Origin of the sequence: Oerskovia sp. NPDC060338 (genome assembly GCF_042726295.1) — a bacterium.
Taxonomy (GTDB): domain Bacteria; phylum Actinomycetota; class Actinomycetes; order Actinomycetales; family Cellulomonadaceae; genus Oerskovia; species Oerskovia merdavium.
This window is the reverse complement of sequence record NZ_JBHXCQ010000006.1, coordinates 113764-227605: the sequence shown is the minus strand read 5'-3', so window position 1 is coordinate 227605 and position 113842 is coordinate 113764. Positions and strand designations below refer to the sequence as shown.

Here is a 113842-nt window from a genome sequence, read left to right as displayed (position 1 = left end):
CACCGGCACCGGCACCGGCACCGGCACCGGCACCGGCACCGGCACCGGCGTCGCGGCTCCGGTGCGACGGCGGGCCACGCGTCGAGCACGAGGTTGTGTGCACGCGAGCACGACCTTGCGATCGCCAGGCCCGCCATATCGACCGCAACCTCGTGCTCGGCACCCGAGGAGTCCCCGGAGCCGCGCGAGACGGACCGTCAGGCCGCCCCCGCCCCCGCCCCCGCCCCCGATCCCGGCCCCGGCCCAGCCACAGCCGCCGTCCCGGCCCCCGCACGCTCCCGGTGCGCCGTCGGGCTCATGCCGCGCACACGCGTGAACGCGGCGCTCAGTGCGAACGGTGTCCCGTACCCGACCTGCCGTGCCACCGAGCCGACGGTCGCCCCGGGCTCGAGCAGCAGGTCTGCGGCGAGGGTCAGCCGCCATCCCGTGAGGTAGCTCATGGGCGGCTCGCCCACGAGCTCGGTGAAGCGACGCGAGAACGCGGCCCGTGACAGCCCGACGGTCCGCGCGAGCGACTCGACCGTCCAGGCCCTGGCCGGGTCGTGGTGCATGAGTCGCAACGCGTGCCCGACGACCGGGTCGGCGTCTGCGCGGTACCACCCCGGGGCCTCGCCGCGGTCGAGCCATGCGCGCAGCGCGCCGATGAGCAGGACGTCGAGCAACCGGTCGAGCACGGCCTCCTGGCCGGGGCGGTCCTGCGAGACCTCGCGCGCGAGCAACGAGACGAGGTCGGCGTCGAGGTCCCCGCGGCGCAGAACCACGAGCGGGGGCAGCACGCTCAGCAGTCGGCCACCCACCTCGCCGTCGAGCGGGTAGGTCCCGGTCAGCAGCACGGTCGGCCCGTCGGGGTCGTTGCCCCAGGTCCGGACGCCGAGGTCGACCAGGGGAGAGGGGGCGTCGCCGACCGCCCGGCAGGCGCCGACGGCGTCGCTCACCATCTGCGGCGCCGTCCCGGGGGAGTCGGCCACGGTGTAGTGGCGGGGCCCGCGCACGAGAGCGACGTCGCCCTCGTCGAGGTGCGCCTCGAGCGGTGGTTCGTGGGGCTGCGGGCCGGCGTCCATCCCGATCCAGGCCGACCCGCGCACGACGGGCACGAGCGTCAGGGGCGCCTCGTCCTCGATGCGCATCGACCACGGCGGCGCGAGGAGCGAGCGCAGCAGGAAGGCGCCCCGCGCGCGGGGGCCGTCGAGGAGCCCGGCGACAGCGTCCATGTCCCGACCGTACGCCCACCGCGTCCTCGACGGAAGACGAACGGACATGCCGCCGAGCCGTTCGACCATGGATCGTCTCGCCGGAGACCGGTTGACTCGAACCACAGCACGGACGACCGATCACAGGAGACCGCCATGACCACGAACCAGCCGCACCCCACCACCCCGACCGGCGACGCCGGTCTCCCGTCCCTCGTCGCCGTCGTCGGCGCGACGGGCAAGACCGGGCGCCGTGTCGCGGCCCGCCTCGCAGCGCGGGGCATCGCCGTCCGCCCCGTCTCGCGGAGCACCGAGACCAGGCTCGACTGGGACGACCCCGCAACCTGGGCGCCGGCGCTCGCGGGGGCCGACGCCGCCTACGTCGCTGTCGCACCGGACCTCGCGGCCCCCGGAGTTCCCGAGGTCGTCGCCGACTTCGCCCGGGTCGCGGCGCGCGTGGGCGTGCAGCGCCTCGTGCTGCTCTCGGGTCGCGGCGAGCCCGAGGCGCAGCGTGCCGAGGAGCTCGTCGCCCAGGCGTTCCCCGCGCGCACGGTCGTGCGCTGCGCGTGGTTCGCGCAGAACTTCAGCGAGAGCTTCCTGCTGGACCCCGTGCTCGACGGCGTGGTCCCGCTCCCCGTCGACGCCGTGGTCGAGCCGTTCGTCGACCTCGAGGACGTGGCCGACGTCGCGGTCGCGGCGCTCACGGAGGACGGGCACGCGGGCCGGATCTACGAGCTCACGGGGCCCCGGCTGCTGACCTTCGGCGAGGCGCTCGCGGAGGTCGGGGCGGCGAGCGGCCGGGCCGTCCGGCTCGTGACCGTCACGGGCGACGAGTTCGCGGCCGGCCTGACCGCCGCGGGCGTCCCCGCCGACGTCGTCGAGCTCACCCGCTACCTGTTCGAGGAGGTCCTCGACGGACGCAACGAGCACCTGACGCACGGCGTGCACGAGGCGCTCGGTCGCGAGCCGAGCGACTTCGCCGAGTTCGCGCGTCGTGAGGCCGCGGCCTGGGTGCCGGTCGGCTCCCCGCCGGCCCCGCCGGCCCAGCCTGCCGTCCTGGACGGGGTGCACTGATGGGCGCGCTCGGGGCCTTCGGGTGGGCGGTCGTGGTGGCATCGGTCGGCTGCGCGCTCGTCGGGGGAGTGCTCCTCGCGTTCTCGACCTTCGTCATGGCGGGCCTGCGCTCGGTCGCGCCCGACGTCGGAGCGACCGCGATGGCCTCGATCAACCGCCACGCGACCAGGGCCCCGTTCGGGTCTCTCCTGGTCGTGACGACCGGGCTCGTGACGGTCCTCGGCGTCGTGGCCGCGACGCGGCTGGGCGAGGCGGGCACGGTGCTCGTCCTGGCCGCGGCCGTCGCCTATCTTGTGGGCGGCATCGGGGTGACGTCGGCCGTCAACGTCCCGCTCAACGACCGCCTCGAGGCTGCGGAAGCGGCGGTCTCGACCTCGGGTCGACGGTCGGCCGAAGCCTCACCCTCAGGTCGAGGGTCGGGTGGGACGAGGGTTCGCCCCACCGGCCCGACGGCGGAGCGAGACCAGGTCTGGGCGGTCTTCCTCGGGCGTTGGGTCGCCTGGAACCACGTGCGGACCCTGGCGTGCGGGGTGGCCGCCCTGCTCCTGGTCCTGGGACTCGTGACGCGACTCGCGGGGTGAGCGGCGCCGTCGGGCAGCGGGCGAACCGTGAGTGCGGAGTCCTGGTGAGACACGCCCGGCGAGTCGCGCAAGAACTCCGCACTCAGCGCACCGGAGGAGGGCGCAGCCCGGAATAGTCGCCCCCGCGCCGGGGTTGCCCCGGTATGAGCGACAAGAGCTGGGGCGAGGACGCCGTCATCCGCAAGGTCCTCGCGGACACCGAGACGTGGGCAGTGGTCGGGCTGTCGAACAACTCGGCTCGCGCCGCGTACGGGGTGGCCCGGCTGCTCCAGCGTCAGGGCAAGCGCATCGTGCCGGTCCACCCGGCAGCCGAGACCGTGCACGGCGAGCAGGGCTACGCGTCGCTCGCCGAGATCCCGTTCCCGGTCGACGTCGTGGACGTGTTCGTGCGCTCCGACCTCGCGGGGGCCGTCGCGGACCAGGCCGTCGAGATCGGGGCCGGGGCCGTCTGGTTCCAGCTCGACGTGGTCGACGAGGACGCGTTCGCGCGGGTCCGCGACGCCGGGCTGGACATGGTCATGGACCGCTGCCCGGCGATCGAGTGGCCGCGCCTGGGACCGACGACCGCCGCCGCGCAGGGCTGAGGCCCGACGTGGCCGTGATCGACACGACGACCACGCTGGGCGCGCGCGCCGCCGAGCGGCTCGTCCTGGACCCGGCCGGCCTGAGCACCGAGGAACGCGCGCGCTACGACGCCAGGTACCGGGCGGCGATGGCCGACCTCGGGATGAGCCCCGAGCAGTTCCACGCGGCGTACTCCGAGGTCCTGCGCTTCACGCCCGAACGGCTGCGCGGGTTCTAGGGCTCGTCGGCTCCCGGCCCGCCCCGGCACCGCGACGGGCCGTCAGTCCCCGAAGACCAGCACGGGTCGTCCGGTCCGGGGGTGGGCCAGCACGTCGCACCGCACCCCGTACACAGGCTCGATCACGTCCGGGACCAGCACGTCCCGCACGTCACCCGCCGCGACGACCCGCCCGCCCGACAGGACCACGACGTGGTCGCACGAGGCCGCCGCGAGGTTGAGGTCGTGCAGGGCCGCGAGGACCGTCACGCCGTCCGCGGCGAGCTTGCGCAGCACGGTCATGGCGGCGAGCTGGGCCGCGATGTCGAGGTGGTTGGTGGGCTCGTCGAGGAGCAGCAGCGCGGGGTCCTGGGCGAGGGCGCGTGCCATGTGCACGCGCTGGCGCTCACCTCCCGACAACGTGGCGAGCGACCGTTCGGCCAGCTCCTCGACCCCGGCCCGCACCAGGGCCTCGTGGGCCACGGCGCGGTCCGCGTCGGTGTCGCCCGCCAGGAGCGAGCGGTGCGGGATCCTGCCGAGCAGCACGGCGTCGAGCACCGAGACGGGCAGGTCGGTCGACGCGTCCTGCTCGACGAGGGCCAGCCTGCGCGCCCGACGCCGTCGCGGCATGCGCAGCAGGTCCTCGCCGTCGAACCGGACCTCGCCCGCGTCCGGGACCTGGGTGGCCGCGATCGCGCGCAGCAGCGTCGACTTCCCGGACCCGTTGGGGCCCAGCAGCCCGCTCACCGCTCCCGGGGGAGCCGTGCAGTCCACCCCGTCGAGGATGAGCTGCGACCCGGCCGACCACGAGACGCGCGAGGCGTCGAGCCCGTGGGCCGTCCGCGCACGCCCACCGGCGGCCGGCATGCCGTCCCGCGAGGACGGCGATCCGTCGTGGCCCGGCGCCCCCTCGCGACCGACCCGTCCAACAGTTCTCGGCTCCGTCACAGCGCCCGCCTCCCTCGCCACAGGATGATCGCGAAGACGGGTGCGCCGATCGCGGCCGTCAGGATGCCCACGGGCAGCTCGCGCGGGGCGAAGATCGTGCGGGCGAGCGTGTCGGCCCACACGAGGAACGACCCGCCGAGCAGGGCCGCGAGGGGCAGCAGCATGCGGTGCCGCGCACCGGTCAGGAGCCGGACGGCGTGCGGCAGGATCAGCCCCACGAACCCGATCGCGCCCGAGACCGAGACCAGGGCTCCGGTGAGCAGCGCGACCCCCACGAGCAGGAGCCACCGGGTCCGGTTCACGGCGATGCCGAGGCCCGCGGCCGCGGTGTCGCCGAACGTGAAGGCGTCGAGCACCGACCCGGTCGACGCGAGCAGCGTCCCCAGGACGAGCACGGCGCCGCCCGCGATCGCCACGGACGTCCAGGTGGCCCCCGCGACCGACCCCATGAGCCACGACAGGATCTCGCGGTAGGAGTCCCCGGTCGCGGACCAGAAGATGATGAACGACGTCGCCGCGGCCGCGAGCTGGCTCACCGCGAGGCCTGCGAGCACGGTCCGCGTGGGGGTGATGGCTCCGAGCGAACCCGCGAGGGCGAGCGCCGCGACCAGGGCCAGGACGGCTCCGCCGAACGCCGCGACGGGCAGCAGGACGCTCACGCCGAGGACCAGGACGAGGACGGCACCCAGCGAGGCTCCCGACGAGAGCCCGAGCAGGTACGGGTCGGCGAGCGGGTTGCGCGTGAGGGACTGCATGACCGCGCCGCAGATCGCGAGCCCGGCCCCCACGGCCGCGGCCGTCAGGACGCGCGGGAGCCGGAGCTGCCACACCATGCCGTCCTGCAGCAGGGGCAGCGGCTCGAGGCCGAGCGGCCCGCCGAGCCCGAGGTGCGTCGCGATCGAGCGCCACACGTCGCCCCAGGAGAGGTCCGCGGGGCCGATCGTCACGGCGACCACGACGCTCACGACGAGCGCGAGCGAGGCCCCGACGAGCCACCACGGGGTGGCACGCCGGGTCCCGGGGGAGCGGCGCACGGGGGCGTGCGCTCCCGACGGGGCGGTGCGTCTCTCGGCCACGGGGCTCCTCACCGGTTCGGGACTCCTCAGGGGATCGTCAGCGCCGCGAGCTGGGCGCTGAGGTCCTTGACGGCGTCGACGTTGCGCACGCCCGCCTCGGTCGCGGGGAACGGCACGGTCAAGAAACGGTCGCCCTGCACGGCCGTGAGGTTGGCAGTGGCGGGGTTGGCCTTCAGCCCGTCGATCTTGGACTGCGCCGTGTTCCACGCCGAGTCGACGAGCACGATCACGTCGGGGTCGGCCGCGATGATCTCCTCGAACGAGAACGGCGTCCAGGTGTCCTGGACCGAGGCCGCGATGTTCTCGACCCCGACGGCGTCCATGATCATCTGCGGCGCACCGATCCCCGCACCCACGTACGGGATGTCGGAGCCCGAGGAGTACCAGAGCGCCGTGAGCCCGCGGTCGTCGGGCTCGAGGGCGTCGAGCTCGGCGCGCTGGGCGGCCACCAGCTCGGTCGCGGTCCCGGCGACGTCGAAGATCTGACCGGCCTCGTCGATCTCGGCGAACACGTCGTCGAACGTCAACGGGTCCGGCTTGTACGCCTCGTCCTTGCACGCGGAGGGTGAGACGTAGGTCTGGACGCCGAGCTGTTGGAAGGTCGTACGGTCCCCTGCTCCCTCGGCCGTCAGGTTGGACTCCCACCCGGCGTACACGAGGTCGGGCTCGAGCGTGAGCACGGCCTCGGCTCCGGGGACCTTGTCGGCCATCGGGGTCACGACCGCCGGTACGGCGGCGGCCGCGTCGGCCCACTGCTCGGGCACGGGGCCGTCGGGGAACGCGGTCCCCACGATCCGGTCGCCCAGGCCGAGCGCGAGCATCATCTCGGTCGTGCTCGACTTGATGGTCACGACCTGGCGCGGGGCGCCGGTGAACGTGACCTCGAACCCGCAGTTGTCGAGCGTCAGGGGGTAGGTCGTCGAGGTGGTCGGCGACCCGGCGGGCGCCGTGGTCGCCCCGCCCGTCGCGAGGCTCCCCGCGTCCGAGCACGCGGCCAGGGTGAGGGTCGCGACCAGGGCGAGCGCCGCCGTCGGGCCGGCGGAGACTGCACGCCGGGAGGTCGAGCGGACGCGGGGGCGAGCGGACGAGGACAGCACGGGACTCCATGTCGGGGAGGTCGCCGGCTCGGCCGGTGCAGGGCACGGCGGCGCGGCGAGATGCGAGAGGGAAGGGCGCCACAATCCGCGACGAGGATCCGCGGCCCAAGCACGGGCCGCTGCGGCGAGCCAAGCACGGCTCGCGATCCACCCCTCAGCCTAGTAGGTCGGACGCTCGTGCTGAACGCCGGGGGCATGGTCGGGCCGGACCAGCACACGGCGCACCGGCCTCGCGTCGCGGACTTACAGTGGGCGCATGAGCCCGACGACGGAGCCCGGCCCTCCCGGCACGTCCGGTCGCGCGCAGCGCGGGCCGGGACGCAGCGCGGGCACGTCCGGGTGGTGGGCCCCGCTGCTGGGCGTCGCCTCGGCCCTCGGCGCCTTCGCGGTGGCCGAGCTCGTCGCGCTGGTCGTGGGCTCGGGGTCGAGCCCCGTGCTCGTCGTGGGGGCCGGCGTGGTGGACAGGGTCCCCCCGTGGCTCAAGGACTTCGCGGTCGAGACGTTCGGCACCGCGGACAAGACCGTGCTGATCCTCGGGATCGTGGTGGTGCTGGCGGTCGCGGCCGTCGCCGCGGGGGTCCTCGAGACGCGGCGACCCCCCTGGGGCACGGTGCTGCTCGTGGTGGTCGGGGTCGTGGGTGTCGCCGCCGCCGTGACGCGACCCGACGCGACCCCCCTGTGGGCGCTGCCGACCGTGGTGGGCGTCGGCGTCGGGATCATGCTCCTGCGGACGGGTGCCGCACGGCTGCGCGCGTGGCGGGCCTCGGCGCTCGCGGTCACGGCCCGGGTCCCGGGGCCGGCCGGGCAGGGTGGTGGTGCGGGCTCGCCCGAGCGTCCCGAGACCCCGCTCTCCGCGGCCCGGCAGCGCGAGGCGCTCGACCGCCGGTCCTTCCTCGTCTTCGCGGGCCTGACGACCGTGACCGCGCTCGTGGTCGGCGGCGCGGCGCGCGTGCTGTCCGCGGGGTCACGGGCCCTGACCGCCGCGCGGGACGCGATCCGCCTCCCGGCCCCGACCGGTCCCGCGGTCGTGGTCCCGGCGGGGGCGAGTCTCGACGTGCCCGGCATCACGCCCTACGTGACGCCCAACGACGACTTCTACCGCATCGACACGGCCCTGCGCGTCCCCGAGGTGGACCCGGACGACTGGCGGCTGCGCGTCGTCGGGCTCGTCGAGGAGGAGGTCGAGATCTCGTTCGCCGAGCTGCTCGCGCTGCCCCTCGTCGAGAACGCCACGACCCTGACGTGCGTGTCCAACGAGGTCGGCGGGGACCTGGTGGGCAACGCGGTGTGGCTCGGGTACCCGTTGCGCGACCTGCTCGCCCGCGCCCGCCCGCACGCGGACGCCGACATGGTGCTCTCGCGCAGCGCCGACGGCTGGACCGCGAGCACGCCGCTCGACGTCCTCACGGACCCGGGTCGCGAGTCGTTGCTCGCGGTCGGCATGAACGGCGAGCCGCTGCCGCTCGCGCACGGGTTCCCGGTGCGCATGGTCGTGCCGGGGCTGTACGGGTACGTGTCGGCGACCAAGTGGGTCGTCGAGCTCAAGGTCACGCGCTTCGCCGACGACGTCGCCTACTGGTCGACGCGCGGCTGGTCCGAGCGAGGGCCGATCAAGATGTCCTCGCGCATCGACGTGCCCCGCTCGGGCGCGACGGTGTCGCCGGACGCGGCCGGCGACGTGGTCGTGGCGGGCGTCGCGTGGTCCCAGCACACCGGGATCGCGGGCGTCGAGGTGCGGGTCGACGACGGGGAGTGGGAGGCGGCCGAGCTCGCCGGGACGGTCTCGGCCGACACGTGGCGGCAGTGGTCCTGGCGATGGGCCGCACCGGAGAAGGGCAGCCACCGCCTCGCGGTCCGCGCGACGGACGTGGACGGGACCGTCCAGACCTCGACCGAGGCCCCGCCCGCGCCCGACGGGTCGAGCGGCTGGGACACGCTCGAGGTCGGCGTGGCCTGAACCGGGCGTCCAGCATGCGGGCACCTTGCGCAGCGGCGCGGTCCGCCCGCCCCGGCGTGGCAAGGTAAGGAACGTGACGACCTCGCAGACCACGCCCCAGCCCTCCGCCCCGACGACCCCGTCCGCGACGCCGCAGGACCCCGCGCCGCAGCGCGCCGTGGTCACGGGCGCCTCGTCGGGCATCGGCGCGGCGACCGTGCGCCGCCTGCGCGCGCAGGGGTGGGACGTCGTGGCCTTCGCGCGCCGCGCCGACCTGCTCGACGCGCTCGCGGCCGCGACCGGTGCGCACCCCGTCGTCGGGGACGTGACGGACGACGACGACGTCGCGCGCCTCGTGCGCGAGGCCGAGGCGCGCGGTCCGGTCCACGCGGTGCTCAACATCGCGGGCTTCGCGAGCGGCACGGACCCGATCGACGCGAGCGACCTGGACCGCTGGCGGGCCATGTTCGAGACCAACGTGCTGGGCACCGTGCGCGTGACCAAGGCGTTCCTACCCGCGATCCGTCGGGCGGGGTTCGGCACGGTCCTGGTCCTCACGTCGACCGCGGGGCACGACGCGTACAGCGGAGGTTCGGGCTACGTCGCGACCAAGCACGCCGAGGCCGCGGTCGCCGACACGCTGCGCCTCGAGCTCAACGGCGAGCCCATCCGGGTCCTGGAGATCGCACCCGGCATGGTCCGCACCGAGGGCTTCTCGCTGACCCGGTTCGACGGCGACCAGGCCAGGGCCGACGCGGTCTACGACGGCGTCGAGAACCCGCTCACCGCGGACGACGTGGCCGACGTCGTGACGTTCGCCGTGACCCGGCCCCAGCACGTCGCGATCGACACCCTGGTGCTGCGTCCCGTCGCGCAGTCCTCGACCACGCTCCTGGCGCGCGGGCCGCTCGTGACGCGCCGGTGACGGCCGTCGCCCCGCGGTGCCCCTCGTCCGGGCCGGCCGCCGGGCCGGCCGCCGGGCCGGCCGCCGGGCCGGCCCCCGGCGTGGGACACGCTTGTCGGAGGGGGCGCAGGCTGGCATGATGACGCCCGTGACCCCCGCCGCGCACCCCCTGAGCACCCGCGTGCTCGTCGTGCGCCTGCGGTCGGTCCACGCGTCGAGCTGTTGTTGAGGGCTCGCTGACGCTCCAGCAGCGCGCGACCTGGTGTCAGCGAGCAGTGCCACGCCCCTCCCTCTGAGTGAGGGCGTGATGGTCACCGATCAGTTCTCACGTCCTGGTCGGTCTGCCCTCGTGAGCACCCGCCTCGACACCAGGACTCCCCATGAACGCCATCGCACTGATCGCCCACCCGTCCGACACCGACGGGCGCACCGATCCCCTCGGCCGTCTGGTCGCCCACGACCCGTGGTTCGCCGCAGCGTCGTCGGGCATCGCCCCCACGGCGGCCCACGGCCCGACGGCGCAGCCCGCCCAGGGAGCCGCGCTCACCATCGAGTGGCTCGTCGCGCGTGACATCGACACGTACCGGGCACGCCGTCGGGCGTCGTCGCGCGGTCGGTCGGTCGCGGGGCGCTGAGCGGCGCCTCACGCGGGCGCACCTGCGCCGTGAGGTGCCGTGAGGTGCCGCGAGGAACGGTCGACTCGGCACGCCCGGCGGACGGCGCGTTACCATGGGGTCCACAGGCATCGACCCGGCCATCACCGGTGAGCCTCCGGAAGAACGGGACCCGTCCGCGGGACCTCAGTAGAACCGGACGGGTAGGCCCGTCACAGCCGTGTCGAGCGGTCGCCGCTCGGGCTCCTGCGGGTGCCCGACGACGGCAAGCGGGGTGGTACCGCGGCTCGCCTTCTCCCTCGAGAACCAGGGAGGGGTGGTCGTCCTCGCACGAGCACGTCCCGGACCACCGCCTGCCACTCACGATGGAGCCACTGAGCCATGGCCTACCCTCTGCACCGCACCGACGACACCGCCCCTGACGGTCAGGGCCACCAGATCCCCGCCAGCCCCCACCTGCCCTCTCTCGAGCGCGGCGTGCTGTCGTACTGGTCCAAGGACGACACGTTCCGCGCGTCGATCGAGCACCGCGAGGCGGGTCAGGACGGCGACAACGAGTTCGTCTTCTACGACGGCCCTCCCTTCGCGAACGGTCTGCCGCACTACGGGCACCTCCTGACGGGCTACGCCAAGGACGTCGTGCCGCGCTACATGACCATGCGGGGCAAGCGCGTCGAGCGCCGCTTCGGCTGGGACACGCACGGCCTGCCGGCCGAGCTCGAGGCCGAGCGCGTGCTGGGGATCACCGACAAGTCCCAGATCGAGGCCATGGGCATCGCCGCGTTCAACGAGGCCTGCCGCGAGTCCGTGCTCAAGTACACGGACGAGTGGAAGGAGTACGTGACGCGCCAGGCGCGCTGGGTCGACTTCGACAACGACTACAAGACGCTCGACATCACGTTCATGGAGTCGGTGATCTGGGCGTTCAAGCGCCTGTACGACAAGGGCCTCGCGTACGAGGGCTACCGCGTGCTGCCGTACTGCTGGCGCGACGAGACGCCGCTGTCGAACCACGAGCTGCGCATGGACGACGACGTGTACCAGTCGCGTCAGGACCCGGCGCTCACGGTCGGGTTCCGACTCTCCGATGACGTCGCGGACGGCGTCGCCTCGCCCGCAGCGGGGGCGCTCGTGCTCGTGTGGACCACGACGCCGTGGACGCTGCCCTCGAACCTGGCCGTCGCCGTCGGGCCGGACGTCGACTACGTCGTGGTGCGCCCCGGCGCCTCCTCGGCCGTGGTCGGGGACAAGGTCGTGCTCGCCGCCGCGCGCCTGGGCGCGTACGTCAAGGAGCTCGGGGAGGACGCCGAGGTCCTGGCGACCGTCAAGGGCGCCGACCTCGCGGGGCTGCGCTACACCCCGGCCTTCGACTACTTCACCGACCGCTCGGCCGAGGGCTGGCCGAACGCGCACCAGGTGCTCGTGGCCGACTTCGTGACGACCGAGGACGGCACGGGCGTCGTCCACCTGGCCCCCGCCTTCGGTGAGGACGACATGGCCGTGTGCGACGCGGCCGGGATCGTGCCCGTCGTGCCCGTCGACGCCCGTGGGCGCTTCACCAACGCCGTCCCCGACTACGCGGGCGAGCAGGTCTTCGACGCCAACCCCAAGGTCATCAAGGACCTCAAGGAGGGCACGGGCCCGCTCGCGCGCGTCGCGGCCTCCTCGCGCGCCGTCGTGCTGCGCCACGAGACCTACCAGCACTCCTACCCGCACTGCTGGCGCTGCCGGAACCCCCTGATCTACAAGGCGGTCTCGAGCTGGTTCGTGCGCGTGACCGAGTTCCGCGACCGCATGGTCGAGCTCAACCAGGACATCACCTGGACGCCCGAGCACATCCGCGACGGGCAGTTCGGCAAGTGGCTCGCGGGCGCCCGCGACTGGTCCATCTCGCGCAACCGTTACTGGGGCACGCCCATCCCCGTGTGGGTCTCGGACGACGCGAACTACCCGCGCATCGACGTCTACGGCTCGATCGCCGAGCTCGAGGCCGACTTCGGCGTGCCCGTGACGGACCTGCACCGTCCCTTCATCGACGACCTGACGCGCCCCAACCCGGACGACCCGACCGGGAAGTCCGTCATGCGCCGCATCCCCGACGTCCTGGACGTCTGGTTCGACTCGGGCTCCATGCCGTTCGCGCAGGTCCACTACCCGTTCGAGAACGCCGACTGGTTCGAGCACCACTACCCGGGCGACTTCATCGTCGAGTACATCGGCCAGACCCGCGGCTGGTTCTACACGCTGCACGTCCTGGCCACGGCCCTGTTCGACCGCCCGGCGTTCCGCTCGGCGGTCTCGCACGGGATCGTGCTCGGCTCGGACGGGCGCAAGATGAGCAAGTCGCTGCGCAACTACCCGGACGTGTCCGAGGTCCTGGACCGCGACGGCTCCGACGCGATGCGCTGGTTCCTCATGAGCTCGCCCATCCTGCGCGGCGGGAACCTCATCGTGACCGAGGAGGGCATCCGCGACTCGGTGCGTCAGGTGCTGCTGCCGCTGTGGAGCACGTACTACTTCTTCACGCTCTACTCGAACAACGCCGACGGCGGCGCGGGGTACACCGCGCAGCGCGTGGCCCCCGAGCGCGTCGCGGACCTCCCGGCTCTCGACCGCTACCTGCTGGCTCGCACGCACGACCTGGTCGCGACCGTCACGACCCAGCTCGACGCGTACGACATCGCGGGCGCGTGCGAGACCGTGCGCGAGCACCTCGACCTGCTGACCAACTGGTACGTCCGCACGCAGCGTGACCGCTTCTGGGACGAGGACGAGGACGCGTTCGACACGCTCTGGACGGCCCTCGAGGTCCTCACGCGCGTCATGGCACCGCTCGCGCCCATGCTCTCCGAGGAGGTCTGGCGCGGTCTCACGGGCGGGCGCAGCGTGCACCTGACCGACTGGCCGAGCGTCGTCGCCGACGCGCCGGGCGACTCGCTGGCCGGCGTCCTGGTCGCCGACGACGCGCTCGTCGCCTCGATGGACCTGGTCCGTTCGGTGGCCTCGCTCTCGCTCGGTCTGCGCAAGGCGCACTCGCTGCGCGTGCGCCAGCCGCTCAGCACCCTGACCGTCGTGACCGAGGACCCGGCAGCGCTCGAGCCCTACGGCGACCTGCTCGCCCGTGAGCTCAACGTCAAGGCCGTGCGCTTCCTCGACCTCGAGTCCGGTGCGGCCGACGAGTTCGGCGTCTCGCAGAAGCTCACGGTCAACGCCCGCGCTGCGGGCCCGCGCCTGGGGCGCGGGGTCCAGGCGGTCATCAAGGCCGCCAAGGCGGGCTCGTGGCGCGTGGGTGACGACGGGTTCGTCGTCGTCGAGACGCCCGACGGCGACGTGCCGCTGCTCGACTCCGAGTACGAGCTGACGACCGTGGTGCTCGCCGAGCAGGGCCACGACGAGGTCGACCCGGCCGCTCCGTCGATCGCGGCGGCCGTGCTGCCCACGGGCGGGTTCGTGGTCCTGGACCTCGAGCTGAACGACGCGCTCCTGGCCGAGGGCTACGCACGCGACATCGTGCGCGAGGTCCAGGACGCCCGCAAGGCGGCCGGCCTCGAGGTCTCGGACCGGATCGACCTGTCGCTCTCGGTGCCCGGCCCCTGGCAGGGAGCGGTCGAGGACCACCGCGAGCTCATCGCGAGCGAGACCCTTGCCGTGAGCGTCACGGTCGACCTGTCGCCCACCGACGAGCGCAGCGTGCTCGTCACCAAGGCGTCGGCGACCGTCTCGTCTGACCAGACCGACGGAGCACGGGCATGAGCGGCATCCGCGTCGGCCGTGGCGCCGGCGAGCGCCCGGGCGACAAGGACGCGCGGCGTCCCGGAGGCGCTGCGCACCAGCGCACGGCCGAGGAGGCCGCCGCGCTCGAGGACCTGACCACGGTGTACGCGCACATCATGGACCGGGCCCCCGAGCACGACATCGACCCGACGCTCGCGCGCGTCGAGCGGGTCCTCGAGCTCCTCGGCGACCCGCAGAAGGCCTACCGCACGATCCACATCACGGGGACCAACGGGAAGACGTCGACCTCGCGCCTGGTCGAGCGGCTCGTGCGCGAGCACGGCCTCCGCACGGGGCGCTTCACGAGCCCGCACCTGACCTCGGTCACCGAGCGCATCGCGATCGACGGCGAGCCCGTGAGCCCCGCGCGCTTCGTCGAGATCTGGGAGGACGTCGCGCCCTACATCGGCGTCGCCGACCGTGAGTCGCAGGAGGCGGGCGGACCCCGTCTGAGCTTCTTCGAGGTGCTCACGGTCATGGCGTTCGCGGCGTTCGCCGACGCCCCCGTCGACGTCGCGATCGTCGAGGTCGGCATGGGCGGCGGCTGGGACTCGACCAACGTCGTGGACGGCGACGTCGCGATCGTGACCCCCATCTCGATCGACCACACGCGCTGGCTCGGTCACACGATCGAGGAGATCGCGACCGAGAAGTCGGGGATCGTCAAGGAGGGCGCGGTCGTCGTCCTCGCCGAGCAGAGCGACGCCGCCGAGGCCATCGTCATCGAGGCGGCGGCGGCCAAGCACGCGCGGGTCCTGCGCGAGGGGCAGGACATAGCGGTGGCCGGGCGGACCCCGGCCGTCGGGGGACAGGTCGTCGACCTGCGCACCCCTGCGGGTCTCTACACCGAGATCTTCCTGCCGCTGATCGGCGAGCACCAGGCCCACAACGCCCTGCTGGCGCTGGCGGCCACCGAGGCGCTGCTCTCGGGAGGGCGCGCGCTCGACGGCGGCGTGGTCGAGGCTGCCTTCGCGGACGCGAGCTCGCCGGGGCGGCTCGAGGTCCTGCGGTCGAGCCCGACCGTGATCGTCGACGCCGCGCACAACCCGGCCGGTGCCGAGGCCCTCGTCGCCGCGATCGACGAGGCGTTCGAGTTCGAGCACCTGATCGGGGTCGTCGCCATCATGGGCGACAAGGACTCCGAGCAGATCCTCTCGGTGCTCGAGCCCGTGCTCGCCGAGGTCGTCATCACGCGCAACTCGGCCGAGCGCTCGGCCGACGTGACCGACCTCGCGGAGGTCGCGATCGAGGTCTTCGGCGAGGACCGCGTCCACACGGCCGAGCGCCTCGACGAGGCGCTCGCCATCGCGGTCGACCTCGCCGAGCGCGACGACTCGGTGGGCGTCGGCGTGGGCACGGGAGTGCTCGTCACGGGCTCGGTCATCACCGCGGCCGACGTGCGGATCCTGCTCGGGCGCGGCTGACGGCGAGCCGCTCGCACGCCGCGGCCCGGAGGCTGCGCTCGCCCGACCACCACGCAGGGTGCCCCTCGCTCCGAGGGGCGCCCTGCGTCGTCGGGCACGGAAAGTCGCGCCGGGGCGACTCTCTGCGTGCCACCGCACCGGCGGGGGTGTTTGATGGGGGGACGGGCGCCGGGGGCACGATCCACCGGCGCGCGAGCAGTGCACGCGGCCGGACGCGCCGCAGCAGTCCGACGGAGGGATGCGCCATGAAGAAGCTGCTCAACGACCCGCAGGACGCGGTGACCGAGTCGCTCGACGGGTTCGAGCTGGCTCACGCCGACCTCGTGGAGGTGCACCGGGCACCCCTGTACGTGTCCCGCGCCGGTGGTGCCGTGCCGGGCAAGGTGGGGCTCGTCAGCGGAGGCGGTGCAGGGCACGAGCCGCTGCACGCGGGCTTCGTCGGCGCGGGGATGCTCGACGCCGCGGTCCCCGGGGCCGTGTTCACCTCGCCCACGCCGGACCAGATCGTGCCCGCGATCCTCGGGGCCGACTCGGGCGCGGGCGTGCTCGCGATCGTGAAGAACTACACGGGCGACGTGCTCAACTTCGAGACGGCGCTCGAGCTCGTCGAGGCCGAGGGCACGCAGGCCGCGAGCATCCTCGTCAACGACGACGTGGCGGTCGAGGACTCGCTCTACACCGCGGGTCGTCGCGGCGTGGCAGGGACCGTCGCGGTCGAGAAGATCGCGGGAGCCGCCGCCGAGCGCGGGGACGACCTGGGCAAGGTCACCGAGATCGCCGGGCGGGTCGTCGCGAACGTCCGCTCGATGGGCGTCGCGCTCTCGGCCTGCACCGTGCCGCACGTCGGCAAGCCGAGCTTCGACCTCGACGAGTCGGAGATCGAGATCGGGATCGGGATCCACGGCGAGCCGGGCCGGCACCGCATCCCCATGGCGACCGCGGACGAGATCACGGGCATGCTCGTCGACGCCGTCGCGGAGGACCTGCGGCTCGCGGGCGGAGAGCGAGTGTTGCTGTTCGTTAACGGAATGGGCGGTACGCCCCAGTCCGAGCTCTACGTCGTCTATCGTCAGGCACGGAGGCTGCTCGAGGCGCGCGGCGTGGCAGTCACACGCTCTCTCGTGGGCAACTACGTCACTTCGCTGGAGATGCAAGGGGCCTCGGTCACCGTGCTCCGGCTGGACGACGAGCTGACCGCGCTGTGGGACGCGCCCGTGCACACCGCCGCTCTGCGGTGGTGACTCCAGCCGCCCCCCGAGAGCCGGGGAGCGGCGCCCCGGACCCTGCTCCCCGCGAGCCGTGCCCGGGACAGGAACGAAAGGGCGAGGAATGACGCTGGACGTTGCGTGGGCTGTGCGCTGGATGCGAGGCGCGGCGACGATGATCGTGTCGTCGCGGGACGAGCTCACCGAGCTGGACCGTCAGATCGGTGACGGGGACCACGGCGAGAACCTGAACCGCGGGTTCCAGGCGGTCGTCGCCAAGCTCGACGGCCTCGAGGAGCAGCCTGCGCAGATCGGCGACGTGCTCAAGCTCGTCGCGACGACCCTCATGTCCTCGGTCGGGGGAGCGTCGGGCCCGCTGTACGGCACGGCGTTCCTGCGCGCCGCGAAGGTCACGGGCCTCACGGAGCTGGACTCGTCCGCCGTCGTCGCGCTGCTCGAGGGTGCCCTCGAGGGCATCACGGCCCGCGGCAAGGCGGTCCCGGGCGAGAAGACCATGGTCGACGCGTGGCAGCCCGCGGTCGACGCGGCCGTCGAGGCCGCGGACGCCGGCAGCGACCCGGCAGGGGTCCTCGAGGCCGCGCTCGCCGCGGCCGAGGCCGGGGCGCTCGCGACCGTCCCCATGCTCGCGACCAAGGGGCGTGCGAGCTACCTGGGCGAGCGCAGCGTCGGGCACCAGGACCCGGGGGCGACCTCGACCGTGGTGATCCTGCGGGCTGCGGTCGCGGCGGTCGACGCTCCCGGGGAATGATGTCCCGATGACAACCCCACACGTCGGCGACCGCGCGCGGATCGCCCTGGTCCTCGTGTCCCACTCGGCCCGGCTGGCGCAGGGCGCCGCCGAGCTCGCCGCCCAGATGGCCCCGGGGGTGCTGCTCCTGCCCGCGGGCGGGACGGACGACGGCAGCCTCGGCACGAGCTACGACGTCGTGTCCGCGGCGGTCGCCGAGGGGCTCGTCGGGACAGAGGGCGTGGTGGTCCTCGCGGACCTGGGCTCGGCGGTCATGACGATCGAGTCGGTCATCGAGCTCGACGACTCGCTCGAGGGCCGCGTCGTCCTCGCGGACGCGCCGTTCGTCGAGGGGGCCGTCGCCGCTGCGGTCACGGCCCACGGGGGCGGGACCCTCGCGGAGGTGCTCGCGTCGGCCGAGGCCGCGGGCGGCACGTTCGCGCAGAGCGGGTCGCCCGACGGCGGGTTCGTGCCCCCGCCGGGGCCGGCCGACCAGCTGGCCGCCGCCGCGGGACTCGAGGACGACTCGCCCGGTGCGCCGCGCTCCGTCACGCTCCGCAACCCCCTGGGGCTCCACGCGCGTCCGGCGGCGATCCTCGCGCGGCTCGTCGCGGGCTACGACGCCAAGGTCACGATCAACGGGGTGAACGCCGCGAGCGTGCTCGAGATGATGAAGCTGGGCGCCACCGGGGGGCGCGAGCTCGTGATCGCGGCCGAGGGGCCGCAGGCCAGCGAGGCCAGGGACGCAGCCGTGGCCGCGGTCGAGGGCGGCTTCGGAGAGGTCTGAGCCGTCCCGTGACGAGCGTCACGTGAATACTGCATTGCCTGCAAAGTTGCACGACGTGTAAATTTGCCTGCTGTGCAGAACCTTGTCGAGCCCTCCGCCGCCCCCACGGGGCTGCGCGAGCGCAAGAAGCGCGAACGCCGCGAGGCGCTCATCGACGCTGCCCAGACCCTCGTGCTCGAACGCGGGCTGGACGCGGTCACGGTCGACGACATCTGCGCGTCGATCGGCGTCTCGGCACGGACGTTCTTCAACTACTTCGCGTCCAAGGACGACGCCGTGCTCGGGGTCGAGGAGTTCTCGCCCTCGGCAGGCGCGGTCCACGTCTTCGTCGCGGGCGGCCCCACGGGTGACCTCCTCGACGACCTGCAGGTGCTCGTCGCCGACCTGCTCGCGCACCAGGTCATGTCCCTCGAACGGGTGCACCGGGCGATCCGGCTGGTCGAGCGCGAGCACCGCCTCCTCGCCCGCCACATGTGGTGGATCGAGAACCTGCGGACCGGTCTGATCGACGTGTTCGAGCGTCGCCGGGCCCAGCACCCGTTCGTTCCCGAGCCCGAGCTGCTCGCGATGGTCGTGATGGCGCTCCTGCGCACCACGACGCTCGAGTGGGAACGGCTCGGCCGTACGGGCGAGCCGGTCGACCACCTGGGCTCGGTGGTCGCGCAGCTCCGGACGCTCGTGTGCCCGGGGACCTCGCCGGGAGAACCCGGCAGCCCCGGCTGACCCCACCACCACCACCACACTCACGCCCGCCGTCTCGCGTCGACGGGCGCCACCACCGGTCTGACTCGACCTGAACGGATCCCTCATGTCCTCCTCCCGCTCCACCACGTCGGCCGCGCCGACCGGGGCCGGCGCGTCCGCCGAGAACGGCAAGCCGCTCATCGTGCTGACGCAGCGCACGGTCTGGCTGATCTTCGGCGCGCTCATGGCCAGCATGTTCCTGTCCTCGCTCGACCAGTCGATCGTCGGCACCGCGATGCCCACGATCGTGGGCGAGCTGCACGGCGTCGAGCACCAGGGGTGGGTCATCACGGCCTACATCCTGGCGATCGCGATCGTCATGCCCCTCTACGGAAAGTTCGGCGACCTGTGGGGGCGCCGCTGGCCGTTCCTCGTCGCGATCGGGCTGTTCACCGTCGCGTCGGCGGGTGCGGGCTTCGCCCAGACGTTCCCCGAGCTCGTCGCGTGGCGAGCCGTCCAGGGCCTCGGTGGTGGTGGCCTCATGATCCTGTCGCAGGCCATCATCGCGGACATCGTCCCGGCCAAGGACCGCGGCAAGTACATGGGCCCCATGGGTGCCCTGTTCGGCATCGCAGCCGTGATCGGGCCGCTCCTCGGCGGCTGGTTCACCGAGGGACCGGGCTGGCGCTGGGCCTTCTGGATCAACGTCCCGATCGGCATCGCCGCCTTCCTCGTCGCGTGGTTCACCCTGAAGCTCCCGAGCCACCGTTCCGGGCGCAAGATCGACGTGGCCGGCATCTTCTTCCTGGTCGTCGGGACGTCCGGGATCGTGCTGCTCACGAGCTGGGAGTCGCTGACCTCGAGCAGGGGCTACGACTGGTCCGACCCCAAGCTCCTGGGCATGGTCGCCGCGACGCTCGCGTCGATCGCCCTGTTCATCGTGGTCGAGCGCCGTGCGGAGGAGCCGCTGCTCCCGCTGCACCTCTTCAAGAACCGCACGTTCACCATCGCGACGCTCATCGGCCTCGTGCTCGGCATGGGCATGTTCTCCGCGCTCGCGTTCCTGCCGACCTTCCTGCAGATGTCGACCGGCGCGGGCGTGACCGAGTCCGGCTTCCTCATGCTGCCCATGATGGTCGGTGTCATGATCACGGCGATCGGGTCCGGGTTCGCGATCACCAAGACGGGCCGCTACAAGATCTACCCCGTCGCAGGCCTCGCGATCACGACCGCGGGCATCATCTGGCTCACGACCATCACGGGCGACATGTCCATGGTCCTGTTCGGCGCCATGATCTTCGTGATGGGTGCCGGCATGGGTCTGGTCATGCAGACCATCGTCCTGGCCGTCCAGAACTCCGTGGACCCCCACGAGATCGGGACCGCGACGAGCGCGAACAACTTCTTCCGGGAGATCGGTGCAGCCGTGGGCACGGCGCTCTTCAGCACCATCTTCACGACGCGCCTGTCGGCCAACCTGGCCGAGGTCATCCCCGGTGGCGCCGCCACGGGTGGGGGAGAGGCCTCGAGCCTGACCCCCGCTGCGGTCCAGGCCCTCCCGGAGCCCGTCAAGACGGGCGTGATCGACGCCTTCACGGACGCGCTCGCGCCGGCGTTCTGGTACCTCGTGCCGCTCGTCGTCGTCGGCTTCGTGCTCGCGCTGTTCCTCAAGGAGGTCAAGCTCTCGGGCGAGGCCGGCATGGTCGCGCGCGGCGAGGCGGTCGCCGACCCGAAGGGCGCGCTGGTCGAGGGCGAGACGGACGCGCAGGTGCGCGACGCCGTCGGGCCGGACGGTGCCACCATCCCCACGGACGACGACCCGGCGGGCGGCCCCTCCCGCCAGGACGCGCCGGTAAACTGAGTCGCGTGAGCTCCACCAACGAACCGGTCGACGGGTCCGTCGCGTCCTCCGCCCCCACGGCGAAGGACGCGGCGGACGCGCCCCGCATCAAGGCCAAGAAGTCCGCGAAGATCCAGTTCACGTCGACGACGCTGATGCTGGAGGCGTTCCTGATCCTCTTCGCGACCCTCGTCGCGTACGGGCTGCGGAACGTGCCCTACGCGTGGCCGGACAAGATGCAGGTGCCCTCGGGCCCGGCGATCTGGATCGTGGGCGGCACGCTGATCGTGGTCCTGCTCCTGCTCAGCCGCATGGTGGGCGGGCCGGGCGGCTACGTCGCGGGCTCGGCCGTGCAGATCCCGGTCATCGCGTGCGGCTTCGCCGTCCCGCTGATGTTCCTCGTGGGCGGCATCTTCGTGGTGCTGTGGATCGTGTCGCTGCGTCTCGGCGGGCGCATCGACCGTGAGCGCGCCGCGTACGACGCGGAGCACCCGGAGACCGCGCCGAACATGTGAGCAGGGCCGGTAGGGTCGTGCGCATGACTGATGTTGCAGCCCCCGCAGTGGCCGACGCGCTCTCCGAGACCATCGAGCGCACCCTCGTCCTGGTCAAGCCCGACGGCGTCCGCCGTGGACTGTCGGGCGAGATCCTCCGCCGTATCGAGGCCAAGGGCTACACCCTGGCCGCCGTCCAGCTCCTGGACGCCACCCCCGAGCTCCTCGCGGCGCACTACGCCGAGCACGAGGGCAAGCCGTTCTACCAGCCGCTGGTCGACTTCATGCTCTCGGGCCCGACGCTCGCGATCGTCGCCGAGGGCCAAGGCGTGATCCCGGGCTTCCGCTCGCTCGCCGGCACGACCGACCCGACCGCCGCCGCCCCCGGCACCATCCGTGGCGACCTGGGCCGCGACTGGGGCCTGAAGGTGCAGCAGAACCTGGTCCACGGCTCGGACTCCCCGGAGTCGGCCGCCCGCGAGATCTCGCTCTGGTTCCCGGGTCTCTGAGGCCCTCGCACCTGCCGACAGGCGCCCCCTCGAAGGAGGGGGCGCCTGTCTGCGTCGGCGAGGAGGACGGGCAGGGGCCCTGCTCCCAGCGCCGCCACCTCCCCGCTTCACCCGCCACACCGCACTAGGCTCTGACCCGTGCACCTCAAGACCCTGACCCTTCGCGGGTTCAAGTCGTTCGCCTCGGCGACGACCCTGCGCTTCGAGCCCGGGGTCACGTGCGTCGTGGGCCCGAACGGCTCGGGCAAGTCGAACGTCGTCGACGCCCTGTCCTGGGTCATGGGCGAGCAGGGGGCAAAGTCGCTGCGCGGCGGCAAGATGGAGGACGTCATCTTCGCGGGGACCGCCGGCCGCCCGCCGCTGGGCCGTGCCGAGGTGTCCCTGACGATCGACAACACCGACGGCGCGCTGCCGATCGAGTACTCCGAGGTGACCATCTCGCGGACGCTGTTCCGCAACGGCGGCTCGGAGTACGCGATCAACGGGTCGTCGTGCCGGCTCCTGGACATCCAGGAGCTGCTGTCGGACTCGGGCATCGGTCGCGAGATGCACGTGATCGTGGGGCAGGGGCAGCTCGACGCGGTGCTGCGCGCGACCCCCGAGGAGCGTCGCGGGTTCATCGAGGAGGCCGCGGGCGTCCTCAAGCACCGCAAGCGCAAGGAGAAGGCGCTGCGCAAGCTCGACGCGATGCAGGCGAACCTGACGCGGCTCGGGGACCTGACGGCCGAGATCCGGCGCCAGCTCGGCCCGCTGGGGCGCCAGGCGCAGATCGCGCGCAAGGCGCAGGTGGTCCAGCGCGACCTGCGCGACGCGCGGGCACGGCTGCTCGCGGACGACCTGGCGCAGCTCACCGCGACGCTCGAGCAGGAGATCGCGGACGAGTCGGCGCTGCGGGCCCGCCAGGGCGAGGTCGAGCGGTCGCTCGCCACCGCTCGGGACGCGCTGGGTGCCCTGGAGACGCAGGCGGCCGAGGCCGCACCGGCCCTGGCCCGCGCGAGCGAGGTCTGGTACCGCCTGTCCTCGCTCAAGGAGCGGCTGGGCGGGACGCGGACCCTCGCAGCCGAGCGGCTGCGCCTGCTGGGACGCCCGGAGACCGTGCAGCGTGGGCAGGACCCGAACGACCTGGACGCGCAGGCCGCCCGGGCCCGTGCGGCCGAGCTCGAGCTCGAGTCGGAGGTCGCGGTCGCACGCGCCGGGCTCGATGCGGCCGTGGCCGAACGGACGACGGTCGAGGAGCAGGCGCAGGCCGCCGAGCGGGCGCTCGCGACGCTGCTGCGCGGAGCGGCCGACCGCCGCGAGGGCCTCGCGCGCCTGGCCGGCCAGGTCGCCGCACGGCGGTCGCGCGTCGAGGCGACCGAGGCCGAGATCGGTCGCCTGCGCGAGTCTCTCGCCGAGACCGAGCGGCGCGGCAACCAGGCGAACGTCGAGTTCGCGACGCTCGAGACGCAGGTCGTGGGCGTCGAGGAGGGCGAGGAGGGCCTGGACGCCGAGCACGAGGAGGCCGCCGACGCGGTCGAGCGCACGAGCGCCGTGGTGGCGCGGCTGCGCGAGGAGGAGCAGACCGCCGACCGTGAGCGCGCGACCTGGAGCGCACGCGTCGAGGCGCTCGAGATGAGCCTGGTCTGCAAGGACGGCGCGGGCGCGCTGCTCGCGGCCGACCAGGTGGGGGCCATCGGGTCGCTCGCTGCGCTGCTGAGCATCGACGCAGGGTACGAGGACGCGATCGCGGCAGCCCTGGGGCCCGCCGCGGACGCGGTCGCCGTCGAGAGCCTCGAGGCGGCGGTCGACGCGCTGCGCCACCTGCGCCAGGAGGACGCGGGGAGAGCGAGCCTCGTGGTGGGCGGGGGAGCGCCGGTCGAGGACAGGGCGAGCGCCGCGCGTGCGGCCCGGCCCGCCGTCCTGCCCGACGGCGCCGCGTGGGCAGCGGACGTCGTCACACCTGCGCGGTCGGTCGCGTCGGCCGTGGAGCTCCTGCTCGACGGCGTGGTCGTCGTCGAGGACCTGGCGCAGGCCCGTGCGCTCGTCTCGTCGTCGCCGCAGGTCACCGCGGTGACCAGGGGCGGCGACCTGCTCGCCGCGCACGGCGCGTGGGGAGGCTCGGCGACCGCTCCCAGCGTCCTGCACCTGCAGTCCGCGCTCGACGAGGCCCAGACGGCGCGGGACGACGCCGTCGCGCGCGGTGAGCGGACCCGCTTCGCGCTCGTGGGAGCGCTCGAGGAGGCCGAGGAGGCGCAGCAGCGCTACGACGCGACCCTGGACCGGCTCAACGAGTCCGACGCCGCCCTGGCCGCCGTCGCGGAGCAGCTGGGGCACCTGGGGGCGACGGCGCGCGCGGCCGCGGCCGAGTCCGCCCGGGTGCGCGCGTCGCTCGAGAAGGCGCAGGCCATGCTGGTGGCCGAGCAGACCGAGCTCGCGGGTCTCGTCGCACGCCACGACGAGGCCGAGGCGGCCCCCGAGCAGACCGAGGAGTCGGTCGCGGCCGCGACGGCCGCACGGGACGGGGCGAACGGTCTCGCGACCGCGGCACGGGCCGCGGAGACCGAGGCGCGGCTCGCGCTGCGCACGAGCGAGGAGCGTGCACGGGCCCTGACGGGGCGCGCCCAGTCCTTGGCGCGTGCGGCGGCGACCGAGCGTGCGGCCCGTGAGCGGGCGGCAGCCCGGGAGGCGGCGCGCGTGCGCCAGGCAGAGCGCGCCGAGGCGGTCCGCGACGGTGCCCAGGTCGCGCTCGCCGCGCTCGACCGGTCGCTCGAACGGGCCCGTGAGGAGCGCGACGCGGCGGAGGCGGCCCGCGGAGAGCTCGACCAGGCGGTCACGGCGCGGCGGGCCGAGGTCGACGCGCTCGCGGGCCAGCTCCGCGAGCTCACCGACGTGGCGCACCGCGACGAGGTGGCACGGACCCAGCAGCAGCTGCGGATCGAGCAGCTCCACGGGCGCAGCGTCGACGAGCTCGGCCTGGACCCCGAGGTGCTGCTCGACGAGTTCGGCCCCGACCGCCCGGTGCCGGTCCTCGCCGAGGACGGCACGGTCCGCGAGGACGAGGACGGCGAGCCCGTGACCGAACCGTACGTGCGCGCGGCGCAGGAGAAGCGGCTGCGGTCGGCCGAGCGGGCGCTGGGCCAGCTCGGCCGGGTCAACCCGCTCGCGCTCGAGGAGTTCGCGGCGCTCGAGGAGCGGCACACGTTCCTCACGACCCAGCTCGCCGACCTCAAGAAGTCGCGCACCGACCTCCTCGAGATCGTCCGGGAGATCGACGAGCGGGTCGAGCAGGTCTTCACCGAGGCCTACCACGACACGGCCGAGCAGTTCGTCCACGTGTTCGGTCGGATGTTCCCGGGCGGCGAGGGGCGGCTCGTCCTGACGAACCCGGATGACATGCTCACCACGGGCATCGAGGTCGAGGCCCGTCCTGCGGGCAAGAAGGTCAAGCGGCTCTCCCTGCTGTCCGGCGGGGAGCGCTCGCTCACGGCCGTGGCGCTCCTGGTCGCGATCTTCAAGGCTCGTCCCAGCCCGTTCTACGTCATGGACGAGGTCGAGGCCGCGCTCGACGACGTGAACCTGGGGCGCCTGCTCGAGATCTTCCGCGAGCTCCAGGAGGACTCGCAGCTCATCGTCATCACGCACCAGAAGCGCACCATGGAGATCGCCGACGCGCTGTACGGGGTCACCATGCGCGGCGACGGCGTGACGACCGTCATCAGCCAGCGGCTGCGTGACGAGGTCCCCGCGTAGCCACCGGCAGGTGGTGGGATCGCCGCGGCGGGCGCGAGCAGCAGGGCCGCGGGGACGGGGCGGTCCACCGCGGAGCGGCCGACGGTACGGTGCGCGTGTCCTGGGTCACCTCCCGGCCGCGGTCCCGTGAAGATGCTGTGCCGAACATCGGACTCGCCGCCGCAGCGAAGGCCGCGGAGCCGTTCTCCCGTGATAATCGAACGATGTTCTGGATGTTCGTGTTCCTGGGGATCGCGCTCGTGGCGGCTGTCGTCGTCTTCCTGTTCGCGAGCGTCGTCACGCGCATCGACGACCGCAACGACCGGACGGGGCCGCCCGTCGGTCTCAAGGGCTTCTGGCGCGACTTCGTGTCGGGGCTCACCTCGTGGCGTCGTTCGCGCCGGGTCGAGCGCGCCCGAGGGCCGGCGGCCGAGCCCGTGGACACGGGCATGGAAGAGTTCTTCGCCGCGACCGAGGTCGACGACCCCGCGTACATCGACGCGGACGAGATCACGGACGTCCTCCACCGGGCCCGCGAGCGGGCGACCCACACGCTGCACAGCGCGGGCGTGCGTCGCCCTGCGACGGGGGCCGTCCCGTCGGTCCCCTCGGCGACGCCGCCCGGTCGGCCCCCGGTCCTCCCGCAGGACTGAATCGCCCCGCGCCCGCGAGGCAGATGTCCCGGCCGCCCGCACGCCGCGCGCGGATTTGAGAGACTTCGACGGTGAACGATCTCCTCTGGCTCTGGATCTCCCTCGCCGTCCTCGTCGTGCTCGGACTCGGATTCCTCGGTGTCCGTCGCCGGTCCGGGTCGCGCGCCCCGCTCCCGCCCGCCTCGACAGGCACGACCACGCTCGAGCGCGACGCTCCCGAGGAACAACCCACCGAGGTTGCCGTGGGCGCCGGTGTGGCGACGGCCGAGGCCCCGTCCGACCTCGAGGCTCCGCCTGCGGTCGAGGTTCCCGAGGCCGTGGGCGGCCGCCTGGCGCGTCTGCGCGGCCGTCTCGCCCGCTCGGGCTCGCCGCTCGGCAGCAAGCTCCTCGCGGTGCTCTCGCGCGACCACCTGACCGAGGACGACTGGGACGAGCTCGAGGAGACCCTGCTGCTGGCCGACGTCGGCGCCGGGCCCGCGGGCGAGCTCATCGACTCGCTGCGCACCCGCGTGCGTGTCCTGGGTGTGCGCGACCCCGCGAGCGTGCGCGCGCTGCTGCGCGAGGAGCTCGTCGCCCTCGTCGACCCGACCATGGACCGCTCGCTCGCCACGGCCCCGCAGACGGCCGAGGACGGGACCCGGCTGCCCGCCGTCGTGCTCGTGGTGGGTGTCAACGGGACGGGCAAGACGACGACCGTGGGCAAGCTCGCGCGCGTCCTGGTCGCCGAGGACCGCACGGTCGTGCTCGGCGCAGCCGACACGTTCCGCGCGGCCGCCGCTGACCAGCTCGAGACGTGGGGCGCTCGCGTGGGCGTGCGCACCGTGCGTTCGGACCGGGACGGAGCGGACCCGGCCGCGGTCGCGTTCGACGCGGTCCGTCAGGGCCGGGAGGAGGGCGTCGACGTCGTGCTCGTCGACACCGCGGGCCGGTTGCAGAACAAGGCCGGCCTCATGGACGAGCTGGGCAAGATCCGCCGCGTCATCACCAAGGAGGCGCCGTTGTCGGAGGTCCTCCTGGTGCTCGACGCGACCACGGGCCAGAACGGGCTCAACCAGGCGCGCGTCTTCGGGGAGATCGCCGGTGTCACCGGCATCGTGCTGACCAAGCTCGACGGCACGGCCAAGGGCGGGATCGTGGTCGCGGTCCAGCGCGAGCTGGGCGTACCGGTCAAGCTCGTCGGTCTGGGCGAGGGCCCCGACGACCTGGCGCCGTTCGACCCCCAGGAGTTCGTCGACGGCCTCCTGGGCGACTGAACGTGACCGGTCCGGGGGCGAGGAGGCCCCCGGACCGGGCTCGGACGGGCTGGGAAACGCAACGTTTACACACGGGGGCCGCGCGTTACACCTCCGTCACCGCACGCGCGTCGCGGGGAAACGCCGCTGGACGACTCTTGACCTGTCCGGCCGCCCGGCTGGCGAGGTGAGAGGCGACAGCGCATGCCCTTCGAACTTGACACTGGAAACACGGCCTGGCTCCTGACGTCAGCCGCTCTGGTGCTGCTGATGACCCCGGCCCTGGCGTTCTTCTACGGCGGCATGGTCCGCGGCAAGAGCGTCCTGAACATGATGATGATGAGCTTCGGCGCGATCGCCGTGGTCGGCATCATCTGGGTGCTCTGGGGCTACTCGATGACCTTCGGGTCCGACGTGGCCGGCATCTTCGGCAACCCGACCGAGTTCTTCGGTCTGGCGCCCCTGACCGACGACGCGAACAGCCTCCTGGCAGGCAGCGGCGTCCCGGCTCTCGTGGCAGCAGGGTTCCAGGCCACCTTCGCGATCATCACGGTCGCCCTGATCAGCGGCGCGATCGCGGACCGTGCGCGGTTCGGCGCGTGGCTCGTCTTCGCGGGCGTCTGGGTGACGCTCGTCTACTTCCCGCTCGCCCACATGGTGTGGGGCGGCGGCATCCTCGGTGCCGGCGAGAACGGCATCGCGGCGGCGATCTACGGCGTGACCGACGGGATCGCCAACGTGGCCCCGATCGACTTCGCCGGTGGCACGGTCGTCCACATCAACGCAGGTGTCGCGGGCCTGGTGCTCGCCCTGATCATCGGCAAGCGCAAGGGCTTCGGCAAGGAGCCCATGCGTCCCCACAACCTCCCGTTCGTGATGCTGGGCGCAGCCCTCCTGTGGTTCGGCTGGTTCGGGTTCAACGCGGGCTCCGCCGGTGCCGCCAACGAGGTCGCGGGCCTGGCCTGGGTCAACACCACGGTCGCGACCTGCGCCGCGATGGCCGCCTGGCTCCTCACCGAGCGCCTGCGTGACGGTCACGCCACGAGCCTGGGTGCCGCGTCCGGCATCGTCGCGGGCCTCGTCGCGATCACCCCGGCCGCCGCGGCCGTCAACCCGGTCGGCGCGATCGCGCTCGGCGCCGTCGCCGGTGTCCTGTGCGCCCTCGCGGTCGGCCTGAAGTACCGCTTCGGCTACGACGACTCGCTCGACGTCGTCGGCGTCCACCTGGTCGGTGGCCTGGTCGGGACCGTCCTCATCGGGCTGCTGGGCACGGACACGGGTCTGTTCTACGGTGGCGGGATCGACCAGCTCGTGATCCAGGTCGTCATCGCCCTCGCGGCCGTGATCTTCTCCGGGATCCTCACGTTCGTCATCGGCTTCGTCATCAAGGTGACGATGGGCTGGCGGGTCAGCGAGGACGCCGAGGTCGGCGGGATCGACCTCGCGGAGCACGGTGAGACCGCATACGAGACCATCGCACAGGGTCGTGTCATCCAGGAGGTCAGGGCATGAAGCTCGTCACAGGAATCATCCAGCCGCACCGTCTCGACGACGTGAAGTCCGCGCTCGAGGCCGCAGGGGTCCGGGGCATGACGGTCAGCGAGGCCAGCGGCTACGGCCGGCAGAAGGGCCACACCGAGGTCTACCGCGGTGCGGAGTACACCGTGGACCTGGTCCCGAAGGTCCGCATCGAGGTCCTCGTGGACGACGAGGACTCCTCGACGGTCACCGAGGCGATCGTCAAGGCCGCCCAGACCGGGCGGATCGGTGACGGCAAGGTATGGACGGTCACGGTCGACGACGTCGCCCGGGTCCGCACGGGCGAGCACGGCGCCGGCGCCCTCTAGGCGATCCGGACCGGACAGGAGAACGGCATGGTGTCGTCAGCGGTGCAGCAGGGGGCGCGGTCGAGATGACCGGCGCAGCGCACGAAGGGGCTCCCCAGGGGTCCGGCGAACCGGCGGAGGCCTCGTACCCACCTCGGGTGCGGGGCCTCCGGGCCGAGATGCTCGCGGTCGCTCGGGGGCTGAGCGGCCCGGGCAGCTCGGGGGTGGCCCGTCGTTCGGCGGTCTGCGCCCTCGTCACGGACCGGCTCACGGCCCTCTGGCAGGAGGCGACGGCCGGCACGAGCACCGAGGGCGTGGCGCTCGCGGCCGTGGGGAGCCTCGGGCGAGCGGACATGGGGCCGGCGAGCGACCTTGACCTGGTGCTCGTGCACGACGGTCGCAGCCACTCGCCCGAGCAGGTCGCGGCGATCGCGGAGCGGCTCTGGTACCCGCTGTGGGACGAGGGCGTGGACCTGGACCACGCGGTGCGGTCGCTGTCCCAGTGCCGGCAGGTCGCGTCCAAGGACGTCCCGGCCGCGGTCGGGTGGCTCGACGTCCGGCCCGTCGCGGGTGACGCGCTCGTGGTCCACCGGGCCGCGTCGGCCGTCCTCACGGACTGGCGGTCGGCCTCGCGCCGCCGGCTGCCCGAGCTCCTGTCCTCGACCAAGGAGCGGGCCGAGCGGTCGGGGGAGATCGCCTACCTGATCGAGCCCGACCTCAAGGAGTCGCGCGGCGGGATCCGCGACGCCGTCGTGCTCTCGGCCCTGGCGGCGACCTGGCTGACCGACCGGCCGCACGGCACGGTCGACCGAGCCCACGCGCACCTGCTCGACGTGCGCGACGCGATCCAGGTGGTCACGGGGCGGCACACCAACAGGCTCCTGCTCGCGGACCTCGACGAGGTCGCCGCCCTCACGGGGTACGACGACCCTGACGAGCTCCTGGCGAGCCTCGCGGCCTCGGGGCGCGAGATCTCCTACGCGCTCGACACGACGGTCCGTCGTGCCCGCCAGGCGCTCCAGCGGCCCAGCACCACGCGCCGACCGGTCCTCGTGCGGGGCCGACGGGCCGCGCCCCGGCTGCGGTCGGTCGGGGACGGGCTCGTCGAGCACGACGGCGAGCTGGTCCTGGCCATCGACGCGCACCCCGAGACGGACCCGCTGCTGTCGTTGCGTGCCGCCGCGACGGCCGCGCGGACGGGCTTGACGCTCTCGCCGGTCTCGGTCAGCAGCCTCGGGCACTGCCCGCCGCTCCCCGAACCGTGGCCCGCGGCGGCGCGGACCGCCTTCCTCTCGCTGCTCGCCAGCGGGCAGGCGCAGGTCGCGGTCTGGGAGGCGCTCGACCTCGCGGGCGTGGTCACGACGTGGATCCCCGAGTGGGAGGGGGTGCGCAACCGCCCGCAGCGTGCCGCGATCCACCGTCACACGGTCGACCGCCACCTCGTCGAGACGGTCGCGCGGGCCGCGCGCGACCGCAAGGAGGTCGCACGTCCGGACCTCCTGCTGCTCTCGGCGCTGTTCCACGACATCGGCAAGCGGCGCGGGGCGCTCGACCACTCGGAGGAGGGGGCGCGGCTCGTCCCGGGCATCCTGCACCGGATGGGCTTCGAGGACGGGGTGCCCGACGACGTCGCGCGCCTCGTGCGGCACCACCTCACGCTCTCGCGTCTCGCCGTCTCGGCGGACCCGGACGACCCGGCGACCGTCGCCGAGCTCGCCGACGCCGTCGGGCACCGACGGGACCTGCTCGAGGTGCTGCGCGCGCTGACCGAGGCCGACTCGTCCTCGCTCGGCCCCACGGCCTGGACCTCGTGGCGTGCACGCCTCGTGGACGACCTCACGGCCGCGACCCGGGCCGTGCTGCCCGAGTCGGCGCCCCCGACCGGTAGGCTGGGCACTTCCCTGATTCACGAGCGGTAAGGATGACGCGGTGTTCGCCACGCTGTCAGATCGATTGACGTCGACCTTCAAGAACCTGCGGAGCAAGGGCCGTCTCTCCGAGGCGGACATCGACGCCACGATCCGTGAGATCCGGCGCGCGCTCCTCGACGCTGACGTCGCTGTACCCGTCGTCAAGGACTTCACCGGTGCCATCCGGTCCAGGGCCCTGTCGGCCGAGGTCTCTGGCGCGCTCAACCCTGCCCAGCAGGTCGTCAAGATCGTCAACGAGGAGCTCGTGGCGATCCTCGGCGGGGAGAGCCGCGGCCTGCGCCTGGCGAAGAACCCACCGACCGTCATCATGCTCGCGGGCCTCCAGGGCGCCGGCAAGACGACCCTCGCGGGCAAGCTCGCGCTGCACCTGCGCGAGCAGGGGCACACGCCGCTCCTCGTCGCAGCGGACCTGCAGCGTCCCAACGCGGTCAACCAGCTCTCCGTCGTGGGCGAGCGTGCCGGCGTGCCGGTCTTCGCGCCGCTGCCGGGCAACCAGGGCTCGGAGGGCGAGTCGGGCACGAGCGTCGGCGACCCGGTCCAGGTGGCTCGCGACGGCGTCGAGACCGCGCGCCAGCGCCAGCACGACGTGGTGATCGTCGACACCGCGGGCCGGCTCGGCGTCGACGCCGAGCTCATGCGCCAGGCCGCGGACATCCGCGACGCGGTCGACCCCGACGAGATCCTGTTCGTCATCGACGCCATGATCGGCCAGGACGCGGTCGCGACCGCCAAGGCCTTCGAGGAGGGCGTCGACTTCACGGGCGTCGTCCTGTCGAAGCTCGACGGCGACGCGCGCGGCGGTGCCGCGCTGTCGGTCGCCCGCGTCACGGGCCGCCCGATCCTCTTCGCCTCGACCGGTGAGAAGCTCACCGACTTCGAGGCCTTCCACCCGGACCGCATGGCTTCGCGCATCCTCGACATGGGTGACGTGCTCACCCTGATCGAGCAGGCCGAGAAGGCGTTCGACTCCGAGCAGGCCGCCAAGATGGCCGAGAAGGTGGCCACGGGCCAGGACTTCACGCTCGCGGACTTCCTCGTCCAGATGCAGCAGATGCGCAACATGGGCTCCATGAAGAAGATGCTCGGCATGCTGCCGGGCATGGGGCAGATGCGTGAGGCGCTCGACAACTTCGACGAGCGCGAGGTCGACCGCATCGAGGCGATCATCCGCTCGATGACGCCGGGGGAGCGCGAGAACCCCAAGATCATCAACGGGTCGCGCCGTGCGCGCATCGCCCGTGGTTCGGGTGTCACCACGAGCGACGTGAACCAGCTCCTCGACCGGTTCGCGGGTGCGCAGAAGATGATGCGCCAGATGAGCCGTGGCGGCGGAATGCCGGGGATGCCGGGCATGGGCAACCTGCCGGGCATGGGCGGCAAGAAGGCCCGCGGGCGCGTCGCGCCCCCGGCCAAGGGGCGCAAGGCGAAGTCCGGCAACCCGGCCAAGCGGGCGGCGGAGGAGGCCGCGCGCCAGGCGCGCGCTCTCGGTGGTCCGGCCACGCCCCCGGCGGCGCCCGGATCGGCGTTCGGCGCCCTGGGAGGCGCGAAGGCCCCCCAGAAGGCGGCCGACGCGACCGACCTGCAGCTCCCGCCCGACCTGGAGAAGTTCCTGGGGCGCTAGCGCGCTAGGTTATGTCCTGCAGGTCAGGGTGGCTCTCACCTGACCTTCGTCCGACGCCCTCGTCCGACACCGTGGCCCGGCCCGTCCGGCTGCGTGACGGACGCACCCCGACCGTCCGAGAACTTGGAGACCGATGTCCGCGCTGGAAGGCCCCTCGCTGCACATCAGAGGTCACATCCTCCTGGGAGACGACCGCGAGGTCTCCGACCTCTGGGTCAAGGACGGCCACGTCACGCTGACCCGCCCGTCCGCGCAGGGCACCAACATGGTCGCGATCGAGGGCTGGGTGCTGCCCGGGCTCGTGGACGTGCACTGCCACGTGGGGGTCGGTCCCGACGGGCCGGTCGACAACTCGACCGCGCAGGCGCAGGCCGTCGCGGACCGCGACAGCGGCGTCCTCCTGCTGCGTGACGCGGGGTCACCGCTTGACACCCGGTGGGTCCGGTCGCGTCGCGACCTGCCGCGCATCGTGCGGGCGGGGCGCCACATCGCGCGCCCCAAGCGCTACCTGCGCAACTTCGGCCTCGAGCTCGACGACGTCACGCAGCTCCCCGAGGTCGTGCGCCAGGAGGCGCGCGCCGGGGACGGCTGGGTCAAGCTCGTCGGGGACTGGATCGACCGCGACCTCGGTGCCGACGGCGACCTGCGCCCCCTGTGGCCGCAGGACGTGCTCACCGAGGCCGTCGCGGTCGCGCACGCCGAGGCCGCGCGCGTCACGGTCCACGCGTTCTCGAGCGAGGTCATCCCCTCGCTGCTGGCCGCGGGCGTCGACTGCATCGAGCACGGCACCGGGATCCACCCCGACGACATGTACACGCTGTCCGAGCGGGGCATCGCCGTGACGCCCACGCTCCTGCAGGTCGCCGAGTTCGAGAACATCGCCCGCCAGGCAGAGGGCAGGTACCCGCTCTTCGCGTCGCGCATGCGCGACATGCACGAGCGCCGGTACGAGCAGGTGCGCCAGCTCCACGAGGCCGGCATCCAGCTCCTGGTCGGGACCGACGCGGGGGGCACCATCGGGCACGGACGGATCGCCGACGAGTGCGCGGAGATGGTGGCCGCGGGCGTCCCGACGGCGGACGTCGTCGCGGCCGCGAGCTGGCAGGGCCGCGAGTTCCTGGGCTACGGCGGGCTCGTCGAGGGGTCGAGCGCGGACCTCGTGGTCTACCCGGAGGACCCGCGCGAGAACATCGAGGTGCTGCGGCACCCGAAGGCCGTGGTGCTCCGTGGGGAGCTGGTGTCTCCGGTCTGAGGCGTGCGGCCCTCTCCCCGGTGCGTGGTGCACGGTGGGTGAGGGTGGTGCCAGCGGACCGAGGGGCGTTCGCACCGGTCCGAGCGAGTCGCCTCGTGCGAAGCGGGTCCTGGAAGGACGGGTTGGTCGCACGCTGTCTGGTCTGGCACAATAGCCGGGTACTCGGCGTGCCCGGCCCCTCTCTCCGCGCTACGCCGTGTCCCGACCTCGTGCTCGCCTGGTCCCCACCGGGAGGACGCACGGGTCACCTCACCCAGAACCAGGAGAGACCACCACAGTGGCCACCAGAATTCGTTTGAAGCGTCTCGGCAAGATCCGTGCGCCGTACTACCGTGTCGTCGTCGCCGACTCGCGCACCAAGCGCGACGGTCGCGTCATCGAGGAGATCGGCAAGTACCACCCGACCGAGGAGCCGTCGCTCATCGACATCTCCTCCGAGCGTGCGCAGTACTGGCTGAGCGTCGGCGCGCAGCCGTCGCCGCAGGTGCTCGTGCTCCTCAAGATCACGGGTGACTGGCAGAAGTTCAAGGGCCTGCCGGGTGCCGAGGGCACCCTGCGCGTCAAGGGCGAGAAGGTCGACCCGGCCGCTGCCATCGAGGCTGCCGCTCAGGACGCCGAGAAGGCCAAGGCCAAGGCTGCCGAGAAGAAGTCCGCTGCTCCGGTCGAGTCCGCTGACGCGGCTGAGGCAGCCGAAGAGCAGGCCTGATGCTCGGCGAGGCGCTCGAGCACCTGGTGCGCGGGATCGTGGACAACCCGGACGCCGTCCGGGTCAACGCGAAGCCGCTGCGCCGGGGCGAGCTGCTCGAGGTCCGGGTTCACCCCGAGGACCTCGGACGCGTCATCGGGCGGGGCGGGCGTACTGCTCGCGCGCTGCGCACGGTGATCGGAGCCCTGTCGGTCGACGGTCCGGTGCGGGTCGACGTCGTTGACGTCGATCGCCGCTGACGCCTGCTGAGCGCAGAGCCGATTCACAGCACGACGTGACGGTCGGTCCGCCGACTGCACGGTACGACGAGGCCCGGTCCCCTCACGGCGGACCGGGCCTCGTCGTCTGTCCGACACCGGGCACGGGTGCGGCGATGCCGTACGGGTGCCACGGTGGTCCCGTCCGGTCGAGCGGTCCGCGCCCCGAAACGACGAGCACGTAACGACGAGTAGGAGCACACGATGCAGCTCACGGTGGCCCGTATCGGCCGCGCCCACGGACTGCGCGGCGAGGTCGCGCTGGACCTGCGCACCGACAACCCCGAGGCACGTCTCGTCGTCGGGTCCTCGATCGACACCGAGCCTGCCGAGGCGGGCCCGCTGACGATCGAGCGCGCTCGGCTGCACCAGGGCAAGTGGCTCGTGACCTTCGCCGGCGTGACGGACCGGTCCGCGGCCGAGCGCATGCGCGGCGTCACGCTCGTGGTCGAGGCCGACGTCTCGGACGAGGAGGACGCCTGGTACCCGCACGAGCTCGCGGGCCTGCGCGCCGAGCTCGAGGACGGGACGGTCGTCGGTCAGGTCCAGGGGCTCGAGCACCTGCCCGCCCACGACATGCTCGTGATCAAGGAGACCGACGGCTCGCGCACGCTCGTGCCGTTCGTCCACGCGATCGTGCCCGTGGTCGACGTCCCCGGTGGCCGCGTCGTGCTCGACCCGCCGGGCGGGCTCCTCGCCCGGGACGCGGACCGGCTCGAGGTCGCCGAGCCCACGCCGGGCTCGGGCGACGACGACTCCGACGACTCGGCCGGCGCGGACGGGACGAACGACTGACGTGCGTATCGACATCGTCTCGATCTTCCCCGAGTACCTGGCCGCGCTCGACCTGTCGCTCGTCGGCAAGGCGCGCGTCGCAGGACTGCTCGACCTGCGTGTGCACGACCTTCGCGACTGGACGACGGACCGCCACCGCACGGTCGACGACACGCCCTTCGGCGGGGGAGCGGGCATGGTCATGCGCCCCGACGTGTGGGGGCAGGCCATCGACGAGCTGACCTCGACCGGACCCGCGCACCTGGTGGTCCCGACGCCGTCGGGCACGACGTTCACCCAGCGCACCGCGGAAGCCCTCGCGACCGAGGACCAGCTCGTCTTCGCGTGCGGGCGCTACGAGGGGATCGACGCCCGCGTGGCCGAGCACTACCGTGCTGCAGGGCACCGCGTGAGCGAGCTCTCGATCGGCGACTACGTGCTCAACGGCGGCGAGGTCGCCTCGCTCGTCATGGTCGAGGCCGTCGCCCGCCTGCTGCCGGGAGTGATCGGCAACCCCGAGTCGCTCGTCGAGGAGTCGCACGGGGCGGCCGGTCTGCTCGAGTACCCCGTGTACACCAAGCCGCCCGTCTGGTCCGGCCTCGAGGTGCCCGACGTCCTGCTCTCCGGGCACCACGCGAAGATCCGTCGCTGGCGCAGGGACCGCGCGCTCGAGAAGACCGCGGCCCGCAGGCCGGACCTGATCGAGGCGCTCGACGTGAGCACGCTCGACAAGCACGACTGCGCGTTCCTGGCGGGGCTCGGGTGGAAGATCGCGGACGGCGTGCTGCGCCGCCCGGCGACGGCCGAGAACCCGGCTCCCGGGGCTGCACCGGAGACCGTTCCCGGCGGTGTGGCAGAATAGACCCTCGGTGCCTGCCGGTCGGGCCTCTGCCACAGGGGAGGCTCACCGCACGTCCGCGTGCGCGACCGATCTCATGCGAGCACCACCCTTGTACTGAACCGGACCCACCTCGCGGTGGGCCACGAGAACGCGTCTGACCTGTGGCAGAGCGGGGAGAGAACAATGCACACGCTGGACAGCGTCGACGCAGCATCGCTGCGTAGCGACATCCCGGAGTTCCGGGCCGGAGACACCGTCAAGGTCAACGTCAAGGTCGTCGAGGGCAACCGCTCCCGCGTCCAGGCGTTCCAGGGCGTCGTCATCGGCCGCCAGGGTGGCGGCGTCCGCGAGACCTTCACGGTCCGCAAGATCAGCTTCGGTGTCGGCGTGGAGCGTACCTTCCCGGTGCACTCCCCGACGCTCGAGACGATCGAGGTCGTCACGCGCGGTGACGTCCGTCGCGCCAAGCTGTACTACCTGCGCAAGCTGCGCGGCAAGAAGGCGAAGATCAAGGAGAAGCGCGACGCGCTTCCCGCCAAGTGATCCGGTCCTGACCCCACGTCAGCCGCATCGCACGCTCACGGGCGGTCACCTCTCGAGGTGGCCGCCCGTCGGCGTCCCGGCGCGCGCCGTTTTCCCCTCACGGGCGTCGAAATGGCACAGTGAGCGCGTGACAGAGAGCGCCGCACAGGCAGCAGCCCGACCCGAACCCGCCCCCGGTGACCTGCCGGGGAGCGGTGCTCACGCTAGGAGCGAGATGGCAGAGCAGCAGCCCGGCGCGCGCCGCGCACCCCGCAGGCCGTCGCTCGTGCGCGAGACCGCGATCATCCTCCTCAGCGCCCTGGTGCTCTCGTGGCTCATCAAGTCGTTCCTGGTGCAGGCCTTCTTCATCCCGAGCGCCTCGATGGAGGACACCCTCGTCGAGGGGGACCGCGTGATGGTCTCCCGGCTCGTGCCCGACGTGTTCGACGTCCACCGCGGGGACGTCGTCGTCTTCAAGGACCCGGGCAGCTGGCTCCCGCCGTACGTCGCCCCCGACCGTGGGCCCGTCGGCAACGCCGTGACGTCGGCCATGACGTTCGTGGGCCTGCTCCCGCAGGACACGGGCGAGCACCTCATCAAGCGTGTGATCGGTCTCCCGGGCGACACGGTCGTGTGCTGCGACGCCCAGGGGCGCGTGAGCGTCAACGGGCAGCCCGTCGACGAGACGTACATCAAACCTGGCTCCGTCCCGAGCCAGGACCCTTTCGACACCGTGGTCCCGGAGGGCATGCTGTTCGTCATGGGCGACAACCGCCAGCACTCCGCCGACTCGCGCTACAACACGGGCAAGCCGGGCGGCGGGTTCGTGCCGATCAGCAACGTCGTGGGGACCGCGTTCGTCAAGGTCTGGCCCCTGAGCGACTTCACGTTCATGCGCAACCCGGGCGACGTGTTCGCGGAGGTGCCGGAGCCGTGACGACCGATCTCGGTGCGCGCCCCGCAGCCGCGAAGAAGCCCCGCAAGGCGCCCGCCAAGCGGGCGACGGGCCCGGTGCCGCCGACCATGCGCCACGAGCGCTCGATGCTCGACTCGGGGGCGCGGTACGTCGCCGGCATGGACGAGGTCGGGCGCGGAGCGCTCGCCGGCCCGGTCAGCGTGGGTGTGGTCGTGGTCGACCTGACCACGGGTGCGTTCCCGGAGGGGCTGACGGACTCCAAGATGCTGACGCCCGCGGCACGCGAGGCGATGCTGCCCGCCGTCCGCGAGTGGGGGCTGGCCTGGGCGGTCGGTCATGCCGGCCCCGCGGAGATCGACGCCCACGGGATCGTGGTCGCGCTCCGGCTCGCCGGTCGCCGTGCGCTCGCCCAGGTCCGCCGTTCGCTCGGGCCCGTCGACGCCGTGCTGCTCGACGGCAAGCACGACTGGCTGACCCGCCCCACGGTCGACCTCTTCGAGGCCTTCGACCTCGACCCCGAGGACGACCTGGGCGCGCTGCCCGACCCGGCCGTGCGGACGCTGGTCAAGGCCGACCTCCAGTGCGCGTCGGTCGCGGCGGCGAGCGTGCTCGCCAAGTGCGAGCGCGACGGCCTCATGACGGGGCTCGCCCGGCAGTACCCGGCCTACGGCTGGGACGGCAACAAGGGGTACGGCGCGGCCGTGCACGTCGAGGCCCTCAAGGCCCACGGCCCGACGCCGCAGCACCGGCGCAGCTGGCGGCTCCCCGAGCAGGACGGGGCCTGACGCGAGGACCGTCGACGCGCCCGGGGCGGGCGTGCGCGGCTGCGCGTCCCGGGTTCGGTCCGCCGATGGTCCATGATGGTCCAGTGAGCGCCGAAGACCTCGAGAACTATGAGACCGAGATGGAGCTGGCCCTCTACCGCGAGTATCGCGATGTGGTGGGCCTGTTCTCCTACGTGGTCGAGACCGAACGACGTTTCTACCTCGCGAACCAGGTGGACCTGCAGGTCCGCTCGGCCGCCGGAGAGGTGTACTTCGAGCTGCGGCTGGCCGACGCGTGGGTCTGGGACGTCTACCGGTCGGCCCGCTTCGTGAAGTCGGTGCGCGTCGTGACGTTCAAGGACGTGAACGTCGAGGAGCTGGCGAAGGCCGAGCTCCAGCTCTAGCGGTCGGCGGCGGCGTCGAGCCGTGCACAGGCGTCCGTCCATGGGCGTCGTCCACAGGCCCCTCGTTCCCGCGCCCGGCACCACCCCTGAGCACGTCAGGGTGTGGCCCGGAGGTGGGACATGGGAGCGAAGGACGCTGTCGGTCGGTACGGGGAGAAGATCGCCGCAAGGTACCTGGTCGAGGCCGGGTGGGTCGTGCTCGACCGCAACTGGCGTGGCACCCGGGGCGAGCTCGACGTGGTGGCCAGGGACGGTGACGTGCTCGTCGTCGTCGAGGTCAAGACCCGACGAGGTACGGCCTACGGGCACCCCGCCGAGGCCGTGACCCAGGACAAGATCGCGCGGCTGCGGCGCCTCACCGGTGAGTGGATGGCCGCCCACCCGGTGAGACCGGCCTCGGTGCGGATCGACGTCGTGGCTGTCGTGCTCCCACAGGCGGGGGCCGCGCAGGTCGAGCACCTCGTCGGGGTCAGCTGATGACGCTCGGCACCACGTTCGCGGTGTCGCTGGTCGGGCTCTCGGGCCACCTCGTGGAGGTCCAGGCGCACCTGGCGGCCTCGGTTCCCGGTTTCACGCTCGTGGGTCTGCCGGACGCGGCCCTGTCCGAGTCGCGCGACCGGGTCCGGGCCGCGATCGCCTCGTCCGGCATCGCGTGGCCCCAGCGCAAGGTCACCGTCAACCTGTCACCCGCGTCGCTGCCGAAGTCCGGCTCGGGCTTCGACCTGGCCATCGCGGTCGCGATGCTCGCCGGTGCCCGCCAGATCTCCGTGTCCGACCCGGAGAAGGTCGTGCACATCGGCGAGCTCGGGCTCGACGGTCGCCTGCAGCCTGTCCGCGGGGTGCTCCCCGCCGTGGCCGCTGCCGTCGCGGCCGGGATGCCCGACGTCGTCGTGCCCCTGGAGGACGCGCGGGAAGCGCGCCTCGTGCCCGGGGCGCGCGTCGTCGGCGTCGCGAGCCTCGCCGAGGTCGCGGCCCTCTACGGCGCCGAGGTCCCCGGCATGGTCCTGCCCCCGGCCGCCCCGCGCGCGCCACGGATCGACCGGCCGCTCCGCGCCGAGGGAGACCTGCGGGACGTCCTGGGGCAGGAGCAGGCCCGACGAGCCGTCGAGGTGGCCGCAGCAGGAGGCCACCACCTGCTGCTCGTCGGACCACCAGGTGCGGGCAAGACCATGCTCGCGTCGAGGATCACGAGCATCCTGCCGGACCTCGACGAGGCCGAGGCCGTCGAGGTCACGGCGGTCCACTCGGTCGCGGGGGTGTTCGACCCCGGCCAGGGCCTCGTCCGGCGCCCGCCCTACGAGGACCCCCACCACACGACGACCCCCGCCTCGATCGTCGGCGGAGGGTCCGGGCTGCCTCGACCCGGTGCCGCCTCGAGAGCGCACCGCGGGGTCCTGTTCCTCGACGAGGCCCCCGAGTTCGGCTCCCGGGTGCTCCAGACGCTGCGGCAGCCGCTCGAGCACGGCGAGCTCGTGATCCACCGGGCCGCGGGCTCGGCGCGCTACCCGGCGCGCTTCCAGCTCGTGCTCGCCGCGAACCCGTGCCCGTGCGGGCTCGCGATCGGCAAGGGGCTCGAGTGCCAGTGCACCTCCGTCGTCCGCCGCCGGTACTTCGCACGCCTCTCGGGGCCGCTGCTCGACCGCGTGGACGTCCAGGTCGAGGTGCAGCCCGTCTCTCGCGTGGACCGTGCGGGCGAGGGGGACGTGGAGACGAGCGCGACGGTCGCGGCACGTGTCGCGGGCGCGCGGGCCGCGGCCAGGGCGCGGCTCGCGGGGACCCCGTGGTCGACGAACGCCGAGGTGCCCGGGACGTGGCTGCGCGAACGGTTGGGCGCGGGACGGGCTCTGCTGGCCGACGTCGACACCGCGCTCGACCGGGGGACGCTCTCCTTGCGCGGGGCGGACCGCGTGCTGCGCCTCGCCTGGACCGTCGCAGACCTCGCTGGGCGCGCCGCGCCCACCCGGTCGGACGTGGGGCAGGGCCTCGCGCTACGGACCAGGGGGCACCATGGGTGAGCGCAACCGTGCCTCGTTCGACCTCACCGACCCGCTGCTCGCGCGTGCGGCGTGGAGCCGGATCGCCGAGCCCGGGGACCAGGTCGCGGGCGCACTCGTCACGCACCTCGGGGCCGCCGACGCGCTCGCGTGGCTCTACGAGGTCGTCGACGACCCCCACCGGCTGGCGCTGGGAGCGCTCGCGGGACGCGACGAGCGGCCCGCAGGAGACCGGCTCGTGCGCGCGGTCGAGCGGTGGCGAGGACGGCTGCCCGGACTGGACCCTGCGCGGGAGCTGGGCGCCTTCGGCCGGATGGGCGGACGCCTCGTGGTCCCGGAGGACCCGCGGTGGCCGACCGCGCTCGACGACCTGGGTGCCGCGGCCCCGCTCGCGCTCTGGGTCCGTGGTCGCGACGACCTCGCGGCGCTCTCGACGCGTTCGCTCGCGCTCGTGGGGGCGCGCGCGTGCACGGACTACGGGCGGCACGTCGCAGCGGACCTCGCCGTGGGCCTGGTCGACCGCCGCTTCACGGTCGTCTCGGGAGGCGCCTACGGGATCGACGCCGCCGCGCACCGGGGCGCTCTTGCCGCCGCAGGGCCGACCGTCGCGTTCCTCGCCGGAGGAGCGGACCGCCTCTACCCGGCGGGAAACACCGACCTGCTGCGCGCCGTCCTGGAGGTAGGGAGCGTGATCAGCGAGGTCCCGCCGGGCTCGGTCCCGAGCCGGGTGCGCTTCCTGCACCGCAACCGCCTCATCGCCGCGTTCTCCGGAGCGACCGTCGTGGTCGAGGCGGCCTGGCGCTCAGGGGCACTGAGCACCGCCACGCACGCAGCTGCGCTCCTGCGCCCCGTCGGTGCAGTGCCCGGACCGGTCACCTCGATGGCCTCGAGCGGGTGCCACCGGCTGCTGCGGGACGCGAAGGCCGTCTGCGTCACCGACGCCACCGAGGCCGCCGAGCTGGGTGGCAGGGCGGGGACCGACGCAGCCCCCGTCGACGAGGGGCGCAGCGAGCCCCAGGACGGCCTCGACGAGGTAGGTCGACGCCTCTGGGACGCGCTCCCGCTGCGTGCCCACGCCCCGGTCGAGTCGGTCGCCCGGACAGCCGGGCTGGGCAGCCAGGAGACGCTCGGGGGGCTCGGCCACCTCGAGCTCGTCGGGCTCGCCGAGCAGTCGGGCGGGAGGTGGCGCAGGCTCGGCGGATAGTGCCGCCGGGCGTGGCAGACCCGTCCTGGTGCGGGTGCTCCGCGAGACTGGGCCCATGAGCACTTCCGAGAAGCGTCCGCACGGCGCCGAGGCGGCCGGGCCGAGCGGATCCGGGACGGCGCAGGCCGTGCCGGACCTGCCGGCCGGGCTGACCGCAGCAGTCGCCGCGTTCGAGGAGCACCTGGCCGTGCAACGTGGCCTCTCCGCACACACCGTGCGCGCCTACATGGGCGACGTGCGCTCGCTCCTGGGGCGCGCCGTCGGGACGGGTGTCCGGGATCTCGACGACGTCGACATCGCGGTGCTGCGCGACTGGCTCGCCGACCTCGGCGCGCGGGACCTGGCGCGCACCACCATGGCGCGGCGCGGCGCGGCCGCGCGAGCGTTCTTCGCCTGGACGACCAGCACCGGGCGCACCGTGCAGAACCCCGCCCTGCGCCTCGCGAGCCCCCGTGTGCCGCGTCACCTGCCGACGGTCCTCGCGGTCGACTCCGCCGCACACCTCATGGAGACGGCCCGCGCGTCGGCCGCCGACGGCGACCCTGCCCGCCTGCGCGAGTGGGCCGCTCTCGAGCTGCTCTACGCCTCGGGCGTGCGCGTCGCCGAGCTCGTCGGGACCGACGTCGACGACGTGGACCTGGGGGAGCGCACGCTGCGCGTGGTCGGCAAGGGCGACAAGGAGCGGGTCGTCCCGTTCGGGGTGCCCGCCGGTCGGGCGATCCGCCGCTGGCTCGACGCCGGTCGCCCTGCGCTCGCCGTCGCGGACTCCGGTCCGGCACTCCTCCTGGGGGACCGAGGACACCGGTGGGGCCAGCGGCAGGCACGAGAGACCGTGCACAGGCTCGCGGCGCTCGCGGGCGTCGACGACGTGACGCCGCACGACCTGCGGCACAGCGCCGCGACGCACCTGCTCCAGGGCGGCTCCGACCTGCGCAGCGTCCAGGAGGTGCTCGGGCACGCGACGCTCTCCACGACGCAGCGCTACACGCACGTCAGCGCAGACCGCCTGCGGGCATCCTTCGAGCAGGCGTTCCCGCGGGCGTGACCTCGCCTGGGGACGCTGCGGCGAGGCTCAGCGCAGCGGGAGCAGCACGATCGGTTCTCGGGGCGCCAGCAGGGTGAGCGGGTCCAGGTAGACCTCACCCCGCCGGACACCCCAGTGGAGGCACGAGGACGGCAGGCAGTGCCCGGCGGCGGCCGCCTCGTTCCCACCACCCCCGCCGCGACCGCCCTCGAGCGTCCCGACGACCTCACCGCGCCCCACCCTTGTCCCCGGGGCCACGCTCCCCGTGACGGGCTCGAGCGAGGTGCGCAGCCCGTCGTCGTGCAGCACGACGACGACGCCTCGGTCCACGACCGTCCCGGCGAACGTCACGATCCCGGCCTCGGGCGCGACGACCGCGTCGCCGGGTGCTGTGCCGAGGTCGACGCCGCGATGACCGGCGAGCCAGTCCTGGTCGGGTGGGAGGAACGGACGCAGCACGACGGGCTCACCGACGACGGGCGCGACCCACGCGTCGCTCGCAGGAGCGGGCGCCGTCGCTCCTCGCGCGAGGGGAGCGGGCGGCGCGACCAGGACGAGCACGAGGGCTCCGGCGACGACGGCGGAGAGGCGGGCGGGGCGTGGAAGGATGGCGGGCACGGGCCGAGCATCGCGCACCGCCGGTGCGTGTGGGGCGTCGGCGCCCGGGCCTGTGGACCGGGCCGATCGGGCGGGACCTGTGGACAGGTCCGGCCGGGGCCGCGCATCAGGTAGACTTAACGCCGCGATCGGCACGTTCATTCGGACGGCCTACCAGCACCTCCGGCGGAGTCCGTCGGAGACGCCCGGGCCCCCGCTGCGCGCCGTCGACTTCGCGCGTCACTTCCCCGCCTCCCGGCCCGTCAGGGCCAGCGGCAGGGGCTGCCACGACAACGGTCCGGATCCTCGTTCGCCAGGGTCCGGCGTCGCCCGGCGGTGTGACGCCAGGGGTGCACGGCCAATCCCGGCCCGCACCGACAACCGAAAGCACCGACCGGACGCCGCGCGCCCGGTCGGACGAACGAGCGTGAGCAGCGGGAGGATCCCGCGTCACGCCTGAAAGGACGTGCCATGGCCGTCGTGACCATGCGCCAGCTCCTCGACAGCGGAGTCCACTTCGGACACCAGACCCGCCGCTGGAACCCGAAGATGAAGCGATTCATCTTCACGGAGCGCAACGGCATCTACATCGTCGACCTGCAGCAGTCGCTGTCCTACATCGACCGCGCGTACGAGTTCGTCAAGGAGACCGTCGCCCACGGTGGCACGATCCTCTTCGTCGGCACCAAGAAGCAGGCGCAGGAGCCCGTCGCCGAGCAGGCCGCTCGCGTGGGCATGCCCTACGTGAACCACCGCTGGCTCGGTGGGATGCTCACCAACTTCACCACGGTGCACAAGCGTCTGCAGCGCATGAAGGAGCTCGAGGAGATCGACTTCGACGACGTCGCAGCCTCGGGTCTCACCAAGAAGGAGCTCCTCGTCCTGCGTCGCGAGAAGGACAAGCTGACCCGCACCCTGGGTGGCATCCGCGACATGGCGAAGGTCCCCTCCGCCGTGTGGATCGTCGACACCAACAAGGAGCACCTGGCCGTCGACGAGGCGCGCAAGCTGCGCATCCCGATCGTCGCGATCCTGGACACCAACTGCGACCCCGACGTCGTCGACTACAAGATCCCGGGCAACGACGACGCGATCCGCGCCGTCACGCTGCTCACCCGCGTGATCGCCGACGCCGCCGCCGAGGGCCTGCTCCAGCGCCACTCGGGCCGCACGGGCGCCGAGGCCGGCACGGCCACCGAGGCAGAGCCCCTCGCCGAGTGGGAGCGCGAGCTCCTCGCCGGTTCCGAGGCCGAGGCCGCTGTCGAGACCGCAGCCGCTGCTGAGGTCGTCGCCGAGGTCGCCGTCGAGGCTGCCGCCGAGGCCGAGGTCGTCGCCGAGGCTGCTGCCGAGGTCGCTGAGGTCGCCGTCGAGGCCGCCGCTGAGGCCGAGGTCGTCGCCGAGGCCGAGGTCATCGCCGAAGAGGCCGACGAGTCCAAGTGACGACGTGGTGCGCGCCCCTCGTCCGAGGGGCGCGCACCCGCCGCACCGCCCGCTCCACGTTCTCCCCGGGGAGCCCCGGGACCCCAGACAGGTAAGGACTGCACCATGGCGAACTACACCGCAGCCGACATCAAGGCACTGCGCGAGCGCACCGGCGCCGGCATGCTCGACGTCAAGAAGGCCCTCGACGAGGCCGACGGCGACTCCGAGAAGGCGCTCGAGATCATCCGCGTCAAGGGTCTGAAGGGCGTCGCCAAGCGCGAGGGCCGTTCGACCTCCGAGGGCCTCGTGGCCGTCGACATCTCCGAGACCGAGGGTGGCCAGGTCGCCACGCTCATCGAGCTCAACTCCGAGACGGACTTCGTCGCGAAGAACGAGAACTTCCTCAACCTCGCGGCTCGCGTGCTCAAGGCCGTCGCCGACTCGGGTGCTGCCGACACGGACGCGGCACTCGCCGCTGACGCCGACGGCGAGTCCGTCCAGCTCGTGATCGACAACACCGCCGCGTCGCTCGGCGAGAAGGTCGTCCTGCGCCGTGCCACGCGCATCGCCGGAGAGCGCGTCACCGCGTACCTGCACCGCACCGCCAAGGACCTGCCGCCGTCGATCGGCGTCGTCGTCGCGACGGACGCTGCCGGCGAGGCCGTCGCCAAGGACATCGCACAGCACATCGCTGCGCTGTCCCCGACGTACCTGACGCGCGAGGACGTCCCCGAGGACGTCGTCGCCAACGAGCGTCGTATCGCCGAGGAGACCTCGCGCAACGAGGGCAAGCCCGAGGCCGCGCTGCCGAAGATCATCGAGGGCCGCCTGAACGGCTTCTTCAAGGACGTCGTCCTCGTCGACCAGCCCCTCGCGAAGGACCCCAAGAAGACCGTCGGCCAGGTTCTCGCCGAGGTCGGTGGCACGGTCACCGAGTTCGTGCGGTACCGCGTCGGCGCCTGACGCACTCCACCGGTGGCCCGGTCCGCGCACTGCGCGGACCGGGCTACCGCGCACCGGGACCCGGCCAGGTCCCGGCGCACCACGCAACACCCCGGGGACTCTGCGCAGCACCGTCCTCGGAACGTCCTGGGGCAGACCTCGGGAGCTCGGAACGACGAAGAACAGGTGGCGCTGCACATGGGCGACAACATCGAGACCACGAACCCGGCACGACGAGTTCTGCTGAAGCTCTCCGGTGAGACCTTCGGCGGCGGACAGATCGGCCTGGCGCCGGACGTCGTCCAGCGCGTCGCGGGCGAGATCGCCGAGGCCGTGCGCCAGGGCGTGCAGGTCGCGATCGTCGTGGGGGGCGGCAACTTCTTCCGCGGGGCCGAGCTCTCGCAGCGCGGCCTGGACCGTGCGCGTGCCGACTACATGGGCATGCTGGGCACGGTCATGAACTGCCTCGCGCTCCAGGACTTCCTCGAGCAGGCCGGCGTGGACACGCGCGTGCAGACCGCCATCACGATGGGGCAGGTCGCCGAGCCGTACATCCCGCTGCGCGCCATCCGCCACATGGAGAAGGGGCGCGTCGTCATCTTCGGCGCGGGCGCGGGCATGCCCTACTTCTCGACCGACACGGTCTCGGTCCAGCGGGCCCTCGAGACCCACTGCCAGGAAGTCCTCATGGGCAAGAACGGGGTCGACGGCGTCTACAGCGCGGACCCGCGGACCAACCCGGACGCGGTCAAGCTCGACCACCTCACCTACACCGACGCGCTCGTGGGCGACCTCGCGGTCATGGACGCCACGGCCCTGAGCCTGTGCCGCGACAACGACGTGACCATGCGCGTCTTCGGCATGGGAGACCCGGGCAACGTGACCCGCGCGCTCCTGGGGGACAATATCGGGACGCTGGTCACCACGAGCTGACCGGACGACCGACGCACGACCCGGGGCGCGCTGCGTCCCGGTGCGCCCCCACGGCGCACAGGACGGCAAGCCCTGCAACGCACGACGAAGGAGCACTGGTGATCGACGAGACCCTCCTCGAGGCCGAAGAGAAGATGGACAAGGCGATCGAGGTCGCCAAGGAGGACTTCGCCAACATCCGCACGGGACGTGCGAGTGGCGCGATGTTCAACAAGATCACGGTCGAGTACTACGGGGCCCCCACGCCCCTCCAGCAGCTCGCCTCGTTCAACACGCCCGAGGCGCGCACGATCGTCATCTCGCCCTTCGACAAGACCGCTCTGTCGGCGATCGAGAAGGCTATCCGCGACTCGGACCTGGGCGTCAACCCGTCGAACGACGGGAACATCATCCGCGTCGTGCTCCCCGTCCTCACGGAGGAGCGTCGCCGCGACTACGTGAAGCTGGCCAAGGGCAAGGCCGAGGACGCCCGCGTCTCGGTACGCAACATCCGTCGCCGTGCCAAGGAGCAGCTCGACCGCATCGTGAAGGACGGCGACGCGGGCGAGGACGAGGGTACGCGTGCGGAGAAGGAGCTCGAAGCTCTCACCAAGAGCCACGTCGACACGATCGACGCGCTGCTCGCCGGCAAGGAGAGCGAGCTCCTCGAGGTCTGATGCAGAACGCCGAACGCACCGATGACACGTGATGCTGTCGCGTCCGAGCCCCGGCGTACGCCGAAGGCCGGGCGCGACCTGCCGAAGGCGATCGCCGTCGGCGTCGGGCTCCTCCTCGTCGTGGGGGCCTCGCTGGGGTTCCGTCCGGAGCCGTTCGTCCTGCTGGCGATCGCAGCGGTGGGTGCAGCCCTCTGGGAGCTGAAGCAGGCCTTCCTGCGTCGCGACATCCACCTGCCGCTCCTGCCGCTCCTGGTCGGCGCGGCGGGGATCCTGATCTCGTCGTACTACGCCGGCCCCGAGGCCCTCATGGTCTCGTTCGTGCTGACCGTGGCGGGCGTCGTGGTCTGGCGGGTGATCGACGGCTCGGGCACGGCGGCTGTGCGGGACGCCGCGGCCGGCACCTTCGCGACCGCGTACCTGCCGTTCATGGCGGGGTTCGTGATGATGATGCTGGCGAACCCGGAGAACGGACGGATCCAGGTCCTGCTGTTCATCCTGCTGGCGGTCGCGAACGACGTCGGCGGGTACGTGGCAGGCGTGCTGTTCGGCCGGCACCCGCTGGCACGCTCGATCAGTCCCAAGAAGAGCTGGGAGGGGCTGGCGGGCTCGTTCGTGCTCGCGACCGCGGTCGGCGTCGTGGGAGCGGTCTACGGCCTCGGTGCGAGCCCCGTGATCGGCGTCGCGCTGGGTGTCATGGTGCCGCTCACGGCCACCGTGGGGGACCTGGCCGAGTCGATGATCAAGCGCGACCTAGAATTGAAGGACATGGGGTCCCTCCTGCCGGGGCACGGAGGTGTCCTCGACCGCCTGGACTCCATGCTCCTGACTGCCCCGTTCGTGTTCCTGCTGCTGTCCGTCTCGCTCTGAGACGGTCCCCGCGAGGGGAGGCAGGGCCCGATCGCCCGCGTGCGTGCCGGTCCGCGTGAGAACGCACCGGCACGCTCGCACGCTCGCACGCTCGCCCCGGTCCGCACCGGAGCGTGGTTGCTCTGACCTGTTCCACCCGTTCCAACCTCTGGATCCACCATGTCTGTTCGCCCGTCCGTCGAATCGAAGCCGCTGCCGCTCGTCATGTCGGCACCCCGCCGCGGGAAGCCCCCGCGTCACTTCGCCGACCTCTCTGCCGAGGAACGGACGGCGGCCGTCGTGGAGCTGGGCGAGAAGCCCTTCCGCGCGAAGCAGCTCGCGACGCACTACTACGCGCACTACACGAGTGCTGCGGAGGACATGACGGACCTGCCCAAGGCCTCGCGCGACCTGCTGGTCGAGAACCTGTTCCCGCAGCTGCTCACCCCGGCGCGCGTGATGCAGGCGGACGGCGGGACGACCGTCAAGACGCTCTGGAAGCTCTTCGACGCGGCGAAGGTCGAGTCGGTCCTCATGCGGTACCCGAACCGGTCGACGCTGTGCGTCTCGAGCCAGGCCGGCTGCGGCATGGCGTGCCCGTTCTGCGCGACGGGCCAGCTCGGCCTGACGCGCAACCTGTCGACCGCGGAGATCGTCGAGCAGGTGCGCTCGGCCGCGAAGTCGCTCGCCGACGGTGACATCCCCGGCGGCCCGGCCCGGCTGAACAACCTGGTCTTCATGGGCATGGGCGAGCCCATGGCCAACTACAAGGCCGTCATGGGCACCATCCGTCAGCTCATCGCCCCGGCCCCCGAGGGCCTGGGCATGTCGGCGCGCAACATCACCGTCTCGACCGTGGGCCTGGTCCCGGCGATGAACAAGCTGTCGGCCGAGGGCATCCCGGTCACGCTCGCGCTCTCGCTCCACGCCCCGGACGACGACCTGCGCAGCGAGCTCGTCCCGATCAACACCCGGTGGTCGGTCGACGAGACGCTGGACGCTGCCCGCAACTACTTCGAGGTCACGGGCCGGCGCGTCAGCATCGAGTACGCGCTCATCAAGGACATGAACGACCACGCCTGGCGCGCGGACCTGCTGGGCGAGAAGCTCACGGCCCGCGGTTCGGGCTGGGTGCACGTCAACCCCATCCCGCTCAACCCGACGCCGGGGTCGATCTGGACCGCGAGCGAGCGCGACGTGGAGGACGAGTTCGTCGCTCGCTTGCGCGGGCACGGGATTCCGACCACTATTCGTGACACACGCGGCAGTGACATCGATGGTGCGTGCGGACAGCTGGCAGCCGAGGAGGAAGAGTGAGTGCGTTGTTCAGCACCGTCTCGAAGGTGCGCAACGGGTACGACCCCGAAGAGGTGGACGAGTTCTTCGACCACGCACGTCAGGTCTACGAGGGCAAGAAGCCCGAGCGCCTGACGAGCACGGACATCCAGGTCTCGATGTTCGACCTGGTCCGTGGCGGGTACGACACCCACGAGGTCGACGCGGCCCTCGACCGCCTGGAGGGCGCGTTCATCGCCCGCCAGCGCGCCGAGTACGTCGCGGTCAACGGGCAGCAGGCCTGGATGAACGCGCTGGCCGAGCGGGCGCGCAGCCTGTACGGCCGCCTGGGACGTCCGGACGGCGAGCGTTTCGCTCCGGCGGGCCGTGGCGAGTCGGGCTACGACATGGACGACGTCGACGACCTGTGCGACCGCCTGGTGGCGTACTTCGACCGCCAGGAGCCCATCACGGCCGCCGAGATCCGCAGCGCGACGTTCGCTCGTCGTCGCGGCAAGGACGGCTATGCCGAGGGACCCGTGGACGCGTTCTTCGCCCGGGCCATCGAGGTGCTGCTCGGCGTCGAGTGACGCCCGCGTGAGGCCCGCCCGACGCCGTCGCGCGCCTCGGGCCGTCCCCGCACCTGGGAGGATGTCCCCATGAGTCTGCGCAGCGTGACCCTCCTCGGGTCGACCGGATCCATCGGCACCCAGGCGATCGACGTGATCTCCCGTCACCCCGACCGCTTCCGCGTGGACGCGATCTCGGCCGGAGGTGCGAACGCCGAGCTGCTCGCGCAGCAGGCGATGGCACTCGGCGTGCAGCGCGTGGGTGTCGCCGACCCTGCGCGAGCCGCCGAGGTCGAGGCCGCCCTGGCGGCCCGGGCTCAGCGTGCGGGGGATCGGCCCGTCGACGTGCTGGTCGGCCCGGACGCCGCGACCGAGCTCGCGGGGGCGGGGTCGGACGTCGTGCTCAACGGCATCACGGGGTCGGTGGGGCTCGGTCCCACGCTCGCTGCTCTGGGTGCGGGCTCGACGCTCGCGCTGGCCAACAAGGAGTCCCTCGTCGTGGGTGGAGTCCTCGTCCAGGACGCGAGGCAGCGTCCCGACCAGATCGTCCCCGTCGACTCGGAGCACTCGGCGATCGCGCAGGCCCTGCGCTCGGGGCGCCGTGAGGAGGTCCGTCGGCTCGTGCTGACGGCGTCCGGGGGACCGTTCCGCGGGTGGGCCCGCGACGACGTCAAGGCCGTCTCACCGCAGCAGGCGCTCGCGCACCCGACGTGGGCCATGGGCCCGGTCGTGACGATCAACTCCGCGACGCTCATGAACAAGGGACTCGAGCTCATCGAGGCCCACCTGCTGTTCGACGTGCCGACCGACGAGATCGCGGTCGTCGTGCACCCGCAGTCGGTCGTCCACTCGATGGTCGAGTTCGTGGACGGCTCGACCATCGCGCAGGCCTCGCCCCCGGACATGCGGCTTCCTATCGCCCTCGGGCTGAGCTGGCCGGATCGCCTGGGGGAGGTGGCCGCCGGGTGCGACTGGACGGCTGCGACGGCCTGGACGTTCGAGCCGCTCGACGAGGCGCTCTTCCCGGCCGTGGGGCTCGCCCGCGAGGCGGCGTCGGCCTCCGCGACGCACCCTGCGGTGTACAACGCAGCGAACGAGGAGTGCGTCGCGGCGTTCCTGGAGGGCCGCATCGGGTTCCTGGACATCGTCGCGACGGTCGAGCGCGTCCTCGGGGAGCACCAGGGAACCTCGCGAGCGGCGGTCTCGTTGGACGACGTGACGGCGGCGGAGACGTGGGCCCGTGCCCGGGCTCACGAGATCCTGGCGCAGCGCTGAGGTGCTCACGCGGAAGGCGTCTCAGGGAGCACGGTCGGTCTCAGGCATCGTCCAGCGATCGGCGGTAGGTTCGCCCCGTCCGGTCCGTGGTGGTCCGTCCAGGCCCTCCGACCGTCTCGCACTCGTCCTGGAGTCCTCCCGGACCCCACAGCCTCCCCGAACGGAGATCTCATGACCGCGGTGATCGCGATCCTCGTCGTGCTGGTCGGCATCCTGGTGTCGATCGCGCTGCACGAGGTCGGGCACATGGTCCCGGCCAAGAAGTTCGGCGTGCGCGTGAGCCACTACTTCGTGGGGTTCGGCCCCACGCTGTGGTCTCGCACCAAGGGTGAGACGGAGTACGGGGTCAAGGCGATCCCGTTGGGCGGCTACGTGCGGCTCGTGGGGATGTACCCCCCGGCCCCGGCGGGCAAGAAGCAGTCGGACGGGTTCTTCGGGCGCATGGTCCAGGACGCTCGAGAGATGAGTGCCGAGGAGATCCTCCCCGGCCAGGAGCCGCGCGCGTTCTACAACCTCTCGGTGCCCAAGAAGATCGTCGTGATGTTCGGCGGGCCCTTCATGAACCTCGTGATCGCGTTCGTGCTCATGACGATCGTGCTGGTCGGCATCGGTCTGCCGCAGGCGACCACGACGGTCGGGCTCGTGCCGCAGTGCGTCACGCCCGCCTCGGCCCCCGCGGACTACGAGTGCACGGCCGAGGACCCGCTCACGCCGGCGGCCGAGGCGGGCCTCGAGCCGGGCGACACGATCGTCTCGTTCGACGGTGAGCCCGTCACGTCGTGGGACTCGCTCGTCGGCAAGATCACGGGCGCTGCGGGGGAGACCGTGCCCGTGGTGGTCGAGCGCGACGGCGAGCGCACCACGCTCGAGATCACCCCGGCGGAGGTCGAGCGACCGGTCGTGGGCGACGACGGCCAGTACGTGCGCGACGACGCGGGCGAGCTCGTGCTCCGCCCCACGGGGTACGTCGGGGTGGCGCCGACCCAGGAGCGCGTCTCCGAGCCGTTGTCGGCGGTCCCGGAGGCCATCTGGCAGCAGGTGAGCGGCACGGCCGCGATCATCGTCTCGCTGCCCGCACGGCTCGTCGACATCGGTCAGGCAGCGTTCGGCGACGAGGCACGCGACCCCAGCTCGCCCGTCGGCCCGGTCGGGGTCACGATCGTGGCGGCCGACCTCCTGGACGCGGGCGAGGGGGACCTCGTCGGGCAGGTCGCGACCATGCTGAGCCTGCTGGCCTCGCTCAACATCGCACTGTTCGCCTTCAACCTCATCCCGCTGCCGCCGCTCGACGGCGGGCACATCGCGGGCGCCCTCTACGAGGGGGCCAAGCGCCAGGTCGCCAGGGTCCGCGGGCTGCCGCGCCCGCCGCACGCCGACGTGGCCAGGCTCGTGCCGCTGGGGCTGGCCATGTGGGTCGTCCTGCTCGGCATGGGTCTGCTGCTGATCTACGCGGACATCGTCAACCCGGTCCGGATCACCTGACCGGCGGCACGGTGAAGATCTCGCGAAGAGTCGCGTGCGGAGCGGGGCGGGGTGGGCTGTTGGGCGCGGTACGGGTGCTGGGCGGGGGATACTAGGTCCGTGAGCGTACCCATCAGCCTTGGCATGCCAGCAGCACCCCCGCCGGTCCTCGCGCCGCGCCGCAAGACGCGCAAGATCAAGGTCGGCAAGGTCGACGTCGGCGGCGACGCCCCTGTGAGCGTCCAGTCGATGACCACGACGCCGACGACGGACATCAACGCGACCCTCCAGCAGATCGCCGAGCTGACCGCGTCCGGCTGCGACATCGTGCGTGTCGCGGTGCCCAGCCAGGACGACGCGCTCGCGCTGCCCGCGATCGCGAAGAAGTCCCAGATCCCCGTGATCGCGGACATCCACTTCCAGCCCAAGTACGTGTTCGCGGCGATCGACGCGGGCTGTGCTGCGGTGCGTGTGAACCCGGGCAACATCCGCAAGTTCGACGACCAGGTCAAGGAGATCGCTCGCGCGGCCTCGGACGCGGGCACCTCGATCCGTATCGGCGTGAACGCCGGGTCGCTCGACCCGCGGCTGCTCGCGAAGTACGGCAAGGCGACCCCGGAGGCCCTCGTCGAGTCGGCCGTCTGGGAGGCGTCGCTGTTCGAGGAGCACGGCTTCCACGACTTCAAGATCTCGGTCAAGCACAACGACCCGGTCGTCATGGTGCGGGCCTACGAGCTGCTCTCCGAGCGCGGTGACTGGCCCCTGCACCTCGGCGTGACCGAGGCGGGCCCGGCGTTCCAGGGCACCATCAAGTCGGCGACGGCCTTCGGCGCGCTGCTGAGCAAGGGCATCGGCGACACGATCCGTGTCTCGCTGTCTGCGCCGCCGGTCGAGGAGGTCAAGGTCGGCATCCAGATCCTGCAGTCGCTCAACCTGCGCCCCCGCAAGCTGGAGATCGTCTCGTGCCCGTCGTGCGGTCGGGCCCAGGTGGACGTCTACACGCTCGCCGAGAAGGTCACCGCGGGACTCGAGGGCATGGAGGTCCCGCTGCGCGTCGCGGTCATGGGCTGCGTCGTGAACGGCCCGGGCGAGGCTCGCGAGGCGGACCTCGGTGTCGCGTCGGGCAACGGCAAGGGCCAGATCTTCGTCAAGGGCGAGGTCGTCAAGACGGTGCCGGAGTCGATGATCGTCGAGACGCTCATCGAGGAAGCGATGCGGATCGCCGAGACCATGACGCCGGAGAACGACGCTCAGGCCGGTCCGCCGGTCGTCACCGTCGGCTGAGCCCGCGGCGATGGCGCGCTGGCACCCCCCGGGGCCGTGGTCCCGGCCGGAGGCCGCTCGGGTCCTGACGGACGCGGACGTCCCGGCCGCGCTCGCGGTGTGCGCCCTGGACCCGGTCGGCTCGGTCCTGGCCGCCTCGCGGATCGTGGAGGCGACGCGGCTGTCGCACAGCGGCGGACAGGTGTGGGGCTTCCCCGCGCAGGGGCCGCTGCTCGCGATCTGCTGGGCGGGGGCCAACCTGGTGCCCGTCGTCCCCGTGGGCGGCGCCGAGCACGCGGAGGCGCTCGACGCGTTCGCGGCCCTGGCACGCCGGTTCGGTCGTCGTGCCTCGTCGATCGTGGGCGAGCGCGCGGCCGCGCTCGGGCTGTGGGACCGGCTGGCGCAGTACTGGCCCGCGGCCCGCGACGTGCGCGACGACCAGCCCTCGCTCATGATCGACCGCGCACCCCAGGTCGAGCCGGACCCCCTGGTCCGTCGGTCGGTGCCCGCGGAGCTCCCGCTCGTCCTGCCCGCGTGCGTGCGCATGTTCGTCGAGGAGGTCGGGTACTCCCCGGTCGCCGCGGGCGGCAACGCGTACGCCGAGCGCGTGCGCGGGCTCATCACCTCGGGGCGCTCGTTCGTGCGGCTCGCGGGCGGGGTGCCCGCGCCGTCGCTGCCGAACGGGGACAGGGACCCGCTCGCCGCGGTCGCCCTGCCCGAGCGCACCGTGGCCTTCAAGGCCGAGCTCGGAGCGGTCACGTCCGCGGTCGCGCAGGTCCAGGGCGTGTGGGTCGATCCTCAGCTCCGCGGGCGTCGCCTGTCGGAGTCGGGCATGGCCGCGGTCGTGGAGATCACGCGGCGGGAGATCGCGCCGGTCGTCTCGCTCTACGTCAACGCGTACAACGAGCGGGCGCTCGCGACGTACCGCCGCGTGGGGTTCGAGCAGGTCGGGACGTTCGCGACCGTCCTCTTCTGAGGGCCGCCGCGGGCCGCTAGCGCAGGAGCCTCGACATGCGCCGGTCGGCGAGCACCTGCCCGCCGGTCTGGCACGTCGCACAGTACTGCAGGCTGCGGTCGGCGAACGAGACCTCGCGGACGACGTCCCCGCACACCGGGCAGGCCTCGCCCGTGCGCCCGTGGACGCGCATCCCGCGCCGCTTGGCGTCCTTGAGGTCGGCGGCCGGCCTGCCCGACGACGTCGCGACGGCCTCGGAGAGCACGTCCCGGATCGCGGTGTGCAGGTGGGCCACGTCGTCGGCCTCGAGGCTGCGGGTCAGGCGGAACGGGCTCGTCCTGGCGGCGTGCAGGATCTCGTCGGAGTAGGCGTTGCCGATCCCGGCGATGAGCCGCTGGTCGCGGAGCAACCCCTTGAGCTGCTGGTTGCGTGCCGCGAGCAGGCGAGCGAGCTCGGCGCGCGTGAAGTCGGGCCCGAGGGGCTCGACGCCCAGGGTCGCGATCGCGGGCACCTCGGCGGGGTCGTGGACCAGGTGGACCGCGAGCCGCTTGCGCGTGCCCGCCTCGGTCAGGTCGAACCCCGAGCCGTCGTCGAAGCGGATCCGCAGCGCGAGGACCGCCCGCACCCCACCCCGGCTCGAGGTCGGGCGCACGGGCGTGGTCGGCGCGTCCTCCGACCAGCGCAACCAGCCCGCCCGGGCGAGGTGGAAGACCAGGTGGAGCTCGCCGTCGGGCGCTGTGCCCGTGGCGCCCGCGCCGCCCCCGACCGTCCCGCCTGCCCCGGCGCCCGCGGTCGCTGGACGCACCGCGAGGTCGAGCCACTTGCCGTGCCGCGACGCACCCGTGACCGTGCCTCCGACCAGTGCCGACAGGGGAGGCGAGAACGTCTTGAGGGCCACGATCGAGGCGAGGTCGGCCGCGACGACGACGTGACCGGTCGCGCGCTCGTCGAGGAACCGGACGAGCGCCTCGACCTCGGGCAGCTCGGGCACGCCTCCATGGTGCCCGCTCCCGCGCGGACTCGCACCGCCGGAGGCTCGCGGGCGGGACGTGGTGCCCGGGGGCACCTGGGGCCGCTGCGGGGCGCCGTACCGCGCGACGGTAGGATCGGGCCCATGTCTTCAGCCTCCAGCCGGGTGGTCGGTCCCCCCGTCAAGCCCCTCAAGATGACCTCCCTGTTCCTGCGGACGCTGCGCGAGGACCCGGTCGACGCCGAGGTCGCGAGCCACATGCTCCTCGTGCGCGCCGGCTATATCCGTCGTGCCGCTCCTGGCATCTACACCTGGCTCCCGCTGGGCCTGCGCGTGCTCGCCAAGGTCGAGGCGATCGTCCGCGAGGAGATGGAGGACGCGGGCGGCCAGGAAGTGCACTTCCCGGCGCTGCTGCCGCGCGAGCCCTACGAGGCCACGGGCCGGTGGGAGGAGTACGGGGCCAACCTGTTCCGCCTCACGGACCGCAAGGACGGCGACTACCTGCTCGCTCCCACGCACGAGGAGATGTTCACGCTCCTCGTCAAGGACATGTACTCGTCCTACAAGGAGCTGCCGCTCACGCTGTTCCAGATCCAGACGAAGTACCGCGACGAGGCGCGTCCGCGTGCGGGCCTCATCCGTGGCCGCGAGTTCATCATGAAGGACGCGTACTCGTTCGACGTGACCGAGGAGGGGCTCGAGGCCTCGTACCAGATCCAGCGCGCCGCCTACCAGCGGATCTTCACGCGCCTGGGTCTCGAGTACGTGATCGTGGCCGCGACGTCCGGGGCCATGGGCGGCTCGCGCAGCGAGGAGTTCCTCAACCCGACCGCGATCGGTGAGGACACGTTCGTGCGCTCGCCCGGAGGCTACGCGGCCAACGTCGAGGCCGTCGTCACGCCCGTTCCGGAGGCACTGCCCTACGACGACGCGCCCGCCGCGCACGTTGAGGACACCCCCGACACCCCGACGATCGACTCGCTCGTCGCGCTCGCCAACGCGCGCTTCCCGCGCCCCGACCGCGAGTGGACCGCAGCCGACACGCTCAAGAACGTCGTGCTCGCGCTCACGCACCCCGACGGGCGTCGCGAGGTGCTCGTCGTGGGCCTGCCCGGCGACCGCGAGGTCGACCTCAAGCGCCTCGAGGCGTCGGTCGAGCCCGCCGAGGTCGAGCCCGCGGGCGACGCCGACTTCGCCGCGCACCCCGAGCTCGTCAAGGGCTACATCGGCCCCGAGGTGCTCGGCCCGCAGGGCCCCCAGGTGACCGTGCCCGCCGAGGGCAAGACCCCCGCGTCGTCCCACTCGGCCGTGCGGTACCTCCTGGACCCGCGCATCGTCGAGGGCACCCGCTGGATCACGGGCGCCAACGAGCACGGCAAGCACGTGTTCGACCTGGTCGCGGGCCGCGACTTCACGGCGGACGGCACGATCGAGGCCGCCGAGGTCCGTGCGGGCGACCTCGCCCCCGACGGCTCGGGCCCGCTCGAGCTCGCGCGCGGCATCGAGATCGGCCACATCTTCGCGCTGGGACGCAAGTACGCGCAGGCCCTGGGCCTGACGGTCCTCGACGAGAACGGCAAGCAGGTCGTCGTGACCATGGGCTCGTACGGGATCGGCGTGACGCGTGCGCTCGCCGCCCTGGCGGAGGCCAACCACGACGAGGCCGGCCTCGCGTGGCCCGCGCACGTGGCCCCCATGCACGTCCAGGTGGTCGCCACGGGCAAGGGCCAGGAGGTCTTCGAGGCCGCCGCGTCGCTCACGGCCGAGCTCTCGGCCCGCGGCGTCGAGGTCCTGTACGACGACCGCCCCAAGGTAGGGCCCGGCGTGAAGTTCAAGGACGCCGAGCTCCTGGGTGCCCCGCTCGTCGTCGTCGTGGGCCGCGGTCTCGCGGACGGCGTCGTCGAGGTGCGCCCGCGCCAGGGCGGCGAGCCCGTACAGGTACCCGTCGCCGAGGTCGCCGACCTCGTGACCGAGAAGGTCGCCGAGCTGCTGGCCTGACCTCGTCGCTCACGCCGCAGCACCTCGGCGGCGTGAGCGACGGACGACCCACGGGCCGGGTCCCGGAGCGATGCTCCAGGACCCGGCCCGTCCGTCGTGCAAGGAGCGTCCTCAGCCGGCCGCCGGGGGAGTCGTCGACTGCTCGGGCAGGCCCGGGAACGCACCCAGGGGAGCGCCCCACGCGACGGCCGCGAGGCTCGCCTCGGTCGACAGGTCGGCGAGCGGCAGGCGCGTGCCCGTGCCGGCCTCGGCCGTGAGCGCGGCGTACGACTCCGCGAGCGAGGACTCGAGCTGGACGGCGAGCTCCGCCGTCGGGACGTCGGCCGGGACCGAGTAGGCGACCCGGCGCGGGTCCTGCGCCCCTCCCGCGGTGCCGGCCGCCTGGGCCCAGGCCTCGGCACGGGCGCGGTGCAGCACCGCGCGGTCGAGGGCTGCGGCGCGCACGTCGCCGTCCGCGAGGGCCGCGCGGAGCTCGAACGCGTACCCCGCGGCGTCCTCGGCCTCGATGAGGGTCGCCAGGTCCGTCGCGGTCAGGCCCGACGGCGTGGTCTCGGGGACGAGCAGACCGGTCGGGAGCACGAGGGACTCGGGCAGCGGGGTGCCCGTCGCGGCAGCGAGCTGACGCGCGGAGGCGTCCTGCGAGGACACGATCGACGTCAGGAGCCGGGCGAACGGGCCGTCCTCGGTCTGGTCGATCCCCTCGCGCATGCTCGCGCTCGACGCGGCGAGCGCGTCGAGGACCTCGGCGGGCGTGGCCGCGGTGGGCGTGGTGGGCTCGTCGGTCGCGCTCGCGGTGGGCTCGGGCTCGGGGAGGCCCGAGTCGTAGACGCCGCCCAGCTGCGTCACGTGGAGGTCGGCGAAGGTGCCCGTCTCGGTGAGCGTCGCGAGCGCGGTCGCGTCCAGGCCCGACGACGTCGCCACCGCCGCCTCGGCGAGGTCGCCCACGAGCAGCGCGCCGTCGACCGCGGCGCGGCGCAGCGTCTCCTGGGCGTCGGGCACGGGCTCGGTCGGGGGAGGGGTCTCCAGGCGCAGACCGCACCCGGCCACGGCGAGCAGCGCGAGGGACGTGACGATCGACACCACCGCGCGACCTGCGGGACGGCGACGATTCGCCCGGACCCGTGAATATCCGGGCGAAGCGGACCGTACGGCGTCGCTCGGGGCGCTCGACGGGTGGAGGCGTGGAGTCGGTTCGGCAGTCATCGAGGGTGATGATGTCACGTTCCTGGCGGGTGAGTCGTTAGGCTGAACCCGTACAACAGCACACCGGTCGATTCCACTGCCCGGTGGGCTCTGGAAGCCGACGGGAGACCGAGACATGAACAAGGCGAAGCAGGCCGGTGCGGACAGGGTCCGCCAGGTCGTGGAACCTGCGGTGCAGGCAGCGGGCCTGTACCTGGAGGACGTGACCGTCTCCCTGGCCGGCAGCCGCTCGGTCGTCCGCATCACGGTGGACCTGCCCGAGGACGCGGTGGGCAACCTGGACCTCGACGCCGTCGCGGAGGTCTCGCGCGAGATCAACAACGCGCTCGACGCGTCCGACGCCTTCCCCGGCGCGTACACGCTCGAGATCTCGACGCCCGGCACCTCGCGTCCTCTCACCGAGCTGCGCCACTTCAAGCGCGCTCGTGGCCGCATCGTCAGGCTCACGCTCACGGACGGCGGGAACGTCGAAGGGCGCCTGCGCGAGGTCGAGGACGGCCGCCTGCTGCTCACGGGTGCCCCGGTGGACTCGGTGGCGCTCGACGACGTGACGCGCGGCGCCATCCGGGTGGAGCTCAAGCGTGCGCTCGAGGCGGACCTCGGCCCGGAGATGGCTGTTGACGAGAACCCCGGGGCGATCGCCCCGAACGACGAGGAGGTCTGATCGATGGACATCGACATGAGCGCGCTGCGCCTGCTGGAGCGCGAGAAGGACATCAGCCTCGACATCCTGGTGGCGGCGATCGAGCAGGCGCTGCTCTCCGCCTACCACCGGACCCCTGACGCGCACGCCCGCGCGCGGGTCGAGCTCGAGCGCCGCACCGGCCACGTGACGGTCTGGGCGCGCGAGGAGATCCCCGCCGAGGAGGACGCCGACGACGCGGCCGACGAGGTGGACGAGGACGGCGAGCCCGTGCGGCGCTACCGCGCGCCCGTGCTGGGCCCCGAGTTCGACGACACGCCCAAGGACTTCGGTCGCATCGCGACCGCGACGGCACGCCAGGTCATCGTGCAGCGGCTGCGCGACGCGGAGGACGACCAGATCCTGGGCAACTTCCGCGGCAAGGAGGGTGAGGTCCTCGCGGGCATCATCCAGCAGGCCAACGACCCGCGCATGGTCCTCGTGGACGTGGGCGGCACCGAGGCGGTCCTCCCGCCGCACGAGCAGGTCCCGACCGAGGACTACGTCCACGGCGAGCGGCTGCGCGCGTACGTCCTGGACGTCGCCCGCGGTATGAAGGGCCCGCAGATCACGCTGAGCCGCACGCACCCGAACCTCGTCCGCAAGCTCTTCGAGCTCGAGGTCCCCGAGGTCGCCGACGGCTCGGTCGAGATCATGGCGATCGCCCGCGAGGCGGGTCACCGCTCCAAGGTCGCGGTCCGCTCGCGCGTCGCGGGGCTCAACGCCAAGGGCGCGTGCATCGGACCCATGGGCGGGCGCGTGCGCGCGGTCATGGCCGAGCTGCACGGCGAGAAGATCGACATCGTCGACTTCAGCGACGACCCGGCGGAGTTCGTGGCGAGCGCACTGTCGCCGGCCCGTGTGACGTCTGTCACCGTGGTCGACGCCGAGGCCCGTGCCGCACGCGTGGTCGTCCCCGACTTCCAGCTGTCCCTCGCGATCGGCAAGGAAGGGCAGAATGCCCGGCTTGCCGCGAAGCTCACAGGGTGGCGCATCGACATCCGCTCGGACGAGGGCGCGCACCCCGTTGCGGGCGACGACCGGGCCCGCGGAGGCTTCGACGAGGTCGACGGACCGGGTTCCGGCGACGGAAACCGGTAACACTCGGTGAGCGGGCGCGCTAGACTGTCCCTGACTGGGCCACGGGTCCGGAATCCGTCGCACGACCCTCCAGGCGCTCACGCGCCCGTTCGGACGTGCGTCGGGTGCCGGGAGCGTGACCTACGGTCTGTTCTTCTCCGCCTCGTGGTGGACCAGCCCGACATCCCAGAGCTCCGGCTCGTCGTCGATGTCGGCAGGTCGCTCCCGGGGCGCGGCGCCTGGCTCCACGATGCTCGGCGTTGCCTCGAGCTGGCCGAGCGTCGACGAGCCTTTCCCCGGGCGCTGCGTCTCGCAGGACCCGTGGACCTCGCCGGAGTTCACGCCCATCTCGACAGGGAAGACTGACCCGTCGTCAGTCATCGCCAGTCATCGTCAAGTCGGCGGTCCCGGTCGGCGGCGCACCTGCGCCGCCCCAGCCGAGCCGCGCCAGTACCGCACGAACACCGCACGAATCGTCGACAAGGAAGCGGGTTAGAAGCCGATGGGCACCCGATGAGTACCCAGCGATGAGCACCCAGCACTAAAGACGGTCCTCCCTGTTTCGGGTGGGCCGAGACAGGAGAGTTGTGGCAAAGGTCCGCGTCTACGAGCTCGCAAAGGAGCTCGGGGTGGAGAGCAAGACCATCATGACCAAGCTGACGGAACTCGGTGAGTTCGTCCGCTCGGCATCCTCGACCATCGAACCGCCGGTCGTCCGCAAGCTGCGCGACACCTTCCCGGTCGGTGGCACGGAGAGCGCAAGCGCTCCCGCCAAGCCCGCCGCCGCGAAGCCCGCGCCGGCACGTCCCGCCGCGCCCAAGCCCGTGCCGACCGCGGAGGCCGCACCGGCTGCGCCCGCAGCACCGGCTCCGGCTGCCCCCGCGCCGGCACCCGCCGCGCCCAAGGCGCCGGCACCCCAGAAGGAAGCAGCGAGCCCCGCGTTCGTCGAGCCCACGCCCGCAGCCCCCGCTGCAGCCAAGCCCGCCGCCACGCCGGCTCCCGCCGCCGAGCGCAAGCCGTCGGCGTCGCCCAAGCCGGCAGGTGGCGGCAACGCCCCCGCGCCGGGCCCCCGTCCCGCAGCAGCTCGCCCCGGCGGCTCCGGCGGAACCGGTGGTGGCGGACGTCCCGGCGCCCCGCGCCCGGGCAACAACCCGTTCGCCTCGAGCCAGGGCATGCCGCGCGCCGGCGCCCCGCGCCCGGGCAACAACCCGTTCGCCTCGAGCCAGGGCATGCCCCGTCCGGGTGCACGCCCCGAGCGCGCCGCGGACCCGGCGGCGAACGCCAACCCCGCAGCAGCAGCAGGCAGCACCGAGCGCACCGGTGGCCCCCGTCCCGGTGGTCCCCGTCCTGCCCCGCGTCCGGGTGGTCCCCGTCCCAACCCGGGCATGATGCCCGGTCGTACCTCGATCGGTCGCCCTGGTGACCGTCCTGCTCCCGGCGGTCGTCCGGGTGGCGGCGCCGGCGGTGCCGGTGGCGGTCGCGGCGGCTTCGCCGGTCGTCCCGGTGGTGCAGGTGGAGGCCCCGGCGGCGCTCCCGGTGGTGGCGGCGGTTTCGCCGGTCGTCCCGGTGGCGGTGGCCGCGGTGGCGCAGGTCGTGGCAGCACCCAGGGTGCGTTCGGTCGTGCAGGAGGGCGCCCCGTCCGTGGGCGCAAGTCGAAGCGGGCGAAGCGCCAGGAGTTCGAGCAGATGCAGGCCCCCTCGCTGGGTGGCGTGCAGGTTCCCCGTGGGAACGGCTCGACCGTCGTGCGCCTGCGTCACGGCTCCTCGCTCAACGACTTCGCGGACAAGATCGACGCGAACCCCGCGAGCCTCGTGACGGTGCTGTTCCACCTCGGTGAGATGGCGACCGCCACGCAGTCGCTCGACGAGGACACGTTCGGTTCGCTCGCCGCGGAGCTCGGGTACGTCATCGAGATGGTCTCCGCGGAGGAGGAGGACCGAGAGCTCCTCGGTGCCTTCGACATCGACCTGGACGCCGAGCTCGAGGGCGAGGGCGACGACGAGCTCCAGGCCCGTCCGCCCGTCGTCACGGTCATGGGTCACGTCGACCACGGTAAGACCCGACTGCTCGACGCGATCCGCCAGACCGACGTCATCTCCGGCGAGGCCGGCGGCATCACGCAGCACATCGGTGCCTACCAGGTCCGTCACGAGCACGAGGGCGTCGACCGTCCCATCACGTTCATCGACACCCCGGGTCACGAGGCGTTCACCGCCATGCGTGCTCGTGGTGCCCAGGTGACCGACATCGCGATCCTCGTGGTCGCAGCCGACGACGGCGTCATGCCGCAGACGGTCGAGGCGCTCAACCACGCGCAGTCGGCCGGCGTGCCGATCGTCGTCGCGGTCAACAAGGTGGACAAGGAGGGGGCCAACCCCGCCAAGATCCGCCAGCAGCTCACCGAGTACAACCTGGTGGCCGAGGAGTACGGCGGCGACACCATGTTCGTCGACGTGTCCGCCAAGCAGAACCAGGGCATCGACGCGCTCCTCGAGGCCGTCCTCCTCACGGCGGACGCCTCGCTCGACCTGCGTGCCAACCCGGACAAGGACGCACGAGGCGTCGCCATCGAGGCGAACCTCGACAAGGGCCGCGGCGCCGTCGCGACCGTCCTGGTCCAGTCCGGCACGCTCCACGTCGGGGACGCGATCGTCGCGGGCACCGCTCACGGACGTGTCCGTGCGATGTTCGACGAGCACGGCAACAACGTCACCGAGGCCGGCCCTGCCCGCCCCGTGATGGTGCTCGGGCTCGCGTCCGTGCCCAGCGCCGGTGACACGTTCCTCGTGGCTCCGGACGAGCGCACGGCCCGTCAGATCGCCGAGAAGCGCGAGGCGGCCGAGCGCGCAGCCCTCCTGGCCAAGCGTCGCAAGCGCGTCAGCCTCGAGGACTTCGCCCAGGCTCTCGAGCAGGGCAAGGTCGAGACCCTCAACCTGGTCCTCAAGGGCGACGTCTCCGGTGCCGTCGAGGCACTCGAGGACGCGCTGCTGCAGATCAACGTCGGCGACGAGGTCCAGCTGCGGATCATCCACCGCGGCGTCGGTGCGATCACCCAGAACGACGTCAACCTGGCGACCGTGGACAACGCGATCATCATCGGGTTCAACGTCAAGTACGGCGAGCGTGTCGAGGCACTGGCCGAGCGCGAGGGCGTCGACGTCCGCTTCTACTCGATCATCTACCAGGCGATCGACGACGTCGAGGCTGCACTCAAGGGCATGCTCAAGCCCGAGTACGAAGAGGTGCAGCTCGGTACCGCCGAGATCCGCGAGGTCTTCCGTTCCTCCAAGTTCGGGAACATCGCCGGTTCGATCGTCCGTTCGGGCGAGATCCGACGCAACACCAAGGCACGCGTCCTGCGTGGGGGAGCCGTCATCGGCGACAACCTCACGGTCGAGTCGCTCAAGCGGTTCAAGGACGACGCCACGGAGGTCCGCGAGGGCTTCGAGTGTGGTATCGGTCTCGGTTCGTTCAACGACCTGCAGGTCGGCGACACGATCGCGACGTTCGAGATGCGGGAGAAGCCGCGTAGCTGACGTACCTCTCCGCTGACGCCTACCCGTGAGGTGTGGCGGGTCTACCGCGGGCCTGGCGGCCCGTGCCAGACCCACCACGACCCGCCACACCTCACGGTCCGGCGTCGGCGGAGCTGTTCGTTCAGGACGTGGCCCGAAGGGCCCACCAGGAGCTGACTTCCTGCGGGGCCCTCTGATGAAAGGACTGAACCATGGTCGACAAGCCCAGGGCTCGCAAGCTCGCTGACCGCATCAAGGTCATCGTCGCGCAGATGCTCGACACCCGGATCAAGGACCCGCGTCTCGGGTTCGTGACCATCACCGACGTGCGTGTGACCGGTGACCTGCAGAACGCCTCGGTGTTCTACACGGTCTACGGCGACGACGAGGAGCGGGCAGGGACCGCCGCGGCGCTCGAGAGCGCCAAGGGGATCATCCGCTCCGAGGTCGGCAAGCAGACGGGGATCCGGCTCACGCCCTCCCTCGAGTTCCACCTCGACTCCGTGCCGGACACCGCCGCGCACCTCGACGTCGCCCTCCACGAGGCCGCACGTCGCGATGCCGAGCTGGCCGCGCTGCGCGAGAAGGCCACGTACGCCGGCGACGCCGACCCGTACAAGAAGCCTGTTGCTGACGACGAGGTCGAGGCCGACGGGTCTGCGGACTCCGACGAGGTCGCGCCCGCCTGACGGCGCGCCCATGCACCTGGCCGAACGATCGGCGGGTGCGGCACGACGAGCACGCGAACGGCCGGTCCCCGCAGGGGACCGGCCGTTCCGCTGTCCAGCGCCCACGGGCCACACGTACGTGGTGCCCCCAAGGCTGTGCATCCGTGTGCGGCTCTGCCCGTGTCGGCGCCCCACGCACCCCGTGTCTCACCGGACCGGCATCCCACCGGACCCGCCCGAGCGGGCGACCTACGCCGTCGGGCGGGCGGAGCGGCGCGGCAGGAACGTCGCGGCGACCGCGCCCACCCCCACGCTCGCGGCACCCACCCAGAGCGCCGCGGGCAGGCCCTCCGTGAACAGCTCCGGGGTCAGCGCCCCGCCGGCGGCCTGGAAGACCGCCACGAGGACCGCGACGCCCAGCGCGACACCCACCTCTCGGAGCGTCGAGTTGGTCGAGCTCGCGGTCGCGTTGTCGGACTCGTCCATGTCGACCAGGACGGCCGTCGCGCTCGGTGCGAACGTCAGACCCATGCCGATCCCCGCGAGCACGAACGCCGGGACGAGCTGCGCGTACGTCGCGCCCGACGAGACGACCGCGAGCCAGGCGAGAGCGAGCGTCTGGAGGGTCAGCCCGGTCACGAGGAGAGTCCGGATCCCGAGGCGGGGCGCGAGCATGCCCGCGAGCGGCGCGACGAGCATGGGGGCCGCAGTCCACGGGAGCGTGCGGATCCCTGCCTCGAGCGGGGAGAGGCCCTCGGCGATCTGGAAGTACTGGATGAGCAGGAACACGGCGCCGAACATGCCGAGCGAGAACGCGAAGCCGGACACGTTCGCGACCGCGAAGCTGCGCGAGCGGAACAGCCGCAGCGGGACCAGCGGCGAGCCGCCCCGGCGGGCCACTCGCTGCTCCCACGCGACGAAGGCCGCGAGCAGCAGGACCGAACCGGCGAGCAGCGAGAGCACGACCGCAGAGGTCCACCCGTCCTCGTTGCCACGGATGATGCCCCAGACCCCCGCGAAGACCCCGGTCCCGGCGAGCGCGAGGCCCACGAGGTCGATCGGACCGCGGCGCCCGAACGACTCGCGCAGCGCGACGAGCACGAGCGGGACCGCGACGAGAGCGACGGGCACGTTGATCCAGAAGATGGCCTCCCAGCTCATGCCCTCGACGACCGCGCCGCCCACGAGCGGCCCGAGCGCGACGCCCAGGCCCGAGACGCCGCCCCAGATCCCGATCGCGAGCGCTCGACGCGCGCGCGGCACGGCGTCGGCGATCAGCGCGAGCGACAGCGGCATGATCGCGGCGGCGCCCGCGCCCTGCACGGCACGGGCCGCGATGAGCGCGGACGGGGTGTCGGCGAGCGCGCACGCGACCGACGCGAGCGTGAACACGGCGATCCCGACGACGAACACCCGGCGGCGGCCGAACCGGTCTCCGAGCGAGGCGGCCACGAGCATGAGCGTCGCGAAAGCGAGCGTGTAGGCGTTGACGAACCACTGGAGCTGTTCGACGCTCGGCCGCAGCGCGCGGGCGATCACGGGCAGGGCGCCGGTGACCACGAGGTTGTCGAGCGTGGCCATGAACATGGGCAGCGAGGCTGCGACCAGGACCAGCGCGAGAGGCCGACGGCGCCGCGCACCGGGGGTGCGTGCATCGTCGATCGCGGTGGTGAGGTCCGCGGGGAGGGCGTCGTCGGTCGCGAGCGTGGGCGGTCGGTCGGGGGCGGCGGTCGTGGACATGAGGACTCCTCGAAAAGGTAAGCATCGGATGATTACTAGGATTCCGACGCTAGTAATCAACTGATAACCTTGTCAACATGGAGAGCGCACCGAGTTCCGCACGGGCCCAGGTCGCCGAGCCCGAGGCCTCGACGCGGCGCATGTCACGCGACGAGCGCCGCGAGCAGATCCTCGACGCCGCGACGGCGGTCTTCGCCGCGGGCGGCTACGCCGGGACGAGCACCGACCAGGTCGCCCGGGCCGCGGGCGTGTCCCAGCCCTACGTCGTGCGGATGTTCGGCACCAAGCACGAGCTGTTCGCCGAGGTCTTCGACCGGATCGGCCGCCGCATCGTGGCCGCGTTCTCCGCGGTGCCCGCGGGGCCCGCGGCCGGGGACGAGCTCGCCGCGACCTACGTCCGGCTGCTCGCCGACCGCAACCTCCTGCTCGTCATGATGCACGGCTTCGCGGCCGGCGCGGACCCCGTGTTCGGGGCGCGGTCACGCGAGTTCTTCGTCGAGGTCTTCGAGGTCTACGTGGACCGCACGGGGGGCACGCTCGACCAGGCGCGAGACTTCCTCGCCCAGGGCATGCTGCTCAACACGCTGCTCGCGATCGGCGCCCCCGAGCACTTCGGCGCGGACCCGCGTCTGGGCGAGCTCGTGCGGTGCGCGTTCGGCGACGCGCTCCCCGCGGTCGACCCGGCCGCCCGGCGGACCGGCGAGCGAGGGTCGGGAGAGCCGGGCGGACCCCACGCCGGAGACCCCGACCCCGCCGAGTCCCGCCCCGCCGCCTCCGGGCGCTGAGCCCCCGCCTCCCCACCACCCCGTTCCCGAGCACCGAGGACCCCTCCCGATGACGCACGACCAGAAGCCGGTGCGCGAGCGCCGCCCCACCGCCCCCGACGGTCTCGTGATCGTCGACAAGCCCCAGGGGCTCACGAGCCACGACGTGGTGGCGCGCCTGCGTCGTCTCGCCGGGACGCGCAAGGTGGGGCACGCGGGCACGCTCGACCCCATGGCCACGGGCGTCCTGGTCCTGGGGATCGGGCGCGCCACCAAGCTGTTGACCTACGTGGTGGGCGCGGACAAGGAGTACACCGCGACCATCCGGCTGGGCGCGGCCACGACCACGGACGACGCCGAGGGCGAGACCACCTCGCGCGCGGACGCCTCGGCTGTGACGCGCGAGGCGATCGACGCGGGGGTCGCGCTGCTGACCGGACCCATCGAGCAGGTACCGAGCTCGGTGTCCGCGATCAAGGTCGACGGGCAGCGCGCGTACGCGCTCGTCCGCTCGGGCGAACAGGTCGAGCTCAAGGCGCGGCCCGTGACGATCTCGCGCTTCGACGTCCACGAGGTCCGGCCGGTCCCGGCCGCGGAGCCGGGCGACCTTCCTGCGCTCGACGTGGACGTCACGGTCGTGTGCTCGTCGGGAACGTACATCCGTGCCCTCGCCCGCGACCTGGGTGCGGACCTCGGCGTCGGGGGACATCTCACGGCCCTGCGCCGCACGCGCGTGGGCGGCTACGCGATCGACGGGGCCTCGACGCTCTCCGAGCTCGAGGCTCAGGTCGAGCGCGACGGCGTGCTCGTGACGCTCCCGCTCGCCGAGGCCGCCCGCGCCACGTTCCCGGTGCGCGACCTGACGCCCCAGGAGCGAGACGCCCTGTCCTACGGCAAGTGGGTCGACCCGTCGCCCGACGAGTCGACGACGGCCGCGATCGGCGACGACGGGTCCCTCGTCGCGCTGCTCGAGAACGTGGTGCGCGAGGGCAAGCGAAAGGCCAAGCCCGTGATCGTGTTCGCGCCGGCGTGAGCCCGAGCCCGTCCGACGGGTGACCGATCACCGTTTCGATGGGGAACACCCGGGCGAGACGTGGCAACCTTGACCAGGCGCGCCGTGGGTGCGCGCCGTCGTCGGGCTTCCTGAGCAGGCCCGCCTCACACACATCTCGAGGAGTACGCGTGCACCTGTGGACGGACCTGGACCAGGTTCCGCCGGGATTCGGACCGTCGGTCGTGACGATCGGCAACTTCGACGGCGTCCACCGCGGCCATGCCGAGGTGCTCGGCCGCATCGTGTCCCTCGCCCGGGAGTCCGGCTCCCAGGCCGTGGCCGTGACGTTCCACCCGCACCCCGCGACGGTCCACCGGCCCGAGCAGGCGCCCGAGCTCCTGACCGGGATCGCCGACCGCATGGAGCTCCTCGAGGCCACGGGGCTCGACGCCGTGCTGCTCGTCGAGTACACGCTCGACTTCGCACGGCAGAGCCCTGAGGAGTTCGTGCGGACCTACCTGGTCGACGGCCTGGGCGCGCGCACGGTCGTCGTCGGGCACGACGTGCGGTTCGGGCGCGACAACGCGGGCAACCTCGCGACGATGATCGAGCTCGGCCGGACGCACGGCTTCGAGGTGCGCGCGATCGACGACGTCGGGACCGTCGGAGGGGAGCCCGGGCCCGCGAGCGCCTCCGGCGACGCCGCCTCGACGGCAGCGGACGCGGCGCCCAGCGGGCGCTGGTCCTCGACCGAGATCCGCGGCCTGCTCACGGACGGCAAGGTCCGCGAGGCCGCGGCGCTGCTCGGACGTCACCACCGCCTGCGCGGCGTGGTGATCCACGGCGACGCGCGCGGGCGCGAGCTCGGGTTCCCCACGGCCAACCTGGGCGCGATCAGCGGCATGGTCCCGGCCGACGGCGTCTACGCGGGCTGGCTGCGTCGTCCCCAGCTCCTCGCGGCAGACCCGGGGAACTGTGACGGCGTGCTGCCCGCAGCCATCTCGATCGGCACCAACCCCACGTTCGACGGCGTCGAGCGCCGCGTCGAGGCCTACGTCCTGGACCGCACCGACCTCGACCTGTACGACGAGGAGGTCGTCCTGGAGTTCGTCGAGCACCTGCGCCCCACGCTGCGCTTCGACGGGATCGACGCGCTCGTGAGGACCATGCACGACGACGTCGCGCGAGCCCGCGTGATCCTCGCCTCGGGCGCGGGGGCACCTGCGCGGACCTCCCCGGAGCCGAGCGGGCGAGGTGGACCGGGCGGCGTTGGCGCGTCCACGACCGGGGCGGGGGAGTAGCCGTGTCGGTCAAGAAGCAGCCCGTGCTCGAGACCCGTGCCCTGCGCGTCGGGTACGCCGAGGCGCCCGTGTGCGCGCCCGTCGACCTGGCGGTCCGCCCGGGCGAGCTATGGGCGATCATCGGGCCCAACGGCAGCGGCAAGTCGACGCTCCTGCGTGCGCTCCTAGGGGTGCTCGCGCCCCTGTCCGGCAAGGTCCTGGCGTTCGGGCGGGACGTGGACGAGCGCGAGCGCGACTTCCGCGCCAAGGTCGTCGGCATCCTCGACGACGACGCCTACTTCCCGGGGCTCACGGCGCGCGAGCACCTGGTCCTGACTGCGCGCGGCCACGGCGTGGCGGGCGCGGGCGAGGTCGTGGACCAGCTCCTCGACCGGTTCGGCCTCGCGGCGCAGTCCGGGGCCATGCCGACCGAGCTGTCCTCGGGGCAGCGACGACGCCTCCTGCTCGCGGCCGGGTTCGCCCGCCCCCGCGAGGTCCTCGTGCTCGACGAGCCCGAGCAGCGCCTCGACCCGGGCATGCGCGCCGACCTGGCCCGGATCCTGGTCGAGGAGGCCGGGCGCGGGGCCGCGGTCGTGTTCGCGACGCACGACCCCGAGCTGGTCGGACGCACCGGTGCGCGCGGGCTCCTGGTCGGCGACGACGAGTGCCTGCGCCTGGGGCACCAGGCCGCGCTCGACGCGCTCGCCCGGGTCCGTTGAGGAGCGGGCGATGAACGCGGCGCAGGGCAGAGGCAAGAAGCGCCCGCACGGCCCGACGGAGGGACCCCACGACGTGGCGGCCGCGGCGGCCGTGGCCGCCGCCCCGGGTGGCCCAGCGGCGCCCGGGCCGGTGGCGCCAGAACCCGAGATCGAGCGCGCTCCGTTGCCGCTGCTCGTCGCGGACCCGGACGAGGAGTTCTCCGGTCGGGAGATCCGGCGCCTGACCGCACGCGTCACGGCCTCGCGGGCCGACGCGGGCCCCGGGCAGCTCTTCGGGGACATCGCCTATGTCGTGGTGTCGATCGCCATCTCGATCGGCTTCGTGATCGGCGCGGCGAACGTGCTCCGCGAGACGATCTTCGTCGAGCCCGCGGGGGGCCGGGACGCCGTCCTGACCGCAGCCACGATCCAGGCGCTGGGCTCGGTCGCGCTCCTGGCGCTCATGACGGGCATGGCTGTGCGGCTCGGACCGCTCGGGACGGGCAGCGCGGGCGTGCGGTGGTGGGTGCCCCTGCCCGTCGACCGGCGTGGCCTGCTCACCCCGTCGTACTGGCGCGGCGTCGCGGTGGCGCTCGTCGTGGGAGCGGGTGGGTTCGCGGCCGTCGCGCTGGCCTCGGGCGCCGACCCGGGCGCAGCGGGGCGCAGCGCGGCCCTGGGCGCCGCGGCAGGGCTGCTGCTCGTGGGCCTCGCGGGGCTGATCCAGCCCCGGACGCCCGTCGCGGCCAGGGTCGCTCGCGTGAGCGACGTGGTGCTCGCGGCGGTCCCGGTCGCGGGCGTCGTGCTCGTCGCAGCCGGTTGGTCCGACCTGCGAGAACTCAGGGTCCCCGCGTGGGTGATCGGCGCGATCGGGCTGGGCGCGCTCGCCCTCGTGGTCGTGTGGTGGCGCCGGCTCGAGGTGCTCGGGGCCCAGGTGCTGCGTGCGCAGAGCGCGGTGGCCGACCAGGCGGGCGGGGCGATCCTCTCGCTCGACACCCGCGAGCTGGGGCGCGCCCTGAGCCGGGCGGGCTCGACGCGCGGTGGCAAGGTCCGCAGGCCCACGCGCTTCGGGCTCGTCCGGGGGCCGGTGTCGGCGCTCGTCGCGGCCGACCTCACGCTCCTGCGGCGCAGCCCGTCGGCGCTCGCTCAGCTCGTGGGCCTCACGGCCCTGGTGATCGTCGCCCAGCAGGTGCCCGCGTTCACCGGCGGGTTCGGGCTGTTCGTGCTGCTGGTGGTCGCGGGCTTCCGGGCCGCGCAGCTCGGCGCCGAGGGCGCGCGCACGGCCGAGATGGTGCCCGCGCTCGACGCGATGGTGCCCCTGTCCGCGCGCGACGCCCGGCTGGCGCGGGCCGTCGCTCCTTCGCTCACGGCGCTCGTGGCCCTCGTGGTCGGGACGGTGCCGCTCGTGCTGACCACGGGTGAGCCGCTCTGGTTCGCGCTCGTGGCCGTGGGCGCAGTCGGCATGGGGGCGGCCGCGGTCCGCGGCGCCTACCGCAAGCCGCCGAACTGGTCCGGCCCGCTCATGGCGACCCCCGCAGGTGCGCTGCCGACCGGCGCGACCTCGATGATCGCCCAGGGGCCCGACGCCGCCGTGCTGAGCGCGATCCCGCTCGGCATCTGCCTCCTCGTGGGCGCGCCCACGCCGGCGCTCATCGTGTTCCAGGCGATCACGGTCTGGATCGCGTTCGCCGTGGCATCGCACGTGCGGGCCACGGGGGCCAAGCCGCTGCTGGGCTGACCGGGCCGAACCGGGTCCAAGGACCCGTGCAGCCCGGACCAAAGGTCCTGGCGGTGGTCGTGCTCCGCGAGCAGCCTGGTGCTGACGACGGGAGCGGAAGCCATGGAAGCAGTCGTGATCTACGAGTCGATGTTCGGGAACACCGCAAAGATCGCGCGGGCGGTGGCCGAGGGGCTGGCCGAGCAGGTGGACGTGCGGACGGTCGAAGTCTCGGCGGCGGCGCCGGGAGACGACGTCCTCGGGGCTGACCTGATCGTCATCGGTGGCCCCACCCACGCGTTCGGCATGTCGCGGCTCGCCTCGCGCGAGGAGGCTGCGGGTCGACGGCCGGGCAGCCCGGTCGTCGAACGGGGCATCCGCGAGTGGCTCGACGCGTTCGCCGACGACGCCTCGGGGCGGTTCGGCGCGACGTTCGACACCCGCGTCAAGTCCGTCAAGCACCTCCCGGGCAGCGCCGCCCGCGCCGCCGACCGGGTGGCCCGCCGCCGCGGGCTCTCTCCCGCAGACTCCCCGCACTCGTTCTACGTCGAGGGCATGGAGGGGCCGCTGTGCCCTGGGGAGGTCGAGCGGGCCCGCGAGTGGGGGCGCGAGCTCGGTCGGACCGCGCTGGGGGCATCGACCACCTGAGATCCTCGTGCGTCGTGACGATCGTCCAGCCGAGAGCCATGACGACCGTGCGCAGCGTTTGAGCGACGACTACGTCCGACGTACCGGACGGGCGACCCGGCTCGACCTTCCCCCGAGACGTACCGTTCGACCATGAGGGACGAGGCGGGGCGACTGCGTGCGGAGCTGGCGCGAATGACGGCGAGGCCGGCGGAAGCCGGTCCCGCCTGCCTGATGCTCTTCGAGATCGACGTCGTCGGAGACAGGGAGCTCTATGCGCAGCGGCTCCGCCAGGTCCTGGTGTCCGCCGTACGGACGGTGATCGAGGCTGGCGTCGAGGGGGACCGGGTCGACGTCTCGCGGGTTCCCTCGTGGTTCGAGGGGCTCTCGGAAGGGAGTGCCTCGTCGACCGACGTCCCGGTGGAAGCCCTTGCCGGGCGACGGGCCTACGTGGAGCGACGGGAACAGTCCGGATGGGACCTGCAGGAGTGGATCTACTGCTTCGATCCGGACCTGAGAAGGTGGTCGTGGTGGGACGTGACAGCCGGTGACGGCAGTACGGCCCACTTGTGGGTCGACACCTCGGGGGAGACGGTTGTGCCGTGCGAGGAGCTCTGGTGGACCATGTTCGTCTGCGGTGCGCGAAGCGTCGCGGTATCGACGCAGGGCGCCCGGGACGAACGGACCGACCGGGCGAGCATCGGGCTCGGGCTCGGCGAAGAGCTCTGACCTGGCAGATCACCGCGTGACGCCCCCGAGGTCGAGCACGCTGCTCTTCGCGTCCTGCTCAGCCGGCCATCGCCACGTCCCTGAGCCGCCCGTCCGCCAGGTGCACGCGCGCGTCGACCGTGTCGAGCGTGGCCTCGTCGTGGGTCACGACGATCGTCGCTGCGCCGGTCTCGCGGGTCAGCCGCGTGACGAGCTCGATGATCTGGACGCCGCGCGCGTGGTCGAGCGCCGACGTGGGCTCGTCGACCAGCAGGACCTCGGGGTGGTTCATGAGGGCGCGCGCGATGGCGACGCGCTGACGCTGACCGCCCGAGAGCTGCCCGGGCCGCTTGGCGGCGACGTCGCGGAGCCCGACGGCGTCGAGCAGCTCGAGCGCCCGGTCCCGGTGCGTCGAGGGCCGCTCGCCGCGCAGGTGGCTCATGAGCTCGAGGTTCTCGAGCGCCGTGAGCGACGCGATGAGCTGCGGCTGCTGGAACACGATCCCGATCCGGTCGCGGCGCAGCCGCGCGGAGTCCGAGGACACGGCCGAACCGGCCGCCGGCCCGCCGGCGGGAGCGTTGACGACATCGTCGCCGATGCGCACCTGGCCCGCGGTCGGGGTCGTGAGCGTCGCGGCCACGGCGAGCAGGCTCGACTTTCCGGAGCCCGACGGACCGAGCACCGCGGTCGTGGTCCCGGCGGGGACGGTCAGGGAGACGTCGTCGACCGCGGTGACGGTCGACTCGCCGTCGGGGTAGACGAGGGTGATGTGGTCGAGGGTGAGGTCCATGGTGTGCCTTTCAGGAGCGAGAGCGATGGGGGCGCGGGCCGCGACCGGTGGGGGCGACGCAGCGGCCAGGAGGGGGGTGGGGCTCAGCGGGCCGCGAGCGCCGCGTGCGGGTCGATGCGCGTGATCCGGATGATCGCCGCGACGGCGCCGACGGTCCCGAGCACCACGAGGATGAGCGCGGGCAGGAGCGTCGTGGCGGGGGAGACGACCACAGGCATGACCTGGGCGGCGAGCGCCCCGGCCCCGGCCGCGAGCGCGGTCCCGACGCCGACGCCGAGCACGAGCAGGACGAGCGCCTGGCCGATCGCGTCGCGCAGCAGGTAGGAGGTCGAGGCGCCGAGCGCCTTGAGCACCGCGACGTCGCCGGCCCGGTTGATGGTCCAGACCGTGAAGAACGCCCCCACGACGAGGGCCGAGATCGCGAGCAGGAAGCCCTGCATCATGGTGAGCGACATGTTCTCGGCCGAGAACGAGCTGACCGCGGCGCGTGCACCCATGGGTGTGAGGGTCGCGGTGCCGGTCTCGTCCGCCGCTGCGGTGAGCGCGGAGTCGCTCGGGTCCCCGGTGATCGCGACGACGGTGGCGACCTCGTCACCCGACGCTCCGCCGCCGCGGGCGCCGACGGCCTGCCAGTCGGACAGGTCCATCCAGACGACGGGCGTGTGCGAGAAGTCGGCCTGGGTGTCGAGCACACCCGCGACGGTCAGGGTCAGCGAGCCCAGCGCGACCTCGTCGCCCTCCTGGGCGCCCAGGTCGTCGGCCGCGCCGCTCGACAGCAGCACGGTACCGGGGGCGGCCTCGGCGCCGTCGGGCACGAGGCCCGAGCCTGCGCGCGAGCCGAACGCGGTGACGGCCGCGGTGGTCCCGGCCTCGCCGTCCGCACCCGCGGTGACCGACGCGCGCGTCGTGGCGACGCCCAGGGGCTCGGCCGCGTCGACGCCGTCGACCGCGGCGAACGCGTCCCACTGCGCGGCGTCGACCTGGGACTCGGTGAACGACGGCTTGGCGTCGCCGGTCACGGTGAACGCGAGCTGGTCGACCGGGAGGTCGGTGATACCCGACGTGCTCGCGCGGGCCAGGCCCGCGGTCAGCGACGCGAGGAACCCGACGAGGAACGTGATGAGGACGATGACGGTGGACATGAGGACGAAGCGTCCCCGGGCGAAGCGCAGGTCGCGCAGCGCGACGAACATCAAGAGCCTCCGGTGGTTGGCGTGGAATCGATCTGCGTCCAGCCTCCCGCCGGAGCGCCCCGCGCGGATCGGGCCCGTGGACGGTCTCTGGTGGCCGCAGGGTGGGGCCGAGGATCAACCTTTCGATGGATCGCTCGCGGCACGTCGCGCCCGCCGCGTGGCTAGGGTGGCGATGTGAAGCCTCGCGCCGTGATCTCCGCAGCCCTCGGGCTCCAGGTCGCGCTCGACGTGCTCCTCGTGGCCCTCGTGGGGCTCGCGGTCGGCTCGCGCTGGGCCGAGGCCCTGAGCGCCGGGGGGCTGGACGCCGGGGCGTGGGGCGCGCTCGCGTGCGGCCTGGCGCTCCTGGCCGTCTACGGCGTGGGGCGCTCGCGGATCAACGTGCGGGACACCGCGGTCGACGCCCCGCGCGGCGCCTGGTGGCCCACGGGCGCCTGGGTCGCCGCGCTGATCGTGGGGTGGGCGCTCCTGCTGCTCCTGACCCCGGTCGCGCTGTGGATCGCGTTCCCCCTGATGTTCCTCGAGATGCACGTGCTCGGTCCGCGCCGCGGGATCCTGGCCGTGGCCGCGACGACCGCGTGCGCGATCGGCGGCGCGATCCTGGGCGGGCAGCAGCTCGTGGGCTCGATCCTCGGCCCGACGTTCGGCGGCCTCGTCGCGATCGCCGTCGTGCTCGGCTTCGAGACGATCGTGCGCGAGTCGCAGGGGCGCCAGGAGCTCATCGACGACCTGGTCCGCACGCGCGCGGACCTCGCCGCGTCCGAGCGCGAGGCCGCGGTCGCGACCGAGCGCGAACGCCTCGCGCGCGAGATCCACGACACGCTCGCGCAGGGCTTCTCGTCGATCGAGCTGCTGCTGCGCGCCGCGGACGCCTCGCTCGAGGAGGTCGTGGCACCGGGGGCGTTCGCCCCGGGCGCCCCCGGCCCGACGGCGGCACGCGCCGCCCGCGGCTACGTCACCCAGTCGCGGCTCGCCGCGCAGCAGAACCTGGCCGAGGCGAGACGCTTCGTGCGCGACCTGGCACCGGCCGACCTCGAGTCCGCGACCCTCGTGGGCGCGCTCGAACGGGTCGCCGACCGCACGGCGCTCGCCGCCGGGGGAGGGCTGACCGTCACGGTCGAGGCCTCGGGGCAGGCTCGTCCGCTGCCCGTGCCCGTCGAGACCGCGCTGCTGCGCATCGCCCAGTCGGCGCTCGCGAACGTCGTGCAGCACGCGGGGGCGTCGCGGGCCGCGGTCACCCTCAGCTTCCTCGGTGACGCCGTGGCGCTCGACGTGGTCGACGACGGCCGAGGGTTCGACCCGCGGCAGGTGGTTGCCGGTCGGGCCGGCGCGGTGCCGGGCCCGTCACGGGAGATGCGCTCCGTCGTCGGGCAGGAGGACGGGGAACCCGGTGCGGGGGCCGGCGACGCCCGCGCGCCCCGCTCGGGCTTCGGCCTGACGGCGATGCGTTCGCGCGTCGCCGAGCTCGGCGGGACCTTCTCGCTCGAGTCCTCGCCCGGCGACGGGACTGCGCTCGCGGTCCACCTGCCGCTCGACCCCCAGGAGGACTGATGACCGTCCGCGTCGTGCTGACCGACGACCATCCCGTGGTCCGCGCGGGCCTGCGGGCCGTCGTCGACGCCGAGGGAGACATGGAGGTCGTCGACGAGCTCGCCACGGCCGAGGAGCTCGTGCGCCGCGTGAGAGCGGGGCTCGAGGCCGACGTCGTGCTGCTCGACCTGCGGTTCGGCGACGGTCGCATGGGCGGCGCGCAGGCCGCGCGCGAGGTCGTCCGCCTGGGCGGTCCGCCCGTGCTGATCCTCACGACCTACGACTCCGACCAGGAGATCCTCGCCGCGATCGAGGCCGGTGCCACGGGGTACCTGCTCAAGGACGCCCCGACCGACGAGCTGACTGCCGCGATCCGCGCGGCCGCGGCCGGGCAGGTCGCGCTCGGGCCCAGCGTCCAGCGGCGCCTCCTCGGGCGCATGCGGGCCCCCGGGGTCTCGCTCTCTCTGCGCGAGCTCGAGGTGCTCGGGCTCGTGGCCCAGGGGCTGTCCAACGACGAGGTCGCGCGCGAGCTCTTCCTGTCGAAGGCGACCGTCAAGTCGCACCTGGTGCACGTGTACGAGAAGCTGGGCGTCGACTCGCGCACGGCCGCCGTGGCCGAGGCGCGACGGCAGGGCCTGCTGCGCGACTGAGCCCGGGACCGTCTCCGAGCCAACCCTGCTAGACTATGGGCGCCGTCAGAACGGCCGCGGAGGCTGGTCAGCCTGCCGAAGAGCCCAGGGATCTAGCCCTGAGGCGCCGCGCAACGAACACTACAAGGAGAGCCGTGCCCCTCGACACTGCCACCAAGCAGCGCATCATGACCGAGTTCGCCACGAGCGAGGGCGACACCGGTTCGCCCGAGGTCCAGGTCGCGATGCTGACGCAGCGCATCAAGGACCTCACCGAGCACCTCAAGGAGCACAAGCACGACCACCACAGCCGTCGTGGCCTGCTTCTCCTCGTCGGCCAGCGTCGCCGTCTCCTCGGCTACCTGCAGAAGGTCGACATCAACCGCTACCGCAGCCTCATCGAGCGCCTCGGTCTGCGTCGCTGACACCCCCTGACTCAGCCCGGTCCCACCAGGGACCGGGCTGGTCCGGTGTGATGTACCCGTAAGAAACCCACGCCGCCAGCCTTTCGTTCGGTCCTCGGTAGTGGCCCCCGGAACCCGCCTCGAGCGGGAAGACCGTGAGCCTCGATCGAAGACCGCCGAGCGTCGAGTGGATGCACCCTCGACAGGCACCGAAGGCGGCACTTCGAGAGTGAGGAGGGCACCCGTGGAGGGTCCCGAGATCGAATTCACCGAAGCAACGATCGACAACGGTCGCTTCGGAACCCGTACCGTCCGGTTCGAGACCGGACGCCTCGCGCGTCAGGCCGGTGGCTCCGCAGCCGCCTACCTGGACGGCGAGACCATGCTGCTGTCGACCACGACGGCCGGCAAGCACCCCAAGGACCAGTTCGACTTCTTCCCCCTGACGGTGGACGTCGAGGAGCGGCAGTACGCCGCCGGCAAGATCCCCGGTTCGTTCTTCCGTCGTGAGGGTCGCCCCTCGACCGAGGCGATCCTGGCCTGCCGCCTGATCGACCGCCCGCTGCGCCCCCTGTTCGTCAAGGGCCTGCGCAACGAGGTCCAGGTCGTCATCACCGTGCTCGCGATCCACCCGGACGACGCGTACGACACCCTGGCCATCAACGCCGCGTCGATCTCGACGCAGCTGTCCGGCCTGCCGTTCTCCGGCCCGATCGGCGCCGTCCGCGTCGCCCTCATCGACGGCCAGTGGGTCGCGTTCCCCAAGTACTCCGACAAGGAGCGCGCCGTCTTCGACATGGTCGTGGCGGGGCGTGTCGTGGGTGACGACGTCGCGATCACCATGGTCGAGGCAGAGGCCACCGAGGGTTCCTGGAACCTCATCAAGAACGAGGGCGTCGGCGCCCCGACCGAAGAGGTCGTCGCCGAGGGCCTCGAGGCCGCCAAGCCCTTCATCCGCGTGCTCGTCGAGGCGCAGCAGGAGCTCGCGGCCAAGGCCGCCAAGCCCGTGCAGGACTTCCCGACGTTCCCGGACTACCAGGACGACACCTACGCCGCGGTCGAGGCCGCCGCGTCGGCCCGCCTGGGCGAGGCCCTGAGCATCGCGGACAAGCAGGACCGCGAGAACCGTCTCGACGAGATCAAGGCCGAGGTCCAGGCCGAGCTCGCCGGTGACTTCGCGGGCCGCGAGAAGGAGATCTCCGCCGCGTACCGCGCGGTGCAGAAGAAGCTCATCCGCGCGCGCATCCTCACGGACGGCTTCCGCATCGACGGCCGTGGGCTCGCGGACATCCGCACCCTGTCCGCCGAGGTCGAGGTCCTGCCCCGCGTCCACGGCTCGGCGATCTTCGAGCGCGGCGAGACCCAGATCCTGGGTGTCACCACGCTGAACATGCTCCGCATGGAGCAGCAGCTCGACACGCTCTCCCCGGAGACGCGCAAGCGCTACATGCACAACTACAACTTCCCGCCCTACTCGACCGGCGAGACCGGCCGCGTGGGCAGCCCGAAGCGTCGCGAGATCGGGCACGGCGCACTCGCCGAGCGCGCGATCGTCCCGGTGCTCCCGAGCCGCGAGGAGTTCCCCTACGCGATCCGCCAGGTCTCCGAGGCCCTCGGGTCCAACGGCTCGACCTCGATGGGCTCCGTGTGCGCCTCGACGCTCTCGCTCCTCAACGCCGGTGTGCCGCTGCGCGCAGCGGTCGCGGGCATCGCGATGGGCCTCGTCTCCGACACCGTGGACGGTGAGACCCGCTACGCGGCGCTCACCGACATCCTCGGCGCCGAGGACGCGTTCGGCGACATGGACTTCAAGGTCGCCGGTACGCGTGAGTTCATCACGGCCATCCAGCTCGACACCAAGCTCGACGGCATCCCCGCCTCGGTCCTGGCCGGCGCGCTGACCCAGGCCCGCGACGCTCGCCTGACCATCCTCGAGGTCCTCAACGAGGCCATCGACGTGCCCGACGAGATGAGCCCCAACGCTCCTCGCGTCATCGCGGTCAAGGTCCCCGTGGACAAGATCGGCGAGGTCATCGGCCCGAAGGGCAAGATGATCAACCAGATCCAGGAGGAGACGGGCGCGGACATCTCCATCGAGGACGACGGCACCGTGTACATCGGTGCCACCGACGGCCCCTCCGCAGAGGCCGCCCGCGCGGCGATCAACGCGATCGCCAACCCGCACGTCCCCGAGATCGGCGAGCGCTTCGTCGGCACGGTCGTCAAGACCACGTCGTTCGGCGCCTTCATCTCGCTGTCCCCGGGCAAGGACGGTCTGCTGCACATCAGCCAGATCCGCAAGCTCGTCGGTGGCAAGCGCGTGGAGAACGTCGAGGACGTGCTGTCCATCGGCCAGAAGGTCCAGGTCGAGATCGGCGAGATCGACCCGCGCGGCAAGCTGTCGCTGCACGCGGTCGTCGAGGAGACCGACGCGCCCGCCGACGCCGAGGCACCGGCCGGGGACGACGCCTGACGTGCCCTGGAACCTTCCGCTCGTCCCCTCGGGCTCGCCCGAGGGTGAGCTGACCGCCGGGCAGGACGGGGCGACCATCCGTCGCTCCGTCCTGCCCGGCGGGGTTCGGGTCCTCACCGAGTCGATGCCGGGCCTGCGCTCGGCGACCGTCGGGGCGTGGGTCGGCGTCGGCTCGCGCGACGAGACCGACGGTCACTTCGGCTCCACGCACTTCCTGGAGCACCTGCTCTTCAAGGGAACTGCACGCCGGTCCGCGATGGACATCGCCGAGGCGTTCGACGCCGTCGGTGGTGAGGCCAACGCCGCGACGGGCAAGGAGCACACCTGCTACTACGCTCGCGTGCTCGACTCCGACCTGCCGATGGCCGTGGACGTCATCACCGACATGGTGACCTCCGCACGCCTCGACGAGGACGAGCTCGAGACCGAGCGAGGCGTGATCCTCGAAGAGCTCGCGATGAACGACGACGACCCCTCGGACGTCGTGCACGAGGAGTTCGCGCAGGCCGTCCTGGCCGGGCACCCCCTGGGGCGCCCGATCGGCGGCACGCCGGACACCATCAACGCCGTGCCGCGCAGCGCCGTCTGGGAGCACTACCAGTGGCACTACCGCCCGGAGACGCTCGTCGTCGCCGCGGCCGGTGGCGTCGACCACGACACGCTGTGCGAGCAGGTCGCGACCGCGCTCACGACCGGCGGCTGGGACCTCGACCCTGCCGGCACCCCGCGTGCCCGCCGCGACAACGCGGACGTGCAGGGCGTGGGGACGGAGGCCGTCGAGCTCACGATCCGTCGGACCGTCGAGCAGGCCAACGTCATCATCGGTGGCACGGGCCTGTCCGCGACCGACGACCGCCGCTTCACGCTCTCGGTGCTCAGCGCCGTCCTGGGTGGCGGCATGAGCTCGCGACTCTTCCAGGAGATCCGCGAGAAGCGTGGGCTCGCGTACTCGACGTACTCGTTCGCGTCGGGCCACGGCGGGATCGGGACGTTCGGCCTGTACGCAGGCTGCGCGCCCTCCAAGGTCGACCAGGTCACCGAGCTCATGACGAGCGAGCTCGAGAAGCTCGCCGAGTCGGGCATCACGGTTGCTGAGCTCGACCGGAGCATCGGTCAGCTCTCGGGCGGACTGGTGCTGGGGCTCGAGGACTCGGGTTCGCGCATGAGCCGCCTGGGCAAGTCGGAGCTCGTGTTCGGCGAGCTGCTGAGCGTGGCCGAGTCGCTCGACCGGATCCGTTCCGTGACGTCCGACGACGTGCGCAAGCTCGCGGAGGAGCTCGCCTCCCGTCCGCGCTCGACCGTGCGCGTGGGTCCCTTCGGGGACTGAGTCTCACCAGGTGAGTCAGGAGGGCCGGTGCGCATCACGCGCACCGGTCCTCCTCGCGTTGCGGCTAGGGTTGTCGGGTGACCTCGAACGACGTGACCCCAGGCCAGAGCGCTCCCCAGCCCACCCCGCAGCCCGCAGGCTCGACGCCGATCAGGGTCGCCGTGCTGGGCGCGGCCGGACGCATGGGGGCCACGGTGTGCGCGGCGGTCGAGGCCGCACCGGACCTGGAGCTGGTCGCGCGCATCGACGCCGGGGACGACCTGGCGCAGGTCGCCGCGGCGGGTGCCCAGGTCGCGGTCGACTTCACGGTCCCGTCGGTCACCGAGGACAACGTGCACGCGCTGATCGACCTCGGGGTCCACGCTGTCGTGGGCACCACGGGCTGGACCGACGAGAGCCGTGGCCGCCTGATCGCGCACCTCGGGCGCCGGGCCGCCGAGGGCACGAGCGTCGGCGTGCTGATCGCTCCGAACTTCGGCCTGTCGGCGGTCCTGGCCATGACGTTCGCGGCCAAGGCCGCGCGCTACTTCGAGTCGGCCGAGGTCATCGAGCTGCACCACCCGAACAAGGTCGATGCGCCCAGCGGCACAGCCACGCACACGGCCCACGCGATCGCCCGTTCGCGCGCGGAGGCCGGGCTCGGTGCGAGCCCCGACGCGACCGAGTCGGGCTGGGAGGCGCGCGGCGCCGACGTCGACGGGGTCCGAGTGCACGCGGTGCGCCTGCGCGGTCTGGTCGCGCACGAGGAGATCCTCTTCGGTAACGAGGGCGAGCAGCTGATCATCCGCCAGGACTCGTTCGACCGCGTCTCGTTCATGCCCGGTGTCCTGCTCGGCATCCGCGAGGTCGTCTCGCGCCCGGGCCTGACCGTGGGACTCGAGAACGTCCTGGACCTCTCGTGAGGAACCGCAAGGGCCTGATCGGGGCCGTGGTCGTCACGGCCCTGCTCGCGATCTACGTGTGGGCGATCCTGGGCCGCGCCGGTGGGCTCGTGGGCACGGGCGAGCCCGTGGGGATCGCGATCGGGATCGGTGTCCTGCTCATCCCGCTGCTCGTGATCGGTCTGATCGCCTGGGAGTTCCGGCTCGCGTTCACCGTCCAGAAGATGGCCGACACGCTGGCTGCAGCCGACGAGCTGCCCGTCGACGACCTGCCGCGGTCTCCCGGCGGACGCATCGACCGGGCCGCGGCGGACGCCGCGTTCGAGGAGCACCGCGCCCGCGCCGAGGAGCACCCCGACGACTGGCGCTCGTGGTACCACGTGGCGTTCGCGTACGACGCGTCGGGGGACCGCAAGCGTGCCCGCGCCATGCTGCGCAAGGCGGCGGGCCTGTACCGCGCCGAGCGCAAGGCGTCCCGCTAGGGCGATTCGCTCCCGCGCCGCGTCAGGCAGTGGCGAGGGGCGCCGTCGGGCGGGAATGGGCCCGGAGCTCACCGCGTCGCGGTGAGGCGCCCGCTCCTCAGATCGAGGCGCTCCACCGGTGCTCGACGACGTCGCGCACCCCCGTGGCCAGCGTGCGGGTGCGGTGGTCGGGTCCCAGGCCCGCTCCTCCGAGGAACTGCTCGCGCGCGGAGTCGCCGTCGAGGATCCACGCCACGACCTCTTCCGAACCGTCCTGACGCAACCGGTCGACGGCTGCGGACAGGAGCCGCGACCCGTGCCCGGACCGCTGGTGGGACGGCTGTACCTCGAGCGCGACGAGCTGGCCCGGGGACACGGCCGCGAAGCCGACGATCCGGTCCGCGGCGAGGGCCACGAGCACCGCGAAGCCCGGGCCGGGCGGGGACGAGACCGCCCCGGCCCACTGCTCCTGCATCCGGGGGACGTCGAGCGCGTCGATCACCGCCGCGCCCAGCACGTCGCCGTGCGCGGACCTCCAGGACTCGATCTGGATCGCGGTGACCGCGACCTCGTCGCCGGGGACCGCCGGTCGGACCGAGACGTCTGCCGCCTCGCTGAAGAGAGCCATTCGCCAGACCCTACCGGAGCGGCGTGCCCGGCCGTCGCGAGCGGGCGGGCGGGCACCCCGGTGGGCCGCCGGCGCGTCGACCGAGGACCTTGCCGTCAGGGGAACCCGAGAGCCCGCAGCCCCGCCGCGGTCGCGGCCGCGAGCACGACGACGAGCAGGAACGGGGCCCGCAGGGCGAGCGCGACCGCCGCGACGCCGAGCGCCGGCAGCCGGGCGTCGATCGCGATGCCCTGCCCGTCCCCGACGGTCTGGACCGCGACGAGCGCCGCGAGCAGGGACGCCGTGACCAGTGCCGCGGTGCGCGAGACGCGGTCGGACGCGAGCCAGTGCTCGGGGATGAGGTGCCCGGCGAGCTTGAGGCCCAGGCACACGAGGGACGCAGCGACCACGGTGGCCCACAGGGCGGCGTCGGACATCAGGGCTCCTCGGGACGGTCGGTCGCTGCGGGCAGGTCACCTGGGTTGCCCGGGTCACCCGGATCACCCGGGTCACCCGGGTCGGGCGAGCCCGGCGACGCCTCGTCGGCACGGTCCTGCGGGGCGCTCGCTGCGCCGTCGGGCACGTACTCCGTGACCGTGACGGGCTGCCTGGGCTGCCGGGCGACCTGGCCGACCACGATCGCGACGGCCCCCGCCGCCAGGACGGGGACGCCCGGAGCGACGAACGGGAGCAGCACGACCGCGACGACCACGGCCAGGGCCGCGGTGAGCTGCATGACGCGGCTCGCGAGCCGCGGCCACACGAGCGCGAGGAACGCGGCCCCGGCGGCGGCGTCGAGGCCCCATGCCTTGGGGTCGCCCATGGCGTCGCCTGCGAGCGCCCCGATCAGCGTGAGCAGGTTCCAGACGACGAAGATGCCGATCCCTGTCCACCAGAACCCTGCACGGAACGCGGCGCGGCTCTTCTGGGCCGTGGCGACCGCGGTCGACTCGTCGATCGTCAGGTGGGCCGCGAGCACGCGCCGCCAGCCGTGGAGCGCGAGCAGCGGCGAGAGCTGGGCGCCGTAGAGGGTGTTGCGCAGGCCGAGCAGCCCGGCCGTCGTGATCGCTGCTGCGGACGTGCCGCCCGAGGCGACGACGCCGATGAGCGCGAACTGCGAGCCGCCCGAGAACAGGAGCAGGCTGAGCACCATGGTTTGCGCGAGGTTCAGCCCCGCGACGACCGCGAGCGCCCCGAACGAGACGCCGTAGAGCCCGGTGGCGACCGAGACGGACACGGCCTGCCGGACGGCGGCGCGAACCTCGAGGCGGTCCTCGTCCCCGACGGGGCGCGCAGCCCACGACGACCGACCGGAGCCGTCGCCGGACGAGGCAGCGTCCGGGGAGGGCTCCGGGGTGGTCGTCATCGTCCGCTCCAGGTCGGGGGTCGGGTCGGGGTCAGTGCGCGGGCGAGAGCTGCGGGTCGGGCTCGGCCTCGCCGGCGGCGACCGCGTTGGCGGCCCGCTGGTGCGCGGTGAGCGACATGCGGTCGATGACGGCGAGCGCCAGGGCGCTGACGACGAACGCGAGGTGGATGACCACCTGCCAGAGCATCTGCTGCTCGGGCACCCGGGCGCTGTCGATGAACGTGCGCAGCAGGTGGATCGACGAGATCCCGATGATCGACATCGCGAGCTTCGTCTTGAGGACGTTCGCGTTGACGTGGCTCAGCCACTCGGGCTGGTCGGGGTGGTCGTCGAGACGGATGCGGGAGACGAAGGTCTCGTAGCCACCCACGATCACCATGATCAGGAGGTTGGAGATCATGACGACGTCGACGAGCCCGAGGACGTAGAGCATGGTGTCGGCCTCGGTGAGCCCGTGGCCGGAGAAGGCGCCCTCCGTGAGGTGCCAGAGCTCCTTCATGAACTGCCAGACGTAGACGACCTGCGCGACGATGAGCCCGAGGTACAGGGGGACCTGGAGCCATCGGGAGGCGAAGATGAAGTAGCCGAGCGAGATGGTGGCGGGGTGCTGCTTTCCGGTCAGTGCGGGGTGGTTCGGGGTGGTCGAGGCCACGTGCGGTACTCCGGTGGTGTGCGAGGTCTGCCGGGCGCGAGCCCGGTCGTTCTATCGCTTTTACGGTATCAATCCCTGACCTTGCTCAGAGCGCGACGTACACGGTCTCGAGGTACTCCTCGAGCCCCGCCTCGCCGCCCTCGCGGCCCAGACCGGACTGCTTCATGCCGCCGAACGGTGCGCTCGCGTCGGACACGAGGCCCCGGTTGATCCCGATCATCCCGGCCTCGACCTCCTCGCCGACCCGCATCGCGCGCGCCAGGTCGCGGGTGTAGGCGTAGGCCGCGAGGCCGTACTCGGTGTCGTTGGCCAGCGCGATGCCCTCGTCGTCGTCGGCGAACGCGACGATCGGCGCGACCGGGCCGAAGATCTCCTCGGTGACCACGCGCGAGCCCGCGTCGACCCCGGTCAGGACCGTGGGGGAGTAGAAGTGGCCGGGGGAGCGCGGCCGGTCGCCACCCGTGAGCACCTGGGCGCCCTCGTCGGACGCGACAGAGACGAGCTCGTCGACCTTGTCGACCGCCTTGCGCTCGATGAGCGGCCCGACCTTGACGCCCTCCTCGCTGCCCGGCCCCACGCGCAGCTCGCCGAACGCCCGGGCGAGGCGCTGACCGAAGTCGCGCGCTACGGCGTCGTGCACCAGGAAGCGGTTGGCCGCCACGCAGCTCTGACCCGTGTTGCGGAGCTTGGCGACCAGCGCGCCCTCGACCGCGGCGTCGAGGTCCGCGTCCGCGAAGACGAGGAACGGCGCGTTGCCGCCCAGCTCCATCGAGGTCCGCAGGACCTGGTCGGCGGCTCCCTTGAGGAGCGTGCGGCCCACGCCCGTGGACCCCGTGAAGGAGAGCTTGCGCAGGCGCGGGTCCGCGAGCAGGGGCGAGGTCACCTCGGCGGCCGACGACGTCGGCACGACGTTGACCACGCCCGTCGGCAGGCCCCGGTCCTCGAGGTGCCCGCGGATGATCTCCGCGACCAGGGACGTCGTGAGCGGCGTGAGGTGCGCGGGCTTGATCACGACCGTGCAGCCCGCGGCGAGCGCCGGTCCGATCTTGCGCGTGGCCATGGCGATGGGGAAGTTCCACGGCGTGATGAGCAGCGCGGGGCCCACCGGGCGCCGCGAGACGAGCTGCCGGTTGGCCCCGCTCGGTGCCGTGCGGACCAGGCCGTCGGTGCGCACGGCCTGCTCGGCGTACCAGCGCAGGAACTCGGCCCCGTACACGACCTCGGCGCGGGCCTCGGCGAGCGGCTTGCCGCACTCGGCCGTGATGAGCGCAGCGATGTCGTCGGCGCGGGCCGTGAGCGTCGCGAAGACGGCGCGCAGCAGCTCGGAGCGCTCGCGCGGCGCGACGGCGCGCCAGGCCGGGGCCGCGGCGTGCGCGGCCTCCAGGGCGCGCAGGCCGTCGGCGGGGCTCGCGTCCGAGACGTCGAACAGGACCTCCTCGGTCGCCGGGTCCGCGACCTCGAACGTCCGTCCGGCCTCGGCCGGCCCCCACTGGCCACCGATCAGCAGCCCGGTCGGCAGGTGCGAGACCAGGGCGGGGGACAGGGCGTTCGTGGCGGGCGACATGCTTCGAGTATCACGCGACCGGGTTCGCATCGACTCCTCACGCTCGTGCGCTCGGCCGCTGTCGCTCGGTCGCCCGACCCGGTGGTGCGCCGTCGACGTGACCGACCTCTCGGACACGGCGTGCGCCACGTGCGCACGCGTGGACCGACACGCCGTTTCGGCCTCGCGCGCGGTAGTTTGTGCACATGGCACTTCCCCCCACGCAGGCCCGACCGTTCGGCGCCGTCCTGACCGCGATGGTCACCCCGATGACCCTCGCCGGAGAGATCGATCTCGACGCAGCGGTCAAGGTCGCCAAGCACCTCGTGGACAACGGGAACGACGGTCTGGTCCTGAGCGGGACCACGGGGGAGTCGCCCACGACGCACGCACCGGAGAAGGCCGAGCTCATCCGCGCGGTGGTCGACGCGGTCGGCGACCGCGCGCACGTCGTGGCCGGGGCCGGGTCGAACGACACCCAGCACGCGGTCCGCATGGCCGAGCAGGCCGCGGAGGCCGGTGCGCACGGGCTCCTCGTCGTGAGCCCCTACTACTCGCGCCCCTCCCAGGAGGGGCTGTACCGCCACATCACGGCCGTCGCCGACGCGACGCCGCTGCCCGTGATGATCTACGACGTCCCAGGCCGCTCGGGCGTCCGCATCGCCCCGGCCACGATCGAGCGCCTCGCCGCGCACGAGCGCATCGTCGCGAACAAGGACGCGACGGGTGACGTCTACACCGCGGCCAAGCTCATCGAGTCGACCGGGCTCGCCTGGTACTGCGGTGACGACGCCATGCTGCTGCCGTTCCTCGCGCACGGCGCGGTCGGCATCGTCTCCGTGGCGGCGCACGCGGTCGGCACGCGCTTCGCCCAGGTCGTCGCGGCGTTCGACGCCGGTGACAACGCGGCGGCCCTCGCGGCCTTCCGCTCGGTCACCCCGGCGATCGACGCCATCAACGGAGCGGGCTTCCAGGCCGTCATGGCCAAGGCCGCGCTCCAGCTCCTCGGAGTCACCGAGAACCGATACCTCAGGCTGCCGTACGTCGCAGCCACGGACGACGAGGTCGCCGTCGTCCGCGCCGGTCTGGAGGCCTCCGGCCTGCTGGACCCGGTGACCCCGCGGCCACGCTGAACAAGCTGAACAACAGGCCAGGAGGCCCCGTGAGCCACCCTCACCCCGAACTGTCCCTGCCCCCCGCGCTGCCGGCCGGTGCCCTGCGCATCGTCGCCCTCGGCGGACTGGGCGAGGTCGGACGCAACATGGCCGTCCTCGAGTACGACGGGCGCCTGCTCGTCATCGACTGCGGTGTCCTCTTCCCCGAGGACAACCAGCCCGGCGTGGACCTGATCCTGCCGGACTTCGACTACATCAAGGATCGTCTCGACGACATCGAGGCGATCATCCTGACGCACGGCCACGAGGACCACATCGGTGCCGTGCCGTACCTGCTGCGCCTGCGTCGCGACATCCCCCTGGTCGGCTCGCAGCTCACGCTCGCGTTCATCTCGGCCAAGCTCAAGGAGCACCGCATCGCCCCCGTGACCCGCGTGGTCAAGGAGGACGAGACGGTGAAGTTCGGTCCCTTCAGCTGCGAGTTCGTCGCGGTCAACCACTCGATCCCGGACGCGCTCGCGGTCGCGGTCACCACGGGGGCCGGCACGGTCCTGCACACGGGTGACTTCAAGATGGACCAGCTGCCGCTCGACGGCCGCGTCACGGACCTGCGCGCGTTCGCTCGCCTGGGTGAGAAGGGCGTCGACCTCTTCATGGTCGACTCGACCAACGCCGAGGTCCCGGGCTTCGTGACCCCCGAGGTCGAGATCGGCCCCGTCCTGGACAGCGTGTTCGGCGCCTCGGACAAGCGGATCATCGTCGCGTCGTTCTCCTCGCACGTGCACCGCGTCCAGCAGGTCCTCAACGCCGCGCACAACCACGGTCGCCGCGTCGCGCTCGTCGGGCGTTCGATGGTCCGCAACATGGGCATCGCGGCCGAGCTCGGTTACCTCAAGGTGCCGGACGGCGTCCTGATCGACCTCAAGAAGGTCGACTCGCTGCGTGACGACGAGATCGTGCTCATGTGCACGGGCTCGCAGGGCGAGCCCATGGCCGCGCTGTCGCGCATGGCCAACGGCGACCACAAGGTCTCGGTCGGCCACGGCGACACCGTGATCCTCGCCTCGTCGCTCATCCCGGGCAACGAGAACGCCGTCTTCCGCATCATCAACGGCCTGACGCGCCTCGGCGCGCGCGTCGTGCACGGCGGCAACGCCAAGGTGCACGTCTCGGGCCACGCGAGCGCGGGCGAGCTCATCTACTGCTACAACATCCTGAAGCCCAAGAACGTCATGCCGGTGCACGGCGAGGTCCGTCACCTCGTGGCCAACGGGGCGCTCGCGGTCAAGACGGGCGTGCCCGCCGACCGCGTGATCCTCGCGGAGGACGGTGTGGTCGTCGACCTCGTCGACGGCAAGGCCTCGGTCGTGGGCGCGGTCCCGTGCGGCTACGTGTACGTCGACGGTTCGAGCGTCGGCGAGCTCACGGACGCAGAGCTCAAGGACCGCCAGATCCTCGGCGAGGAGGGCTTCATCTCCCTGTTCGCCGTGGTCGACTCCGCGACGGGCAAGGTCATCGCGGGCCCGCACATCCTGGCGCGCGGCTTCGCCGAGGACGACGCGGTGTTCGAGGACGTCCGTCCCCAGGTCGTGCAGGCCCTCGAGGACTCGATCGCGGGAGGCGCCACGGACGTGCACCAGCTCCAGCAGGTCATGCGCCGCGTGGTCGGGCGCTGGGTCTCCAACCGTCTGCGCCGCCGCCCGATGATCGTCCCGGTCGTCGTCGAGGCGTAGTCACCGATCGTCCGACGGGCCCGTCCCCCCGCTCTGCGGGAGGGCGGGCCCGTCGTCGTCAGGGGGCAGCGAGAGAGGGGGCGGCTCGCAGCAGCGGCGGCCCGACGGCGAGGATCGCCCTCTCGTAGCGCCTTGCCGCGGCCTCGGCGTCCCCGGGCAGGAGCCGACCGATCTCGAGGCTCACGAGCCCGTGGACGAGGCCCCACAGAGCCAGCGACGCCTCCTCCACCGCGGTGGCCAGGCCTGAGGAGGCCGGTGCTGCGCCGGCAGTGCCGGAGACGGCAGAGGCGAGGACCCGGCCCACGGCCTGCCGCAGGACGTCGAAGGTCGGTTCGGCCACGGCAGGCACGGCGCCGGCCTCGGGCGGGACGGACCGCTCGAACATCACGCGGTAGAAGTGGGGGTCGGCCAGCGCGCTGGTCCGGTAGGCGAGGCCCAGGGCCAGGAGGTCGTCGGCGGGCAAGCCGGTCCTCGGCGCAGAACCCAGGTGCTCCGCGAAGCGTCGGAAGCCCTCGACGCTCACCGCCGCGACCAGCTCCTCCCTGCTGCCGAAGAGGGCGTAGACCGCGGACGCGCTGGTCCCGGCGGCCTGCGCGACGCCACGGACCGTGACGGCCGACTCGCCGTGCTCGGAGATCCGCTGCGACGCGACGTCCAGCAGTGCCGCACGCAGAGAGTCGTCGTGAAGTCGGGGTCTGGCCACGGACAGGAGTCTAGATCCCTTGACGCGGGTTTGCGAACGGTGTTCTATAACAGTGTTCGTAAATCCTGCCGACGTCGCTCGGCCGACCAGGGGAGGCCCTCGTGCTCGAGCTCACCGACGCCGTCCGCATCACCGCCGGGATCGTCCTCCTGACGATCGTCGGGATCGAGTCCGGCGGGTTCTTCCTCGTCCGGGTCGTCACGGGCAAGGTCCCGGCCACCTCGTTCCAGACCTCCTTCTTCCGGGCCGGGCACGCGCACGCAGGGGTGCTCGTGATCCTGGGGCTGCTGTGCCTCGTGCTGAGCCAGGCGACCGGGCTCACGGGCTTCTGGAGCTGGCTCGCGGGGGTGGGCGTCCTCGTCGGGGCGATCCTCCTGCCCGGCGGGTTCTTCCTGTCCGCGACCGGGGCGGGGCGCGAGGCGCCCAACCGGTGGGTCGTGCTGCTGCCGGTCGGCGCCGGGTTCGTCGCCGCGGGGGTCGTGACGCTCGGGGTCGGGCTGCTGGTCGCGTAGGGCGCCAGGGTCGTGTGGGTGCGGGTCGCTAGCATCAGGCCATGGCAACCTCAGCAGACTTCTCCGGCCTCGCGCCCGTCCTCCTGGTGACCCACGACTCGAGCTCGAGCATCATCTACTCGCCCGGCGGCCCCGAGTACCACCAGCACAAGGACGCGCTCGAGCGCCACGGGGTCGAGGGTTCGGGGTACGACTTCTCGGGGGCTCTCCAGGCCGTGCTCGCGGACGAGTCGCCCGAGGTGCTCGAGGCCGTCGGGTTCGACCCCGAGGGCGGGATGGTGAGCGTCTACGGCACCGACCTGGACGCGCTCCTGGTCGCGGCCCGGCACCTGTCGCGGATCATCACCGACGCCGCCGCGCTGGACGCAGCCCTCACGCGGTCGGTCGAGCTCGGCCTCGACGACTGACGGGCCGCGTCGTGGTCGACCAGCTCTCGGTGGCGGGCGTGCCGGACCTCGGAGCGGTGTCGGCCGAGCTGCTCGGATCGCACCGCTTCGAGGACGGAGAAGGATTCCCGCCCTCCTACCGCCGCCTCGTGCGCCGGGCCGGGTTCTGCCGCCTGTTCGGCCTCTGGCTCGTCTACCCTCCCGCCCGGGACGGGTATGCCGACGGGTGGCAGCACCGCGCCGCGCACCTCACCGGCCGCTTCCGGGCGAGCTACCGGGACGGCCGGGTCGAGGGGTTCGACTGGATGGTCGAGCCCGACGGGGACTGGTCGCTGGCCGGACGGCTCGTCGTCTTCGCGTACAGCGAGAACGGTGACGCGCTGCTCTGGGACCCCTCGACGCGCAGGGACGGCGAGCTCGCGGTCTGGTGCAGCACCGGTCTCGACGCGCTCACGTTCCTGGGGGCCTCGCTGACCGACGCCCTGCCCCGGGTGAGGGAGCTGAGCGGGCCGTTCGCGGACGACGCGGTGGCCGACCTCGAGTGCCTGACCCCAGCGCGGACGGACGGCTGACCGGGACCGCGTGCCGCAGGCTCCTCCCCGGTCAGGGGTCGTCGCCTCGCCCGGCCGGCCGAGGGCGCGCTACGCCGAGCGCATCCGACGCAGGTGCGCGAGCTGCCTGCGGTGCTCGCCCACGACCCACTCGCCCGTGAGGCGGGGGTCGTGGGAACCGTCAGGGCCGTCCGCGTCGTCCGCGTCGTCCGTGTCGTCACGGACGGACGCCTCCAGGTCGTCGAGGTAGGCCCGGTCCGCCCCGAACCGCTCCCAGAGCGCGTCGCTGCCCGTGCAGACGTGCCCGTGACCCGGGACGAGCGTGTGCACGCCGTGCTCGGAGATCGCGTGCTCGAGCGCGTCGAGCCCCGGGCGGTAGTCGCCCACGGGGTCGGGTGACGCGAGGTCCAGGAGCGGGACCTCGAGGTCCGAGAGCATGTCGCCCACGACGATCACGCCCGCGCCCGGCAGGACCAGGGCTCCGTGACCGGGTGCGTGCGCCTGGTGCTCGACCACTATCACCAGCGGCTCGCCCACTTCTGGACGGGCGCCGGGAGCGGTCGCCGAGCCCGACGACGTCGCGGCCCTCGCAGGGTCGGGCCACGGGAGGAGGACCGCGCCGACCGGGGTGTCCTCGGCCGAGGCGTCCGGCGCGGTCGAGGGGAGGGGCGTGAGTCGACCGAACAGGGCGAGATCGTGCCCGGGTGCCTCTCGCTCGACCTTCACCAGGTCCTCGGCGAGGCTGCGCTGCTGGGCGCGGACCGCCGTCGGGCAGGCCCAGCGCGCGACGTCGCCCAGCGAGCGGGACCACAGGACGTGGTCCCAGTGCGGGTGCGTCGAGAAGCCCGCGGTCACGTGCCATCCCCGGCGCGAGACGGTGGCCGCGAGGGACTCGACCTCCTCGACCGTGATGCCCGGGTCCACGACCAGGGCGCGCCCGTCCGGGGCCACGACGACCGTCGTGGTGCTCGTCCAGATCTCGGCGGTCGCGACGTGGACGCCGTCGGCGATCTCGTGCAGCTCGCGCAGGGCGAGGGGAGCGGTGCTCATCCCTCGATCCTGCCCCCGGAGGGCGCCGGTCGGCGAACGCGGGGCTCGCCGCGCGCCCGGAGAAACCGACGTCACATGACACGCACGCCCCAGGTGCGCGCTCGAGCACCCGTGCGCAGGTACCGTGGTGCCTACTATGGCGACCCGGACGTCCACCTCGGCGAAACGGCCCGCGACCTCCCGCAAGAAGCCCACGGCACGTGGTGCGACGGCCAGGAGATCGGGGGGCCCTACGAGCGCGTCACGCGCTCCGACGGGTTCGCAGGCGGGTCGTCGACCCGCCCCCTGGCCGGTCCGCGCGGTGCGCGGGCTGTGGCTCGGGTGTGCGCACGCGGTCGGCGCGGTCGCACGCAGTATCGGTAAGGGAGCAAGAGAGCTGGACCCCTCACATCGGCGCGACGGCGTCGCGTTCCTCCTCCTGGCGCTCGCCGTGATCGTCGCGGCCCGCGAGTGGTGGGGGATCTCCGGCGCGTTCGGCACCGCGGTGCACGCGGTGGCCGCAGGAGTCTTCGGCGTGGCCGCGGTCGCCCTGCCGGTCCTGCTCGTGTGGCTCGCGGTCCGGATCATGCGCCACCCCGAACGTTCCCAGGCGAACTCGCGCGTCGCGATCGGCCTGACCTTCATCGTGGTCTCCGTGTGCTCGCTCGTGCACATCGCCGAGGACCTGCCCGCCCCCCGCGACGGCTTCGCGGCCGTCCAGGACGCGGGCGGCGTGATCGGCTACCTCTTCGCGACGCCGGTGCAGACCGGGCTCACGCAGTGGTTCGCGGTGCCGCTCTTCCTGCTCTTCGGGTTCTTCGGGATCCTCGTGGTCACCGCGACCCCGGTGCACGCGATCCCCAGCCGCCTGCGCGGCATCTACGACCGGCTGACGGGCAACCACCGTGAGGGCGAGGACGGGACGGACCCGGACGGCCTCCAGCTGGCCGACGGCGTCTCGCGCCACGACGGCACCGACGAGACCGCGCCGCGCAAGAAGCGGACCGGGCGCGCCCGCAAGACCAAGGCCGAGCGGGACGCGGACACCGCCGAGCGCGAACGGCTCGACGGCGGCTACGTCGGCGACGAGGCGTTCGAGCGCGCGGCGATGCTCGAGGCCGAGGAGGAGGCCGCGCGCAAGACGGCCCGCAGCCGCCGGGCCGCGGCCGCCGCAGCGGCCCCGCCCGACGCGCACGAGGACTTCGGCGACCTGCCCACCCAGGTGATCCCCGCCGTCGGGCAGACCGCCGCGTCGCCCACCGCCCCGCCCCCGCCGCCCCCGAACAACCCCGTGCCGCGGGGCGTGCAGCCCATGCTCGAGGGCGACACGGTCTACGTGCTGCCCTCCGAGGACGACCTGGTCAAGGGGGCGCCCCACAAGGTGCGCTCGGCCGCCAACGACCGCGTGGTCGAGTCGCTCACGCGCGTGTTCGACCAGTTCGAGATCGACGCCAAGGTCACCGGGTTCACGCGAGGCCCCACCGTGACCCGCTACGAGGTCGAGGTCGGCCCCGCGGTCAAGGTCGAGCGCATCACGAACCTGTCCAAGAACATCGCCTACGCGGTGGCCTCGGCCGACGTCCGCATCCTCTCGCCCATCCCGGGCAAGTCGGCGATCGGGATCGAGATCCCCAACACCGACCGTGAGACGGTCGTGCTGGGGGACGTGCTGCGCTCCTCGGTCGCGCGCCGCACCGAGCACCCCATGGTCATGGGGGTCGGCAAGGACGTCGAGGGCGGCTACGTGGTCGCGAACCTCGCGAAGATGCCGCACATCCTGGTCGCGGGCGCCACGGGCGCGGGCAAGTCGAGCTTCATCAACTCCATGATCGTCTCGATCCTCATGCGGGCCACGCCCGAGGAGGTGCGCATGGTCCTCGTGGACCCCAAGCGCGTCGAGCTCACGATCTACGAGGGCATCCCGCACCTCATCACGCCCATCATCACGAGCCCCAAGAAGGCCGCCGAGGCCCTCGAGTGGGTCGTGCGCGAGATGGACGCACGGTACGACGACCTCGCGATGTTCGGCTACAAGCACGTCGACGACTTCAACACCGCGGTCCGCGCGGGCAAGGTCAAGCCGCTGCCGGGCTCTGAGCGCAAGATCGCAACGTACCCGTACCTGCTCGTGGTCGTCGACGAGCTCGCCGACCTCATGATGGTCGCGCCTCGCGACGTCGAGGCCTCGATCCAGCGCATCACCCAGCTCGCCCGTGCCGCCGGCATCCACCTGGTCCTCGCGACGCAGCGCCCGTCGGTCGACGTCGTCACGGGGCTCATCAAGGCCAACGTCCCCTCTCGCCTCGCGTTCGCGACGTCCTCGCTCGCGGACTCGCGCGTCGTCCTGGACCAGCCGGGCGCCGAGAAGCTCATCGGGCAGGGTGACGCGCTCTTCCTGCCCATGGGGGCGGCCAAGCCCATCCGCGTCCAGGGCGCGTGGGTCGGCGAGAGCGAGGTCCACGCGGTCGTCGAGCACGTCAAGGCGCAGCTCAAGCCGTCCTACCGCACCGACGTCGCGGCGGCCGCGGCGACCAAGAAGCAGGTCGACGAGGACATCGGTGACGACCTCGACCTGCTGCTGCAGGCCGCCGAGCTCGTCATCACGACCCAGTTCGGCTCGACCTCGATGCTCCAGCGCAAGCTGCGGGTCGGGTTCGCCAAGGCCGGGCGCCTCATGGACCTGCTCGAGTCGCGCGAGATCGTCGGCCCCTCCGAGGGGTCCAAGGCGCGCGAGGTCATGCTCACGGCCGAGGACCTGCCCGCGACGCTCGCGATGTTGCGCGGCGAGCCGGACCCTGGCGTCTACGACGGCCAGGGCGGGGGAGGCGGTGCGCCTGCGGGCAACGGCCGCGACTACTCCGACGGCGCCGACGGGCACATGCCGCCCGTCGCGCAGGAGTACCACGACGACGCGGGCGACGAGGCGGACTGGCGCGAGCGCTGACCGACGAGTCCGGGCCTCAGCCCTGGTCCGCGGGTCGGGCGTCCGAGGTGGCGGCGTCGACCGCGGACGGGGTCCGTTCGCCCAGCCGCGGGGGAGCACCCGTCGCGACCGGGGGCGAGAGCCGCTCGGACGCCGTGGCACCGACAGCCGTCCGGACACGCTCGTAGCGTGCCGCTACCTCGGCGGGCCCCACGTTCGCGGTGCCTTCGGCGAGGATCTCAGGGAGCACGCGCACCGCGTGCCTGCCCAACCGGTCGACGGTCGTCGCGGTCCACTCGAACCCGGTGACACGCGCAGCCCCACCCGCGGGCTGGGTCACGGTCGCCGTGACCAGGAGCCCCGACTCGGTCCCCGGGGTGCAGCACGCGGCGTCCTGGTTGGAGACGTAGTTGCCCAGGCCGTAGGCGACCCACATCCCCTGGCCGTCCGGTCCGCCCGGGAGCATCGCGACCGGCTGCGGGACGTGGGCGTGGTGGCCGAGCACCAGGTCGACCTGGCCCGACGCGGCGAGCGCCGTCGCGAGCCCGACCTGCTCCGTGGTCGGTGCGGTCGTGTACTCGACGCCCGCGTGCATGCTCACGACCACGAGGTCTGCGCCCGCCGTGCGAGCCGCCGTCGCACGGGCCACCAGGTCGTCGGGGTCCAGCAGGGTCACCGACCAGGGCGCCGTCGAAGGCACGGGCATGCCGTTGGTCCCGTAGGTCGCGGACAGGTGGGCGACGACGATCTCCCGTCCTGCGCGTTCGAGCACGTAGAGGGCGGGAGCTGCCGCCTCGGCGGCCGACCGGGCCGTCCCGACGTGCCCCAGGCCGGCCGCGTCGAGCGCGTCGAGCGTGGCGACGACCCCGGGCAGGCCCTGGTCCACGGAGTGGTTGGACGCGGTAGAGCACCCGTCCCACCCCTGCTCGCGGAGGTCGGTCGCCAGGTGGGAGTCCGCGACGAACGTCGGGAAGCCCTCGGGGCGACCGCCGGCGGCCGTCAGAGGCACCTCGAGGTGGCACAGCGCCAGGTCCGCCCCCGAGACCCAGGCGTCGGTCCCCGCCAGGAGCGTGCTGAAGTCGTAGCCGGCGGAGCCCGTCCGGGCCGACGCGTGCACGGGGAGGTGGGGCAGCACGTCGCCCGCGGCGACGATCGTGAAGACCGCGTCGGGCTCCGGCGGGGGGCTCGGCACGGCAGGAGCCGGCGCGGGGGTCGAGGAGGCCTGGGCGGGGGGCACCGCGTCGAGGTCGAGGAAGAGGGTCCCGGAGGCCGCGACGAGAGCAGCGACGAGCCCGGCGGCAAGGAGCTGGCCGAGCCGACGGCGGCGTCGGGTCGCGCGTACGTGACGTGTCACGGCTGCGACACTAGCGGTATCGCGCGCGCATTCGAAGACCTCGTGATATAGGGAGGATGTTCTGTGTGGGCTTGTCCGAAGAGTCCTTTTCTGGACGTGTCGGACGACCGCTCGCGGAGCGCCTAGGCTTGTCCCGTGGTCACAGCCGTCCCGTCCCCCTGGAACTCCGCGAACGCGGTCACTATCGCCCGGATCGCCGTGGTGCCGTTCTTCGCGTGGGCTCTGCTCGCCGACGGCGGGCACACGGTCACCTGGCGCCTGGTCGCGACGGGACTGTTCGTCCTCGCGGCCGCGACGGACCGGGTGGACGGCTACCTGGCCAGGAAGTACAACCTGGTCACGGACCTCGGTAAGCTGCTCGACCCCATCGCGGACAAGCTGCTGATCGGAGCCGCGCTCGTCCTGCTGTCGGCGCTCGGCGACCTCCCGTGGTGGGTCACGATCGTCATCCTGGCCCGCGAGCTGGGCATCACGCTCATGCGGTTCGCGGTCCTCAAGTACACGGTCATGCCGGCGTCTCGAGGCGGCAAGCTCAAGACGGTCCTGCAGTCCGTCGCCATCTCGATCTTCCTGCTCCCGCTCAACCAGATGCCGTCGTGGATCTCGGTGGTCGGCTGGATCGTCCTCGTGGCGGCTCTGGTCGTCACGGTCGTCACGGGGGTCGAGTACGCCTACCAGGGCTGGCGCCTGCGCCGGGACGCGCTGCGCGCCGCCCGGACGTCCGGGCAGGACTGAGTCGCTCCTCATGGCCACCCCGGACGCGATCGCGCCCCCCGAGGCCGTGGTCGTGCTCGAGGCCGTGGCGTCGAGAGGGTGGACCGTCGCGGTCGCCGAGTCGCTGACCGGTGGTCTCGTGTGCGCCCGTCTGGTCGCCGTGCCCGGTGCGTCCGCGGTGCTGCGCGGTGGGGTCGTCGCGTACGCGACGGACCTCAAGCAGAGCATCCTGGGGGTCGACGGCGAACTGCTCGCCGAGCGCGGAGCCGTGGACCCGGACGTCGCACGAGAGATGGCCCAGGGAGTCGCCCGGAACCTGGGGGCCGACGTCGGCCTCGCGACCACGGGCGTGGCGGGCCCCGATCCCCAGGACGGCAAGGCCCCGGGCCTCGTGTTCGTGGCGGTCGCGACGCCCGAGCGCACCGAGGTCCGCGAGCTTCGGCTCGAGGGCGGCCGGGCAGAGGTCCGGGAAGGCGCGACCCGGGGACTGCTCGGACTGGCTCGGGCGACGATCAGCGGGTGAAGGTCAGCGGGTGAACTTGCCCTCCGGTGGGACGACCAAGGCCGAGCGCGGGCGAACACGTGGAGAGTTCGTGAACACCAGGCAACGGCGTGGACTTCCGCGTGGTGCGGGAACAACCTTGGTGAGAAGGACGTTGAACAGCACGTGATCGCCAAGAGGCCATTCAACAGATCAGCACATGAGACTGCCCCGGGTGCGGGGTACGGTAGGACGATCCCCACGCGAGGGGCGCGGGGAACGACAGGTCAGCGAACCACCACCGGAGCGAGGCAGGCTCCGACGGTCGCACGGGACACGGAAGGGGGCCGCCAGATGATTGTTCTTCGTCGAGAGATCGGGGACGTGCTGCGAGACGCTCGCCAGCGACAGGGCCGCACCCTGCGAGAGGTGTCCTCGGCTGCACGCGTCTCCCTGGGGTACCTCAGCGAGGTCGAGCGCGGCCAGAAGGAAGCGTCGTCCGAGCTCCTGGGCTCCATCTGCGAAGCCCTCGACATCCCCATGTCGTTGGTGCTGCGCGAGGTCAGCGACCGGGTCGCCGTGGCCGAGGGTCTGATGATCCCGGACACGATCCCCGCAGACTTCGCCGTCACGCTCATGGGTCGCGGAGCGGCTGCAGAGAGCGCGCGGCGCATGCGCGAGGACCTTCAGCCGGTCGGCTGAGCCTCAGGGCTTCTGACAGCTCGGACAGTAGAAGATCGGTCGCTCGAACGGCGCCTCGTTCGCCCGGGCGACAGCGACGGGCGTGCCACATCGGTGGCACGCCCGTCGTGCTCTGCCGTGGACGTGTCGTCGCACGGTCCCCACGCCCTCCGCGACGCTGCGGAGCATCTGGCCCCGCGCGGTCCGCAGGAGCGCCTCCAGGTCGCGGTCGGAGACGTCGGACACCTGGGTCCACGGCCACATCCCCTGGGCGAACAGGCTCTCGGCCGTGTAGATGGTGCCGAGGCCCGCGACCCCGCGCTGGTCCAGCAGGGCGTCGGCGAGGGGCAGTCCTCGGGCGACGCGACCTGGAGGTCCGCCCGCGGTCGCCTGCGCCGGGAACCCACCCGTCGCTGCCGCATCGCGCAGGCGGGCGAGCGCGAGCAGGACGCCGGAGTCCGGGGCGCTGAGGAAGTCGTCCGCGAGGACGTCGGGACCCAGGTGCCCGAGCAGGACGTGCTCGTCACGGGTGCGGACCAGGTCGAGCATGCCGAGCCGTTCGCCGACGCACGTCCAGACCTCGTTCGCGAGGACTGCCCGGACGTCCGTCCCACGTGCGACGGCTCCGCCCGTCCCTGTGCGGGCGACGCGCCACTGTCCCTCCATCCGCAGGTGGGTGTGCAGGGTCGTCCCGTCGTCGATTCGGGTCAGGAGGTGCTTGGCGTACGGCCTGACCTCGACGACGGTCCGACCGGTGAGGTCGACCCCGCCCGCGCTCGGCCATCGGAGGTCGGCCCGTTCGAGGACCCGGCCGCGCAGTGCTGTGTCGAGGCGGTCCGCCGTCACCTTGACCACGTCACCCTCGGGCATCGGTAGCTCCTCGACCGGTCATGCGCGCAGGCCCCGCGGGGTGGGGCGGAAGCCCGCTTCCATGAGCGCGGCGGTCACCCCGAAGGCGCGCGACGCGGTGCTGCCCGCGCCGGCGAGGGCGTCGATCCCGTCGATCCGTCCGATGACCATCTTGCCGAGCAGCCCGGCGCGCGAGGCGCGTGCGAGCTCGGCGCACGCCAGCGCGAGGCGGCGCGCGGAGGTCTCGGAGTCGTCGCCGAACGAGAGGAGGGAACGACCGCCGCGCTCGACGTACAGGACCAGGTCGCCGCCTGCGAGCACGACGACGGAGCCCACCTTGCGCCCGGGGCGATGCGTCGCGCGGGGCGTGGTCCGGGCGGGCTCGGTGCCCGGTGCGAGCGCGAGGGCCGTCGCGGACCCCGTGGTCGCGCTTGCCGACGTGCGCACCTCCGACAGGCCTCCCGGTGCCGACCCGCTCCGCACCCCGAGACCGACGGGCGCCCCGCCTCCCGGCTCGTGCGGTACCCGGGGCTCGGGCCAGGGAAGGGCCGCGCCGTACGGGTTGGCAGGGTCGGTCGCGGCCAGGAGCAGGGCCGAGAGCTCGCGGCGCCCCGCCGACTCGGCGGCGTGCTCACGGTCCTGGGCGTCGGTGCGGAGCTGGTCGACGGCCCCCGGCAGCGCGAACTGTGAGCCGCCGAGGTGCTCGACGAAGTAGCCGCGCCGGACGGTGCCCGTGGTCTCCAGCTCCGACAGGACGCGGTAGACGCCGCGGAAGTAGTTCGTGACTCCCTCGGAGGGGGCTGCTCCGCGGGTCAGCACGCCGTGACGGTCCAGCAGGACCCTCGTCAGGGCGTGCGTGCGCCGGGTGGGGTCGGGTTCACGCAGGGGAAGAGCTGACCATCTGCCCGAGCCGCCACGCAGGTCGGACTCGCCGCGGGCGGCGGCCATCGACCCTGCTCCGAGCGAGGCGAAGCGGCCGCGGGCCAGGGGGCGGGCACGGACCGGAGCGCGTGGTGCGCGGTGCGCGCCGCCTCCCGGGCCGAGACGGCTGCGCAGTGCCCCGAGCCCGTCGTTGGTGACCCAGCCCGCCCACACCAGGTCCCACAGGACTTCCAGGGTCGCTGCCTGCGAGGCTTCCGCGAGCTCGGCGATGCGTGGGAGGAAGAAGCCGCCCGAGCCCGTCAGCAGGTCGACGACCGCCCGGTGCAGGTCGGTGTCGAGCGGGCCGTCCTCCTCGAGGGGCGTCACGTCGGGGAGCGTCAGCGGGGCCGCGTCGGCGAGGTGGAGGCTCACGAGCCCGTCCTTGCCGCCGGGCAACGACGAGTGCCCGCACCACAGGACCTCGCCCGTGGTGGTCAGCTCGTCGAGCAGCGCGGGGGAGTAGTCGGTGACCCGGGAGGGCAGCACCAGGGTCTCGAGCGCCGAAGCCGGGACCGCGGCCCCCGAGAGCTGCTCGACGACCCGCAGCAGCCCGTCGGTGCCCCGCAGCGTGCCGATCCCGTGCCAGCGCGGCAGGAACACGCCCAGGGCCTCGGGAGCGACCGGCTCGACCTCGGCGCGCAGCGCCGCGAGCGACCGGCGCCGCAGCGTCCGCAGCACCTCGGCGTCGCACCACTCCTCGCCCGTCCCCCCGAGGGACTCGGGGCGCAGGCGGCCGCACACCAGCACCCGTGCGGCCTCGAGCCTCCTCAGCACGCCCGTGGCGACCGCCACGCCGATCCCGTACCGCGCCGCGACCTCGTGTGCCCCGAACGGTCCGTGGGTGCGGGCGTGACGCCGCACGAGGTCGCCCAGCGGGTCGGGGACCGGTTCGGTGAAGACCTCGGGGATGCCGGTGGGCAGGGCGACCCCCAGCGCGTCCCGCAGCCGCCCGGCGTCCTCGACCACGGCCCACTGCTGTGCGTCGGCGTCGGGCACCCCGGCCAGACGCACCTGGATCACCCGGCGCGCCCCTTCGAGGCCCGTGAGCCACGCGGGCACCTCCTCGCGTACCTCCTCGCGCGTGCGCCGCGCGACCTCCACGGCAGGGAGCGGGCCGAGCCTGCGCAGCAGGTCCCACACGTCCTCCGCGTGCCGCGCCTGGCGGCCCGGGACCAGCGCGCCGAGCTCGGCCTCGGTCCGTTCGACCGACTCCGGGTCCAGCAGGTCCGCGAGCTGCGAGGCCCCGCCCTCGGTGCCCAGGAGCTCGGCCAGGAGCGTCGGGTCGAGCGAGAGCGCGGCCGCGCGGCGCTCGGCGAGGGGCGCGTCGCCGTCGTACAGGAACTGGGCCGTGTAACCGAACAGGAGGGACTGGGCGAAGGGGGACGGGGTCGGGGTCGTGACGTCGACCAGCCGGACCCGGCCCGCCGTCAGGTCCCTCATGAGCTCGGTCAGCGCCGCGACGTCGAAGTCGTCCTGGAGGCACTCGCGCGCGGCCTCCAGGACGATGGGGAACTCGGGGTACTCGCTCGCGACCGAGAGCAGCTGGGCCGAGCGCTGGCGCTGCTGCCACAGCGGCTGACGCTTGTCGGGGCGGCGCCGGGGGAGCAGCAGGGCGCGGGCCGCCGCCTCACGGAAGCGCGCGGCGAACATGATGGAGCCGCCGAGCTCGGCACGGACCTCGTCGAGCACCTCCTCGGGGGCGAGCAGCAGGTCCTCGGCCGTCACGACGGGCGAGCCGGTGGTCCCGGCAGTGCCGCCGGGCTCCTCGCCCCATCCGCCGTCTCCCAGGTCCGGGAGCCGCAGCACGATCCCGTCGTCGGAGTGCATGGCCGCGGCGTCGAGCCCGTAGCGGTCGCGCAGCCTCGCGCCCAGGACCAGCGCCCACGGCGCGTGGACCTTGGCGCCGTAGGGCGAGTGGATGACGACGCGCCAGTCGCCCAGCTCGTCGCGGAACCGCTCGACGACGACCGTCCGGTCGTCCGGGACGCGACCCGTGGCCTCGCGCTGGTCGGCGAGGTAGGCGACGAGGTTGTCGGTCGCCCAGGCGTCGAGCCCCGCGTCGCGCAGGCGCTCGGTGAGCGGGCCGTCCGCCGCCGCGAGCGACTCGAGCTCGCGCACCCAGGCGCCCACGGCCCGGCCGAGCTCGGCGGGGCGACCGGGGGAGTCGCCCTTCCAGAACGGCAGGCGTCCGGGGGCGCCCGGCGCGGGAGTCACCAGGACACGGTCCGGGGTGATGTCCTCGATGCGCCACGTGCTCGAACCGAGCGTGAACGTGTCGCCGACGCGCGACTCGTAGACCATCTCCTCGTCGAGCTCGCCCACCCGCCGACCACCCCGGGCCCGCGCTCCCGTCGCGGCGCCCCCGGGTGCGTCGCCGAGCACGCCCGCCGTGTCCTCGGGTCCTGCCGTCGTGGAGGGGTCCGTGGCGAGGAACACCCCGTACAGGCCGCGGTCCGGGATGGTCCCGCCGCTCGTGACCGCGAGCCGGAGCGCCCCGGGTCGCCCGCTGAGCACGCCCGTCGTCCGGTCCCACACGATCCGTGCGCGCAGCTCGCCGAAGTCCTCGCTGGGGTAGCGGCCCGCGAGCATGTCCAGCACGGCGTGCAGCGTCGCGTCGCCGAGGGCACCGTACGGTGCGCTGCGTCGGACGAAGGCCGCGAGCTCCGCGACGGTCCAGTCGTCGAGCGCGACCATGGCGACGACCTGCTGCGCGAGGACGTCGAGCGGGTTCGACAGCACGTGCAGGTGCTCGATCTGCCCGGTGCGCATGCGGTCCGCGATCACGGCCGAGGGCACCAGGTCGCCCCGGAAGGTGGGGAACACCACGCCGTGGGACACCGCGCCCACCTGGTGCCCCGCACGCCCGATGCGCTGGAGCCCGCTCGCGACCGACGGTGGCGCCCCGACCTGGACCACCAGGTCCACCGCGCCCATGTCGATGCCGAGCTCGAGCGAGGACGTCGCGACGACCGCGGGAAGCCGCCCGTCCTTGAGCTCGGTCTCGGTGCGGGTGCGCTCGGCACGGCTCATGGAGCCGTGGTGGGCCCGCGCGATCACGGGCTCGGTGCCTGCGCTCGCGCCCGACTGGGCCAGTACCTGCGCGGGCTGGAGCGTACCGACGTCCGGCACGTCCTCGCCCTGACGCTCGGCCCAGACCTCGTTCATGCGGGCCGTGAGCCGTTCGGCGCCGCGCCGGGAGTTGGTGAAGACCAGGGTCGAGCGGTGCTCGGCCACGAGGTCCACGACGCGCTCCTCGACGTGCGGCCACACCGAAGGGCGCGGAGGCCGACCGGTGGCCGGGCCCGAGAGGTCGGGCTCGCCGTCGGGCAGGGGAGGGAGGCCCTCCGGCCCGGCGCTCCCGCCGGGCCCGGGCACGCTGCGCAGGTCGGAGAGGTCCGGGACGGGGACGACGATGTCGACCTCGATCTTCTTCTCCGAGGGAGGCTGCACGACGACGACCTCGCGCCCCTGGTCGTCCGGCCGGCGGTGCCCCGCGAGGAAGGTCGCGACGGCCTCGACCGGGCGGACCGTCGCCGACAGGCCCACGCGCTGCGCGGGCACGGGAAGCAGGGCGTCGAGCCGCTCGAGCGAGACCGCGAGGTGCGCCCCGCGCTTGGTCCCGGCCACGGCATGGATCTCGTCGATGATGACGGTCTGCACACCGGCCAGCCCCGCACGCGCCTGCGACGTCAGGACGAGGAACAAGGACTCGGGGGTCGTGATGAGGATGTCCGGCGGTGCGACGCCGAAGCGCCGCCGCTCGCTCGCGGGAGTGTCGCCCGTGCGGGTGCCGACCACGACGTCCGGGACCGTGGTGCCGAGCCGCACGGCGGCCTGCCGGATGCCCGCGAGCGGCGAGCGCAGGTTGCGCTCGACGTCCGCGGCCAGCGCCTTGAGGGGCGAGACGTAGAGGATCCTGCAGCGCTGCGCGCGGTCGTCGCCCGGCCCTGGCGCGGGTCCACCCGGTGGCTGCTCGTCGGGGCGCGTGAGCAGCCGGTCGAGCGACCACAGGAACGCCGCGAGGGTCTTGCCCGAGCCCGTCGGGGCCACGACCAGCGCGTGCCGGTCGCTGCCGATCGCCTCCCAGGCGCCCGCCTGCGCGGCCGTGGGGCGCTCGAACGCGCCCTCGAACCATGCGCGGGTCGGGGCGCTGAAGCCGGCGAGCGGGTCGGGTGACGTCACCTCGCCATTGTGGGCGCTGCCACCCACAAACGCTCCCCGCCGTGGAACCCCGTCAGGCGGGGCCACCGAGACGTGGCAGGCTGTCCCCGTGCGGTATCGAGAGTTCTGGCAGCTGGTGGACGAGGTCTTCGGATCGGCCTACGGTCGCGCCCTGACCCGGGACCAGGTGCTCAACGCCCTGGACGACCGTACGGCGGTCCAGGCGCTCGAGGACGGCGTCGAGCCGCGGTACGTGTGGCACGCGCTGTGCGACGCGATGGAGCTGCCGGACGCGCAACGGTGGGGTACCGACAAGCATCGCCAGGCGCCGCCCGCGCGCTAGGTGCTCGGTGCGGGGTGGACGGGTGTGCGGCCGAGTGCCGTCCGGCGCCGCCCGCGCGCCCGCCGACCGCGCGCGGCATCATGGCACCCATGTGGCATCGGCTCCCGTTCTCCGTGCACGACCTGACGGGAGCCCTCTGGTCGCTGGTGTCGACGACCGCCGGGCTGGGGCTCGCGATCTGGATCGTGCCGGGCGTGCGGATCACGTCGTGGTGGTCGGTCTTCCTCGCGGCGTTCGTCGTGGGTGTCGGCGACGCGGTCCTGCGGCCCCTGTGGCGAGTGGTCGCGGGGCGTGCGGGCGTCGTCGGGGCACTGGTCTCGGGGCTCGCGGGCCAGGTGCTCGTGGCGTGGCTCGCGCTCACGTACCTGCCGGGCTTCGAGACCGACGACTGGGGCAGCGTCGTGGCGGTGCTCGTCCTGGCAGCGCTCTTCATGGCGATCGGTCGGTGGGCGATCGGTGCGAGCGACAACGAGTACGTGATCGACGACCTGCTGCGACGTGCCCGCCGGGCGCAGCGCACGGCCGCCCGCCGGGCCGCGCGGTCGACGTCGGGAAGTGCAGCGAGCACGCTCGACGGACCGCCCGGCCCGCCCGGCCCGCCCGGCCCGCCCGGCGCGTCCGGCGCGTCGGACAGCTCGCCGACCACCACCCCCGGGTCACGTCCCGCGGGCCTCCTGGTCGTCCAGCTCGACGGTGTCGCACGCTCGACGTTCGACCACGCCGTCCAGGCGGGCCTGGCGCCGAACCTCGCGCGCTGGATCAGCGACGGCACGCACGACCTCGAGACGTGGTGGGCGCGCGTCCCGTCGACCACTCCCGCGAGCCAGGCCGGGCTCCTGCACGGCGCGAGCGAGCACGTGCCGGCCTTCCGGTGGTGGGACCGGGAGCAAGGACGACTCGTGGTGACCAACCATCCGGCCGACGCGGCCCGGGTCGAGGCCTCGATGAGCGACGGCCGCGGGCTGCTCGCGGGCGGAGGGGTCGCGGTCTCGACGATGTTCTCGGGAGACGCGGAGACGAACCTGCTCGTCATGAGCAGGGCCCGCGCAGGACTGGGGCCGGGGCAGGTGTTCGTCCACTTCTTCTCGAGCCCGTTCGTGCTGGTCCGGGCGCTCGTGGGCACGGTGGGCGAGTTCTTCAAGGAGCTCTACCAGGGGTGGCAGCAGGCCGTCCGCGACGTCGAGCCCCGCGTGTCGCGCCTCGGTGCCTACCCGGTCCTGCGGGCCGTCTCGAACGTCGTCCTGCGTGACCTCAACACCTCGCTCGTCGCGGAACAGCTCGTGCGCGGCGCACCCGTGGTCTTCGTGGACCTCGTCGACTACGACGAGATCGCGCACCACGCGGGCCCGCTGCGCCCCGAGGCCATGCGGTCGCTCGAGGGCCTGGACCGGGTGGTCGGGCTGCTCGAGCAGGTCGCCGCGGCGGCGCCCCGTCGCTACGAGGTCGTGGTGCTTTCCGACCACGGACAGTCTCTCGGCGCGACGTTCGAGCAGGTCGTGGGTCGTCCGTTCCTCGACGAGGTGCGCCGGCTCATGGCGGTCCGGCCCTCCCCGGGCGAGCGTCGCCGTCGGGCGTCCGGGGTGCGCTCGGCCTCGGCTGCGGACTCCGAGGCGTGGGGAGCGGTCAACACCGCGCTCAACGCGCTCGGACGCGACAGGGGAGCGCGGAGCGGCCCGGGGGAGCGCGACGGCAAGGTCGCGCAGGGTGGGCGCGTGCTGGTCGGACCGGACCGCGACGGCGCGACGACGGACACGGGCGAGCTGCCCGAGGTCGCCGTCGTCGGCTCGGGGAACCTCGGCCTCGTGTGGTTCCCGCGCTCCCCGGCGCGGCTCGTGGGTGACGAGATCCGGGCGCGGTGGCCCGCGCTCCTGCCGGGCCTGGTCGCGAACCCGGCCGTGGGGGTCGTCGTCGTGCAGGAGAGCAGGCCCGCGCTGGGCGAGGTGCCCGACGTCGTCGCGTACGGCCCGGCGGGCAGCCGCCACCTGGTCTCGGGTCTGGTCTACGGCGAGGACCCGCTCGTGGCGTACGGACCGCGCGCCGCGCCCGACCTCCTGCGGGCGGCCTCGCTCGAGCACGCGGGCGACCTGCTCCTGGTCTCGAGCGTCGACGACGCGGGGCTGGTCCACGCGTTCGAGGGGCTCGTGGGCTCGCACGGCGGGCTGGGCGGCGCGCAGAACGAGGCGATCCTGCTGCACCCCGCGAGCCTGCGGGTGTCTGACGGGGCGCGCGAGGACGTGGGCGGAGCGCGCATGCTGGTGGGAGCCGAGTCCGTGCACCACGAGCTCGTGCGCTGGCTCGAGGAGCTGGGGGTGAGGGGATGACCGGCGACCGGGTGGCCCCGGGGCTGCGGGTCACGTGGCTCGGGCACTCGAGCGCGGTGCTCGACGTCGCGACGCCCGACGGCCGTGTGCGGATCGTCACCGACCCCCTGCTGAAGCGGCACGCGGGCCTGCTGCGCAGGCGCGGCGTGCGGCCCGCCGAGGTCTGGCGGGGTGCCGACGCGGTCCTGCTCTCGCACCTGCACCACGACCACGCCGAGCTGGGGTCGTTGCGGCTGCTGGGGGACGTACCCGTCCTCACGGCGCCCGCGAACGCGCGCTGGCTGCGCTCCAAGGGGCTCGACGGGGTGGGGCTCGGCGCTGGCCCCGAGCGCGACGAGCGACCGCTCGCGGGCCCCGTCCCGGGGCGTCCGCGGGTCCCCGGGTCGGCGGAGGAGCACGGCTCCTGGCACGACGTCGGAGCGTTCGTCCGCGTCCACCTCACGCCCGCGGTGCACGGGCACCGGCCCATGCCGCACCGGCCCAACGCCGCGGTGGGGCACCTCGTGCAGTCGGACGGTTGGACGCTCTGGGCGCTCGGTGACACCGAGGCCTACCCCGGCATGGTGCACCTGCCGGCGCTCGCGGGCGGGCCGGTCGACGTCGCCCTGGTGCCCGTGGCGGGCTGGGGACCGCGGCTGTCGGGCGGGCACCTGGGGCCGGCCGAGGCGGCGCGCGTGTGCGCGGCGGTCGGGGTGCGGGTCGCGATCCCGGTCCACTGGGGGACGCTGCACGCGCCGGGCGGGCAGAACCTGCCGCGCGGATGGATGGACCATGCCGGGGAGGCGTTCGCGGCCGCGGTGCGCCGGTGGGCGCCCGAGACCCGGGCCGTCGTGCTGCGGCCCGGCGAGTCGTGGGAGGGCTGAGGCGCTCGGGCGAGCTGCCCGTGCAGGCCGCTCCCGGCGCGTCGGCGTGCTCGACGACACGCCGTACGGGACCTTCTCTCGAACAGGTGTTCGGGTAGAGTTGTGCACAGCACGAGCCGACCGCCCGTCGTCCACAGGCAGGGCAGGGGGGACGACGAGTGTCAGTGGCGGCACGTACCGTCGGGACACGACACAGGCTTCCTGAGGCCCTCGGCCTCGCACATACTTCGGCACGGTTCCGTGCCCCGCACGCAAAGGTGACCGACATGCCCGCACCCGCAGACCGCGAGAAGGCGCTCGAAGCCGCCCTCGCACAGATCGACCGCAACTTCGGCAAGGGATCGGTGATGCGCCTCGGTGACGAGGGACGCGCGCCGGTCGAGGTCATCCCCACGGGGTCGATCGCCCTGGACATCGCACTCGGCATCGGCGGCCTCCCGCGCGGTCGTGTCGTGGAGATCTACGGCCCCGAGTCCAGCGGAAAGACGACCGTCGCGCTCCACGCCGTGGCCAGCGCCCAGCGCGCCGGCGGAATCGCGGCGTTCATCGACGCCGAGCACGCCCTGGACCCCGAGTACGCGAAGAAGCTGGGCGTGGACACCGACGCGCTGCTCGTCTCGCAGCCGGACACGGGGGAGCAGGCTCTCGAGATCACGGACATGCTGATCCGCTCGGGTGCCATCGACATCATCGTCATCGACTCGGTCGCGGCCCTCGTTCCCAAGGCCGAGATCGAGGGTGAGATGGGTGACAGCCACGTCGGTCTCCAGGCGCGCCTCATGTCCCAGGCGCTGCGCAAGCTCACGGGCGCCCTGAGCCAGTCGGGCACCACCGCGATCTTCATCAACCAGCTCCGCGAGAAGATCGGTGTCATGTTCGGGTCCCCCGAGACGACGACGGGTGGCAAGGCCCTGAAGTTCTACGCCTCGGTGCGCATGGACATCCGCCGCATCGAGACCCTCAAGGAGGGCACCGACGCGGTCGGCAACCGTACGCGCGTCAAGGTGGTCAAGAACAAGATGGCCCCGCCCTTCAAGCAGGCCGAGTTCGACATCCTGTACGGCGTCGGCATCTCGCGCGAGGGTGGGCTCATCGACATGGGCGTCGAGCACGGGTTCGTGCGCAAGTCCGGGTCGTGGTTCACCTACGGCGGCGACCAGCTGGGCCAGGGCAAGGAGAACGCGCGCGGCTTCCTGCGCGACAACCCGGACCTCGCCAACGAGCTCGAGAAGCGCATCAAGGAGAAGCTCGGCGTCGGTGCCACGGTCGACGCCCCTGCGGACGCGGTAGCGGCCGGTGCTCCGGTCACCCCTGCAGCGGCCCCGGCCGGTAAGGGCAAGAAGGCCGTCCTCTGATCATCGACGACCCGCTGGACCGGATGCCCGAGTGGGCGCGTCCCCTTCCCGGAGAGGAGGGGGACGCGCCCATCAGTGCCCCTGGCACGACGGGGGACGTCCCCGACGCAGCAGGGGGCGTCCCGGACCGGGTGGAGACCGCCGTACGCGGAGGCAGTGCCCCGAGCCGCGGGAGGCAGGACCGGGGGACGTCCGGGTTCGGTGCGTCCGGGCTGGGCGGAGGCCGGTCCGGTGGCAAGAGCAGCAGCTCCGGCAGCAGCGGGTTCGGGGAGCGCTCCTCGAGCCGAGGATCCGGCTCGACCCGGCGTCGCGAGTACTCGGGCGAACGCAAGGAACGCAAGCCGCGCCCCACGATCGCCGACCGCGTGGAGTCGGGTGCGCTGGCAGGGGCCGAGCTCACCGAGCACGCCCGCGAGGCGATCCTGCGGACGCTCACGGCCGCACCCAAGAGCCGACGTCAGCTCATGGACGCCATGACGCGCAAGGGATACCCGCCGGCGGTCCTCGAACCCCTCCTCGAACGCTTCGAGGCGGTCGGCCTGGTCGACGACGCCGAGTACGCCGGGATGATCGTCCGTACCCGCCACGGCGAGCGAGGGCTGTCCCGTCGGGCCATCGCGCACGAGCTGCGACGCAAGGGCATCGACGACGAGACCGCAGCAGGCGCGCTCGACCAAGTCGACGACGACGACGAGAACGACGCGGCCCGCGACCTCGTCCGCCGACGCCTGGCCAGGACGGCGGGCCTCGACCGCGAGGTGCGGACCCGGCGCGTCGTCGGGATGCTCGCCCGCAAGGGGTACAGCCCGGGGCTCGCGTTCGCGCTGGTCCGCGAAGAGCTGGCGCGTGAGGGGGACGAGGCGGACGACGAGCCCTACGGCGGGTTCGACGACCTCTGAGGACGAGCGTCGCCCGTCGGACCCCCGCCTACCTCCCGCGGAGGCGGGACGAGCGCCGCTGTTCGTTCCGACGTCCGCGCCGATCCGGCGTGCCCCTGGCGCGACGCAGCCGTCCCGGTCCGTGACGACCAGGACGGCTGCCTCGCGCGGACCTACGTGCTGGTCACTTCGGGGCAGGTGGTGCGGCCGGAGCCGCGCCCACCGGAGCGGCCCCCCGCGCCCCGACCGCCAGACCGGGGGTCGCAGCCCGGACCGGGCCCGCCGTCCGACCCCGCAGCCGACGCGCCAGGATCTCGGCGACCTTCGAGAGCACGTAGTTGATCGTGATGAACAGGATCGCCGCGACCAGCAGCGACTGCAGGATGTTGCCGTAGGCGGAACCCAGGCGACGCGACTCCTGGAGGAGCTCGGTGTACGTGATGATGTATCCGAGCGCGGTGTCCTTGAGGACCACGACGAGCTGGGAGACCAGCGCCGGGAGCATCGCGATGAGGGCCTGGGGCACCTCGACCGACCGGAGCGACTGACCGCGCGTGAGGCCCACGGCCAGCGCGGCCTCGTGCTGCCCCTTCGGCAGCCCGTAGACCCCCGAGCGGACCAGCTCGGCGACCACCGACCCGTTGTACAGGATCAGGGCGATCACGACCGCCATGAACGGGGCGTCGGGCACCTTGAGCTGGGCCAGGAAGAGCCAGAAGAAGATCATCATGAGCAGGACCGGGACCGCCCGGAAGAACTCGACGACCAGGCCCGAGAGCCAGCGCACGGCCCTGACCGCCGACAGGCGCCCGATGCCGAAGAGCAGACCGAACACGATCGCCCCGACGATCGCGACGCCGGCCGCGCGCAGGGTGTCGAGCAGACCGGGGAGATAGAAGTTCTCCCAGGCATCGGCCGTGAAGATCGGCTGCCACTTCTCCGCGGTGAGCTGGCCCTCGCGGCCCAGCAGCACCAGGGCGTAGGTCGCGATCCCCGCGACCACGATCGCCCCGACGACGTTGCCGACCAAGATGTTGCGGCGGCCGCGCGGCCCGGGGGCGTCGAACAGGACCGTCTGCTGCTGGGCGGTCATCGCTTCACCGCCAGACGGCGCGAGAGCGCGGTCGTCGCGAGCCCGACCGGGATCACGAGGATCACGTAGCCGATCGCGAAGGTCAGGAAGATCGCGATGATGACGTCGGAGTCGAACTCGATCATGGTCTTCATGAGGCTGGAGGTCTCCGTCGCGACGCCGGCCGCGGCGGCGACGGTCGAGTTCTTGATGAGGGCGATGAGCACGTTGCCGAGCGGGGCCACCGAACCGCGGAAGGCCTGCGGGAGGATCACGATCCGCGCCGCCGGCAGGAACGAGAGGCCGATCGCGCGGGCCGCCTCGGCCTGGCCGATCGGCACCGTGTTGACCCCGGAGCGGATCGCCTCGCACACGAACGCCGCGTGGTAGACCGCGAGGCCCAGCACCGCGAAGCGGAAGAAGTTGGACGGGAAGTCGTCGGCGAGCTGGATCTTGAGCTGGCCCCAGACCCCGAGGGTCAGGAACACCATGATGATCGTCAGCGGCGTGTTGCGGAACAGCGTGACGTACGTGGCGCCGGCCCACTGCAGGCTCGGGATCGGCGAGATCCGCATGAGCGCGAGCACCGTGCCGATGACGAGCGCCAGGATCGCCGCCCAGAACGTGAGCTGGATGTTGACCCAGAACGCGCCCAGGACGTCGTACGACTCGAAGAGCCGCAGGAACTGAGAGAGGTAGTCACCCACGACGGGTCACCCTTCACGAGGTGCAGCGCGGACGCTGCACGAGACCGGACCGGGACGGGTGCTGCGCCGGGCGGGCGCGTCCCCCGGAGGGCACGCGCTCACCCGGCGCAGCAGCGGACCTGTCAGGCGCAGGCGTCCGGCGTCGGCGGGTTCTCCGAGGCGTTCGGGGTGTACCCGGTGCCCTCGGTGTTGGTCGTGATGGCCTCC

104 protein-coding genes (1 of these 104 cut by a window edge) are annotated in these 113842 nt (G+C 72.9%); 81 read left to right on the top strand and 23 right to left on the bottom strand.

The window, feature by feature from the left end; all coding sequences use genetic code 11:
* Nucleotides 1–197: 197 nt before the first annotated feature.
* Nucleotides 198–1211 (bottom strand): AraC family transcriptional regulator, encoded by a 1014-nt coding sequence (locus ACFWGN_RS09775; RefSeq protein WP_377616674.1) that lies wholly within the window; start codon nucleotides 1209–1211, stop codon nucleotides 198–200.
* A 135-nt stretch (nucleotides 1212–1346) separates the two neighbouring features.
* Here ACFWGN_RS09775 and ACFWGN_RS09770 point away from each other — a divergent pair, with 135 nt between their 5' ends.
* The 4 genes from ACFWGN_RS09770 (at nucleotide 1347) to ACFWGN_RS09755 (ending at nucleotide 3647) form a co-directional block, all read left to right on the top strand.
* A complete protein-coding gene (locus tag ACFWGN_RS09770; protein WP_377616673.1) occupies nucleotides 1347–2264 on the top strand; it encodes an NmrA family transcriptional regulator in 918 nt (305 codons plus the stop codon).
* Complete coding sequence (locus ACFWGN_RS09765) at nucleotides 2264–2845, top strand: DUF1772 domain-containing protein (RefSeq protein ID WP_377616672.1); 582 nt, start codon at nucleotides 2264–2266, stop codon at nucleotides 2843–2845. The genes ACFWGN_RS09770 and ACFWGN_RS09765 overlap by 1 nt, the downstream gene beginning before the upstream one ends.
* A gap of 143 nt (nucleotides 2846–2988) precedes the next feature.
* Entirely contained in the window at nucleotides 2989–3429 is a 441-nt protein-coding gene (locus ACFWGN_RS09760) for a CoA-binding protein (protein WP_377616671.1), read from the top strand.
* Nucleotides 3430–3443: 14 nt separating this feature from the next.
* Entirely contained in the window at nucleotides 3444–3647 is a 204-nt protein-coding gene (locus tag ACFWGN_RS09755; RefSeq protein WP_377616670.1) for a hypothetical protein, read from the top strand.
* A 42-nt stretch (nucleotides 3648–3689) separates the two neighbouring features.
* On the opposite strand, the gene ACFWGN_RS09750 is transcribed toward ACFWGN_RS09755, so the two are convergent.
* The 3 genes from ACFWGN_RS09750 to ACFWGN_RS09740 all read right to left on the bottom strand — a co-directional run bounded on the left by ACFWGN_RS09750 (nucleotide 3690) and on the right by ACFWGN_RS09740 (nucleotide 6744).
* Entirely contained in the window at nucleotides 3690–4493 is an 804-nt protein-coding gene (locus ACFWGN_RS09750; protein ID WP_377616694.1) for a putative F420-0 ABC transporter ATP-binding protein, read from the bottom strand.
* A 77-nt stretch (nucleotides 4494–4570) separates the two neighbouring features.
* A complete protein-coding gene (locus tag ACFWGN_RS09745; protein ID WP_377616669.1) occupies nucleotides 4571–5650 on the bottom strand; it encodes a putative F420-0 ABC transporter permease subunit in 1080 nt (359 codons plus the stop codon).
* 26 nt (nucleotides 5651–5676) lie between these two features.
* Entirely contained in the window at nucleotides 5677–6744 is a 1068-nt protein-coding gene (locus ACFWGN_RS09740; RefSeq protein ID WP_377616693.1) for a putative F420-0 ABC transporter substrate-binding protein, read from the bottom strand.
* A 259-nt stretch (nucleotides 6745–7003) separates the two neighbouring features.
* Between ACFWGN_RS09740 and ACFWGN_RS09735 the strand changes: the two genes are divergently transcribed.
* From ACFWGN_RS09735 to ACFWGN_RS09580, 32 genes are all read left to right on the top strand, one after another.
* Complete coding sequence (locus tag ACFWGN_RS09735) at nucleotides 7004–8704, top strand: molybdopterin-dependent oxidoreductase (protein ID WP_377616668.1); 1701 nt, start codon at nucleotides 7004–7006, stop codon at nucleotides 8702–8704.
* Between the two features lie 73 nt (nucleotides 8705–8777).
* Nucleotides 8778–9608: an SDR family NAD(P)-dependent oxidoreductase gene (locus ACFWGN_RS09730; RefSeq protein WP_191805729.1), complete on the top strand. Its 831-nt coding sequence runs from the start codon at nucleotides 8778–8780 to the stop codon at nucleotides 9606–9608.
* Between the two features lie 359 nt (nucleotides 9609–9967).
* Nucleotides 9968–10222, top strand: coding sequence for a hypothetical protein (locus tag ACFWGN_RS09725; RefSeq protein WP_377616667.1), 255 nt, complete (start codon nucleotides 9968–9970; stop codon nucleotides 10220–10222).
* 360 nt (nucleotides 10223–10582) lie between these two features.
* On the top strand, nucleotides 10583–13954 hold the full coding sequence (gene ileS / locus ACFWGN_RS09720) for an isoleucine--tRNA ligase (RefSeq protein ID WP_377616666.1): 3372 nt from the start codon (nucleotides 10583–10585) through the stop codon (nucleotides 13952–13954).
* Nucleotides 13951–15399, top strand: coding sequence for a folylpolyglutamate synthase/dihydrofolate synthase family protein (locus ACFWGN_RS09715; RefSeq protein WP_191805726.1), 1449 nt, complete (start codon nucleotides 13951–13953; stop codon nucleotides 15397–15399). The genes ileS and ACFWGN_RS09715 overlap by 4 nt, the downstream gene beginning before the upstream one ends.
* A gap of 245 nt (nucleotides 15400–15644) precedes the next feature.
* Entirely contained in the window at nucleotides 15645–16640 is a 996-nt protein-coding gene (gene dhaK / locus ACFWGN_RS09710) for a dihydroxyacetone kinase subunit DhaK (RefSeq protein ID WP_191805725.1), read from the top strand.
* A gap of 88 nt (nucleotides 16641–16728) precedes the next feature.
* A complete protein-coding gene (gene dhaL / locus ACFWGN_RS09705) occupies nucleotides 16729–17373 on the top strand; it encodes a dihydroxyacetone kinase subunit DhaL (RefSeq protein ID WP_191805724.1) in 645 nt (214 codons plus the stop codon).
* A 7-nt stretch (nucleotides 17374–17380) separates the two neighbouring features.
* On the top strand, nucleotides 17381–18139 hold the full coding sequence (gene dhaM, locus ACFWGN_RS09700) for a dihydroxyacetone kinase phosphoryl donor subunit DhaM (protein WP_191805723.1): 759 nt from the start codon (nucleotides 17381–17383) through the stop codon (nucleotides 18137–18139).
* Between the two features lie 72 nt (nucleotides 18140–18211).
* Entirely contained in the window at nucleotides 18212–18862 is a 651-nt protein-coding gene (locus ACFWGN_RS09695; protein ID WP_377616665.1) for a TetR/AcrR family transcriptional regulator, read from the top strand.
* 85 nt (nucleotides 18863–18947) lie between these two features.
* The gene (locus ACFWGN_RS09690; protein WP_191805721.1) at nucleotides 18948–20684 is read left to right on the top strand and encodes an MDR family MFS transporter; all 1737 of its coding nucleotides are present in this window, start codon (nucleotides 18948–18950) and stop codon (nucleotides 20682–20684) included.
* Nucleotides 20685–20689: 5 nt separating this feature from the next.
* On the top strand, nucleotides 20690–21178 hold the full coding sequence (locus ACFWGN_RS09685; protein WP_377616664.1) for a DUF4233 domain-containing protein: 489 nt from the start codon (nucleotides 20690–20692) through the stop codon (nucleotides 21176–21178).
* A gap of 23 nt (nucleotides 21179–21201) precedes the next feature.
* On the top strand, nucleotides 21202–21666 hold the full coding sequence (gene ndk / locus ACFWGN_RS09680; RefSeq protein WP_191805720.1) for a nucleoside-diphosphate kinase: 465 nt from the start codon (nucleotides 21202–21204) through the stop codon (nucleotides 21664–21666).
* Between the two features lie 138 nt (nucleotides 21667–21804).
* A complete protein-coding gene (smc, locus tag ACFWGN_RS09675) occupies nucleotides 21805–25395 on the top strand; it encodes a chromosome segregation protein SMC (RefSeq protein ID WP_377616663.1) in 3591 nt (1196 codons plus the stop codon).
* Nucleotides 25396–25532: 137 nt separating this feature from the next.
* Nucleotides 25533–26027 carry a hypothetical protein gene (locus ACFWGN_RS09670; protein ID WP_377616662.1) on the top strand — a complete coding sequence of 165 codons (495 nt, stop codon included), beginning with the start codon at nucleotides 25533–25535 and terminating at the stop codon, nucleotides 26025–26027.
* Nucleotides 26028–26098: 71 nt separating this feature from the next.
* Nucleotides 26099–27280, top strand: coding sequence for a signal recognition particle-docking protein FtsY (gene ftsY, locus ACFWGN_RS09665; RefSeq protein WP_377616661.1), 1182 nt, complete (start codon nucleotides 26099–26101; stop codon nucleotides 27278–27280).
* A gap of 183 nt (nucleotides 27281–27463) precedes the next feature.
* The gene (locus ACFWGN_RS09660; protein ID WP_377616660.1) at nucleotides 27464–28771 is read left to right on the top strand and encodes an ammonium transporter; all 1308 of its coding nucleotides are present in this window, start codon (nucleotides 27464–27466) and stop codon (nucleotides 28769–28771) included.
* Nucleotides 28768–29106: a P-II family nitrogen regulator gene (locus ACFWGN_RS09655; RefSeq protein WP_056648660.1), complete on the top strand. Its 339-nt coding sequence runs from the start codon at nucleotides 28768–28770 to the stop codon at nucleotides 29104–29106. The genes ACFWGN_RS09660 and ACFWGN_RS09655 overlap by 4 nt, the downstream gene beginning before the upstream one ends.
* 65 nt (nucleotides 29107–29171) lie before the next feature.
* A complete protein-coding gene (locus tag ACFWGN_RS09650; RefSeq protein WP_377616659.1) occupies nucleotides 29172–31004 on the top strand; it encodes a [protein-PII] uridylyltransferase in 1833 nt (610 codons plus the stop codon).
* A 10-nt stretch (nucleotides 31005–31014) separates the two neighbouring features.
* The gene (gene ffh, locus ACFWGN_RS09645; protein ID WP_377616658.1) at nucleotides 31015–32637 is read left to right on the top strand and encodes a signal recognition particle protein; all 1623 of its coding nucleotides are present in this window, start codon (nucleotides 31015–31017) and stop codon (nucleotides 32635–32637) included.
* Nucleotides 32638–32770: 133 nt separating this feature from the next.
* Nucleotides 32771–33889, top strand: a complete 1119-nt coding sequence (locus ACFWGN_RS09640; protein ID WP_377616657.1) for an amidohydrolase family protein — start codon at nucleotides 32771–32773, stop codon at nucleotides 33887–33889.
* Nucleotides 33890–34166: 277 nt separating this feature from the next.
* On the top strand, nucleotides 34167–34595 hold the full coding sequence (rpsP, locus tag ACFWGN_RS09635; protein ID WP_056648668.1) for a 30S ribosomal protein S16: 429 nt from the start codon (nucleotides 34167–34169) through the stop codon (nucleotides 34593–34595).
* The gene (locus tag ACFWGN_RS09630; protein ID WP_030150613.1) at nucleotides 34595–34834 is read left to right on the top strand and encodes an RNA-binding protein; all 240 of its coding nucleotides are present in this window, start codon (nucleotides 34595–34597) and stop codon (nucleotides 34832–34834) included. The genes rpsP and ACFWGN_RS09630 overlap by 1 nt, the downstream gene beginning before the upstream one ends.
* A 222-nt stretch (nucleotides 34835–35056) precedes the next feature.
* Nucleotides 35057–35647, top strand: a complete 591-nt coding sequence (rimM, locus tag ACFWGN_RS09625) for a ribosome maturation factor RimM (RefSeq protein WP_377616656.1) — start codon at nucleotides 35057–35059, stop codon at nucleotides 35645–35647.
* A gap of 1 nt (nucleotide 35648) precedes the next feature.
* A complete protein-coding gene (trmD, locus tag ACFWGN_RS09620; protein WP_377616655.1) occupies nucleotides 35649–36488 on the top strand; it encodes a tRNA (guanosine(37)-N1)-methyltransferase TrmD in 840 nt (279 codons plus the stop codon).
* Between the two features lie 162 nt (nucleotides 36489–36650).
* On the top strand, nucleotides 36651–37010 hold the full coding sequence (gene rplS / locus ACFWGN_RS09615) for a 50S ribosomal protein L19 (RefSeq protein WP_056648670.1): 360 nt from the start codon (nucleotides 36651–36653) through the stop codon (nucleotides 37008–37010).
* A gap of 214 nt (nucleotides 37011–37224) precedes the next feature.
* The gene (lepB, locus tag ACFWGN_RS09610) at nucleotides 37225–37926 is read left to right on the top strand and encodes a signal peptidase I (protein ID WP_377616654.1); all 702 of its coding nucleotides are present in this window, start codon (nucleotides 37225–37227) and stop codon (nucleotides 37924–37926) included.
* A complete protein-coding gene (locus ACFWGN_RS09605; protein ID WP_377616653.1) occupies nucleotides 37923–38690 on the top strand; it encodes a ribonuclease HII in 768 nt (255 codons plus the stop codon). Before lepB ends, ACFWGN_RS09605 begins: the two co-directional genes overlap by 4 nt.
* 83 nt (nucleotides 38691–38773) lie before the next feature.
* Complete coding sequence (locus tag ACFWGN_RS09600; RefSeq protein ID WP_024840525.1) at nucleotides 38774–39073, top strand: DUF2469 domain-containing protein; 300 nt, start codon at nucleotides 38774–38776, stop codon at nucleotides 39071–39073.
* A 120-nt stretch (nucleotides 39074–39193) separates the two neighbouring features.
* On the top strand, nucleotides 39194–39550 hold the full coding sequence (locus ACFWGN_RS09595) for a YraN family protein (RefSeq protein ID WP_377616652.1): 357 nt from the start codon (nucleotides 39194–39196) through the stop codon (nucleotides 39548–39550).
* Nucleotides 39550–41088, top strand: a complete 1539-nt coding sequence (locus tag ACFWGN_RS09590) for a YifB family Mg chelatase-like AAA ATPase (RefSeq protein ID WP_377616651.1) — start codon at nucleotides 39550–39552, stop codon at nucleotides 41086–41088. Before ACFWGN_RS09595 ends, ACFWGN_RS09590 begins: the two co-directional genes overlap by 1 nt.
* Nucleotides 41081–42271 carry a DNA-processing protein DprA gene (gene dprA, locus ACFWGN_RS09585; RefSeq protein WP_377616650.1) on the top strand — a complete coding sequence of 397 codons (1191 nt, stop codon included), beginning with the start codon at nucleotides 41081–41083 and terminating at the stop codon, nucleotides 42269–42271. The genes ACFWGN_RS09590 and dprA overlap by 8 nt, the downstream gene beginning before the upstream one ends.
* Before the next feature lie 55 nt (nucleotides 42272–42326).
* Entirely contained in the window at nucleotides 42327–43316 is a 990-nt protein-coding gene (locus tag ACFWGN_RS09580) for a tyrosine recombinase XerC (RefSeq protein ID WP_377616649.1), read from the top strand.
* A 27-nt stretch (nucleotides 43317–43343) separates the two neighbouring features.
* Here ACFWGN_RS09580 and ACFWGN_RS09575 read toward each other — a convergent pair whose 3' ends face one another.
* A complete protein-coding gene (locus ACFWGN_RS09575) occupies nucleotides 43344–43913 on the bottom strand; it encodes a M23 family metallopeptidase (protein ID WP_377616648.1) in 570 nt (189 codons plus the stop codon).
* A gap of 450 nt (nucleotides 43914–44363) precedes the next feature.
* On the opposite strand from ACFWGN_RS09575, the gene rpsB reads away from it, so the two are divergent.
* From rpsB to ACFWGN_RS09520, 11 genes are all read left to right on the top strand, one after another.
* Nucleotides 44364–45332 carry a 30S ribosomal protein S2 gene (gene rpsB, locus ACFWGN_RS09570; RefSeq protein WP_191805704.1) on the top strand — a complete coding sequence of 323 codons (969 nt, stop codon included), beginning with the start codon at nucleotides 44364–44366 and terminating at the stop codon, nucleotides 45330–45332.
* A 105-nt stretch (nucleotides 45333–45437) separates the two neighbouring features.
* On the top strand, nucleotides 45438–46277 hold the full coding sequence (gene tsf / locus ACFWGN_RS09565; protein ID WP_377616647.1) for a translation elongation factor Ts: 840 nt from the start codon (nucleotides 45438–45440) through the stop codon (nucleotides 46275–46277).
* Nucleotides 46278–46454: 177 nt separating this feature from the next.
* On the top strand, nucleotides 46455–47189 hold the full coding sequence (gene pyrH, locus ACFWGN_RS09560) for a UMP kinase (protein ID WP_377616692.1): 735 nt from the start codon (nucleotides 46455–46457) through the stop codon (nucleotides 47187–47189).
* A gap of 98 nt (nucleotides 47190–47287) precedes the next feature.
* Complete coding sequence (gene frr / locus ACFWGN_RS09555; protein ID WP_191805702.1) at nucleotides 47288–47845, top strand: ribosome recycling factor; 558 nt, start codon at nucleotides 47288–47290, stop codon at nucleotides 47843–47845.
* Between the two features lie 21 nt (nucleotides 47846–47866).
* On the top strand, nucleotides 47867–48712 hold the full coding sequence (locus ACFWGN_RS09550) for a phosphatidate cytidylyltransferase (protein ID WP_191805701.1): 846 nt from the start codon (nucleotides 47867–47869) through the stop codon (nucleotides 48710–48712).
* Nucleotides 48713–48871: 159 nt separating this feature from the next.
* Complete coding sequence (rlmN, locus tag ACFWGN_RS09545) at nucleotides 48872–50008, top strand: 23S rRNA (adenine(2503)-C(2))-methyltransferase RlmN (protein ID WP_056648690.1); 1137 nt, start codon at nucleotides 48872–48874, stop codon at nucleotides 50006–50008.
* Entirely contained in the window at nucleotides 50005–50556 is a 552-nt protein-coding gene (locus ACFWGN_RS09540) for a DivIVA domain-containing protein (RefSeq protein WP_056648692.1), read from the top strand. Before rlmN ends, ACFWGN_RS09540 begins: the two co-directional genes overlap by 4 nt.
* Before the next feature lie 69 nt (nucleotides 50557–50625).
* On the top strand, nucleotides 50626–51810 hold the full coding sequence (gene dxr, locus ACFWGN_RS09535) for a 1-deoxy-D-xylulose-5-phosphate reductoisomerase (protein WP_191805700.1): 1185 nt from the start codon (nucleotides 50626–50628) through the stop codon (nucleotides 51808–51810).
* Between the two features lie 171 nt (nucleotides 51811–51981).
* Entirely contained in the window at nucleotides 51982–53292 is a 1311-nt protein-coding gene (locus ACFWGN_RS09530) for a M50 family metallopeptidase (RefSeq protein WP_377616646.1), read from the top strand.
* Between the two features lie 123 nt (nucleotides 53293–53415).
* Nucleotides 53416–54555, top strand: coding sequence for a flavodoxin-dependent (E)-4-hydroxy-3-methylbut-2-enyl-diphosphate synthase (gene ispG / locus ACFWGN_RS09525; protein ID WP_191805698.1), 1140 nt, complete (start codon nucleotides 53416–53418; stop codon nucleotides 54553–54555).
* Between the two features lie 10 nt (nucleotides 54556–54565).
* A complete protein-coding gene (locus ACFWGN_RS09520) occupies nucleotides 54566–55510 on the top strand; it encodes a GNAT family N-acetyltransferase (protein WP_377616645.1) in 945 nt (314 codons plus the stop codon).
* Nucleotides 55511–55526: 16 nt separating this feature from the next.
* Here the strand turns inward: ACFWGN_RS09520 and ACFWGN_RS09515 are convergent, their stop codons facing one another.
* Nucleotides 55527–56480 (bottom strand): Fpg/Nei family DNA glycosylase, encoded by a 954-nt coding sequence (locus tag ACFWGN_RS09515; RefSeq protein WP_377616644.1) that lies wholly within the window; start codon nucleotides 56478–56480, stop codon nucleotides 55527–55529.
* A 123-nt stretch (nucleotides 56481–56603) separates the two neighbouring features.
* Here ACFWGN_RS09515 and ACFWGN_RS09510 point away from each other — a divergent pair, with 123 nt between their 5' ends.
* Nucleotides 56604–58457 (top strand): proline--tRNA ligase, encoded by a 1854-nt coding sequence (locus tag ACFWGN_RS09510; protein ID WP_377616643.1) that lies wholly within the window; start codon nucleotides 56604–56606, stop codon nucleotides 58455–58457.
* A 111-nt stretch (nucleotides 58458–58568) separates the two neighbouring features.
* Here ACFWGN_RS09510 and ACFWGN_RS09505 read toward each other — a convergent pair whose 3' ends face one another.
* The gene (locus ACFWGN_RS09505) at nucleotides 58569–59540 is read right to left on the bottom strand and encodes a DUF4439 domain-containing protein (RefSeq protein ID WP_377616642.1); all 972 of its coding nucleotides are present in this window, start codon (nucleotides 59538–59540) and stop codon (nucleotides 58569–58571) included.
* Between the two features lie 235 nt (nucleotides 59541–59775).
* Here ACFWGN_RS09505 and rimP point away from each other — a divergent pair, with 235 nt between their 5' ends.
* From rimP to rbfA, 5 genes are all read left to right on the top strand, one after another.
* Nucleotides 59776–60324: a ribosome maturation factor RimP gene (rimP, locus tag ACFWGN_RS09500; RefSeq protein ID WP_377616641.1), complete on the top strand. Its 549-nt coding sequence runs from the start codon at nucleotides 59776–59778 to the stop codon at nucleotides 60322–60324.
* Nucleotides 60325–60327: 3 nt separating this feature from the next.
* Nucleotides 60328–61443 carry a transcription termination factor NusA gene (nusA, locus tag ACFWGN_RS09495; RefSeq protein ID WP_377616640.1) on the top strand — a complete coding sequence of 372 codons (1116 nt, stop codon included), beginning with the start codon at nucleotides 60328–60330 and terminating at the stop codon, nucleotides 61441–61443.
* A 6-nt stretch (nucleotides 61444–61449) separates the two neighbouring features.
* Entirely contained in the window at nucleotides 61450–61788 is a 339-nt protein-coding gene (locus tag ACFWGN_RS09490; protein ID WP_377616639.1) for a YlxR family protein, read from the top strand.
* Between the two features lie 221 nt (nucleotides 61789–62009).
* Complete coding sequence (gene infB, locus ACFWGN_RS09485; RefSeq protein WP_377616638.1) at nucleotides 62010–64958, top strand: translation initiation factor IF-2; 2949 nt, start codon at nucleotides 62010–62012, stop codon at nucleotides 64956–64958.
* Between the two features lie 191 nt (nucleotides 64959–65149).
* Nucleotides 65150–65626, top strand: coding sequence for a 30S ribosome-binding factor RbfA (rbfA, locus tag ACFWGN_RS09480; RefSeq protein ID WP_191803878.1), 477 nt, complete (start codon nucleotides 65150–65152; stop codon nucleotides 65624–65626).
* 228 nt (nucleotides 65627–65854) lie between these two features.
* Here rbfA and ACFWGN_RS09475 read toward each other — a convergent pair whose 3' ends face one another.
* On the bottom strand, nucleotides 65855–67345 hold the full coding sequence (locus ACFWGN_RS09475; protein ID WP_377616637.1) for an MFS transporter: 1491 nt from the start codon (nucleotides 67343–67345) through the stop codon (nucleotides 65855–65857).
* A gap of 77 nt (nucleotides 67346–67422) precedes the next feature.
* On the opposite strand from ACFWGN_RS09475, the gene ACFWGN_RS09470 reads away from it, so the two are divergent.
* The 7 genes from ACFWGN_RS09470 to ACFWGN_RS09440 all read left to right on the top strand — a co-directional run bounded on the left by ACFWGN_RS09470 (nucleotide 67423) and on the right by ACFWGN_RS09440 (nucleotide 74151).
* On the top strand, nucleotides 67423–68130 hold the full coding sequence (locus tag ACFWGN_RS09470) for a TetR/AcrR family transcriptional regulator (RefSeq protein ID WP_225220357.1): 708 nt from the start codon (nucleotides 67423–67425) through the stop codon (nucleotides 68128–68130).
* A 49-nt stretch (nucleotides 68131–68179) separates the two neighbouring features.
* On the top strand, nucleotides 68180–69142 hold the full coding sequence (truB, locus tag ACFWGN_RS09465; RefSeq protein ID WP_377616636.1) for a tRNA pseudouridine(55) synthase TruB: 963 nt from the start codon (nucleotides 68180–68182) through the stop codon (nucleotides 69140–69142).
* Nucleotides 69143–69291: 149 nt separating this feature from the next.
* On the top strand, nucleotides 69292–70404 hold the full coding sequence (locus tag ACFWGN_RS09460; RefSeq protein ID WP_377616635.1) for a bifunctional riboflavin kinase/FAD synthetase: 1113 nt from the start codon (nucleotides 69292–69294) through the stop codon (nucleotides 70402–70404).
* Nucleotides 70405–70406: 2 nt separating this feature from the next.
* Nucleotides 70407–71102, top strand: a complete 696-nt coding sequence (locus tag ACFWGN_RS09455) for an ATP-binding cassette domain-containing protein (protein WP_377616634.1) — start codon at nucleotides 70407–70409, stop codon at nucleotides 71100–71102.
* 10 nt (nucleotides 71103–71112) lie between these two features.
* Nucleotides 71113–72816, top strand: a complete 1704-nt coding sequence (locus tag ACFWGN_RS09450; RefSeq protein WP_377616633.1) for a DUF6297 family protein — start codon at nucleotides 71113–71115, stop codon at nucleotides 72814–72816.
* Between the two features lie 102 nt (nucleotides 72817–72918).
* Nucleotides 72919–73443, top strand: a complete 525-nt coding sequence (locus tag ACFWGN_RS09445) for a flavodoxin family protein (protein ID WP_377616632.1) — start codon at nucleotides 72919–72921, stop codon at nucleotides 73441–73443.
* Nucleotides 73444–73575: 132 nt separating this feature from the next.
* Nucleotides 73576–74151 carry a hypothetical protein gene (locus tag ACFWGN_RS09440; RefSeq protein WP_377616631.1) on the top strand — a complete coding sequence of 192 codons (576 nt, stop codon included), beginning with the start codon at nucleotides 73576–73578 and terminating at the stop codon, nucleotides 74149–74151.
* 58 nt (nucleotides 74152–74209) lie between these two features.
* On the opposite strand, the gene ACFWGN_RS09435 is transcribed toward ACFWGN_RS09440, so the two are convergent.
* Both ACFWGN_RS09435 and ACFWGN_RS09430 read right to left on the bottom strand, forming a co-directional pair.
* Nucleotides 74210–74920, bottom strand: a complete 711-nt coding sequence (locus ACFWGN_RS09435) for an ABC transporter ATP-binding protein (protein WP_377616630.1) — start codon at nucleotides 74918–74920, stop codon at nucleotides 74210–74212.
* Nucleotides 74921–75003: 83 nt separating this feature from the next.
* Nucleotides 75004–76113: an ABC transporter permease gene (locus ACFWGN_RS09430; protein ID WP_377616629.1), complete on the bottom strand. Its 1110-nt coding sequence runs from the start codon at nucleotides 76111–76113 to the stop codon at nucleotides 75004–75006.
* Between the two features lie 174 nt (nucleotides 76114–76287).
* Here ACFWGN_RS09430 and ACFWGN_RS09425 point away from each other — a divergent pair, with 174 nt between their 5' ends.
* The 7 genes from ACFWGN_RS09425 (at nucleotide 76288) to ACFWGN_RS09395 (ending at nucleotide 83836) form a co-directional block, all read left to right on the top strand.
* Nucleotides 76288–77661: a sensor histidine kinase gene (locus ACFWGN_RS09425; RefSeq protein ID WP_377616628.1), complete on the top strand. Its 1374-nt coding sequence runs from the start codon at nucleotides 76288–76290 to the stop codon at nucleotides 77659–77661.
* Nucleotides 77661–78290 (top strand): LuxR C-terminal-related transcriptional regulator, encoded by a 630-nt coding sequence (locus tag ACFWGN_RS09420; protein ID WP_191803899.1) that lies wholly within the window; start codon nucleotides 77661–77663, stop codon nucleotides 78288–78290. The genes ACFWGN_RS09425 and ACFWGN_RS09420 overlap by 1 nt, the downstream gene beginning before the upstream one ends.
* A gap of 134 nt (nucleotides 78291–78424) precedes the next feature.
* Entirely contained in the window at nucleotides 78425–78694 is a 270-nt protein-coding gene (gene rpsO, locus ACFWGN_RS09415; RefSeq protein WP_056648736.1) for a 30S ribosomal protein S15, read from the top strand.
* A 223-nt stretch (nucleotides 78695–78917) separates the two neighbouring features.
* Nucleotides 78918–81146 (top strand): polyribonucleotide nucleotidyltransferase, encoded by a 2229-nt coding sequence (locus ACFWGN_RS09410; RefSeq protein WP_068627427.1) that lies wholly within the window; start codon nucleotides 78918–78920, stop codon nucleotides 81144–81146.
* A 1-nt stretch (nucleotide 81147) separates the two neighbouring features.
* A complete protein-coding gene (locus ACFWGN_RS09405; protein ID WP_377616627.1) occupies nucleotides 81148–82473 on the top strand; it encodes a M16 family metallopeptidase in 1326 nt (441 codons plus the stop codon).
* Nucleotides 82474–82634: 161 nt separating this feature from the next.
* Nucleotides 82635–83375, top strand: coding sequence for a 4-hydroxy-tetrahydrodipicolinate reductase (gene dapB, locus ACFWGN_RS09400; RefSeq protein WP_377616691.1), 741 nt, complete (start codon nucleotides 82635–82637; stop codon nucleotides 83373–83375).
* Nucleotides 83372–83836: a hypothetical protein gene (locus ACFWGN_RS09395; RefSeq protein ID WP_377616626.1), complete on the top strand. Its 465-nt coding sequence runs from the start codon at nucleotides 83372–83374 to the stop codon at nucleotides 83834–83836. The genes dapB and ACFWGN_RS09395 overlap by 4 nt, the downstream gene beginning before the upstream one ends.
* A 97-nt stretch (nucleotides 83837–83933) precedes the next feature.
* Here ACFWGN_RS09395 and ACFWGN_RS09390 read toward each other — a convergent pair whose 3' ends face one another.
* From ACFWGN_RS09390 to ACFWGN_RS09370, 5 genes are all read right to left on the bottom strand, one after another.
* The gene (locus tag ACFWGN_RS09390; protein WP_191803901.1) at nucleotides 83934–84443 is read right to left on the bottom strand and encodes a GNAT family N-acetyltransferase; all 510 of its coding nucleotides are present in this window, start codon (nucleotides 84441–84443) and stop codon (nucleotides 83934–83936) included.
* 95 nt (nucleotides 84444–84538) lie between these two features.
* Nucleotides 84539–84859 carry an AzlD domain-containing protein gene (locus ACFWGN_RS09385; RefSeq protein WP_056648748.1) on the bottom strand — a complete coding sequence of 107 codons (321 nt, stop codon included), beginning with the start codon at nucleotides 84857–84859 and terminating at the stop codon, nucleotides 84539–84541.
* On the bottom strand, nucleotides 84859–85788 hold the full coding sequence (locus tag ACFWGN_RS09380; protein WP_377616625.1) for an AzlC family ABC transporter permease: 930 nt from the start codon (nucleotides 85786–85788) through the stop codon (nucleotides 84859–84861). Before ACFWGN_RS09380 ends, ACFWGN_RS09385 begins: the two co-directional genes overlap by 1 nt.
* Before the next feature lie 31 nt (nucleotides 85789–85819).
* Nucleotides 85820–86440 (bottom strand): TIGR00645 family protein, encoded by a 621-nt coding sequence (locus ACFWGN_RS09375; protein WP_318244537.1) that lies wholly within the window; start codon nucleotides 86438–86440, stop codon nucleotides 85820–85822.
* A gap of 85 nt (nucleotides 86441–86525) precedes the next feature.
* Nucleotides 86526–88004 carry an NAD-dependent succinate-semialdehyde dehydrogenase gene (locus ACFWGN_RS09370; protein WP_377616624.1) on the bottom strand — a complete coding sequence of 493 codons (1479 nt, stop codon included), beginning with the start codon at nucleotides 88002–88004 and terminating at the stop codon, nucleotides 86526–86528.
* 185 nt (nucleotides 88005–88189) lie between these two features.
* Here ACFWGN_RS09370 and dapA point away from each other — a divergent pair, with 185 nt between their 5' ends.
* A complete protein-coding gene (dapA, locus tag ACFWGN_RS09365) occupies nucleotides 88190–89116 on the top strand; it encodes a 4-hydroxy-tetrahydrodipicolinate synthase (RefSeq protein ID WP_377616623.1) in 927 nt (308 codons plus the stop codon).
* Nucleotides 89117–89145: 29 nt separating this feature from the next.
* Entirely contained in the window at nucleotides 89146–90831 is a 1686-nt protein-coding gene (locus ACFWGN_RS09360) for a ribonuclease J (RefSeq protein WP_377616622.1), read from the top strand.
* A gap of 58 nt (nucleotides 90832–90889) precedes the next feature.
* Here ACFWGN_RS09360 and ACFWGN_RS09355 read toward each other — a convergent pair whose 3' ends face one another.
* Nucleotides 90890–91534, bottom strand: coding sequence for a TetR/AcrR family transcriptional regulator (locus tag ACFWGN_RS09355; protein WP_377616621.1), 645 nt, complete (start codon nucleotides 91532–91534; stop codon nucleotides 90890–90892).
* A 101-nt stretch (nucleotides 91535–91635) separates the two neighbouring features.
* On the opposite strand from ACFWGN_RS09355, the gene ACFWGN_RS09350 reads away from it, so the two are divergent.
* The 3 genes from ACFWGN_RS09350 to ACFWGN_RS09340 are packed head-to-tail and all read left to right on the top strand — an operon-like array spanning nucleotide 91636 to nucleotide 93004.
* On the top strand, nucleotides 91636–92046 hold the full coding sequence (locus tag ACFWGN_RS09350) for a hypothetical protein (protein ID WP_354506331.1): 411 nt from the start codon (nucleotides 91636–91638) through the stop codon (nucleotides 92044–92046).
* A 41-nt stretch (nucleotides 92047–92087) separates the two neighbouring features.
* Entirely contained in the window at nucleotides 92088–92453 is a 366-nt protein-coding gene (locus ACFWGN_RS09345; protein WP_377616620.1) for an Imm51 family immunity protein, read from the top strand.
* An 11-nt stretch (nucleotides 92454–92464) separates the two neighbouring features.
* Complete coding sequence (locus tag ACFWGN_RS09340) at nucleotides 92465–93004, top strand: hypothetical protein (RefSeq protein ID WP_377616619.1); 540 nt, start codon at nucleotides 92465–92467, stop codon at nucleotides 93002–93004.
* Nucleotides 93005–93073: 69 nt separating this feature from the next.
* Here the strand turns inward: ACFWGN_RS09340 and ACFWGN_RS09335 are convergent, their stop codons facing one another.
* On the bottom strand, nucleotides 93074–94033 hold the full coding sequence (locus ACFWGN_RS09335) for an MBL fold metallo-hydrolase (RefSeq protein ID WP_377616618.1): 960 nt from the start codon (nucleotides 94031–94033) through the stop codon (nucleotides 93074–93076).
* A 136-nt stretch (nucleotides 94034–94169) separates the two neighbouring features.
* On the opposite strand from ACFWGN_RS09335, the gene ACFWGN_RS09330 reads away from it, so the two are divergent.
* Nucleotides 94170–96956, top strand: coding sequence for a DNA translocase FtsK 4TM domain-containing protein (locus tag ACFWGN_RS09330; protein ID WP_377616617.1), 2787 nt, complete (start codon nucleotides 94170–94172; stop codon nucleotides 96954–96956).
* A gap of 16 nt (nucleotides 96957–96972) precedes the next feature.
* On the opposite strand, the gene ACFWGN_RS09325 is transcribed toward ACFWGN_RS09330, so the two are convergent.
* Nucleotides 96973–98289: a CapA family protein gene (locus ACFWGN_RS09325; RefSeq protein WP_377616616.1), complete on the bottom strand. Its 1317-nt coding sequence runs from the start codon at nucleotides 98287–98289 to the stop codon at nucleotides 96973–96975.
* Between the two features lie 135 nt (nucleotides 98290–98424).
* Between ACFWGN_RS09325 and pgsA the strand changes: the two genes are divergently transcribed.
* From pgsA to ACFWGN_RS09310, 3 genes are all read left to right on the top strand, one after another.
* Nucleotides 98425–99024 carry a CDP-diacylglycerol--glycerol-3-phosphate 3-phosphatidyltransferase gene (gene pgsA, locus ACFWGN_RS09320; RefSeq protein ID WP_377616615.1) on the top strand — a complete coding sequence of 200 codons (600 nt, stop codon included), beginning with the start codon at nucleotides 98425–98427 and terminating at the stop codon, nucleotides 99022–99024.
* A gap of 10 nt (nucleotides 99025–99034) precedes the next feature.
* Nucleotides 99035–99526 (top strand): CinA family protein, encoded by a 492-nt coding sequence (locus ACFWGN_RS09315; protein ID WP_377616614.1) that lies wholly within the window; start codon nucleotides 99035–99037, stop codon nucleotides 99524–99526.
* Between the two features lie 312 nt (nucleotides 99527–99838).
* Nucleotides 99839–100186, top strand: coding sequence for a helix-turn-helix domain-containing protein (locus tag ACFWGN_RS09310; RefSeq protein WP_056648772.1), 348 nt, complete (start codon nucleotides 99839–99841; stop codon nucleotides 100184–100186).
* A 3-nt stretch (nucleotides 100187–100189) separates the two neighbouring features.
* Here the strand turns inward: ACFWGN_RS09310 and ACFWGN_RS09305 are convergent, their stop codons facing one another.
* Both ACFWGN_RS09305 and ACFWGN_RS09300 read right to left on the bottom strand, forming a co-directional pair.
* Nucleotides 100190–101035 carry a DNA-formamidopyrimidine glycosylase family protein gene (locus tag ACFWGN_RS09305; RefSeq protein WP_377616613.1) on the bottom strand — a complete coding sequence of 282 codons (846 nt, stop codon included), beginning with the start codon at nucleotides 101033–101035 and terminating at the stop codon, nucleotides 100190–100192.
* A gap of 18 nt (nucleotides 101036–101053) precedes the next feature.
* Nucleotides 101054–106117 carry a DEAD/DEAH box helicase gene (locus tag ACFWGN_RS09300; RefSeq protein ID WP_377616612.1) on the bottom strand — a complete coding sequence of 1688 codons (5064 nt, stop codon included), beginning with the start codon at nucleotides 106115–106117 and terminating at the stop codon, nucleotides 101054–101056.
* Between the two features lie 88 nt (nucleotides 106118–106205).
* On the opposite strand from ACFWGN_RS09300, the gene ACFWGN_RS09295 reads away from it, so the two are divergent.
* The 5 genes from ACFWGN_RS09295 to ACFWGN_RS09275 all read left to right on the top strand — a co-directional run bounded on the left by ACFWGN_RS09295 (nucleotide 106206) and on the right by ACFWGN_RS09275 (nucleotide 111877).
* On the top strand, nucleotides 106206–106439 hold the full coding sequence (locus ACFWGN_RS09295; protein WP_377616611.1) for a DUF3046 domain-containing protein: 234 nt from the start codon (nucleotides 106206–106208) through the stop codon (nucleotides 106437–106439).
* Between the two features lie 89 nt (nucleotides 106440–106528).
* Nucleotides 106529–108760: an alkaline phosphatase family protein gene (locus tag ACFWGN_RS09290; RefSeq protein ID WP_377616610.1), complete on the top strand. Its 2232-nt coding sequence runs from the start codon at nucleotides 106529–106531 to the stop codon at nucleotides 108758–108760.
* Entirely contained in the window at nucleotides 108757–109623 is an 867-nt protein-coding gene (locus tag ACFWGN_RS09285; RefSeq protein ID WP_377616609.1) for an MBL fold metallo-hydrolase, read from the top strand. The genes ACFWGN_RS09290 and ACFWGN_RS09285 overlap by 4 nt, the downstream gene beginning before the upstream one ends.
* A 266-nt stretch (nucleotides 109624–109889) precedes the next feature.
* Nucleotides 109890–110978: a recombinase RecA gene (gene recA, locus ACFWGN_RS09280; protein ID WP_377616608.1), complete on the top strand. Its 1089-nt coding sequence runs from the start codon at nucleotides 109890–109892 to the stop codon at nucleotides 110976–110978.
* Nucleotides 110979–111001: 23 nt separating this feature from the next.
* Complete coding sequence (locus ACFWGN_RS09275) at nucleotides 111002–111877, top strand: regulatory protein RecX (RefSeq protein WP_377616607.1); 876 nt, start codon at nucleotides 111002–111004, stop codon at nucleotides 111875–111877.
* A 163-nt stretch (nucleotides 111878–112040) separates the two neighbouring features.
* On the opposite strand, the gene ACFWGN_RS09270 is transcribed toward ACFWGN_RS09275, so the two are convergent.
* The 3 genes from ACFWGN_RS09270 to ACFWGN_RS09260 all read right to left on the bottom strand — a co-directional run.
* A complete protein-coding gene (locus tag ACFWGN_RS09270) occupies nucleotides 112041–112949 on the bottom strand; it encodes an amino acid ABC transporter permease (RefSeq protein WP_377616606.1) in 909 nt (302 codons plus the stop codon).
* Nucleotides 112946–113635 (bottom strand): amino acid ABC transporter permease, encoded by a 690-nt coding sequence (locus tag ACFWGN_RS09265; protein WP_030150550.1) that lies wholly within the window; start codon nucleotides 113633–113635, stop codon nucleotides 112946–112948. Before ACFWGN_RS09265 ends, ACFWGN_RS09270 begins: the two co-directional genes overlap by 4 nt.
* A 122-nt stretch (nucleotides 113636–113757) precedes the next feature.
* On the bottom strand, nucleotides 113758–113842 hold the final stretch of the coding sequence (locus tag ACFWGN_RS09260) for a glutamate ABC transporter substrate-binding protein (protein WP_191803950.1). The gene runs 779 nt beyond the window's last position; the window shows 85 of its 864 coding nt (coding positions 780–864); its start codon lies beyond the right edge, outside the window — the gene reads right to left on this strand; it ends in the stop codon at nucleotides 113758–113760.

Excerpts from the sequence above, each read along its gene's own strand:
- ACFWGN_RS09775 (WP_377616674.1), bottom strand. The coding sequence starts at position 1,211 with ATGGACGCTGTCGCCGGGCTCCTCGACGGCCCCCGCGCGCGGGGCGCC.
- ACFWGN_RS09770 (WP_377616673.1), top strand. The coding sequence starts at position 1,347 with ATGACCACGAACCAGCCGCACCCCACCACCCCGACCGGCGACGCCGGT.
- ACFWGN_RS09765 (WP_377616672.1), top strand. The coding sequence starts at position 2,264 with ATGGGCGCGCTCGGGGCCTTCGGGTGGGCGGTCGTGGTGGCATCGGTC.
- ACFWGN_RS09760 (WP_377616671.1), top strand. The coding sequence starts at position 2,989 with ATGAGCGACAAGAGCTGGGGCGAGGACGCCGTCATCCGCAAGGTCCTC.
- ACFWGN_RS09750 (WP_377616694.1), bottom strand. The coding sequence starts at position 4,493 with ATGCCGGCCGCCGGTGGGCGTGCGCGGACGGCCCACGGGCTCGACGCC.
- ACFWGN_RS09735 (WP_377616668.1), top strand. The coding sequence starts at position 7,004 with ATGAGCCCGACGACGGAGCCCGGCCCTCCCGGCACGTCCGGTCGCGCG.
- ACFWGN_RS09725 (WP_377616667.1), top strand. The coding sequence starts at position 9,968 with ATGAACGCCATCGCACTGATCGCCCACCCGTCCGACACCGACGGGCGC.
- ileS (WP_377616666.1), top strand. The coding sequence starts at position 10,583 with ATGGCCTACCCTCTGCACCGCACCGACGACACCGCCCCTGACGGTCAG.
- ACFWGN_RS09715 (WP_191805726.1), top strand. The coding sequence starts at position 13,951 with ATGAGCGGCATCCGCGTCGGCCGTGGCGCCGGCGAGCGCCCGGGCGAC.
- dhaK (WP_191805725.1), top strand. The coding sequence starts at position 15,645 with ATGAAGAAGCTGCTCAACGACCCGCAGGACGCGGTGACCGAGTCGCTC.
- dhaL (WP_191805724.1), top strand. The coding sequence starts at position 16,729 with ATGACGCTGGACGTTGCGTGGGCTGTGCGCTGGATGCGAGGCGCGGCG.
- dhaM (WP_191805723.1), top strand. The coding sequence starts at position 17,381 with ATGACAACCCCACACGTCGGCGACCGCGCGCGGATCGCCCTGGTCCTC.
- ACFWGN_RS09690 (WP_191805721.1), top strand. The coding sequence starts at position 18,948 with ATGTCCTCCTCCCGCTCCACCACGTCGGCCGCGCCGACCGGGGCCGGC.
- ndk (WP_191805720.1), top strand. The coding sequence starts at position 21,202 with ATGACTGATGTTGCAGCCCCCGCAGTGGCCGACGCGCTCTCCGAGACC.
- ACFWGN_RS09660 (WP_377616660.1), top strand. The coding sequence starts at position 27,464 with ATGCCCTTCGAACTTGACACTGGAAACACGGCCTGGCTCCTGACGTCA.
- ACFWGN_RS09655 (WP_056648660.1), top strand. The coding sequence starts at position 28,768 with ATGAAGCTCGTCACAGGAATCATCCAGCCGCACCGTCTCGACGACGTG.
- ACFWGN_RS09650 (WP_377616659.1), top strand. The coding sequence starts at position 29,172 with ATGACCGGCGCAGCGCACGAAGGGGCTCCCCAGGGGTCCGGCGAACCG.
- ACFWGN_RS09640 (WP_377616657.1), top strand. The coding sequence starts at position 32,771 with ATGTCCGCGCTGGAAGGCCCCTCGCTGCACATCAGAGGTCACATCCTC.
- ACFWGN_RS09630 (WP_030150613.1), top strand. The coding sequence starts at position 34,595 with ATGCTCGGCGAGGCGCTCGAGCACCTGGTGCGCGGGATCGTGGACAAC.
- rimM (WP_377616656.1), top strand. The coding sequence starts at position 35,057 with ATGCAGCTCACGGTGGCCCGTATCGGCCGCGCCCACGGACTGCGCGGC.
- rplS (WP_056648670.1), top strand. The coding sequence starts at position 36,651 with ATGCACACGCTGGACAGCGTCGACGCAGCATCGCTGCGTAGCGACATC.
- lepB (WP_377616654.1), top strand. The coding sequence starts at position 37,225 with ATGGCAGAGCAGCAGCCCGGCGCGCGCCGCGCACCCCGCAGGCCGTCG.
- ACFWGN_RS09595 (WP_377616652.1), top strand. The coding sequence starts at position 39,194 with ATGGGAGCGAAGGACGCTGTCGGTCGGTACGGGGAGAAGATCGCCGCA.
- ACFWGN_RS09590 (WP_377616651.1), top strand. The coding sequence starts at position 39,550 with ATGACGCTCGGCACCACGTTCGCGGTGTCGCTGGTCGGGCTCTCGGGC.
- dprA (WP_377616650.1), top strand. The coding sequence starts at position 41,081 with ATGGGTGAGCGCAACCGTGCCTCGTTCGACCTCACCGACCCGCTGCTC.
- ACFWGN_RS09580 (WP_377616649.1), top strand. The coding sequence starts at position 42,327 with ATGAGCACTTCCGAGAAGCGTCCGCACGGCGCCGAGGCGGCCGGGCCG.
- rpsB (WP_191805704.1), top strand. The coding sequence starts at position 44,364 with ATGGCCGTCGTGACCATGCGCCAGCTCCTCGACAGCGGAGTCCACTTC.
- tsf (WP_377616647.1), top strand. The coding sequence starts at position 45,438 with ATGGCGAACTACACCGCAGCCGACATCAAGGCACTGCGCGAGCGCACC.
- pyrH (WP_377616692.1), top strand. The coding sequence starts at position 46,455 with ATGGGCGACAACATCGAGACCACGAACCCGGCACGACGAGTTCTGCTG.
- ACFWGN_RS09550 (WP_191805701.1), top strand. The coding sequence starts at position 47,867 with ATGACACGTGATGCTGTCGCGTCCGAGCCCCGGCGTACGCCGAAGGCC.
- rlmN (WP_056648690.1), top strand. The coding sequence starts at position 48,872 with ATGTCTGTTCGCCCGTCCGTCGAATCGAAGCCGCTGCCGCTCGTCATG.
- dxr (WP_191805700.1), top strand. The coding sequence starts at position 50,626 with ATGAGTCTGCGCAGCGTGACCCTCCTCGGGTCGACCGGATCCATCGGC.
- ACFWGN_RS09530 (WP_377616646.1), top strand. The coding sequence starts at position 51,982 with ATGACCGCGGTGATCGCGATCCTCGTCGTGCTGGTCGGCATCCTGGTG.
- ispG (WP_191805698.1), top strand. The coding sequence starts at position 53,416 with ATGCCAGCAGCACCCCCGCCGGTCCTCGCGCCGCGCCGCAAGACGCGC.
- ACFWGN_RS09520 (WP_377616645.1), top strand. The coding sequence starts at position 54,566 with ATGGCGCGCTGGCACCCCCCGGGGCCGTGGTCCCGGCCGGAGGCCGCT.
- ACFWGN_RS09510 (WP_377616643.1), top strand. The coding sequence starts at position 56,604 with ATGTCTTCAGCCTCCAGCCGGGTGGTCGGTCCCCCCGTCAAGCCCCTC.
- rimP (WP_377616641.1), top strand. The coding sequence starts at position 59,776 with ATGAACAAGGCGAAGCAGGCCGGTGCGGACAGGGTCCGCCAGGTCGTG.
- nusA (WP_377616640.1), top strand. The coding sequence starts at position 60,328 with ATGGACATCGACATGAGCGCGCTGCGCCTGCTGGAGCGCGAGAAGGAC.
- rbfA (WP_191803878.1), top strand. The coding sequence starts at position 65,150 with ATGGTCGACAAGCCCAGGGCTCGCAAGCTCGCTGACCGCATCAAGGTC.
- ACFWGN_RS09475 (WP_377616637.1), bottom strand. The coding sequence starts at position 67,345 with ATGTCCACGACCGCCGCCCCCGACCGACCGCCCACGCTCGCGACCGAC.
- ACFWGN_RS09470 (WP_225220357.1), top strand. The coding sequence starts at position 67,423 with ATGGAGAGCGCACCGAGTTCCGCACGGGCCCAGGTCGCCGAGCCCGAG.
- truB (WP_377616636.1), top strand. The coding sequence starts at position 68,180 with ATGACGCACGACCAGAAGCCGGTGCGCGAGCGCCGCCCCACCGCCCCC.
- ACFWGN_RS09450 (WP_377616633.1), top strand. The coding sequence starts at position 71,113 with ATGAACGCGGCGCAGGGCAGAGGCAAGAAGCGCCCGCACGGCCCGACG.
- ACFWGN_RS09445 (WP_377616632.1), top strand. The coding sequence starts at position 72,919 with ATGGAAGCAGTCGTGATCTACGAGTCGATGTTCGGGAACACCGCAAAG.
- ACFWGN_RS09440 (WP_377616631.1), top strand. The coding sequence starts at position 73,576 with ATGAGGGACGAGGCGGGGCGACTGCGTGCGGAGCTGGCGCGAATGACG.
- ACFWGN_RS09435 (WP_377616630.1), bottom strand. The coding sequence starts at position 74,920 with ATGGACCTCACCCTCGACCACATCACCCTCGTCTACCCCGACGGCGAG.
- ACFWGN_RS09430 (WP_377616629.1), bottom strand. The coding sequence starts at position 76,113 with ATGTTCGTCGCGCTGCGCGACCTGCGCTTCGCCCGGGGACGCTTCGTC.
- ACFWGN_RS09420 (WP_191803899.1), top strand. The coding sequence starts at position 77,661 with ATGACCGTCCGCGTCGTGCTGACCGACGACCATCCCGTGGTCCGCGCG.
- ACFWGN_RS09390 (WP_191803901.1), bottom strand. The coding sequence starts at position 84,443 with ATGGCTCTCTTCAGCGAGGCGGCAGACGTCTCGGTCCGACCGGCGGTC.
- ACFWGN_RS09385 (WP_056648748.1), bottom strand. The coding sequence starts at position 84,859 with ATGTCCGACGCCGCCCTGTGGGCCACCGTGGTCGCTGCGTCCCTCGTG.
- ACFWGN_RS09380 (WP_377616625.1), bottom strand. The coding sequence starts at position 85,788 with ATGACGACCACCCCGGAGCCCTCCCCGGACGCTGCCTCGTCCGGCGAC.
- ACFWGN_RS09370 (WP_377616624.1), bottom strand. The coding sequence starts at position 88,004 with ATGTCGCCCGCCACGAACGCCCTGTCCCCCGCCCTGGTCTCGCACCTG.
- dapA (WP_377616623.1), top strand. The coding sequence starts at position 88,190 with ATGGCACTTCCCCCCACGCAGGCCCGACCGTTCGGCGCCGTCCTGACC.
- ACFWGN_RS09345 (WP_377616620.1), top strand. The coding sequence starts at position 92,088 with ATGGCAACCTCAGCAGACTTCTCCGGCCTCGCGCCCGTCCTCCTGGTG.
- ACFWGN_RS09335 (WP_377616618.1), bottom strand. The coding sequence starts at position 94,033 with ATGAGCACCGCTCCCCTCGCCCTGCGCGAGCTGCACGAGATCGCCGAC.
- ACFWGN_RS09330 (WP_377616617.1), top strand. The coding sequence starts at position 94,170 with ATGGCGACCCGGACGTCCACCTCGGCGAAACGGCCCGCGACCTCCCGC.
- ACFWGN_RS09315 (WP_377616614.1), top strand. The coding sequence starts at position 99,035 with ATGGCCACCCCGGACGCGATCGCGCCCCCCGAGGCCGTGGTCGTGCTC.
- ACFWGN_RS09310 (WP_056648772.1), top strand. The coding sequence starts at position 99,839 with ATGATTGTTCTTCGTCGAGAGATCGGGGACGTGCTGCGAGACGCTCGC.
- ACFWGN_RS09305 (WP_377616613.1), bottom strand. The coding sequence starts at position 101,035 with ATGCCCGAGGGTGACGTGGTCAAGGTGACGGCGGACCGCCTCGACACA.
- ACFWGN_RS09290 (WP_377616610.1), top strand. The coding sequence starts at position 106,529 with ATGTGGCATCGGCTCCCGTTCTCCGTGCACGACCTGACGGGAGCCCTC.
- ACFWGN_RS09285 (WP_377616609.1), top strand. The coding sequence starts at position 108,757 with ATGACCGGCGACCGGGTGGCCCCGGGGCTGCGGGTCACGTGGCTCGGG.
- recA (WP_377616608.1), top strand. The coding sequence starts at position 109,890 with ATGCCCGCACCCGCAGACCGCGAGAAGGCGCTCGAAGCCGCCCTCGCA.
- ACFWGN_RS09275 (WP_377616607.1), top strand. The coding sequence starts at position 111,002 with ATGCCCGAGTGGGCGCGTCCCCTTCCCGGAGAGGAGGGGGACGCGCCC.
- ACFWGN_RS09270 (WP_377616606.1), bottom strand. The coding sequence starts at position 112,949 with ATGACCGCCCAGCAGCAGACGGTCCTGTTCGACGCCCCCGGGCCGCGC.